This window comes from Kordiimonas sp. (assembly GCF_048260245.1).
Classification (GTDB): domain Bacteria; phylum Pseudomonadota; class Alphaproteobacteria; order Sphingomonadales; family Kordiimonadaceae; genus Kordiimonas.
In genome coordinates this window covers 57,672-173,014 of the sequence record NZ_JBLXGZ010000003.1, presented here as the reverse complement: position 1 = coordinate 173,014, position 115,343 = coordinate 57,672, and the positions used below count along the sequence as shown (strand labels likewise).

104 protein-coding genes and 1 tRNA gene (2 of these 105 cut by a window edge) are annotated in these 115,343 nt (G+C 56.6%); 55 read left to right on the top strand and 50 right to left on the bottom strand.

Annotated elements, in window-relative coordinates; all coding sequences use genetic code 11:
• Together ACN0VM_RS03255 and ACN0VM_RS03250 are read right to left on the bottom strand one after the other, a co-directional pair.
• Positions 1–1,291: the 5' portion of an amidohydrolase family protein gene (locus ACN0VM_RS03255; RefSeq protein ID WP_417449408.1), read on the bottom strand. 257 nt of this gene lie to the left of the window's left edge; the window shows 1,291 of its 1,548 coding nt (coding positions 1–1,291); the start codon lies at positions 1,289–1,291; its stop codon lies off the left edge, out of view.
• Positions 1,292–1,444: 153 nt separating this feature from the next.
• Entirely contained in the window at positions 1,445–3,694 is a 2,250-nt protein-coding gene (locus ACN0VM_RS03250; RefSeq protein ID WP_417449407.1) for a TonB-dependent receptor, read from the bottom strand.
• 275 nt (positions 3,695–3,969) lie between these two features.
• Between ACN0VM_RS03250 and ACN0VM_RS03245 the strand changes: the two genes are divergently transcribed.
• Positions 3,970–4,656: a GntR family transcriptional regulator gene (locus ACN0VM_RS03245; protein WP_417449406.1), complete on the top strand. Its 687-nt coding sequence runs from the start codon at positions 3,970–3,972 to the stop codon at positions 4,654–4,656.
• Between the two features lie 290 nt (positions 4,657–4,946).
• Complete coding sequence (locus tag ACN0VM_RS03240) at positions 4,947–5,801, top strand: substrate-binding periplasmic protein (RefSeq protein ID WP_417449405.1); 855 nt, start codon at positions 4,947–4,949, stop codon at positions 5,799–5,801.
• A 13-nt stretch (positions 5,802–5,814) separates the two neighbouring features.
• On the opposite strand, the gene ACN0VM_RS03235 is transcribed toward ACN0VM_RS03240, so the two are convergent.
• The 3 genes from ACN0VM_RS03235 to ACN0VM_RS03225 form a co-directional block, all read right to left on the bottom strand.
• Positions 5,815–8,109 carry a TonB-dependent receptor gene (locus tag ACN0VM_RS03235; RefSeq protein ID WP_417449404.1) on the bottom strand — a complete coding sequence of 765 codons (2,295 nt, stop codon included), beginning with the start codon at positions 8,107–8,109 and terminating at the stop codon, positions 5,815–5,817.
• Between the two features lie 53 nt (positions 8,110–8,162).
• Positions 8,163–9,623 (bottom strand): hypothetical protein, encoded by a 1,461-nt coding sequence (locus ACN0VM_RS03230; protein ID WP_417449403.1) that lies wholly within the window; start codon positions 9,621–9,623, stop codon positions 8,163–8,165.
• A gap of 134 nt (positions 9,624–9,757) precedes the next feature.
• A complete protein-coding gene (locus tag ACN0VM_RS03225) occupies positions 9,758–11,836 on the bottom strand; it encodes a prolyl oligopeptidase family serine peptidase (RefSeq protein ID WP_417449402.1) in 2,079 nt (692 codons plus the stop codon).
• A 240-nt stretch (positions 11,837–12,076) separates the two neighbouring features.
• Here ACN0VM_RS03225 and ACN0VM_RS03220 point away from each other — a divergent pair, with 240 nt between their 5' ends.
• Positions 12,077–12,820 carry a class I SAM-dependent methyltransferase gene (locus ACN0VM_RS03220; protein ID WP_417449401.1) on the top strand — a complete coding sequence of 248 codons (744 nt, stop codon included), beginning with the start codon at positions 12,077–12,079 and terminating at the stop codon, positions 12,818–12,820.
• A gap of 6 nt (positions 12,821–12,826) precedes the next feature.
• Here the strand turns inward: ACN0VM_RS03220 and ACN0VM_RS03215 are convergent, their stop codons facing one another.
• From ACN0VM_RS03215 to ACN0VM_RS03170, 10 genes are all read right to left on the bottom strand, one after another.
• Positions 12,827–14,746, bottom strand: coding sequence for a DUF2207 domain-containing protein (locus ACN0VM_RS03215; RefSeq protein ID WP_417449400.1), 1,920 nt, complete (start codon positions 14,744–14,746; stop codon positions 12,827–12,829).
• A gap of 40 nt (positions 14,747–14,786) precedes the next feature.
• On the bottom strand, positions 14,787–15,626 hold the full coding sequence (locus ACN0VM_RS03210) for a DUF2207 family protein (RefSeq protein WP_417449399.1): 840 nt from the start codon (positions 15,624–15,626) through the stop codon (positions 14,787–14,789).
• A gap of 9 nt (positions 15,627–15,635) precedes the next feature.
• A complete protein-coding gene (locus ACN0VM_RS03205; protein ID WP_417449398.1) occupies positions 15,636–16,202 on the bottom strand; it encodes a LemA family protein in 567 nt (188 codons plus the stop codon).
• Positions 16,203–16,254: 52 nt separating this feature from the next.
• Complete coding sequence (locus ACN0VM_RS03200) at positions 16,255–16,881, bottom strand: LysE family translocator (protein WP_417449397.1); 627 nt, start codon at positions 16,879–16,881, stop codon at positions 16,255–16,257.
• Between the two features lie 393 nt (positions 16,882–17,274).
• On the bottom strand, positions 17,275–17,481 hold the full coding sequence (locus ACN0VM_RS03195) for a hypothetical protein (protein ID WP_417449396.1): 207 nt from the start codon (positions 17,479–17,481) through the stop codon (positions 17,275–17,277).
• 184 nt (positions 17,482–17,665) lie between these two features.
• Positions 17,666–17,908, bottom strand: a complete 243-nt coding sequence (locus ACN0VM_RS03190) for a hypothetical protein (RefSeq protein ID WP_417449395.1) — start codon at positions 17,906–17,908, stop codon at positions 17,666–17,668.
• A 12-nt stretch (positions 17,909–17,920) separates the two neighbouring features.
• A complete protein-coding gene (locus ACN0VM_RS03185) occupies positions 17,921–18,409 on the bottom strand; it encodes a hypothetical protein (RefSeq protein WP_417449394.1) in 489 nt (162 codons plus the stop codon).
• Between the two features lie 615 nt (positions 18,410–19,024).
• Positions 19,025–19,420, bottom strand: a complete 396-nt coding sequence (locus ACN0VM_RS03180) for a hypothetical protein (RefSeq protein ID WP_417449393.1) — start codon at positions 19,418–19,420, stop codon at positions 19,025–19,027.
• 6 nt (positions 19,421–19,426) lie between these two features.
• Positions 19,427–20,395 carry a DMT family transporter gene (locus ACN0VM_RS03175; RefSeq protein WP_417449392.1) on the bottom strand — a complete coding sequence of 323 codons (969 nt, stop codon included), beginning with the start codon at positions 20,393–20,395 and terminating at the stop codon, positions 19,427–19,429.
• Between the two features lie 126 nt (positions 20,396–20,521).
• The gene (locus ACN0VM_RS03170) at positions 20,522–22,441 is read right to left on the bottom strand and encodes a hypothetical protein (protein ID WP_417449391.1); all 1,920 of its coding nucleotides are present in this window, start codon (positions 22,439–22,441) and stop codon (positions 20,522–20,524) included.
• A 399-nt stretch (positions 22,442–22,840) separates the two neighbouring features.
• On the opposite strand from ACN0VM_RS03170, the gene ACN0VM_RS03165 reads away from it, so the two are divergent.
• On the top strand, positions 22,841–24,934 hold the full coding sequence (locus tag ACN0VM_RS03165) for a TonB-dependent receptor plug domain-containing protein (protein ID WP_417449390.1): 2,094 nt from the start codon (positions 22,841–22,843) through the stop codon (positions 24,932–24,934).
• A 152-nt stretch (positions 24,935–25,086) separates the two neighbouring features.
• Here ACN0VM_RS03165 and ACN0VM_RS03160 read toward each other — a convergent pair whose 3' ends face one another.
• Positions 25,087–25,986 carry a DMT family transporter gene (locus ACN0VM_RS03160; protein ID WP_417449389.1) on the bottom strand — a complete coding sequence of 300 codons (900 nt, stop codon included), beginning with the start codon at positions 25,984–25,986 and terminating at the stop codon, positions 25,087–25,089.
• A gap of 3 nt (positions 25,987–25,989) precedes the next feature.
• Positions 25,990–26,943, bottom strand: a complete 954-nt coding sequence (locus ACN0VM_RS03155; protein ID WP_417449388.1) for a peptidyl-alpha-hydroxyglycine alpha-amidating lyase family protein — start codon at positions 26,941–26,943, stop codon at positions 25,990–25,992.
• Between the two features lie 156 nt (positions 26,944–27,099).
• On the opposite strand from ACN0VM_RS03155, the gene ACN0VM_RS03150 reads away from it, so the two are divergent.
• Both ACN0VM_RS03150 and ACN0VM_RS03145 read left to right on the top strand, forming a co-directional pair.
• Positions 27,100–27,984 carry a LysR family transcriptional regulator gene (locus tag ACN0VM_RS03150; RefSeq protein WP_417449387.1) on the top strand — a complete coding sequence of 295 codons (885 nt, stop codon included), beginning with the start codon at positions 27,100–27,102 and terminating at the stop codon, positions 27,982–27,984.
• Between the two features lie 211 nt (positions 27,985–28,195).
• On the top strand, positions 28,196–28,903 hold the full coding sequence (locus ACN0VM_RS03145; protein WP_417449386.1) for an energy transducer TonB: 708 nt from the start codon (positions 28,196–28,198) through the stop codon (positions 28,901–28,903).
• A 100-nt stretch (positions 28,904–29,003) separates the two neighbouring features.
• On the opposite strand, the gene ACN0VM_RS03140 is transcribed toward ACN0VM_RS03145, so the two are convergent.
• Positions 29,004–30,119, bottom strand: coding sequence for an acyl-CoA dehydrogenase family protein (locus tag ACN0VM_RS03140; protein WP_417449385.1), 1,116 nt, complete (start codon positions 30,117–30,119; stop codon positions 29,004–29,006).
• A 16-nt stretch (positions 30,120–30,135) separates the two neighbouring features.
• Positions 30,136–31,335, bottom strand: a complete 1,200-nt coding sequence (locus tag ACN0VM_RS03135; protein WP_417449384.1) for an acyl-CoA dehydrogenase family protein — start codon at positions 31,333–31,335, stop codon at positions 30,136–30,138.
• Between the two features lie 247 nt (positions 31,336–31,582).
• Here ACN0VM_RS03135 and ACN0VM_RS03130 point away from each other — a divergent pair, with 247 nt between their 5' ends.
• Complete coding sequence (locus ACN0VM_RS03130) at positions 31,583–32,470, top strand: DUF3034 family protein (RefSeq protein WP_417449383.1); 888 nt, start codon at positions 31,583–31,585, stop codon at positions 32,468–32,470.
• A 3-nt stretch (positions 32,471–32,473) separates the two neighbouring features.
• Positions 32,474–32,890, top strand: a complete 417-nt coding sequence (locus ACN0VM_RS03125) for a group I truncated hemoglobin (protein WP_417449382.1) — start codon at positions 32,474–32,476, stop codon at positions 32,888–32,890.
• A 23-nt stretch (positions 32,891–32,913) separates the two neighbouring features.
• On the opposite strand, the gene ACN0VM_RS03120 is transcribed toward ACN0VM_RS03125, so the two are convergent.
• Both ACN0VM_RS03120 and ACN0VM_RS03115 read right to left on the bottom strand, forming a co-directional pair.
• Positions 32,914–34,068 carry a sensor histidine kinase gene (locus ACN0VM_RS03120; RefSeq protein WP_417449381.1) on the bottom strand — a complete coding sequence of 385 codons (1,155 nt, stop codon included), beginning with the start codon at positions 34,066–34,068 and terminating at the stop codon, positions 32,914–32,916.
• Between the two features lie 121 nt (positions 34,069–34,189).
• Entirely contained in the window at positions 34,190–35,104 is a 915-nt protein-coding gene (locus tag ACN0VM_RS03115; protein ID WP_417449417.1) for a glutaminase, read from the bottom strand.
• Between the two features lie 322 nt (positions 35,105–35,426).
• On the opposite strand from ACN0VM_RS03115, the gene ACN0VM_RS03110 reads away from it, so the two are divergent.
• Positions 35,427–36,527 (top strand): fatty acid desaturase family protein, encoded by a 1,101-nt coding sequence (locus ACN0VM_RS03110; RefSeq protein WP_417449380.1) that lies wholly within the window; start codon positions 35,427–35,429, stop codon positions 36,525–36,527.
• 125 nt (positions 36,528–36,652) lie between these two features.
• On the opposite strand, the gene ACN0VM_RS03105 is transcribed toward ACN0VM_RS03110, so the two are convergent.
• Genes ACN0VM_RS03105 through egtB form a run of 3 tightly spaced genes read right to left on the bottom strand, consistent with a single transcriptional unit; the run spans position 36,653 to position 39,466 of the window.
• Positions 36,653–37,213 carry a DUF1697 domain-containing protein gene (locus tag ACN0VM_RS03105; protein ID WP_417449379.1) on the bottom strand — a complete coding sequence of 187 codons (561 nt, stop codon included), beginning with the start codon at positions 37,211–37,213 and terminating at the stop codon, positions 36,653–36,655.
• Between the two features lie 34 nt (positions 37,214–37,247).
• Positions 37,248–38,213, bottom strand: coding sequence for an L-histidine N(alpha)-methyltransferase (gene egtD, locus ACN0VM_RS03100; RefSeq protein ID WP_417449378.1), 966 nt, complete (start codon positions 38,211–38,213; stop codon positions 37,248–37,250).
• On the bottom strand, positions 38,210–39,466 hold the full coding sequence (gene egtB / locus ACN0VM_RS03095; protein WP_417449377.1) for an ergothioneine biosynthesis protein EgtB: 1,257 nt from the start codon (positions 39,464–39,466) through the stop codon (positions 38,210–38,212). The genes egtD and egtB overlap by 4 nt, the downstream gene beginning before the upstream one ends.
• 270 nt (positions 39,467–39,736) lie before the next feature.
• Here egtB and ACN0VM_RS03090 point away from each other — a divergent pair, with 270 nt between their 5' ends.
• Positions 39,737–41,371, top strand: a complete 1,635-nt coding sequence (locus tag ACN0VM_RS03090) for a BCCT family transporter (RefSeq protein ID WP_417449376.1) — start codon at positions 39,737–39,739, stop codon at positions 41,369–41,371.
• 161 nt (positions 41,372–41,532) lie between these two features.
• On the opposite strand, the gene ACN0VM_RS03085 is transcribed toward ACN0VM_RS03090, so the two are convergent.
• Complete coding sequence (locus ACN0VM_RS03085; protein ID WP_417449375.1) at positions 41,533–42,231, bottom strand: glutathione binding-like protein; 699 nt, start codon at positions 42,229–42,231, stop codon at positions 41,533–41,535.
• Positions 42,232–42,530: 299 nt separating this feature from the next.
• On the opposite strand from ACN0VM_RS03085, the gene ACN0VM_RS03080 reads away from it, so the two are divergent.
• Genes ACN0VM_RS03080 through ACN0VM_RS03065 form a run of 4 tightly spaced genes read left to right on the top strand, consistent with a single transcriptional unit; the run spans position 42,531 to position 45,239 of the window.
• Positions 42,531–43,019 carry a hypothetical protein gene (locus ACN0VM_RS03080; RefSeq protein ID WP_417449374.1) on the top strand — a complete coding sequence of 163 codons (489 nt, stop codon included), beginning with the start codon at positions 42,531–42,533 and terminating at the stop codon, positions 43,017–43,019.
• The gene (locus ACN0VM_RS03075) at positions 43,012–43,221 is read left to right on the top strand and encodes a helix-turn-helix transcriptional regulator (RefSeq protein ID WP_417449373.1); all 210 of its coding nucleotides are present in this window, start codon (positions 43,012–43,014) and stop codon (positions 43,219–43,221) included. Before ACN0VM_RS03080 ends, ACN0VM_RS03075 begins: the two co-directional genes overlap by 8 nt.
• 46 nt (positions 43,222–43,267) lie before the next feature.
• Positions 43,268–43,486, top strand: coding sequence for a hypothetical protein (locus ACN0VM_RS03070; protein ID WP_417449372.1), 219 nt, complete (start codon positions 43,268–43,270; stop codon positions 43,484–43,486).
• 34 nt (positions 43,487–43,520) lie between these two features.
• Positions 43,521–45,239, top strand: coding sequence for an alpha/beta hydrolase family protein (locus tag ACN0VM_RS03065; protein WP_417449371.1), 1,719 nt, complete (start codon positions 43,521–43,523; stop codon positions 45,237–45,239).
• 71 nt (positions 45,240–45,310) lie between these two features.
• Here ACN0VM_RS03065 and ACN0VM_RS03060 read toward each other — a convergent pair whose 3' ends face one another.
• Entirely contained in the window at positions 45,311–46,486 is a 1,176-nt protein-coding gene (locus ACN0VM_RS03060; protein ID WP_417449370.1) for a pyridoxal-phosphate-dependent aminotransferase family protein, read from the bottom strand.
• Positions 46,487–46,676: 190 nt separating this feature from the next.
• Here ACN0VM_RS03060 and ACN0VM_RS03055 point away from each other — a divergent pair, with 190 nt between their 5' ends.
• Positions 46,677–47,027 (top strand): TfoX/Sxy family protein, encoded by a 351-nt coding sequence (locus ACN0VM_RS03055; RefSeq protein ID WP_417449369.1) that lies wholly within the window; start codon positions 46,677–46,679, stop codon positions 47,025–47,027.
• A 34-nt stretch (positions 47,028–47,061) separates the two neighbouring features.
• Here the strand turns inward: ACN0VM_RS03055 and ACN0VM_RS03050 are convergent, their stop codons facing one another.
• The 3 genes from ACN0VM_RS03050 to ACN0VM_RS03040 form a co-directional block, all read right to left on the bottom strand.
• Positions 47,062–47,727: a glutathione S-transferase family protein gene (locus ACN0VM_RS03050; RefSeq protein ID WP_417449368.1), complete on the bottom strand. Its 666-nt coding sequence runs from the start codon at positions 47,725–47,727 to the stop codon at positions 47,062–47,064.
• 104 nt (positions 47,728–47,831) lie between these two features.
• The gene (locus ACN0VM_RS03045; protein WP_417449367.1) at positions 47,832–49,013 is read right to left on the bottom strand and encodes a DUF547 domain-containing protein; all 1,182 of its coding nucleotides are present in this window, start codon (positions 49,011–49,013) and stop codon (positions 47,832–47,834) included.
• Positions 49,000–50,157, bottom strand: coding sequence for a DUF547 domain-containing protein (locus tag ACN0VM_RS03040; RefSeq protein ID WP_417449366.1), 1,158 nt, complete (start codon positions 50,155–50,157; stop codon positions 49,000–49,002). The genes ACN0VM_RS03045 and ACN0VM_RS03040 overlap by 14 nt, the downstream gene beginning before the upstream one ends.
• Positions 50,158–50,363: 206 nt before the next feature.
• On the opposite strand from ACN0VM_RS03040, the gene ACN0VM_RS03035 reads away from it, so the two are divergent.
• Entirely contained in the window at positions 50,364–52,505 is a 2,142-nt protein-coding gene (locus ACN0VM_RS03035) for a TonB-dependent siderophore receptor (protein WP_417449365.1), read from the top strand.
• A 9-nt stretch (positions 52,506–52,514) separates the two neighbouring features.
• Positions 52,515–53,786 carry a PepSY-associated TM helix domain-containing protein gene (locus tag ACN0VM_RS03030; protein ID WP_417449364.1) on the top strand — a complete coding sequence of 424 codons (1,272 nt, stop codon included), beginning with the start codon at positions 52,515–52,517 and terminating at the stop codon, positions 53,784–53,786.
• A 6-nt stretch (positions 53,787–53,792) separates the two neighbouring features.
• On the opposite strand, the gene ACN0VM_RS03025 is transcribed toward ACN0VM_RS03030, so the two are convergent.
• The 3 genes from ACN0VM_RS03025 to ACN0VM_RS03015 form a co-directional block, all read right to left on the bottom strand.
• Positions 53,793–55,352, bottom strand: a complete 1,560-nt coding sequence (locus tag ACN0VM_RS03025) for a methyl-accepting chemotaxis protein (protein ID WP_417449363.1) — start codon at positions 55,350–55,352, stop codon at positions 53,793–53,795.
• A gap of 4 nt (positions 55,353–55,356) precedes the next feature.
• Positions 55,357–55,701 carry a hypothetical protein gene (locus ACN0VM_RS03020; protein ID WP_417449362.1) on the bottom strand — a complete coding sequence of 115 codons (345 nt, stop codon included), beginning with the start codon at positions 55,699–55,701 and terminating at the stop codon, positions 55,357–55,359.
• Positions 55,702–55,850: 149 nt separating this feature from the next.
• Positions 55,851–56,789: a hydrogen peroxide-inducible genes activator gene (locus ACN0VM_RS03015; protein WP_417449361.1), complete on the bottom strand. Its 939-nt coding sequence runs from the start codon at positions 56,787–56,789 to the stop codon at positions 55,851–55,853.
• 161 nt (positions 56,790–56,950) lie between these two features.
• On the opposite strand from ACN0VM_RS03015, the gene ACN0VM_RS03010 reads away from it, so the two are divergent.
• Complete coding sequence (locus ACN0VM_RS03010; protein WP_417449360.1) at positions 56,951–57,586, top strand: carbonic anhydrase; 636 nt, start codon at positions 56,951–56,953, stop codon at positions 57,584–57,586.
• Between the two features lie 50 nt (positions 57,587–57,636).
• Positions 57,637–59,301 carry a SulP family inorganic anion transporter gene (locus ACN0VM_RS03005; protein WP_417449359.1) on the top strand — a complete coding sequence of 555 codons (1,665 nt, stop codon included), beginning with the start codon at positions 57,637–57,639 and terminating at the stop codon, positions 59,299–59,301.
• Positions 59,302–59,430: 129 nt separating this feature from the next.
• Here the strand turns inward: ACN0VM_RS03005 and ACN0VM_RS03000 are convergent, their stop codons facing one another.
• Positions 59,431–59,769, bottom strand: a complete 339-nt coding sequence (locus ACN0VM_RS03000) for a hypothetical protein (protein WP_417449358.1) — start codon at positions 59,767–59,769, stop codon at positions 59,431–59,433.
• Between the two features lie 524 nt (positions 59,770–60,293).
• Between ACN0VM_RS03000 and ACN0VM_RS02995 the strand changes: the two genes are divergently transcribed.
• From ACN0VM_RS02995 to ACN0VM_RS02980, 4 genes are all read left to right on the top strand, one after another.
• Positions 60,294–60,518, top strand: coding sequence for a ChaB family protein (locus ACN0VM_RS02995; protein WP_417449357.1), 225 nt, complete (start codon positions 60,294–60,296; stop codon positions 60,516–60,518).
• Complete coding sequence (locus ACN0VM_RS02990) at positions 60,496–60,705, top strand: hypothetical protein (RefSeq protein ID WP_417449356.1); 210 nt, start codon at positions 60,496–60,498, stop codon at positions 60,703–60,705. Before ACN0VM_RS02995 ends, ACN0VM_RS02990 begins: the two co-directional genes overlap by 23 nt.
• A gap of 86 nt (positions 60,706–60,791) precedes the next feature.
• Entirely contained in the window at positions 60,792–60,968 is a 177-nt protein-coding gene (locus ACN0VM_RS02985) for a hypothetical protein (protein ID WP_417449355.1), read from the top strand.
• A 204-nt stretch (positions 60,969–61,172) separates the two neighbouring features.
• Positions 61,173–61,505, top strand: coding sequence for a hypothetical protein (locus ACN0VM_RS02980; RefSeq protein WP_417449354.1), 333 nt, complete (start codon positions 61,173–61,175; stop codon positions 61,503–61,505).
• Between the two features lie 211 nt (positions 61,506–61,716).
• Here the strand turns inward: ACN0VM_RS02980 and ACN0VM_RS02975 are convergent, their stop codons facing one another.
• A complete protein-coding gene (locus ACN0VM_RS02975) occupies positions 61,717–62,142 on the bottom strand; it encodes a hypothetical protein (protein WP_417449353.1) in 426 nt (141 codons plus the stop codon).
• A gap of 29 nt (positions 62,143–62,171) precedes the next feature.
• Between ACN0VM_RS02975 and ACN0VM_RS02970 the strand changes: the two genes are divergently transcribed.
• Positions 62,172–62,351, top strand: a complete 180-nt coding sequence (locus ACN0VM_RS02970; protein ID WP_417449352.1) for a hypothetical protein — start codon at positions 62,172–62,174, stop codon at positions 62,349–62,351.
• 21 nt (positions 62,352–62,372) lie between these two features.
• Here the strand turns inward: ACN0VM_RS02970 and ACN0VM_RS02965 are convergent.
• Positions 62,373–62,448: transfer RNA gene (locus ACN0VM_RS02965), tRNA-Val, on the bottom strand.
• Between the two features lie 275 nt (positions 62,449–62,723).
• On the opposite strand from ACN0VM_RS02965, the gene ACN0VM_RS02960 reads away from it, so the two are divergent.
• From ACN0VM_RS02960 to ACN0VM_RS02945, 4 genes are all read left to right on the top strand, one after another.
• Positions 62,724–63,695, top strand: coding sequence for an N-formylglutamate amidohydrolase (locus ACN0VM_RS02960; protein ID WP_417449351.1), 972 nt, complete (start codon positions 62,724–62,726; stop codon positions 63,693–63,695).
• A gap of 511 nt (positions 63,696–64,206) precedes the next feature.
• Complete coding sequence (locus ACN0VM_RS02955) at positions 64,207–66,837, top strand: TonB-dependent receptor plug domain-containing protein (RefSeq protein ID WP_417449416.1); 2,631 nt, start codon at positions 64,207–64,209, stop codon at positions 66,835–66,837.
• 459 nt (positions 66,838–67,296) lie between these two features.
• Positions 67,297–68,286, top strand: coding sequence for a UDP-2,3-diacylglucosamine diphosphatase (locus ACN0VM_RS02950; protein ID WP_417449350.1), 990 nt, complete (start codon positions 67,297–67,299; stop codon positions 68,284–68,286).
• Between the two features lie 12 nt (positions 68,287–68,298).
• Entirely contained in the window at positions 68,299–69,411 is a 1,113-nt protein-coding gene (locus ACN0VM_RS02945) for a glycosyltransferase family 4 protein (RefSeq protein ID WP_417449349.1), read from the top strand.
• Between the two features lie 25 nt (positions 69,412–69,436).
• Here the strand turns inward: ACN0VM_RS02945 and ACN0VM_RS02940 are convergent, their stop codons facing one another.
• A complete protein-coding gene (locus ACN0VM_RS02940) occupies positions 69,437–69,598 on the bottom strand; it encodes a hypothetical protein (protein WP_417449348.1) in 162 nt (53 codons plus the stop codon).
• Between the two features lie 508 nt (positions 69,599–70,106).
• On the opposite strand from ACN0VM_RS02940, the gene typA reads away from it, so the two are divergent.
• From typA to ACN0VM_RS02925, 3 genes are all read left to right on the top strand, one after another.
• A complete protein-coding gene (gene typA, locus ACN0VM_RS02935) occupies positions 70,107–71,939 on the top strand; it encodes a translational GTPase TypA (RefSeq protein ID WP_417449347.1) in 1,833 nt (610 codons plus the stop codon).
• 150 nt (positions 71,940–72,089) lie between these two features.
• Positions 72,090–73,223, top strand: a complete 1,134-nt coding sequence (locus ACN0VM_RS02930; RefSeq protein ID WP_417449346.1) for a DUF547 domain-containing protein — start codon at positions 72,090–72,092, stop codon at positions 73,221–73,223.
• A 245-nt stretch (positions 73,224–73,468) separates the two neighbouring features.
• Positions 73,469–73,606 carry a hypothetical protein gene (locus ACN0VM_RS02925; RefSeq protein WP_417449345.1) on the top strand — a complete coding sequence of 46 codons (138 nt, stop codon included), beginning with the start codon at positions 73,469–73,471 and terminating at the stop codon, positions 73,604–73,606.
• Positions 73,607–73,681: 75 nt separating this feature from the next.
• Here ACN0VM_RS02925 and ACN0VM_RS02920 read toward each other — a convergent pair whose 3' ends face one another.
• Both ACN0VM_RS02920 and ACN0VM_RS02915 read right to left on the bottom strand, forming a co-directional pair.
• Positions 73,682–74,179 carry a hypothetical protein gene (locus ACN0VM_RS02920; protein ID WP_417449344.1) on the bottom strand — a complete coding sequence of 166 codons (498 nt, stop codon included), beginning with the start codon at positions 74,177–74,179 and terminating at the stop codon, positions 73,682–73,684.
• Positions 74,180–74,383: 204 nt separating this feature from the next.
• Positions 74,384–76,624: a TonB-dependent receptor gene (locus ACN0VM_RS02915; protein WP_417449343.1), complete on the bottom strand. Its 2,241-nt coding sequence runs from the start codon at positions 76,622–76,624 to the stop codon at positions 74,384–74,386.
• A 171-nt stretch (positions 76,625–76,795) separates the two neighbouring features.
• On the opposite strand from ACN0VM_RS02915, the gene ACN0VM_RS02910 reads away from it, so the two are divergent.
• Entirely contained in the window at positions 76,796–77,509 is a 714-nt protein-coding gene (locus ACN0VM_RS02910; protein ID WP_417449342.1) for a response regulator transcription factor, read from the top strand.
• 13 nt (positions 77,510–77,522) lie between these two features.
• Here ACN0VM_RS02910 and ACN0VM_RS02905 read toward each other — a convergent pair whose 3' ends face one another.
• A complete protein-coding gene (locus ACN0VM_RS02905; RefSeq protein WP_417449341.1) occupies positions 77,523–79,271 on the bottom strand; it encodes an ATP-binding protein in 1,749 nt (582 codons plus the stop codon).
• Positions 79,268–80,590 (bottom strand): MFS transporter, encoded by a 1,323-nt coding sequence (locus ACN0VM_RS02900; protein WP_417449340.1) that lies wholly within the window; start codon positions 80,588–80,590, stop codon positions 79,268–79,270. Before ACN0VM_RS02900 ends, ACN0VM_RS02905 begins: the two co-directional genes overlap by 4 nt.
• A gap of 173 nt (positions 80,591–80,763) precedes the next feature.
• Here ACN0VM_RS02900 and ACN0VM_RS02895 point away from each other — a divergent pair, with 173 nt between their 5' ends.
• Positions 80,764–84,693, top strand: a complete 3,930-nt coding sequence (locus ACN0VM_RS02895) for a beta strand repeat-containing protein (protein ID WP_417449339.1) — start codon at positions 80,764–80,766, stop codon at positions 84,691–84,693.
• Positions 84,694–84,985: 292 nt separating this feature from the next.
• Positions 84,986–85,420, top strand: coding sequence for a gamma-glutamylcyclotransferase (locus ACN0VM_RS02890; protein ID WP_417449338.1), 435 nt, complete (start codon positions 84,986–84,988; stop codon positions 85,418–85,420).
• 14 nt (positions 85,421–85,434) lie between these two features.
• On the opposite strand, the gene ACN0VM_RS02885 is transcribed toward ACN0VM_RS02890, so the two are convergent.
• Positions 85,435–86,799, bottom strand: a complete 1,365-nt coding sequence (locus tag ACN0VM_RS02885) for a methyl-accepting chemotaxis protein (protein ID WP_417449337.1) — start codon at positions 86,797–86,799, stop codon at positions 85,435–85,437.
• Between the two features lie 203 nt (positions 86,800–87,002).
• Between ACN0VM_RS02885 and ACN0VM_RS02880 the strand changes: the two genes are divergently transcribed.
• Together ACN0VM_RS02880 and ACN0VM_RS02875 are read left to right on the top strand one after the other, a co-directional pair.
• Positions 87,003–87,218 (top strand): YqaE/Pmp3 family membrane protein, encoded by a 216-nt coding sequence (locus ACN0VM_RS02880; RefSeq protein WP_417449336.1) that lies wholly within the window; start codon positions 87,003–87,005, stop codon positions 87,216–87,218.
• 11 nt (positions 87,219–87,229) lie between these two features.
• Positions 87,230–87,475 carry a GlsB/YeaQ/YmgE family stress response membrane protein gene (locus tag ACN0VM_RS02875; RefSeq protein WP_417449335.1) on the top strand — a complete coding sequence of 82 codons (246 nt, stop codon included), beginning with the start codon at positions 87,230–87,232 and terminating at the stop codon, positions 87,473–87,475.
• A gap of 19 nt (positions 87,476–87,494) precedes the next feature.
• Here ACN0VM_RS02875 and ACN0VM_RS02870 read toward each other — a convergent pair whose 3' ends face one another.
• The gene (locus tag ACN0VM_RS02870) at positions 87,495–88,634 is read right to left on the bottom strand and encodes an NAD(P)/FAD-dependent oxidoreductase (protein ID WP_417449334.1); all 1,140 of its coding nucleotides are present in this window, start codon (positions 88,632–88,634) and stop codon (positions 87,495–87,497) included.
• Positions 88,635–88,761: 127 nt separating this feature from the next.
• Between ACN0VM_RS02870 and hisN the strand changes: the two genes are divergently transcribed.
• Positions 88,762–89,595, top strand: coding sequence for a histidinol-phosphatase (gene hisN, locus ACN0VM_RS02865; RefSeq protein ID WP_417449333.1), 834 nt, complete (start codon positions 88,762–88,764; stop codon positions 89,593–89,595).
• Here hisN and ACN0VM_RS02860 read toward each other — a convergent pair.
• A complete protein-coding gene (locus tag ACN0VM_RS02860; protein WP_417449332.1) occupies positions 89,592–90,656 on the bottom strand; it encodes an alpha/beta fold hydrolase in 1,065 nt (354 codons plus the stop codon). The genes hisN and ACN0VM_RS02860 overlap by 4 nt on opposite strands.
• A gap of 212 nt (positions 90,657–90,868) precedes the next feature.
• Here ACN0VM_RS02860 and ACN0VM_RS02855 point away from each other — a divergent pair, with 212 nt between their 5' ends.
• The 13 genes from ACN0VM_RS02855 to ACN0VM_RS02795 all read left to right on the top strand — a co-directional run bounded on the left by ACN0VM_RS02855 (position 90,869) and on the right by ACN0VM_RS02795 (position 104,518).
• Entirely contained in the window at positions 90,869–92,347 is a 1,479-nt protein-coding gene (locus ACN0VM_RS02855; RefSeq protein WP_417449331.1) for a pilus assembly protein TadG-related protein, read from the top strand.
• On the top strand, positions 92,347–92,910 hold the full coding sequence (locus tag ACN0VM_RS02850; RefSeq protein WP_417449330.1) for a TadE/TadG family type IV pilus assembly protein: 564 nt from the start codon (positions 92,347–92,349) through the stop codon (positions 92,908–92,910). The genes ACN0VM_RS02855 and ACN0VM_RS02850 overlap by 1 nt, the downstream gene beginning before the upstream one ends.
• Positions 92,897–93,472: a TadE/TadG family type IV pilus assembly protein gene (locus ACN0VM_RS02845; protein ID WP_417449329.1), complete on the top strand. Its 576-nt coding sequence runs from the start codon at positions 92,897–92,899 to the stop codon at positions 93,470–93,472. The genes ACN0VM_RS02850 and ACN0VM_RS02845 overlap by 14 nt, the downstream gene beginning before the upstream one ends.
• A gap of 541 nt (positions 93,473–94,013) precedes the next feature.
• Positions 94,014–94,202: a Flp family type IVb pilin gene (locus ACN0VM_RS02840; RefSeq protein ID WP_417449328.1), complete on the top strand. Its 189-nt coding sequence runs from the start codon at positions 94,014–94,016 to the stop codon at positions 94,200–94,202.
• A 117-nt stretch (positions 94,203–94,319) separates the two neighbouring features.
• The gene (locus ACN0VM_RS02835; protein ID WP_417449327.1) at positions 94,320–94,811 is read left to right on the top strand and encodes an A24 family peptidase; all 492 of its coding nucleotides are present in this window, start codon (positions 94,320–94,322) and stop codon (positions 94,809–94,811) included.
• Between the two features lie 71 nt (positions 94,812–94,882).
• Entirely contained in the window at positions 94,883–95,785 is a 903-nt protein-coding gene (gene cpaB / locus ACN0VM_RS02830; protein WP_417449326.1) for a Flp pilus assembly protein CpaB, read from the top strand.
• Positions 95,782–97,221, top strand: coding sequence for a type II and III secretion system protein family protein (locus tag ACN0VM_RS02825; RefSeq protein ID WP_417449325.1), 1,440 nt, complete (start codon positions 95,782–95,784; stop codon positions 97,219–97,221). The genes cpaB and ACN0VM_RS02825 overlap by 4 nt, the downstream gene beginning before the upstream one ends.
• Positions 97,222–97,236: 15 nt before the next feature.
• A complete protein-coding gene (locus tag ACN0VM_RS02820; protein ID WP_417449324.1) occupies positions 97,237–97,947 on the top strand; it encodes a CpaD family pilus assembly lipoprotein in 711 nt (236 codons plus the stop codon).
• A 10-nt stretch (positions 97,948–97,957) separates the two neighbouring features.
• Complete coding sequence (locus tag ACN0VM_RS02815) at positions 97,958–99,178, top strand: AAA family ATPase (protein ID WP_417449323.1); 1,221 nt, start codon at positions 97,958–97,960, stop codon at positions 99,176–99,178.
• Between the two features lie 14 nt (positions 99,179–99,192).
• Positions 99,193–100,872: a CpaF family protein gene (locus tag ACN0VM_RS02810; RefSeq protein ID WP_417449322.1), complete on the top strand. Its 1,680-nt coding sequence runs from the start codon at positions 99,193–99,195 to the stop codon at positions 100,870–100,872.
• The gene (locus ACN0VM_RS02805; RefSeq protein ID WP_417449320.1) at positions 100,865–101,854 is read left to right on the top strand and encodes a type II secretion system F family protein; all 990 of its coding nucleotides are present in this window, start codon (positions 100,865–100,867) and stop codon (positions 101,852–101,854) included. Before ACN0VM_RS02810 ends, ACN0VM_RS02805 begins: the two co-directional genes overlap by 8 nt.
• 2 nt (positions 101,855–101,856) lie before the next feature.
• Positions 101,857–102,840, top strand: coding sequence for a type II secretion system F family protein (locus ACN0VM_RS02800; RefSeq protein WP_417449319.1), 984 nt, complete (start codon positions 101,857–101,859; stop codon positions 102,838–102,840).
• A 778-nt stretch (positions 102,841–103,618) separates the two neighbouring features.
• Positions 103,619–104,518, top strand: a complete 900-nt coding sequence (locus ACN0VM_RS02795) for a hydrogen peroxide-inducible genes activator (RefSeq protein ID WP_417449318.1) — start codon at positions 103,619–103,621, stop codon at positions 104,516–104,518.
• Between the two features lie 19 nt (positions 104,519–104,537).
• On the opposite strand, the gene ACN0VM_RS02790 is transcribed toward ACN0VM_RS02795, so the two are convergent.
• Both ACN0VM_RS02790 and ACN0VM_RS02785 read right to left on the bottom strand, forming a co-directional pair.
• A complete protein-coding gene (locus ACN0VM_RS02790) occupies positions 104,538–105,020 on the bottom strand; it encodes a hypothetical protein (protein WP_417449317.1) in 483 nt (160 codons plus the stop codon).
• A gap of 233 nt (positions 105,021–105,253) precedes the next feature.
• Positions 105,254–106,228 carry a GNAT family N-acetyltransferase gene (locus ACN0VM_RS02785; protein ID WP_417449316.1) on the bottom strand — a complete coding sequence of 325 codons (975 nt, stop codon included), beginning with the start codon at positions 106,226–106,228 and terminating at the stop codon, positions 105,254–105,256.
• Positions 106,229–106,317: 89 nt separating this feature from the next.
• On the opposite strand from ACN0VM_RS02785, the gene ACN0VM_RS02780 reads away from it, so the two are divergent.
• Together ACN0VM_RS02780 and ACN0VM_RS02775 are read left to right on the top strand one after the other, a co-directional pair.
• Positions 106,318–106,917, top strand: a complete 600-nt coding sequence (locus ACN0VM_RS02780) for a ferric reductase-like transmembrane domain-containing protein (protein WP_417449315.1) — start codon at positions 106,318–106,320, stop codon at positions 106,915–106,917.
• Positions 106,914–107,645, top strand: a complete 732-nt coding sequence (locus ACN0VM_RS02775; RefSeq protein WP_417449314.1) for an ABC transporter permease — start codon at positions 106,914–106,916, stop codon at positions 107,643–107,645. The genes ACN0VM_RS02780 and ACN0VM_RS02775 overlap by 4 nt, the downstream gene beginning before the upstream one ends.
• A gap of 54 nt (positions 107,646–107,699) precedes the next feature.
• Here the strand turns inward: ACN0VM_RS02775 and ACN0VM_RS02770 are convergent, their stop codons facing one another.
• Together ACN0VM_RS02770 and ACN0VM_RS02765 are read right to left on the bottom strand one after the other, a co-directional pair.
• On the bottom strand, positions 107,700–108,971 hold the full coding sequence (locus tag ACN0VM_RS02770; RefSeq protein ID WP_417449313.1) for an amidohydrolase family protein: 1,272 nt from the start codon (positions 108,969–108,971) through the stop codon (positions 107,700–107,702).
• On the bottom strand, positions 108,968–110,404 hold the full coding sequence (locus tag ACN0VM_RS02765; protein WP_417449312.1) for an amidohydrolase: 1,437 nt from the start codon (positions 110,402–110,404) through the stop codon (positions 108,968–108,970). Before ACN0VM_RS02765 ends, ACN0VM_RS02770 begins: the two co-directional genes overlap by 4 nt.
• A gap of 208 nt (positions 110,405–110,612) precedes the next feature.
• On the opposite strand from ACN0VM_RS02765, the gene ACN0VM_RS02760 reads away from it, so the two are divergent.
• Complete coding sequence (locus ACN0VM_RS02760) at positions 110,613–111,338, top strand: hypothetical protein (RefSeq protein WP_417449311.1); 726 nt, start codon at positions 110,613–110,615, stop codon at positions 111,336–111,338.
• A 28-nt stretch (positions 111,339–111,366) separates the two neighbouring features.
• Here the strand turns inward: ACN0VM_RS02760 and ACN0VM_RS02755 are convergent, their stop codons facing one another.
• Positions 111,367–111,816: a VOC family protein gene (locus tag ACN0VM_RS02755; RefSeq protein WP_417449310.1), complete on the bottom strand. Its 450-nt coding sequence runs from the start codon at positions 111,814–111,816 to the stop codon at positions 111,367–111,369.
• A gap of 138 nt (positions 111,817–111,954) precedes the next feature.
• On the opposite strand from ACN0VM_RS02755, the gene ACN0VM_RS02750 reads away from it, so the two are divergent.
• Entirely contained in the window at positions 111,955–112,401 is a 447-nt protein-coding gene (locus tag ACN0VM_RS02750; RefSeq protein ID WP_417449309.1) for a MarR family winged helix-turn-helix transcriptional regulator, read from the top strand.
• Positions 112,402–112,516: 115 nt separating this feature from the next.
• Positions 112,517–113,317 carry a substrate-binding periplasmic protein gene (locus ACN0VM_RS02745; protein ID WP_417449308.1) on the top strand — a complete coding sequence of 267 codons (801 nt, stop codon included), beginning with the start codon at positions 112,517–112,519 and terminating at the stop codon, positions 113,315–113,317.
• Positions 113,318–113,386: 69 nt separating this feature from the next.
• Here ACN0VM_RS02745 and ACN0VM_RS02740 read toward each other — a convergent pair whose 3' ends face one another.
• Complete coding sequence (locus ACN0VM_RS02740; RefSeq protein WP_417449307.1) at positions 113,387–114,931, bottom strand: peptide MFS transporter; 1,545 nt, start codon at positions 114,929–114,931, stop codon at positions 113,387–113,389.
• Positions 114,932–115,102: 171 nt separating this feature from the next.
• Positions 115,103–115,343: the final stretch of an alpha/beta hydrolase family protein gene (locus tag ACN0VM_RS02735; protein WP_417449306.1), read on the bottom strand. The gene runs 1,649 nt beyond the window's last position; 241 of the gene's 1,890 nt are visible here — the last part of the coding sequence; the start codon falls outside the window, past its right edge; its stop codon occupies positions 115,103–115,105.

The window sequence follows — 115,343 nt, the reverse complement described above, 5'->3', positions numbered from 1 at the left end:
GGCGGGTTATGGCGTCCAGCAGGCTGACCTCACCGCCTTCGCGCACATAACTGCGCAGGAAGCGGGAATATGTGCCGGCGGAGCGCGGGTGGCTCCAGGCATTCTCAGGTACCGGCCAGGTATTCTGGTCGACCATCTTGCCGTCCACCAGCCAGTTGCCGCCGTCCGACGCGATTACACCGCCGGGGAACAGCACGGACATGTCAAGAAAAGCGCGGTCCTTCGGGTCATCCAGTTCGAGGAAGTGGATCACGGTTTGCGTTTCCGGCTTTTCGGTCTGGTAATACTTGAGTTCTTCTTCTGTCAGGCGTTTGCCGCCTACGTCAAAGCTGGAGGCATCCACACCGCCCACGCGTTCGCGCCAGCGATCGCCACGGAACATGGCCGCGCCAATGCCTGTGGAACCCGCACCATAAGGATAGGCTTCTGTGGTGACCTTGAGGCCCTGATCCTGCGCTTTGCGGATCATCGGGGCGATCAGTTCGATATCACGCAGGCTCATGGAGTTGAGGTGCACAATATGCGTATGGGCGCCTGTGCCCGCTGCTGCGGTCACGACTTCGGCCAAGCCTTCGAATGAGCTTTTGGGTTCCAGCATGGAAAGATAACGCGCGTGGGTGAAGGTCGGCACACCGCGCTCCGCCGCCAATTTGTTGACGGCGAAAAATTCCTTGTGCCCGGTGCCCGGTGCATAACCGATAAGGATACCGACACCCAGGCCGCCTTCATCAAGGCCTTTTTCTACATAAGCCTCAATCTTCTCAAGCTGCTCCGGTGTGGCAACTTCTTCCTGCCAGTTGGTTTTGGCGAATGCTTCAAAGAACCACTCAACATCGTCTTCTGGTTCAATATCAAGGAAGGTGGCGATGCGTGCATGGGCCCAGTTGACAGACGCACCATAGTTGATCGGGCGACCTTCCTCGGCAGCGCGGTCATAATAGTTACTGATCGGCATCATGCCTGCTTCAAGCTCAAGGCCGGTAGTAACCCCGTCCAGCGCCTGCATTCGGGCGGATAGGATATCCTGGCCATGCGCGTGCATATCGATGAAACCCGGGCTGACGACACGGCCAGTGGCATCAATGGTACGGGCGCCGTCAAGCGCGCTTTCGCTGACCACCATGATCTTGCCATCCGTGATTCCAAGGCTGCGGACCGCATCAAGGCCGGTTTCCGGGTCAACGACCCGCCCGTTCGTGATGACAATGTCATATGTTTCAGCATGAGCTGGCAGTGCAAATGTGCCCAGCGCTATGATACTGGCAGCGATGAATCGGCCGATGTATTTCATGGTTATCCTCCCCGGAATTTCGCCCGCCTACGCGGGCCTTTTCAGTGTCACCGGGGCCGCAGCCCCTGTGTTCCCTTACCTGTAAGGTTGTCTCAGAAAAACCCGGGGTGCCACTACTGTAACTGGCACCCCGGAAGTCACACTGAGCAGTGTCTAAAAGTCTACGCGCAGGTTGGCACCGATGGTGCGCGGCCGCTCAAACACACCTGTGCTGTCGCTGGTGCCACCACCCAGAATATCGTCACCCCGGACCTGCAACGAACGCGTGTTAAAGAGGTTTGTTGCATAAAGGCCGACGGACACGTTGCCATTGGTGAACGACAGGTTTGCATCCACCAGCGTACGGGCATCCACTTCTACCGGATAGGTAGAGGTGGAAGCGCCATAGCTTGACATGAAGCTGCCTGTATAGCGCACGCCAAAGCCTGCGTTACCGCTCCAGCTATCTGTCAAATCGAACATATAGTCAGCCTGAAATGAGCCAGCCCACTTCGGCAGATCAGGGATCTGTTCCCCTTCCGAACCGCCAAAACCAGGCTCGTCAGCGTTCAGCTCACTTTTGGAATAGGTTACGTTCGCGATCAGAGACAAAGCAGAGACAGGGCGCAGGGTAAACGACCCCTCGAAACCGTGGGCACTCAAACCTTCATTTGCATTGCCGCCGGTGTTCAGACCACTAAAGGATGTGAAAGCCTGAAAGTTCGCCCAGTCGATTTTCCACAACGCCACGTCATATTTGAACATGCCGTCTTCCGTTGCGCCTTTTGCACCGACCTCATAGCTCCAGGCATTGTCCGGCTCAATCACCGGTGGCGCGAGATTATCGCCTGTGGCCGGATCAATGATCGGGAGGTTCGCCGAGGCAGGCCGGTAACCGCTCGCAACACGAGTATAAAGTGAGAGGTTATCAGTCGGACGGTAGCGTGCCGAGAAAAGATAGGTGTCCACCGTGTCTTTCACCGGCTCACTCTCAAAGTCCGCAGTGCCAAGCAGGAGACCGCTTGATATATAGGCAAGCGTGGTCTCGCTTTTGCTGAGGCGCGCACCGGCCGTAACATCGAACTTCTCATTGAAGTAATAGGTCACGTCACCAAAACCCGCGAATTCCTTGTAGTCAGATGGGAAGGCGATTGTCAGCAAATCGAACGAAGGGGTGGAGATCACGTCCTGGTTATTGACTGTGCTTTCATCAGTGTAATAAAGCCCGGCGATCCACTCAAAATTACCCATACGTTCAGATGTCAGACGTACTTCCTGAACAAATTTTTCCGAGCCTGCCAACAGGTCAAGTAGCACGCTGGTCGTTGTTCCCGGCTCACGACCGTCGTAGAAGTCAACCACAGGCCCGTAAGCTGCTGTCAGATCACTCACGCCGCCATATTTATATTCCACACGGCTGGAGGTGGAGGTCAGCGTCACGCTGTCAAACTCATAGTTAATGCTGCCTGACATGATCTCGTAATTAAGATAATTTTCACCCGGTTCCGCGACGGTGGTATAGCCGCCGAACATGGCCTCGTCGGATGTGATGCCGGCAAGCTGCACCAAACTGTCGACGCCGTAATCCGTTTCCTGTTTCATGTACTTGAGGCGAATACTGAGCGCGTCCGTCGGCGTAAACAGAAGATCAGCGGCATAGCCAATGTTCTCAGATCCATCGACATCCTCTTCTACAAGCGCACCGGTCGCCGGGTCCACCTGATCCACATAACCGCCGATATCCTGCCAGAAGCCGGAGACAGTGACGCCCAGTTTGTCCTTGATAAGTGGAACACTGACCCGGCCATTATAGACTTGGCTGATTTCACCGTCCTTGGTGGTGGCGATATCAGCACCTGCGGAAACCCGTAATTCCTCCATCGCAGGGTCGCGGGAGATATAGCGCATCATGCCGCCGACGCTTGTGGCGCCATAAAGCGTACCTTGCGGACCCTTGATCACCTCAACGCGCTCGATATCCATCAGCATGGCATCGAACATAACGGTGCTACCACCCGAGAAGGTGGTGTTTGAGGAAATGGGCGTATCGTCCAGATAGACGCCAAATACCGGCATCGACGACGATTGCGGCACACCTCGGGCAGAGATATTACCAAAACCCTTGGTACCGATATCGGTGTATTTCACACCCGTAGTGTAATTGAGAATTTCACCAACCTGCTTGAGGCCCTTGGCCGCAAAGTCACCTGGATCAATGGCCGAGACAGCCGCAGGAACGTCCTGCAGGCTTTGTTCGCGCCGGCCAGCAGTCACGATAATTTCCTCAAGCACCATTTCGGTGTCTTGGTCAGCGCTGTCTTGAGCAAGTGCACCCCCAGCGCCCATGCCCAGCATGCCGGCTGCGATACCTATGGTAGAAACTGCATTCAATAACGAATTTTTCCGGAAAATGCTTTGTTGCATTCTTTCCTCCCTGAATTTCCCACGTTGCGCTCCCCGCGCCGACAATTCTTCTTTTGAGATTTTGATGTCGTTCAATTCTATAACCGCCTTAATTGTCTTTTCAAGCTTAAATTAGCAGCCTTAATTACATTTTTGCCTGCTTTAATATTAATTAATCAGTTTTGTCGCGTTGAAAAATACAATTAACCGGTATAAGAATAAGCCTAGAAGCCGCATGCAGCGGCCATTTCGCTATATACAGCGGAATTGAGGGGACAGGCTGACAAGGGCAGAAAATGGCAAGAGAAGAATTGCAGAACAATGACGCACGCAAAGCGTCTGAGTTGATTATGGACGCGATCGTGACACAAAAACTGGCGCCGAGTCAGAAGGTGTCGGAGAATATTTTCAGCGATATGTTCGGTATCAGCCGCACCATTTCGAGAAACCTGATTGAGCGGCTGATTGCCAAGCAGTTTCTGGTCTCGGTCTCCCCACGTGTTACCGTAGTGGCGCCGTTGACCCTTCTGGATATCAAGCAGAACTTCACCCTTCGCAAAGTGCTTTTGCCGGCCATCTTTTCGCTGACCGCTGCCAACGTGGATTTCGAGAAGTTGAAACACATCAACAAGGAAATCGAAGGCCTGCAACCTGTCACAGACGATGACGGCGCGCTGATGCTTCTGAAGAAGAACAAGGAGCTCAACCTGACCTTCTGCGAAAACGCCGGCTTTCCCCTGATGATTGACTGGGCACGCCAGCTTGAGGACACCGCCATGCGCATTTATTGGCTTTACCTTAAAACGCAGAAGCGCTTTCCCTATTCAAGCGACCAGCAAGGCATGACCATAGACGTCATGAAGTCGGACGAGCCGACGCGCATCAAAACTGTCATGCATGATATCCTGACCCAGACCGAAGAACGTATTCTCAATACCATCTTCTCGAACGATCAGTTTTACACGCAGGATCTGACAGTATGATACATGCCTCGTGGTCTGTTATGTGACACATATAAAAGGGCTGTTCTGCCCATGCGTCGCAGCAACCGCGAAGGCCCGGAAACAGAAAATCGGCGACACGCCTTCCGGCATGATCGGCACACTGGCCAGTCCTTGCCAGCGTTCATCCCCGAAAAGGACTGCGTGAAGCGCCGCGCTTTGACGCTGCTTTGCGGCATTTTTGGCTGACTTAGTCTGATCAGACAATGGGAGTGACCAACAAAAGGCGCCATAAAAACTCATGAGGTGATGCTACTTTAAAGGGGTGCTGTGTGACAAAAAGCCGAAAGCCCAGAAGCAGCCGCGCGGTGCGAATGCTTTCTTTCCTGACTGTTATGGCGCTTTTTGTCATGCAAGGAACACCTGCTGCCTCGGCAAAATGCAAAGAAATTGTCGCCACCGGCCACCCGGATTATGTCCCCTTTACCTGGCGGACGGAAGACGGCCTTGAGGGGGCGTCCGTCGACCTGATCAAGCTGATCGCGAACAAACTGAAGGTTCCGTTACGTGTTGTGCATTCGGGTAGCTGGAAACGCGCGCAGGCTGCCGTCGCGTCTGGCGAAGCCGACATGCTGATCAGCCTATACAAAACCGCCGGACGTGAAGGCCGCCTTGTCTATACCAGCGCTTTTTCAAGCGAGCCAGTGGTGGTCGTGAGCCTTGCCGATACGAACCTCAACTATCGCGATCGCAGCGACCTCAAACCCTTTCAGGGAGGTGTCGTCATCGGAGATTCGTTTGGTGACGACCTGGATACTTATGCCAGAAGCGCGCTCAAACTGCACACTGTCCCGACGGTGGAGCATCTCCTGAACCTTCTCGACCACCGGCGCATCCAGTATGGCATCCATGGTCTATATCCCGTGCTGGTGACAGCGCACAAGCTGGGCATGTCCCCGCGCATGCGTACGCTGGTCCCGCCCCTGACACAGGAGGCCATGTATATGGCCATGTCCAAAAAATCAGCGTGCCGGACCCACACTGCAGCGATTTCAGCCGAGATTGAAATCATGCGCGCGGCCGGTATCGTGGACCAGCTGCTGAATGACAATTGGGAAAAGTGGGGAAAGTCTGAAAATATCGGCCTCGCGCCGCCCGCCTTGCCGGACTTGCCCGATAAATACTAACCACCAATCCCCTTTAAAAACTGAACGCCAGTTCAACACCCAAGGTCCGGCCCTCATGTCGCACCTGAACGATGGTGCCAAAAAAGTCGCGCAGGCTCGAACTGACAGACCTGTCATCAAACAGGTTCTCGCCGTAAAGCGCAACGCGCCAGCCGCCAGCCGCCGCCACACCCAGCTTGGCCGAAAGCATGTCGCGCGCGCCGGTATAGCCAAAAGGCACAGCACCCCCCGCGATAAGCGGCTGCGCCTTGATATTGTCCGGCGTGGTATAATAGCCGCCAGCATGACTGAAGCTGATATGCGTGAACGCTGACAAGGTGCCCGTGATACCGCGTTCATAATCAAGCGTAAAACCGGCCTCAAATCTCGGCGCATCCATGCGGTTGCCCGACACGTCACTACCGCCCACACCGCCATCACGGAAGTCACGGTAGCGTGCGTCAAGAACCGCACCCCATGCGCGCATATCAAGCCCGGTAGCTGGCTGGGCACGCACGTCAAGCTCAAGCCCTTTGGTGCGAACGCTGGCAGCATTGGCAATCACAATCGCAGTGCGGCCCTGCCCCAGATCGCGGAACTGGTTAACCTGAAAGTCGCTGTAGTCGACCCAGAAAGCCGTGGCCGAGAACCAGAGCCCCCCCTCAAATGCCGCCCCCTTGATACCCGCCTCGTAACTGCGGGCGCTTTCCTTGCCGAACTCAAGCCCGTCCGGCAACACCCCGACGCTGACATAATCAAGGTTATAGCCGCCGCTTTTAAAGCCTTCGGCGTAGCGCACAAAAGCACTGGCCTCATCGCTGACCGCATAGCTCAGGCTTACGGTTGGCGAGATGTCCTCATCCACACGGCTGTCTGCAACTCTGCCTGTCGCCAGGCCAAAGGCAGGCCCGGCGCTCGTGTCCAGGCGCCAGTCCACTTGTTTTTCATCGCGTGACCAGCGTACACCCGCACTGAGGCTGATCCTGTCTGAAACCGTATAATCCGCGTTCGCGAACAGGCCCCAAGCGGTGCTATCAAGCTGGCCAATGTTGGAAAGGTCCGCGCCCATTGCCATGCCCAGAAGGGGGCCTGCCGCACCGGCAATTGCATGCCGGTCTGTTTGCGCGCTGATATCCAGATAGCTCACGCCCAGCACATAGGTCAAAGGTGCGTCGGGGGCAGAGACAAAGCGCACCTCCTGCGACAGATGCTCATAATCCTCGCCGTAATCCACATGCAGGAAGTCAACCGGCGAATAGTCCACATCATTGATCATCGCGGCTTCGGTTGTGCGCAGCCCGGTCAGCGACCGCAGGCTGGCGCCTGTTGCAAGGGTCCAGGCCATCTCAAGCCCCGCACCCTGCGCCTGAAGCGACTGCGTGGGCGGCGTATTAAACGCCACGTCACCGTAGGTGGCCGCATAAGTATCAGGGGCCGCACCAAAGGTATCAGACAGCGGATCACCGATAAAAGCGCGCTCATCCAACTCGTTATGGTCAAGACTGAGGAAAGCTTCAAACCCTTCGTTTGGTGTAAACCGCACTTGCGCGCGCATGGCCATGCGGTCTGTCTCGCCAAGCTCGTTACCTGTGGTGATATTCTCGGCCTGGCCGTCACGCTGTTGCAGCCCGGCAGACAAACTGATCGCCCACGCATCTGACACCGGCAACGACACAAGGCCCTGCAGCGTCATTGCGCCATGGCCGCCATAGCGCGCGCTGCCTTTCACAACCATGTCGTCAAACGGGCGTTGGCTTTTGAGGTTGATGGCACCTGCAATGGCGTTGCGGCCAAAAAACGTACCCTGCGGCCCGCGCAACACTTCAACCTGTTCAAGATCCAGCAGGTTCTGGTTGAAGGCATAGGAAGGGCCAAGGTAGATGCCGTCCAGATACAGGCTCACCCGTTCATCAAAACCGATGTTACGGCTATAGGAGCCAACACCGCGCAGGGTGACGGTGCTGTTATACAGAAAATCCGAAAAAATGGTCAGGTTCGGCACCACATCGGCAAGGTCTTCCACCGCGCTCATGGTACTGCGCGTAATCCAATCCTTCCCCACCACGCTCACGGCTACGGGTGTATCTGTCAGGCTGGCATCGCGCTTTTGCGCACTGACGGATATTTCCTCCATGCCGGTACCGTCGGGCTGCAAGGCCGTTGCCGCAGGTGTGCTGTAGCAGGTGTAAGCCGCCATGAAGCAGGCGAGGCGGGATGCGTATACCCGCCGTGTGTTTATAGCTGTCATATTACCCCAGTCGCGCGCCGTATTGGTGATCAAGGCTTGCATTGTTTTGTTGCTGTCATGGGTCAGTGCCCCGCTGCCCATACTCCTTGTTAACCATATTTACGCGCGGATGCGAGCCACTTTTCACCAAATTTCTATGCCGCTGTTACCGCTGGATGCGGGTCGATACCCTCCAGTACCCGTGCGCCGCCCGCTGTATCAATGGGGCCGACATACAGACCAAGTCGTCGCGCCAATGGTACAGCGCCCGCGCGCTGATGGGCCTCCAGCCCCTCCTCGCCAAGGCCAACCTGCACACGCTGTTTCACCAGCCGCTCCACCAGCTTGTTACCAAAATAGTCCATGCCGATGGACAGTAGCTTGCCAACCGGGCCAAGCTGCGCCACCGCCCACTCGGTGACATCCAGCTCTTCAAACCCAAAAGCGCTCAGCGGCGAAGTGATCAGCTTCTCGGTCCATGTCTCGGCCACATAGGGGGCCATAATGCCCGCGATGGCGGCCTTATATTCCTCTGACGCCTGACGCGCGTGCACAAGTGAGCCACCCCCGTGGATATAACGCGTGATTTCTTCAAGGTAATGTTCGCGCCCACGGCGGCAGTTACCATTGGTGCTGAAACGCGTCACAAAAGCAAAATCACCCTTGTATTTCAGCCCCCTGGGAACAGTGACCAATATCTGGTTGAGGTCCCTCAGGCGCTCTTCCGGCACCGCGACATGCGTGCCCGCATCTTCCTCGTTTATGAGATCAGGAAAGGCGGTTACCAGCGCTGATGCAACGCCCATCTCTGACGTATCCAGCCCCTTGGACGGCGCGCCAGAGACCACCGAGTGATAGGCCCCCATGCTATAGGCAAGATGGTACAGCTCGTTGGCAATATTCATCATGCGGCACACCAGTTCATAGCCACTGAACCGCGCACGGCGCGCATCAAATGACCGAGTGTTGGTGATCTCATCGGTGGTGACGTCGCGGCCTGCCGCATGTTGCCAGCACTGTTTCTCGAAAATGGTGCGGGCGGCGTCGAAACTCTTGTGGTCAATCTCATGCTCATAACGCGCATAGATCGCATCAAATTCGCGGAAGTCCGCCGCGCTCATGATGCGCAGACGGTCCTGTTGCTGGAACGCCCGCACGCGAGTCAGCAGGACATGGAATATCTGGCCCATGTTTTTGTCGCGTGGCCAGGTGATGGTGAAACCGTCAAGCTGGTCTGACAGATACTCCAGATCATCGCGCATAAAGCGCCATAAGCCCCGGTCCTCAACCAGCTTGCGGTGGGTCTCTATCTTGGCGGCGTTATTCTCGATCCCCTCCGCGAGGTTACCCGTGGATGCCCGGCTGAAAATACGCGCCACCCCGGTCATCAACATGTTGCCGACAAGCGTAGTGTCGATGTCCGTCAACTCGCCCAGCAATATCGGGTTGGCGACCAGATAGCCGTCATTGATCAACACTTTTTTGTTGTAGATGGCGGCGGTGATCAGCTGTTGCTGGAGCGAGGTTTCATCAACCTTGGCTGGCCAGGGGTAGCGGTCAACCACATCATCAAGCACCCCAAAATAGGTGAGCCGCTGGCTGAAATTGGCAAGCATGGTTTCCCCCGGTCGGTTATGCGACGGGCCTGATCATATCTGCTTTGTGTCTTATCGCTAAAATAAAATTTTGCTCATAGGGGCAAATGGGTGCTGTGCAGCTACGCAAAGCTGCACAGATGTTTCACATATGGTTATTTATACCGGTCAAACCAAGCGAGGATGTTTTCCACCTTGGCCACAAGACGGGACGGCTTGCCCGCGATGCCGTGCGGGCTGTCCGGCACGCGTACCATGATGGTGTCAACCTTGCGCAGTTTCAGCGCCTGATAGAACTGTTCCGTCTCGGAAATGGGTGTGCGGCGGTCGGCCTCCCCGGTGATCAGCATGGTGGGCGTGGTTACATTACCCACCAGGCTGAGCGGTGAGCGTTTCCAGTAATGCTCCACATTATCCCACGGCATGCCGGGGAACTGAAACGGGATCTGGCCCAGATAACTGTCTGCTGTCAGTACCTTGGATATCCAGTTGATCACTGGTTTTGCCACCGCTGCCGCACGGAACCGGTCCGTCAGGCCAATGGCATAGGCGCTGGCAATGCCGCCTGCGCTGCCGCCAGTGATGTAAAGCTGGTCACCGTCCGCGATGCCCTGCTCAATCAGCGCATCAAGCCCCGACATATGGTCTGCGAAGTCATATTCGCTTGAATATTTATTCTGCAGCAACAACGCAAAACGTTCACCATAGGACGTGCTGCCCCGGTGATTGTCATAAAACACCACATACCCTTCGGCTGCAAAACGCTGCATCTCGGCCGAAAAATGCGGGCCATAGCTCAGGTGCGGGCCACCGTGAATCTCAAGAATGGTGGGGTATTTTTTACCGGCTTCATAGCCCGGCGGTGTCAAATACCAGCCCTGAATTTCCTCACCGTCGATGGACGAACTGTAAATAATTTCGTGTAGTTCCGCGAGATCCTTGTGGCCCAGCGCATCCTCATTGAGCATGGTCAACTGGCGCGGCATGGCCTTGCCGCCACGGGCGACATAAAGGTCTGCCGGGCGGCTTGGGTTACCTTTGGTGAAGGCAACTGTGCCACCCGCCGCGTCATAGCTGCCGCTGGAATAGGGCCGACCCAGCGACGTACCGCCAAGCCCCATGGCCACGGTGCGGTGGCTACCGGACAGGCTGACATAACCCACCTGATCCACACCGCGTACGGTCATCTGATAATAAAGGCCTTTGCCTTTTTCGTCCCAGATGGGTGAGCCAAGCGAATTGTCGATATCTGCCGAAAGATTCTGGTCGTCTGAGCCATCCAGCTTTATCACATGCAGGTAATCATTGCGGTAAGCCAGCTTCTGATCATCCATCTTGAGATAGGCAATCAGTTTGCCGTCAGGCGAGACAGAGGGGCTGAACTCAGCGCCCGGCGCGCTGGTGATCTGGCGTATGCTGCCATCAAGACTGAAAGCATAAAGGTCAGATTCGCGTCCTTCATATTCCCAGTTGTCACTGCGGTTGGCGGAAACGATAATCTCCTTACCGTCACTGGTGAACGCTAGCGAACCCCGGTGGTTATAGTTCCCGCTTGAGATTTGCCGCGCGGTACCGCCAAGGGACGGCACCACAAACACATGGGTGTAGGCTGGCTCCAGAATACCGCGGCCGTCCGCCTGATAGCGTGCCTTGGTGATATATTTCACCGGCGGTGACCATTTGGCGCCTTTCGGTTTTGGCGGCATTTTCACCTTCAGCGGCGTGTCTTTTTCCGGCACGCTCATGGTGAAGGCAATCATGCTGCCGTCCGGCGACCACGTAACACCGGACGGGCTGGCTTGCAGGTTGCTCACCAGCGCGGTTTGTCCCGTGTCCATCCAGCGCACAAAAAGCTGTGTCTTGCCCTCAATGTTGGACAGGTAGGCCAGCCGTTTGCCGTCAGGGGACCATGTTGGCGCATAAAAGGCATGGGTGCCCGAAAGCAGCGGCCGGTGGTCGCTGCCGTCCGCCGCCGCGATCCAGATATTGGACCGTGTGCCGTCGGTCATGATGTCGTTGGAGCGGCGCACATAGGCGACCCACTTGCCATCCGGTGACACCGCCGGGCTGGCGGCATATTCAAGCTCAAAAACGTCGGCTGCCTGAAAATATCTGGCTGTTTCCGCCATGGGCTGTGCAGTGGGTGCGGCATCACCCTCCTGTGCGCCAGTGGGCACTGTAAGCAGCAGTGCCATAAGGCCAACGCCCAACCCTGTATTTCTGTATTTTATCATTAAGCTGCCTCCCTCGCAGTCAAACAAACGCTCGTGCGTGACCAACCCCCGTTGGCCCCACAGCTTTGAGCATGTCGGATAAATCCGCGCGCCACTGTGCGATGGAAAAGGGCATGATGCCAAGGCCAAAAACACTATTGTGATAGGGATCACAACCATAGCGTTACACTCACACCATGGGATGGTTGGCGGTGGGCATTTTTGCGCCTATAATGCGCCCCCATAACAAGCGAGGCCATCATGACATTCCAGGATCATTTCTCGCGCGACAGCGCCGCCTACCGTGCAAACCGCCCCCGTTACGATATCGACCTTGTCGATATTCTGGCTGGCCCCATCAAGGGCCGCGACCTTGCCGTCGATATCGGCTGCGGCAACGGACAGTTCTCCCGCTTGCTGGCTGAGCGTTTCGCCAAAGTGATCGCCGCCGATGGCAGCGCGAGCCAGATCGCACAAGCAGAAGAAAATGCAAATATAGACTACCGCGTCGCCACGGCTGAAACGCTGGAACTGGCAGACGCAAGCGCCGACCTGATCACCGTCGTGCAGGCCGCACACTGGTTCGACCGGGACGTGTTCTACAAAGTAGCCGACAAGGCGCTGAAACCCGGCGGCGCGCTGGCGCTGGTGGGATACGGCCTGACCCGCATCAGCCCCGGGATCGACGCCGCCATCGACGATTTTTACGACCGCGGCATCGGCGAATACTGGCCACCGGAGCGCAAGCATATGGATAATGCCTACGCCGACTTTGACTTCCCCTATAAGGAGATAACGCCGGGCCAATACACCATGACGTTGGAGTGGAGCTTTGAGCAGCTTCGCGGCTACCTTGGCACATGGTCAGCCGTGGGGCGCGCGCAGAAGGTGCTGGGCTTCAACCCGCTGGATGCCTTCGCAGCCAAGCTTCAGGAAGTCTGGGGTGATGCGCCCACACGCACCGTGCGCTGGCCCATATTCATGCGCTATGGCCTTAAGCCCTGATCTGGCTCACCACCCGCCACCGCCGCCACCGCCGCCGCCACCACCCGAGAAGCCGCCACCGCCGGAAAACCCGGACGAGCCACTGCTTGAGGGCGGGGTAGACGCTGCCGCGATAGAGGTGTTGATCGTGCTTGAAATCGCGCCGCCGATGGCACCGTAGGCATAGCCCGCACCAAAGAAGCCATGGTGTCTGCGACCATGATACCAGACAGGGCTATATTCCTCCTGCCCGCGCTTGGCGGCGGCGGCCTTCAGCACATCGTCAAACTGCTCGCCCCATTTGTTTTCCACACCCAGTGCTATTGCAAAGGGCAGCATTTCTTCAAAATGTTCGGGCGTACGCTCCGGCGGGTTATGGAAATTCAGCCGGTCTTTCTCCGCTACGCTCAAATACAGCTTGAGGCCCTCAATCTCGTCATGCACCGATTGGCCAAACGGCGTGCGCGCGGGCATTATCACAGCAAAGACTATGGCGATCAGCACACACAAAATAACCGGCAACACCATGAAGGGGGCAAAATAGACGCCGCCCTTTATCAAAACAGCGGCAAAAATCAGCAACAGGCCTAGGGCGAAGCCCGCTGCGGTTACAAGGCCGGCACGTTCCGCCCGCTCACCCTTGCCAAGGCTTGAAATACCCCACCACGCAACAAGTGCTGTGGCAGCAAGGCCCGCCAAACCCAAGGCGACAGCACCGCTGCCTGTCACCATGGAGACGATACCCGCAAAAGCGACGGCAAAAGTGGAAACCGCGACGCCCATATTGCGCTGGAAATAATGCACCTCGCCGCGCTCGACCTTAAAGAAGAAGCGCTTCAGCCCCAGCGCGAAAGATTTGTTATAGACACCACCGACAGTAAAAGCGTCATCGGCACCGAACAGATTGTCAGCGATCGCCTGCTCCCCCGGCGCAAGCACTGCGTCCTTACCGGTCCGGCGAAAGGTGACCGTGTCGTCTTCATGTTCTTCAATCGTCAAGTAGCCCTTCGACGCCATTGAGATAGTGGCCGCCGTGAACACGGTTTCATCTGTGCCCATTTTCTGCACAAACCGGCACAGGGCGGGCGACATGGTTTTACCGTCGGCGCCGCGTGGCGGGCCGTATTGCGCCACCACGGGACGGCCCTCAGGGTCCCTGCCCACAGCCTGCCACGCCCTGTAGCCATACAGCAGCGTCACAAGCACCGCCAGCGCACCAATCGCCATCCAACCGTTGTCGCTGATCAGCCGTTCGGCTTTCTCAGCCGCTGTTGGCCGTGTGACAATACCCGCCTGCCATTCCAGGAGAACGCTCATGCCTGCCTGCGCACCAAGGGACTTGTTGAGGTTTACTTCAACCTCACCCGCCGCGCGGCGGATAATATCGGCATTTTGCGCCTTGGACCCATAGGCGCCGGTATACGCTTCCGCCCGGCCGATCACCGCCCCTTCGGGCAAGGTTATGCTGGCGTTTGCGGCCTCAATCGGGAAGGCCCAGCCGTTGCCTGTGACGTTGAAATAAAGCTCATCCGTCGCATCCAGGAAGCTGATCTGATGCGTGGTCTCATAGGTGATGGCATAGGTATGCAAACCACGGCTTACAGTGCGGTCCGGGTCACCGATGCGCACGCGCTTCCCGTTTCGGTAATCGGTTACGGTGTAAGGCACAGTGCGGTCGTCCAGCATCACATCACGCACCTTGAAACCAAAGCTGACTGTATTGCCGCGCGGATCTTTATACGTGGTGGGAAAGTCGCGGAAAATGCCACGTTTGATCGCCCGACCTTCCGCGTTCACAGTGATCTCTTCCCTGACCTCAAGCACGCCATCCGCGCGCACATGGATGCGGCTGTCGAAAGTCTCGATCGTCTCCTCGGCGGTGGCAGGCAACTGGCCCAACAGCACCACCGCGACAAGCATCAAAAGCTTTTTCAAATGTGTCATCATGCCCATGCTCCTCAAAAGTCGCTTCTTCAAAAATCGCCGGTCAAAAATGGTCATTGAACTGCCAGCCGCGCTTGCGGCCGCCCGGTCCGCGCCGGAAGGCGCTGTGGATACTGGTGCCCTCGGGCGCGTGGCCTGATACGCTTTCAAGCGCATGAACAAAACGGTCAAGCGTGGCGTTTGCTAGGCCGTATGCCACGATATAGGCGTGATCCTGCGTCAGCACGCCCAACTCGCCTGACAGGCCAAACTTCGGGTCGAGCCTTGCCGCCATGGCGACATGGAGATACTCCCGGTGCCGTTCAAGCTGTGGCTGGGTATCTGAGGGCCTGTGGGTGCGCCGGTGGCGCCACAGGTCAACAAGCGCGAGCGCGGCAACAAGCCATGCCATCAAGCTCCAGAGCGGGATGCTGGTCTCCGCCAGTCCGGAACCGAGGACGGGCGTGCGCGCGTGTGAAAGCAGGTAGGCAACGATGCCAAACCCGGTCGCGCCAACAGCAACGGCCACACGAAACGGGCCATTCAGGTACAGCCGGCTTTCATGCTTCATGCCACGATAGTGTGCCTTCATGGCCGCCTTGAGCCGCAGGTACCCCTGCCGGGTGACAGGCACATCACGCCCCGCGACAAAAAGCGAACGCATCAACGCCGCTTCGCCTTTTGACAGGCCAGCCTGCGTGTCGGCACTATCCGCTTTGCGCAAGGTAAAAACATCTGCCTCATGCCGCAGGCTAACCAAGCCCTTCGCCGCTAGGCCAAGAAGCGCCGCGCCAAAACTGCGGGCGTTATAGTCCCCGGCACAGAGCACATGCGCCAGCGCCGGGGTCATGCCTTTTGGCGGGGAAAAGCGGTTACCGGCACTTTGCCGGTTATCGCCCTTCATCGGCGCGCCCTAAAACTGCACCTTGGGGGCGGTTTTGACGGCGGCTTCTTCCGCCTCATCAAGCTCAAAGAATTCCGCGCGGGTGAAGCCAAACATATTGGCCACCACATTGGAGGGGAATTCCTGCACGGCGGTGTTCAATTCGCGCACGTTACCGTTATAAAAGCGGCGGGATTTCTGGATATGATCCTCAAGCGCCGAAAGCTCGCGCGAAAGGTTGTTGAAATTACTGTCGGCCTTGAGGTCAGGGTAGGCTTCGCTGACCGCCATCAGGCGGCCAAGGGCCTGGCTGAACATATTCTCGCTGACCGCTTGTTCCTCGGGGCTGCCAGTCGAAGCGACCGCAGCCGCGCGCGCCTCAATCACGCGGGAAAGGGTCTCTTTCTCGTGGGATGCATAGCCCTTCACGGTTTCCACCAGGTTGGGCACAAGGTCATATCGGCGCTTCATCTGCACGCTGATGTCAGACCATGCTTCGTTCTTGCGCACGCGCAGGCCAACAAGTTTGTTGTAGACGCCAATCGCATACAGCACGACCAGCACAACAAGGCCAAGAATGATATATATCGCTGTCATAAAAACCCCCATCTTTATCAGCCTTTTGGCTGCGATATTTTGGGCTGCTTGCCTAGCGTTCGGAGATCGCCAGTTTTACCGCCAATGCTAGAAATATGGTGCCTGCAACCCGGTTCATCAAGACTTGAGCCTTGGGCGAGCCCATGATTCGGTTGCCAATTTGCCCCGCCAACAGAGCAATGGCAGAGAAGACAATAACGGTCACAATGAAGAAAATGAGCGCCAGAGCGAGCATCTGCCCGGTGACATTACCCGCGCCTGCATCCAGAAATTGCGGCAGGAATGCCAGGAAAAATATGGATACTTTCGGATTCGTAACGTTCATAATGATGCCGCGACGGTAATATTGCCAAAGGCCGCGCACATGGGCGTCCGTCGCCTCAATGGCATCTGGCCGCGCACGAAAGGCACCAACAGCCAGATAAACGAGGTAAGCTGCGCCAATGACCTTCAAGATCGTGAACGCCGTCTCAGATACGGCGATCAATGCTGCCAGCCCCAGCACCACGGCGGCCGTGTGCACAATAAGCCCGGTTGCCAGCCCCAAGGTCACCGCCACACCGGCCTTTGGTCCGCGAAGCGCGCTTTGCGTCAGCACGAAAATATTGTCCGGGCCCGGCGCGAAGGCCAGCACGGTAGCCGCAACACTAAAAGCAATGATGGTATCAACCGACAGCAATGGCTTCCCCCTGTATATTTCTGAAGGGGAGAATACATTGATCAGGGGAAGCGTCCAGCCCTGATCTCAGTCGTCCTGGTCTCGATCGTCCTGATCTCAACAGCAATATCTACCAACCATCAGCCCCATAATGGCGCAGACATTAAAGTCCCTGCAGGTAAAATGCCCCTGAAAACAAGAGACTGACTACAAGCGCCCACAAAATAGCAGGCGCCCTGAGCCTGAGCGCATTTGTTCTTGCATTTTTGTCCATAACTCGCCCCCCAGCGTTTATGCATAGGTTGCGACCATACAACAAATACGATATTTCACAAGTATGGGTATGTGACAGACACTACCGCCAAGGAGCAGTGCCTCATCTTAGGGTGAGGAATTCAAGCATAGATATAATGATCAAATTTCTTCATCATGACCGCCCAAGACTACCGGGTCAGAGAGGGCCCATCTCAGGAAACTGATCAGGGCAAGGAAAATGCACAGGCCGAATGTGCCGCCTGCAACTGCCAGATATATGCCACAGGCGCCAAACAGCATAATAACGACAAGCTTTAGAAAAGCGTCGCAGCTCCAGTCCAGCCAGTTGAACATACGGTCAATCATAAGCGTCCCATCCCGGCGCGGGATGATACTGGTTTTTTTGCAAAAAAAAAGCCCCACGGCAAAAACCGCGGGGCAGAGGGGCGCACCGTATAGGGGAAGAGACGGTGCTTAGGGTAGGGCAAAAACAAACCCGCCGACGATTCGGGGCGTAACGGACCTGCCCCGGCACCGAAGGCGACATTTCCTAGCGGGCCAGCGCCCCCTGCGCCTGCCGCCAGCCGGCGACCACAACGGTGTCGCCGGTCAGGTCAAAAATATCCGCGTCAAGGTCAAGAAGCGTGCTGGCCGCAGTGCCAACCTGCGGGAATTCCACCGTGTACACACGCTTGCGCAGCTTGTTCACACCGATGATCGCGCCGGTGGCGCCCTTCTTGAGGCCAAACTGGCTTTCATCTCGGGGCAACATAACATCGTGAAATTTTTGCATTTTCCTCGCTCCTTATGCGGCTTTATAAAAACGCCGCCTGGGTGAATAGGACAGCACGTCCCGCTCGCCATGCTTGAAGAGCATGAAGAGGTCGGCTTCCCCGTCGAAGCCATAAAAATCAGGGTCTATGTGCAGCTTGAAGCCGCCGGTAAATGTCAGTTGAAAACAATCATCCGCCGCTGCGTATTCGACATGCGTGAGGGTCTCCCCGGCAAGCTTGTCCAGAATATGGCCCGCGCGGGCGTTATCGCTTTCACGCCGCCACAGAAGGCGGGCGCCGTCGAGATAAAGGTCCCAGTCACAGCTGTAGACCCACAGGTGCCATTCCCATTGTGGCTCCCCCGTGACGGGGTCATTCGCGCGGGGTTGCCCGAGATCGAGCGTGATAAAGCCGCCAAAGCCCCGCCGCGCGCGGGCAACCTTCAGCGGCAACGCCTCTCGAAATGCGCTGAACCTCTCTTCGCCGGTCTCTCCCGGCCTCAAATGAACCAATTCTGACATCGTCTCGTCCTTTGTGTTTGCTCATGCCCGTTGGCCGGGCGGGGCGCACCTAGTGTGGCGCAGAAACTTTTCGCTTTTGTGGCCCCCTCTTCCCCCGGGGTGGTGGCTTTTTCGCCTTTCCACCCCGGGGCCGTCCGGGGGTCAAATCGTCCTCGCATTACTTTCACTCACGTCGCACTCGGGTCTTCTCTCTGCCTGTCTCTACCTGTCTGTCTCTACCTGTCTGGCCGGCTTGATTTCCGGATATCAGACCAAACAAAAACCCCTCCGGAGCGCTTGCTTCGGAGGGGTTCTCTCAACCTTTAATCTCTGTTGGCCTTGTCTGGGCTCTAGAGTTTCCCTCCCTCTGGAATAGCAAGCATCTGACGGACGCAAATAAACTTCGCGCCTTTCACTGCTGCTGTAATGTTCCAAAGGGTATACATCGGTCTATCAATCCTGTGTTCGCCCACCTTGGGCGGTGTTATGCTTTTTCAATTACGGAAGGGGCGCGCAACTGTCAACAAGAAATACGCCTTCTGTGGTAATTTTATTTCAACATCGGGACATAAAAAACTAACACCTGCCCCACACTCGGCTACGGCAGTCGATGGCCTGTAGCAAACCAAAGCTGTATCAGTCGGGCTGCCAGTACCGCACCGACACCGTTTTTCCGGCTTGGACAAACGCGGTATACAGGCGGTTGATCAGCGCACAGTGGCACTTGTACGCCAGCATCGGCGGAATGGGCGCCATGTCCGGCCCGGCCTTCTTGAAGTGCAGCGGATTGCGAAAGCGTATCAGGATCACGTCCTCCCTGTCTGCGGCTTTACTGACCGCACGGGCAAGGCGCGCGGCAATTTCCCGGTCTATATCGCACACAAGGCCCGCCACGCCGTCAGGCACCGGATCATCCCCGGCAAGCCACAGCTTGAGCTTGGCTTCCGGCACCAGCGTCAGCATGGCGACATCCTTGATCTCAAGGCCAACATTCTGCGTGAGCGTGTAAAATTCTGCTGCATGCATGGGCATAGCCCTTCATCTCCCCTGCGGCGGCACATCGGCTGCGCGTAATTTTCGCCGTTTTGTCAGCCTGCCATCAATCAGCAACAGGCCAAAGCCAATTAACAAAAGGCCGATACCGTGCGTTGGTTCAAACACCTCACCAAGGAAGCTTATCCCAAGCGCCGACGCCACGACAGGGATCATCAGCGTTACAAGCGACGCATGGGTTGCCCCCGCTTCGGCAATAAGGCGGAAGTATAACAAATAGGCAAAGGCAGTAGAGATGGTGGCCAGCGACACAAGCGCCACCACCACCTGCCATGAAGGCAGCGGCAATAAATAAGGTTGATCAATGACCAGTGCTGCGGGGGTGACGATAACCGCCGCCGCCAGAGCCTGACCGAACGCCATTTGCACCGGCGCAAGGCCCAACCGCACAAACCGCCGCCCGATCACCACCGCAATGGCATATGAAAAGGCCGCCCCAAGCACAGCAAGCTGGCCAGCAACACCGCTCAGCAGGCCCTGAAGCGCGTAGGGCCCAACAATAAACACCACGCCGGAAAAACCGACCAGAACCCCAACCAACCGTCCCGGCGTCAACGGCTCATCTTGCGTAAAAAAATGCGCCATAAAGACAGTGAAAAGCGGCATGGTTGCGTTAAGGATGGACGCAAGGCTGGAGGTAATATGGGTCTGCCCCCATACGATAAGCCCAGAGGGGATGATATTATTGAAAACCCCCATCAACATAATGGCGAAAACGACGGTGCGCCAATCTGCCCGGCCACTGAAGGGCAGCCGCACACGCGTCACAAGCATGTATGTATAAAGCACGAGCGCCGCAAGACCAACGCGCACAGACACGATTGTCAGCGGCGGCAGCTCGGTCACCGCGATTTCAATGGAGAAAAACGACGCCCCCCAGACAACAGCGAGAACGGCAAGCATTAACCACTGCCTGATCCCCATATGGGCGGGCGACGAGGGATGAGCATTCATGCGGAATTCCATGTTCAGGCATTTCAGGGACGTGATACGGGAACCATATCCTGTTCACCTGATACGCGCATCCGGTTTCTTGCTGTCGAATTCACAGTGTGGAAGTTACTGTTGCAGTGCGGCTCTTCACGGAGTATCCGGCGCAGCGTCAGCCTGTGACAGGGGGTCCAGTTCCCGGCACGCTGCCTGTATCTGTCCGTCGCTCAGGTGGTCAAGCTGCGGCAACAAAGGTTGGCTTGTATCAAGGGCCATCACGTCCGCAGCATGCGCCTTCATCCAGGCCAGCAGTCCGCGCAAAACCTGTGCCCGCGCCTGCCCCATCGCTGTTTCGCCCCCCACGCCGGGAACGAGGACATTTTCCGCGAGCGCAAACCGGGGCCGCGGTGAGGTAATAACCTGTGCGAGCAGCGCATGGTAGAGGTGTTCTGCTTCCGGGCGCTGCGCCCATGCATCACCGAGCCGCGCCTGATCAATGGCAATCCTTGTCTGGTAACCTTCCACATTGCCCAGTCCAATGGCATGGTCGGCCTCGCCGACAAAGCCACCTTCCAGCCGGTCACCGGAAAGCCCGGCCCGCTTGAGCATGTGCATAAGGCCACGGCACCCCTGCCATTCGAGACGCTGGCGCAGCACCGGCAAATAAGTAACGGGCGCCGCCGCAACCAGAGGTATGTCAGCGGCGGATTTATCCCTAAGCTCGCGGGCGCGGGCTGCTTCATCGACCGGACCTCCGCACCGTTGCCACAGCGCCGCCCCCGTATAGGCCGCCGCGCCCGTGCCGCCGGTTTTCACCACTTTGCCGCCGTCGGACCAGCTTTGCGAAACATCGGCCGCAGCCCCCAACACAAACGCCTCATAGCCTTTTGCAATCATGAAGCCGAGGTGTTCGGTCTCCACTGCGGCGGTTACACCATATGCGTTGATTTCTTTATTATCGCGCCCGACCAAGTGGCCGAGCAGCAAGTCCTGATTATTTTTTGTCCAGTGCAGCCGGGTGCCGAATGTGCGGCCAAGGTAAGTTGTAAAACGCGCCCGGTCATAGGCGGCGCCCGTGTCATAACCGGGTACGCTGGCAATAAAGGTGGCGGCAAGCGCGTCAAAACGGTTTGCGATCGGCGGCGCGTCAAGCCCCAACGCCCGCGCCCGGTAGGCAGAGGACAATGCCTCCCGCAGGCCCGCCAGAAAATCAGCATATGCAACGATGCGCGCCACATCAGGCTCGGCCAGGAACGCCTTGCGTCCCCGGCTCGGGTGGTCACGGGCGATATAAGCCCCCGCCCCAGCCAGCCGCAACCGCGCAAGTGCCAATACCATACGCCGCCTGCGGTCTGTATCAATTGTTGACCCCAGCCATCCGGCAATCTCGACCTCAAGTGCCTGATAGGCCTCTGCCACCTCATCGTCGCCGGTCTCGATACCGGGAATAAGTGTCCTGATCGCATAGAGGATGATATCCCCGTCCCCCAGCCGAACAGAGAAATCAAGCAGCATGGTCGCCGTTTCCTGCGAGGCGGGGTTTGCCTCCAGATGCTGGCGCAGCATCTGGGCGTTGATCGCCAGCGCACGGCGCGCCAGCTTTGCCGTAGGGGCGTCATAGGCTTTGATCATGGTTTCAGCATAGAGCAGCGTATTGCGGTGTTTCGCCGTTTCATCTTCAGCATATTCAGCGGCGGCAAGCGCGAGTGGTACGGCCTTGCGCGGGGTACCGGCCAGCATCAGCACACGGGCACCCAGCGCGGCAACATCGGCCTTGCCCGCACCGTAGGTTTTTGCCTTGTCCGCCCAGCCTTGCGCCGCAGCCACGTCACCGTCGACCCTGAGCGCGAGGTCAGCCAGAAAGACAGCCGCGGCCGCGCGCTCCGACAGGCGGGCATTGTCGTCAGCCACAATTGCCAGCATCATTTCCCGCGCGCTCGCCACATCAAGCTGCATGAACTCGGCGCGGGCCACATCCACCCTGCCCGACGCCTTCACTCGGGGGCTGGCGGCAAAAAACACCAGAACGAAAAAAATCGCCAGTGCTGAAAACGCGCTGATATTTTTCACCTGACCTCCGGACCCTGTGTCAAACTTTTTTCCTTTCTATCAAAAAACTGCTCTTTTCCAAATGCTTGATGCAGGGTGCGTCTGGTACTATTCACACATCGTTTGCATGTCGGCTTGCCGCAGTAAAGAAACAGTTCATCGCAAATACGGGGTGGACGTTTTTACAAAAAAATACCACATAGGTAATCGCTGTCAGGGCTGGCGCATACAAAACCACAAGCCCGCCAGACAACGATGGGCGTGGATCCCGGGGCAACCGGACCAGAGGGGACCGGCCCAGAAGTAACAGGGTATCAGGGTAAGTAACCATTGGGGCGCATTGGTACATGGGGTGTACCGAAGCAACAAAAGAGATGAGAAGAAACACCCGCTTTCCTGCAGTGGGTGACGGGGGGAAATATGACAATGAACGGGTTCATGGCAAGCTTAAGCCTGCTTGCCCTCCTGAGCAGTGGTGCTACGGCACATAACGGCCCGGAGACAGGCGACGGACGGCCGGTAAAAGCACCCGCAGCGAACGCCGCCGACATCGTGGACACCCCGCGAGAAAATTACACAGCGGTATTTTTTGAACCCTACGCACCACAAAACGCTTACGATATGATCCAGCGCCTGCCGGGCTTTGTATACAGCACCGGCTCGGAAGCCCGTGGCTTTGGCGGCACGGCGGGCAATGTGTTGATTGATGGCGCGCGGCCAACATCCAAGTCCGGCGGCTTGACGGAAGCGCTGAGACGCATACCGGCGGCACAGGTTATGCGGGTTGAGTTGCAGCGCGGTGCAATGGCCGCAGGCGAAGCCGCCGGGCAAACCGTCGTCGCAAACATCGTGCGGTTCAAAAACAAAAGCAGCGGCACCTGGACTGTGGAAACACGCCGCGTCGGCAACAACAAAATCCTGCCAATGCTGGATGCTACTTTTGCCACCAAACTTATGGGGTGGGATGCCTCATTCCAATTGGACACGTTTCTGAAATCCAGCAGTCGCGATGCCGTTATCAGCAGTACCGACACCAACGGCATGCTGACGGACCGCACCCTGGAAGACCGGCAGGAAGAAGAACGCTTCGCCGCACTTTCCTTTGATGCCGGCCGGGATGCCTTTGGCGGTCGCTTGCAATTGAATGGCCGGGTGAAATATTTCACCTGGAATGGCGACACAAACCGGCTCGGCTATGGCACCAGCGGGTTTGATACCGCACCTCAGGACCGCTTCTTTAACGATAATGACAAGGAAGAATATGGCGGGGAGCTGGGTGCAGACTGGTCGCGCACCTATAGGTCAGGCTGGCGTTGGCGACTGATTGCGCTGGGTACTTTTGAAGATGAAACCGAAGCAGACAGCTTTATTGAGCAACAGCCCTATCGCACCGTTATCGAACAAGGCGATATCATTGCGAGAGAAAAAACGACTGAGGCGATATTTCGCACCACTTATGGCCTGACAGACGGCGCCCTGCGGCCAGAATTTGGTGTGGAAGGCGCCTATAACCGGTTGGACAGCAGCCTTGAAATCCTGATCATGGACGGGAACGGCGTCACGCTTGAAGAAATGGCCGAGACCATGGTGCGAATTGAGGAGCTGCGGGCCGAAACCTTCGGCAACCTCGTTTGGCAGGCAACGGGCAGGTTGACTGCCGATGTGGGGGCGAAGGCCGAAGTTTCACGCATTTCAACACAGGGTGGAACAGAGCAAACCTTCACCTTCCTCAAGCCTTCCGCCGGTGTCAGCTACACAGTCAACGAACAGGTACAGCTTAGTTTGAAAGCGCAGCGCTCCGTCGGCCAGCTTGATTTTTCCGATTTCGCCGCATCGGCCGACGCGGTGGATGACCGGCAATTCGACGGCAACCCGAACTTGCGGCCGGACCGGACCGACCGTCTGGAAGCTAAACTGGACTATACCTTTGGGGAACGCGGTGCCATTTCCACCAGTGTCTATTATGAGTGGAAGGCCGACGTGCTGGAACAGACCATCCTGCCAACCGGCGGACAAGGGTTGGCCAATGCGGGCAGCGCGAAGCGTTGGGGCATGAATGCCAACGCCAACCTGCCGCTGGATTTCGCCATCAAAGGCGGGCTGCTTGAGATTGACGTCTATCTCAAGGATTCGCAGTTTGAAGACCCTATCACCAGCCAGACCCGTTACCTGCATGACTTCAACCCGTCGCAGGTGTTCATCGATTTCAGGCAGGACATCCCGGACACCAACTGGGCCTGGGGCCTTGAGTATAACTCCTCCGGTCACTGGCATGGTTATTATATCGATGAATATGAGGATTTCCGCGAGAATAATCGCTATGGCGCCTTTATCGAAACGACGGAGTTTTTCGGCGTTAAAACCAGCCTTATTCTGTATGATGTATTCGGCGGGCATTTTGACCGCCTGCGCGAGCTATATAACCCCACCCGTAAAGGTACCCGCATCGGCACCGAATTATCGGAACGCACACGCGATACAGGCGTTCGTTTTGTGGTCAGCGGCCAGTTTTAATTGGGTCGCTCTTGCCAGAAAAGAAGAACCCGTGCGCCAAGGGGGTGACGCACGGGCTATGGCCGGGGTGTTCAGGGGGAGGAATGGGTACCCCCGGCACAATCCAGAGATAAGCATAGAGTGTGGCGGTTTTAAGGGGGTGCGGCGTTTCATCACAGTTTGTTGACCACGGCCTCCGTTCGCGGCCGCAACACAGCCATCACAGCCCCGGTTAAAATAAACGCGGCGCCTAGCCAGGTCATGAGCTCGGGCACCTCGCCAAACAACACCATACCAGCCACTGCCGCCACAAGAAGCCGCAGAAAGTCAACCGGCAAGACAACCGTGGCATCTGCAAATGCAAAGGCCCGGGCCATCGCACTTTGCGCCGCGGAAAACCCCAACCCCAAAACAACCAGAAGGACAAAATCAGGAAAACCTGGCCACACCCAGTGGTCCAGCGCGACAAAGAAACTGACCGGCACCAGCAGGATGAATTGCGTGGCAACCATGGTTCCCGTCGCTTCTGTGCGGCTTAGTATTTTGACGGTGATAAAAGCACCCCCGGTCATAACAGCCCCCACCAGCGCCGCCAGGACCCCCATGGTGGCCTGACCTGTGGCGGAAGGCTGTATGACCATCACCATACCGGCAAAACCAAGTAGCAGCCCCACCACACGCATGCCGCTCGCGCGTTCCCCCATCAGGGTGACGGCAATCAGGCTTGCGAATAGCGGCGCAAGATAAGTGATTGCGACCACGGTCGCGAGCGGCGCGGCTGACAGCGCAAAAAACAGGCTGTAAACGCCTACGCACGCGACCAACCCGCGCAAGCCATGTAACCATGGCCGCGTGGTGCGAAAGGTCATGCGCCCGCGCGTTATCAACAGCGGTAACATGACCAGAAGACCAAAAAAATTGCGGTAAAACACCAGAAGTTCCGGCGCATAGCGTTCAGACAAAAGGCGTACCACCACCCAGATAAGGGACTGGCAAACGGCGTAGGCGGCCATGAAGGCCACCCCGCGTAAATTATTGCTGATCCCCGTCCCGTCGGGCCGGATTCCCTGCATGCCCTAGCGCTCCGGCACGCGTTCAAGCGCGGTGACCCGCCAGTTGAAAACATCACTTACCAGTACGCCACCCCCCGGGCGCGGGGCGACGCCATGCAGCGACACATATTGCCCCAGTTCCTTGCCCGGCGCGCCGGTGCGGTCCAACACCTTGCCGCTATCGTCCAGAATGACCAGTTTTTCAGCTCGGGCATCTGTCATCAGAAAACCACCTTCCGGCAGCGCCACCAGGCCATATGGGTAACCAACGTCTGTCCAGGCCTCCTTGTAGGTGCCGTCAAGGTCAAATAGCTGGATGCGCTTGTTCTCGCGGTCCGCGACGTAAAGCGTATTCCCTTTCACCACCACCGCATGCGGGAAGTTGAACTGGCCCGCGCCGGCGCCCTTTTCGCCAAAGGTTTTGATGACATTGCCGTCGGGACCAAATTTCACGACACGAAAGTTGCCGCCATCCGCCACATACAGGTTGCCGCTTGCGTCAAATGCCACGTCATTCGGCTTATTGAAAAACATGTAATTATAGTCGCGGTCAAACCAGCCTTCGCTGGCGTAATCCTTGCGGCCGTAAACGCGCAGCACCTCACCCTCAGGGGAGAATTTCAGCACCAGATGGTTGCCAACATCGGTTGTCCAGATATTGCCGTCCGCGTCCTGTCGCAGGCCATGCGGGCTTTTGAAAAGGCCATGGCCCATCTCACGGTCGAACCTGCCATTGGCCTTGAACTTCAGCAAAGCATGCTCACCACGGTTCAGTATATAAATGGCGCCAGGCTTGCCGCTGTCGGTTGCTGCCTGCAACACACCAGGCACCTCAACCAGATGCCATCCATGAGGCATTTCAAGGCCAGCAGCCGCCGCCTTCCATGCGCCTTCCTGTGCGTTGCTGATGGACGTGACTGCCGCCAGACCAGTCAGGGTGAATATCCCCGCCATGCCGATCAGGTGTTTTATTTTCATCTCGCTTGTCCCTTGTTTGTGCCGCTTGTTTGTGCCGCTTGTCTGTGCAGTCCAACTGCCCGTTGCATGCACAAGGATTGCGCAATGAAACTGATTATTCAAATATCGTATTTTTATATGTATGATAGTTTTAACTTATCATTATGAGGCATGCCGATGGACTTGAAGCAATTGCGGTATTTTGCGGCAATCATTGACGAGGGCGGTATGCGCCGCGCCGCTGAAGTGTTGCATGTTAGCCAGCCCGCGCTGACGGTGGCTGTAAAACAGCTGGAACAGTTCTTCGGGTTGAAGCTTTTCAGCCGGACAGGAAGAACGCTGGAACCAACGCCGGAAGGATACCGCTTTTACCAGCACGCCCGCTCACTTCTTGCACAGGCGGAAAAAGCCAAAAGCGACATGCGCGCCTTAAGCGCACTTGAAATGGCTGATCTGCCGCTTGCAGCCACCGCCATGATAGCCAATCACGTGCTGCCCGCCCCTCTTGGCCGCTTTCTGCAGACGCGGCCGGGTGTAAAAATCTCCCTGCGGCAGCTTGGTGGACCAGCGGTTGAAAGCGCACTCAAGCTTGGTGAGGTGGAGATCGGCTTCGCCATGCATCGGCTGGATGAGGTGTTTGAACAAGTGCCTGTTTTCCGCAACCAGATAACCGTATGCCTGCACGCTGACCATCCGGCAGCCGCAAACGATACCATCAGTTGGCGCGAGCTTCTGGACCTGCCTATCGCCACCTTACCCCGCGGCTACACTCTACACGCACGGCTGCTTGAGGAAGCCCGGCGCCACCGCAAAAGCGCCAGGATCGTGCTGGAAACCGATGCCATGGGCCTTTTGGCCCACGCAGTTGAAACCGGCACCGCTGCCGGCCTGATGATGGAAGCGGCAAAGCCGGCAGGGGCCAACATCAAGGCCCTGCCAATTAGGGAAAACAAGGGCTATCACTTCACCCTTAACGCCTGTTGGCGCAAGGACATGACACTATCTGTCGCAGGGCGCGCGCTGGTGGATTTCCTACAAAAAATTCACGCTGACGCATTGTAGCCAAACCTTTAATTCTCGTGTTCCACCCCTGTACTATTCATAAGCAGGGGCAACAGCTTACCGGATAGTCTGCGAATTTTCTTACCGGTTTGCACGAAAACACATTAATGTGGTTTAACTGGTTGTGAAAAGCGTCCCGGAATGGAGAAGAGTTCCGGGTATCCCGTTTATTCTGTTTCGATTATGCTTTGCATCATGAAGGAGAGGGTGAATGACCTCTGGTCATACCAAAGCATTTTTGGCTTGTGCCACATTGGTGGCCTGCTTAAGCACGCCCGCCATCGCCAGCGACGATGACTTTGCCGCCTGGGGTGAAAAGGTTTATGACCAGTTCGCCGCCAAACAGCGCTATCCCAGACAAGCGGTCGACAGCAAACTGGAAGGCACCGTCAAGGTTCAGGTAACCGTGGCCAAATCCGGCTCGATCATCGGCTTCACCATCAACCGGTCCTCCGGCCATGAAATCCTGGACGCTGAAATTCTCGGGCTGCTCGGGCGTATCAATCCACTGCCTGCCCTGCCGGCTGGCAAGGACACCTATATTTTTAAAATACCACTGCGCTTCCAGATGGATGAAACCACCACAGCCATGGAAGCCTCGGTTGAGGTTGAGGCCGTCACCGCCAACTGGCAGGACTGGCAGCGCCTTGTGCAGCGCACGCTTGCACGCAATCAGGGCTACCCCACGCAGCTTATTGATGAGGGCATTGAAGGAACCGTCAAGGTCCGGGTCAATGTCGCCGCTGACGGCACCATCATGGCCCAAAAGGTTGCACAGTCATCCGGCAGCGACATTCTGGATGACGAGGCGTTGGACCTGATGCGGCGAATCAACTTCCCTCCCCTGCCGGAAGGGCGGGAAAGCGTTGCGCTAACCATTCCGCTGAATTACCGGCTGGAACACAGCAACCGGCGGTAACTTTCCCGCCGTGAAAGACAAACGGCACAAGAAAGCCCGGCAGATACTCGCCGGGCTTTTTGATTTCTGCGCTTTGAGCCCTAAGTAGGGCATCAGGGCATCAGGCAGCTTTGGACAGCTTCTGGAAGCGCTTGAGGTGATGATCTGTGTCACCAAAATAATGGTCGATCATGACAAGCCGTTTGGCAACATGCGCCAAGGTCAGCTCCCACGTTACACCAATACCGCCGTGCATCTGCACCGCTTCCTCGGCGACCATACGGCCGATGCGGCCAACAAGCGCCTTGGCGGCAGAGAGATGCTTCTCGCGGTCATCGCTTTCAAGTTTGCTTGCCGCCAGCAACACGATGGAACGCGCCTGTTCGATCTCAAGGCACATATCAACCATGCGGTGCTGAAGCACCTGAAACTTGCCGATCGGCACCCCAAACTGGGTGCGCGTGCGCAGGTACTCAAGCGTGGCGTCACGGGCATTTTCCATCGCCCCCAGACTTTCAGCACACAGCGCAAACGTCGCGCGGGCAATAGCCCGGCCCAGCGCGGCTTCCGCTGCATCGCCTTCCAGCAAAACGCTGTCCGCACTGACGCCAACACCTTCAAAAGACATCTCAGCCGCAGCAAAACCGTCATGGGTTTTGTAAGCGCGCGTGGTTACACCGTCCGCACCCTTGGGCACCAGTACAAGCGCAAGCCCCTTGGGGCCCTTGGCGGAGACAATAACCGTGTCCGCCTGCGCGCCGCCAATCACCACTGACTTCGCGCCGGTCAGCGTATAACCGTCACCGTCCGCCTTCAGCGCAGCGTCTACCACATCCGCATTATAACGCGCGCCCGGCTCGTAATGCGCAAGCGCAAGCAGGTGCCCGCCAGCCACCACATCGTCCAGAAGCCCCGGGCCACGGCCTGTGGCTTCTTCTTCAGCCAGAAGACCCGCGCCAAGCACCGCGGTTGCCATAAACGGTTCAACCACGATGCCGCGGCCAAGTTCTTCCATCACAACCATGATGTCGATACCCGTGCCGCCAAGGCCACCTACACGCTCCGGCAATACAGCAGCCACAAGTCCCAGCTCCGCCAGTTCGCCCCATATTTCGGGCGAATACCCGGTGTCGGATTTGATGATTTTGTCACGGGTTTCGAAGTCGTACTTTTGGCGTACAAACCGCGCAACCATGTCTTTGAGAAGGGTGTGATCTTCGCTCAGATTAAAATCCATGTCAGAGTTCCTTCCCTTAAAGCCCGAGGATCATCTTGGAGATGATGTTGCGCTGAATCTCGTTCGAGCCGCCATAGATCGAATATTTGCGGCGGTTGAAATAGTGACCGGCGAAGCTGTTGGCACCGTCGGGCCCAATTGGCTCCTCGTTCGAGCCTGGCAGTTCAAGCTCGGGCATGAACGGCAACGCATAAGGCCCAACGGCCCGGCGCAGCAGATCGCTGATTTCCTGCCGGATGACCGAACCCTTGATCTTGAGCATCGAGCTTTCCGCCCCCGGCGCGCCGCCCGCCTGAGCCTGTGCCAACACGCGCAGGTTGGTCAGCTCCATGGCCATCAGGTCCAGTTCCACGTTTGCGATACGTTCCGCAAAGGCCGGATCATCGATCAGCTTCGTGCCGTCGCCTGCGTCGGTTTCACCCGCGATACGCTTGAGCTTCTTGAGGCCTTCCTTGGCCGCCGCCACACCGGCAATGCCCACACGTTCGTGCTGCAACAGGTATTTGGCGTAGGTCCAGCCCTTGTTTTCTTCACCAACAAGGTTTGCCACCGGTACTTTAACGTCCTGAAAGAAAACCTCGTTAACCTCATGCCCGCCCTCGATCGTGATAATCGGGCGCATTTCAACACCCGGGGTGTTGATGTCAACAAGCAGGAAGGAGATACCCTGTTGGGGCTTGCCTTCACCCGACGTGCGCACCAGGCAGAAAATCCAGTCGGCATACTGGCCCATGGTTGTCCATGTTTTCTGGCCGTTGACGATATAATGATCCCCGTCCCGCACGGCTTTTGTTTTCAGGCTTGCGAGGTCTGACCCGGCGCCCGGCTCGGAATAGCCCTGACACCACCAGTCGTCACAATTGAGGATACGCGGCAAGTAATGCGCCTTCTGCTCCTCGGAGCCGAAAGCGATCAGAACCGGCCCCAGCATATTGAGGCCAAACGGCGGCAACTCCGGCGCGCCGGCCTTCACACATTCTTCCTCAAAAATATGCTTCTGGAACGGTGTGAAACCGGACCCGCCATATTCCTTTGGCCATGTATGAACCGCCCAGCCCTTCTCGGCTAGGATTTTCTGCCACGTGATAAAATCCTCACGCGCAGGCATACGGCCCGCTTTTACGGTTTCTGCAATATGGGACGGCAGTTTTTCTGCCAGAAATGATCGCACTTCCTCGCGGAAAGCTTTATCTTCATCTGTATAGTCAAGACGCATGACACCCTATCCAACTGTTGTTAGCCTTGTTCAACCAAGAAGTAGACCGACGGCGGCTATCTTCAAGTCATCCATGCAATTGTTCCCGTGACCGCATGACTGTGCCGGTGTAAGGCTGCAATCAGTATGTGACGGCACACTGCCCAGCCGCTTGGTGAAGGGATAACAAAGCCCCGTATAAACAATATATTAACCACCAAAGCTGTAAAGCATGGAAGCTTCTGGAATACGCACGTAAGGGACCCTCATGATCCACCGATTAACCGGCACATTTGCCGCCGCCCTCACGCTAGTGAGCTGCCTGACATCAGCTACTGTGGCGGAAGAAAAGCTGTTTGGCAGCGGTAAAATTCTGGCGACCCCGGGCGTTGTGCAGGTTGAGGGCGCAGGCGGTGCCGGGCTATCGACCTGGGCGATGATCTCGGGGTACGGGACCAACCGGCAAATCGGCGGCAGCGCACACCACACCTATGTCACACTGGATGACTTTACCCTGAACGCAACTGGCGTCACCGTCGGATTGTTCGATCGCCTCGAACTGTCGCTGACCCGGCAATGGTTCGACACGGGCAATGCTGGTGCGCGCCTTGGGCTGGGTGAAGGCTTCAACTTCAATCAGGATATCGTCGGCGCAAAAGTTCGCCTGTTCGGTGACGCCGTGTACGCACAGGATAGCTGGTTGCCGCAGGTTGCCTTCGGTGTGCAATACAAGCACGCCAGCGAAGGCGCCACGGTGCGCGCCGTGGGCGCGGAAGATGATGACGATTTTGACTATTATCTCGCGGCGAGCAAAATCCTTCTGGATAAAAGCCTTGTACTGTCTGGCACAGCACGGCTAACACGGGCCAACCAGTTTGGCCTGTTGGGTTTTGGTGGCCCACAAGGCAGTACACGCAGCCTGCAGTTTGAAGGGTCGGCGGTTTATCTGCTTTCCCGCGCCTTTGCCGTTGGCTTCGACTATCGCACCAAACCCGACAACCTCGCCTTCGCCGAAGAAGACGACGCCATGGCAGCGTATCTGGTATGGTTGCCGGGCAAACATATCACGGTCACCGCCGCCGCTGTCGACCTCGGCGACATTGCCCTTCAAGGACGGCAACAAGGCCTTTACCTTTCTCTTCAGGTAGGATTTTAGACCATGAAAAGCCTCAACATCCTTATGACTGCCCTCCTGCTGACAACCGCCACCCCAGCTATGGCCGGCAGTCTGTACGATGACCTTGGCGGGCTGGAGACCATCCAGCGCTTCACAGCACGCCTTGTGGAACTGACCTTTAAAGACCCGCGCACTGCGGAACAGTTCAGGCAAACCAAAAAAGACCGGCTGGAGAAACTGCTGGTCGATCAGTTCTGTGACCTTGCCGGTGGCCCGTGTAAATACAAAGGCGTGAACATGAAGAAGTCCCACATCAAACTGGGCATCACAGAGCGTGAGTTCAACGCCCTGGTTGAACAATTGCAGCAGGCCATGGATGAAGAGAATGTACCGTTCCACACTCAAAACCGTCTGCTGGCGCTGCTCGCCCCAATGAAACGGGATATTGTCGAACGCTAACAGTGCAGCCCCAGTGCAACACCTTAGATAACCGCCTCCTCATCTTCATGAAGTCGACAGCCCGTGAGCAACTGGTCGCCATCATTGGCAGCGTTCAGACAGGGAAGGTCAATTGTCACCTGCGTTCCCTCCCATTTGACGCTGTCAATTTTCATGCGACCTTCCAGCAATTGGCAGAATTTCTCCACCAGCGGCAAGCCCAGCCCGGTGCCTTCATATAGCCGAGAAAGGCGGGTATCCACCTGTACAAAAGGCTTCATGGCCTGAGCCATCTCATCGTCTGTCATGCCAACCCCCGTGTCGGTGATTGTCAGCCCGAAGCTGGCATCCCGAATGACCCCGACAACAGTGACCCGGCCAACTTCCGGTGTAAACTTGATGGCGTTTGACAGCACGTTCAGTACAATCTGCTTGGTCATGCGGCGGTCTGAGCACACCTGACCTGTGCCGCACTCCAGCCTAAGCTCAAGCTGCTTTTCGTCAATGACACGCTGATGAAAATCGATACATTCCTGCACCACCTCATCCAGATCAAACATCGTTGGCTCAGCAATCACCCTGCCTGCCTCAAGCCTGGACATATCCAGAATATCATTGATAATGCTCAGTAAATGTCGGCCACTGTTGGCGACAATATCCAGATATTCCTGATGTTTGTCCCTGGTGACATTCATATCCTGCTGCAACATTTCACTGAAGCCGATAACGGCGTTCAACGGCGTGCGCAGTTCATGCCCCATCGTGGCAAGAAACTCGGCTTTGGAACGGCTGGCCTCCTCGGCGCGCAGGGCTAGGGTACGCATCTCCTCGACAAGGCTTTTCAGTTCCTCTTCTGCGGCGTGCCGGCGGCACGCTTCCCGTTCAAGCGCATGAACAGCAGGTAACCACCGCGCCACACCCCATGTCACGAGCAGCACACCCGGCAGATACAGGTACGGCAAAATCTCACTATCCAGATCCGAGACACCTGTCAGCGCCGACAGAAGTCTTGCACCCCATGGCAACTCCTCCGCGTAATCCAGGAAGGTTGCGCAAGCAAGAATACCACCACCACAGATGATGGGGTGATGGCCCCTGTCGGCAATAGAAAGCGCCTTGCCCCGTAAGAACAGGAACACCGGAAAAGCAACAGTGGCAAGAAACAACAGTAAGGACGGGTGCCAGAAGTGTGAGAACATAAATGTTTACCATTCCGCCCCCAAGCTTGGTGAGAGCATGGATGAAAATGGTAAAATTTCATTTAATCCTAATGGTCCCGCAGCATATAATCCAAGATCGCAGACACGCGCGTCATCAGACCTAAAATATGCTGGTATGCGTCAGTGAAGTGAACATCTCCAGCGCGGCGGCACCAACGTAAGAGTTACCGAAAGCATCCAGCTCGGGCGCCCATACGCAAATAGACATTTTGCCCGGCACCACAGCCAATATACCGCCGCCCACGCCGCTCTTCGCCGGCAGGCCCACACGGTAGGCGAAACTGCCAACGCTGTCGTAGGTCCCGCATGTCAGCATCACGGCGTTGATACGTTTGGCCTGGCTTGTGGATATAACCGACTCTTCGTGCAGCGGCGAATACCCACCCATAGCAAGCGGCAGGCCAGCCCGCGCAAGGTCTACGCAGCTCATGGTCATCGCGCACTGGTGGCAATAGGTTTCCATCAGTTCGTCCACATCCATATGGATATTGTCATACCCTTTCATCAGGTGTGCCATCGCCCGGTTAAGGTGCGCATGCTCAAACTCGGACTGCGCGACAACAGGGTCAGCCTGAACAGTGTCATTCATCGACAGATAGCGCAGATAATCACGCAGGCGCTGCTTGGTGTCGCCCTTCAGGCTCATCAACAGGTCCAGCGTTGCCAGCGCCCCCGGGTTAATGAAGGGGTTGCGGGGCACACCGTGTTCCATCTCAAGCTTGATCATGGAATTGAAGCGGTCGCCCGATGGTTCCTTGCCCACACGGGTCCAGACCATGTCACCCAAATGGCTCATCACAAGCTGCAGCACAAAAAGCTTGGAAATGGACTGGATGGAAAAAGGCTCCGCTGCATCACCGGTAGTGAAATTCCGGCCGTCGGGCAACTGTATAGCCATGCCGAACTTCCTCGGCGGTACACTCGCAAGCGCAGGGATATAATCCGCGACCCGACCTTTACCAAAGGCTGGCTCAACGGCTTCGCGGATATAGTCCAGCACTGCCTGATAGTCCATCGCCACGAATAAGCCTCCTTTCGCGCCTGCAGCCTAGACGCATAACCGCAGCATATAAAGAACGCAAGCAGTGCAAAAGCTTGTAATTTTGCCCACCGCCACCACATTTTCGCCGCAAGCGCCTGTCACTCCGTGCTGTGGTAAAAAAGGCGCCCTTGCCCAAAGTCAAGGCGGCTCGCATACACCTGCGGCCATATGACCCTAGCCCTGAAAGCCTGTTTATGGCAGACAGGCGCACGAAAAAACGGCAGGATAAGCAAGCAGACGCCGGGGGTTATGTTCCAGCCCCGGTGCAACAAGGCCCGAGATAATGCAGACTGTGATGGAAAAAGACATGGCGGGTGCCGGCAGCGCACCCAAAGCGGCAATCAAAAGTGGCGCACACCCCGAAGCGGCGGATTTCCCGCTTCGCGAAGCACGCAAGCTGGTGCGTGACCTTTGGCAGCCGAACGTGCGCCTGTACTGGACAGATTTTACCGTCTCCAACATTTTCGGCTGGGGCGCTGTTGCGGTGGCTACCGTCGCGCCGCTTGGTTCCTTTTTGCAGATCGTCGCGGTTATTGTGGCAACGCTTGCACTTTACCGCGCCGTGATCTTCATTCACGAGCTGGCGCACTTCCGCAAAGGCACCTTCACCTGGTTCCGCCGCTATTGGAATGCGACCTGTGGCATGGCCATGATGGTGCCAGCCTATACCTATGCGGATGTCCATATCGACCACCACAAACCACAGGTTTACGGCACCAAGGAAGACGGCGAATATCTGCCCTTTGCGGTGGATGAACCATGGAAGATGATCGCCTTTGTATTGCAGGCGTTTCTGGTACCCATCCTGCTTGTCATTCGCTACACCATCCTGATGCCCCTCACGCTCATCAACAAGCGCTTCCGGGACTATATATGGGAACGCGCGAGCTCGCTGGTGATCGACTATGCTTACCTGCGCCCTGCCCCCAAAAAAGGCCAGGGGAAAGACTGGCTGATTGAGGATGTGATTACCGGGCTTTACGCCTACACCGCCTTGGCGCTGGTGTATTTCGGCATCCTGCCGCTTGCCTTCCTAGCCGTGTGGTATGTCGTGACCTTCGCTATTTTTGTGCTCAATGGCCTGCGCACGCTGGCGGCCCACGCCTACCGCAACGGCGGTCGCGAACGCATGAGCCAGCAGGAAGAATTCCTCGACAGCGTCGACGTACCCGGCAACCGCTATATCACACCACTGTGGGCGCCGGTGGGCCTCAGATTCCATGCCACGCACCACCTGTTCCCGGGCATGCCGTACCACCAGCTTGAGAAAGCGCATGAACGGTTGAAAGCTGAACTGCCGGACAATCGCCTCTACCTCGCCGCGACACGCAAGAACCTGTTCGCCGCCGTGGCGCAGCTCTGGCGCGAGGCCAAGGCCGCCAAACAAGCGCGTTGATTTTTACTGTGGTTCTCACAGCTCTGGCAATCGCGTTACAAGCGCCGCCTGCCGCTCCCACTGTACCTGACGTTCGGGCGGCAGCCAGTTGGGCGGCTCGCGGCGGAGATTAAGCCGCTCAGCCCTCAAGCCCCCTCAAGCATGGCGAGAAGCTTCAGCACCGTATTCCAGTTGCGGGATGTGGGACTAACGCCCAGCTTCTTTGCCGTCAGCAGCTTGGTAAAGTCAGACCTGCCAGACCCTTCCCGGTAATAGATATAAAGCGCATTGCCCCGAAGCGCGATATCCTCCGGCCCGTTATATGCACCGGTCACCGCCTCTATATGCGCGGCATTGGGGGCCGCACTCAGGAAGGCAACATGCAGCAGTTTCGTCTCCCGGCCGCCTAACGGCTCTAGCGCCGCATCAACATAGGGGCATGCCTCGGCTTCAGCGCGAAAAGTGGCGGCATCGCGCACCATGATCTCGGTATGGAAACCAAAAGCTTTCTCGCAGGCTGCTTCCAGCACTTGGCCAATGTCTGCCACTGGCGCGGCAGCACCCTCGAACACCACATTGCCCGATTGCACATAGGTTTGCACACCGTCAAACCCCGCCGCCATGATCACCTGCTTCAGGTCCGCCATTTTGATCTTGCGGTGCCCGCCTACGTTGATGCCACGCATCAGCGCCACGAATTTTGTCACCTTGTTCTCCTTGCCTGCTGTACGCGGGACTTACCTATTCAGCAGCAAAGTAGAACAGCGAAAACAACCCGTCCGCATCCTGCCAGCAGGCATCAAGCCTGAAGCCCGCCCTTGCCGCGAGCTCCGCGAACTCCTCACGGCTGTATTTATAGGAATTTTCGGTGTGGATTGTCTCGCCTTCAGCGAAAGAAACCGGCTGGCCTGCGACATGAACCGTTTGTGCCTTCAGGCTTTTCAGGTGCATCTCGATACGGCCAAGGTGCTCGTTATAAAAAGCATGGTGCGCGAAGGCATCAAGGTCGAAATCCGCGCCCAGTTCGCTGTTGATCCGGGTCAGAAGGTTGAGATTGAAGGCTGCGGTAACGCCCGACGCGTCATTATAGGCGGCGTTGAGGATACCAGCGTCCTTCTTCATGTCCACACCGATCAAAAGCCCGCCATCGTCGCCGACCATATCGCGTATGTTGACCATGAAGGCGGCGGCGTCCGCTGGCTCGAAGTTACCAATGCTGGAGCCGGGGAAAAATGCCACCCTGTGCACCCCTTCCGGGTGGATCGGGATATCCATAGATACGGTAAAGTCCGAACATACAGCATAAACATCAAGCCACGGAAACTCGTCCGCCAGCTTGCGGGCTTCCTTTTGCAGGAACGCCTTGGAAATATCCATCGGCATATAAGAATGCGGCTCAAGCGCGGCCAGAAGGTCACGCACCTTGGCGCTGTTACCGCTGCCGGGTTCCACCAGCAGGCACCCCCTGCCAAGGCACCGCGCGATGGCCTGCACATTATCGCGGATAATCGCAGATTCCGTGCGCGTAGGGTAATATTCCGGCGTGCGGCAAATGGCATCAAACAGCCCGGAGCCAACCTCATCATAGAAAAACTTGGGCGGCAAGGTTTTGGGCGTTGCCCGGAGGCCTGCCAGCACTTCCTGTTCAAAATCACTGACGGGTGGGTGATTGTCCTGAAACTTGAAGGCCGGTTTTAGCTGGCTCATTTTCTATCCTCTGCTAGGCGTATCCCGCTATATTGCCAGCGGGTTGGGGGGTAAAAAAAGTTTCTGTACGTGGGGCGGATATGGCCCTTCGGCGTGACGCACGACCCGCCACGCAGCACCATCTGGCTGCTCATGAATTTGCCGTTATATTCCCCAAACGGGCCGGATTGCCGGTGGTACCCGGGGTATTCCGTATAAGGGCTTGCGGTCCATTCCCACACATCGCCGAAAAACTGGCGGCTGCCACCCGCCGCTTTCGGACGCAGGCAATCAGCGTCATAGAGGTTGCCTGCCACCGCCTGGCGTGCGACGGCATGCTCCCACTCTGCCTCCGTGGGCAGGCGCTTTCCGCGCCAGCGCGCGTACGCCGCGGCTTCATAAAAGCTGACATGGCACACAGGCGCGGCCATATCGACGGGTTGCAGGCCCGCCAGTGTCATCGCCGTCCATCTGTCACCTGACTTTTCCCAGTAAAGCGGGGCCTGCCAGCCTTGCTCGCGTATCAACGCCCACGCGTCTGACAACCACAAATCAGCGTCCTCATATCCACCCGCCGCCATGAACTCCAGATATTCACCGTTTGTTACCAGACGGTCAGCCAGCGCATAGCCATCAAGGTAAACCTTGTGGCGCGGGGTTTCATTGTCATAGGCAAAGCCCGGCCCCGTATGGCCGATTTCATGGACACCGGCGTCAAAGGCCAGCCACCCCAGCGGCGGGGCGGCACCACCCTCCTTTTGTGGCGCCAGCGTCTTGTATGCAGGCCGAAGCGGGTTTTTGGAAAAGGCATGCTTGATATCAGTCAGCAACAATTCCTGATGCTGTTGCTCGTGATTGAGGCCAAGGATCGTGCGGCTGATAATCTCTTCACGAGCCCGGTGCGCCGTATCTGCCAACAGGGTGGCCATAGCGTCATTCACATACGCGCGGTAGCGGTAAACCTCCGCCACTGTCGGGCGCGAGAGCACCCCGCGTTCAGCGCGGGTGAAAAGCGAGCCCAAACTTTCATAATAAGAATTGAAGAGGTCTGCGAAGGCAGAGTGATAAACCTGATAACCCGCCTGATATGGCCCGAGGATAAGTTGCTCATAAAACCATGTAGTGTGCGCCAGATGCCACTTCGCGGGGCTGGCGTCCGGCATGGACTGCACGCCGTAATCCTCCAGCTCAAGCGGTTCACAAAGCGCCTCACTCTCAGCACGTACGCGGGTGAAATACTCGGAAATATCGGTCAGCGCAGTGTCTAGCGGCATCGGTCCCCCACTACATCTTTATTTTCTCAGGCCCACTCAAGACACGCAAGGCAAGTATAACACAAGGCTGGTCACAGCCAATGCTGGCCATTATGTGCGCCAGTTTCTGTCGGTTTTGTGACCAGCACAAGGATAGTGCTCCCTCATGACAGTTTCTGTCAGCAAAGATCAGCAACATATCTTATTCCGGCTGCGGCAGAATTTGCAACCGGGCGATGTAGCAGCGACCCACCGCAACAACGAAACATTGCAGGCGGGGGCCATGTGTTTATGATGTGGCCGCAAGCAACACATGCCGGGACGGCAAAAAAGGGGCGCAGAGTGTGTCATAACGTAAGGCCGATCGTTTTCTGGGGCCCCATGCTTATTTTGCTGGGCACCGTAGCCTGGAGCCTGACCGACCTTGAAGGCCTGCTGGACGGCGCGACACAGATCAACGACTGGATATTGTCTCACTTCTCCCTCGCTTTCAGCTGGGGCAGTTTTATCTTTGTGCTGAGCTGCGTCTGGGCCTTCTTCTCGCCCCTTGGCAAGGTCACCATTGGCGGTGTGGGGGCCAAACCCCTGCTCACGAAATGGAGCTGGTTTTCCATCACGCTGTGCACCACCATTGCCATCGGCATCCTCTTTTGGGCCACGGCAGAGCCGATTTACCACAGCCACACACCACCCGCTTTGAGCGGGATCACCCCGCGCTCCGCCGCTGCGGCGGAATTCGCCATGGCGTCGCTTTTCATGCATTGGTCGTTCACGCCTTATGCCATCTATACCGTGCCGGGCCTCACTTTCGCGCTGGTCTATTATAACCTTGACCGGCCTTATTCGCTGTCTGGCCCGCTTTCGCTTGTACTGGGGAAGTGGGTGCAGGGTGTGGGCAGCCAGATTATTGATGCCGTCGCGCTTTTTTCGCTGATCGCCGGTATCGCCGCCACCCTTGGTGTGGGTACCATGTCGGTTTCGGGCGGCATTGCAAAACTTACCGGCATCACATCGTCGCCTTTGCTGCAAGGGCTGGTCATGGCCGCAATCGTTGCCGCTTTCATGGTTTCCTCCGTCACCGGTCTGCAGCGCGGTATTCGCGTGTTGTCGGACATCAATACAAAATTCTTTTTCCTGCTGTGCGCCTTTGTCTTTATTACCGGCCCCACCGGTTACATGCTGTCCCTTGGCTGGGCAGGGCTTGTGCAATATGTGGCCGAATTTGTCCCGCGCTCGCTGGCGCTTGAAGCCAGCCACGATGAAACATGGTCACAAGCATGGACGGTGTTTTACTGGGCAAACTGGCTGGCATGGGCCCCCATCACCGCGCTGTTTTTAGGCCGCATCGCCAAGGGTTATACCGTGCGGGCATTTATTACCGTCAACCTTGTGGTGCCGTCATTGTTCGCCATTGTGTGGATGAGCATTTTCGGCGGGGCGTCCCTTTCGCTCGATAGCGCGGCGGGCCATCCGGTCAAGGTCGCGATGGACAGCGCCGGCCCCGAAGCGGCGGCTTATGAGGTGTTAAGCCACTACCCGCTGAGCCTGATTGTGATGGCGGGTTTTGTGTTGCTGTCGTTCATTTCCTACGTGACGGCGGCTGACAGCAACACCGAAGCCATCGCAGGCGTGTGCCTCCAATCCGGTGAACACGGCAACGCGGAAAGCGTCGACAGCACCCCCTCAGCCAAATGGATCAAGCTTACACTCGGTATTTTTATCGCCGCCAGCGCGTGGGCAATGACGGCCTTCTCCGGCATTGACGGGGTGCGCATGCTCTCCAACCTTGGCGGTTTCCCCGCGCTGGTCATTGTGCTGCTGTTGAACGCGGTGCTTATCCTGCTTGGCACCCGTTATGTTGGCAGGCTCCACGCCATGGGGCAGTCACCAGCCCAAAAAACCGCAGAAAAAAAGCCCACCCCGTAGGGACACGGGATGGGCTCTCCTAAGTGTGGCGGCATACCCAAACGCGAGGTAGGGAAACAGGCACGCCACCATGGGCTTCAAGCGAGGACAGGGGAAATATTTCTTGGGGGAAATACCCCTGCCGGGGGTTCGCTTAAACAGGAGCTTATATGGCCGGGCGACTAGTCATCCTCATTATCCCAGCCGCAGACCTTGCGGCCTGCCTGAACTGCGGGCCGCGCGTTACACCGCGCGCGCCAGGCCTGCACGTTGGGGAAATCGTCCAGCCCGAGCTGGGCTGTGGCGTCATAAAATTCTTCAAGACAGTTCACCCACGGGAAGGTGGCAATATCGGCGATGGTATAATCCCCCACCAGATAGTCACGCCCAGCGAGGCGCTCCTCCAGCACTGCAAGCAGGCGTTTGGCTTCCTTGGTGTAGCGTTCGGTCGGATAAGGGTGGTCACAGCTTGACTGTGCGAACTTGAAGAAATGCCCAAACTGGCCAAACATCGGCCCCACGCCCGCCATCTGGAAAAACAGCCACTGCATCGTCTCCGACCGCAGGCGCGGGTCAGCGGGCAGCAATTTGCCCGAGCGCTCGGCCAAGTGCAGCAGGATAGCACCTGATTCCATGATATTCAGCGGGGCGGTGTCGCCAGCTTCCTCACCACCAATGGGGCCATTCGGGTCTACAATCGCCGGAATTTTCGAGTTGGGGTTGATGGCGACAAAGTCGGGCTTGAACTGGTCGCCCTCGCCAATCTCGATCCGGTGAGCCTCATAGGGCAGCTCCATTTCCTCAAGCGCGATACTGACCTTCTGCCCGTTCGGGGTTGCAAGGGTGTAAAGCTGGATGGGTTTCAGTGTTGCTGTGGTCATGGGCGGCTCTCCCTCTCGTCGCTTTAATCGCTGGTTTGCTCTCATGGTGCTGCTTCTACCCCTTTTTTTGGGCTGTATAAGGGCAGACTTCGCAGGGTGCTATCTCGCTGTTCATTCTCGGGCGGCCCGTTCCATATGGGAACCTCGCTTATGCCGTTGAATGTGCAAGCCTGTTGAATTCATGCCTGATCCTGCAGCTTCGATATTCCAGCCTGCCTCTTGACTCGTTACCTAAAATGCCCTAAATGAAACCTCAAGGTATCAATTTGATACCAGTAGCTCCTTAAAAGGAACCTGTAATGAGCAAGGATAAAAACGTATCTCCCGCACAGATGGTGGACAGCTTCCTACGCCGGGTGGGTCTCGGGGTTGCGGTTGTGGCGCTGGCTTACGGCACGTCAGCGCTGGAACTGGTTCTGCCGGCCACCATGGCCGACTATGCCGACATGGCGCGGTTCGGCCTGTCCATTCTCGTGATCATCGTGGTGTTCCCGCCCTTTGTAAAATTCATACTCGCGCGCAGGCGCGGTGTGTGCAAAGGCGCGGACACTGACAGCTACATGGCAGAAATGTTCAAGCAGGCGGCACACCATGCCTTCACAGCCACTTTCGTTACGCTGATTTTTATTGAGGGCGCCATCAAGGTGCTGGAGCCGCAACTGCCAACCGTTTTCTTCATCGACCTTGCCCTTTTTATCAGCCTGAGCGCTTTTGCGGTCTCTTTCTACCGGCTGACCACGGCTGACGACACGGAGCAGGACGAGTGGGAGGATGCGGGCGATGAGTGACACGCTTGAAAATCGCATCCGTGTCTTCCGCGCGGAACACCGCATGAGCCAGGGTGATCTGGCGGACGCCATCGGCGTCAGCCGCAAAACCATCAGTACAATCGAGGTTGGCCGTTTTGTGCCCTCCACCGTTATCGCCCTCAAGCTTGCGCGGCAATTTGAGGTGCCGGTTGAGGACATCTTCAGCCTCAAGACCGATTAAACCCGAACCACGACAGCAAACAAAAAAGACAGTGAAAGGAAAAACCATGAAAACCAACAGCAAACAGACCGTGAAGCAATCTATCCTGTGGGCTGCTGCCATGATCGGCACGGCGATCCTGTTGCGCGGCAATGAGGCCTCAGAAAATGTATTCCTGCTTCTGCTGGTGCTCGCGACCACCAGCCTGCTGGCACAAGGGGCGGTCAAAAACGAGCTCACGTGCCTGAAGCGCATGGTCGCCAGCGTAGCAAACAACAAAAAATAGATATTCCAGCCAGACACGACAGGAGGAAACGGTAATGGGGAAACACTTTATCATTGCGATGGCTGTCTTTGTTTTGATGGCCTTCTCGCCAAACAAGGCCGATGACATCAGCGGGGACTGGATTGGCACCCTTGAAACCCCGCAGGGCAAAATGACGCTTGTGCTGACGATAAAAAAACAACCGGATGGCAGCCTTGCCGCTGTTCTGGAAAGCCCCGAGCAAGCACCGGGGCAAAAGATCCCGGTAACCAGCATCAAGGCGCAGGACGGCGTGCTTGAATTTACTTCCCGCCCCATCGGCGCGACGTACAAAGGCACTTGGACGGACGGCAGTTGGCAGGGTGAGTTTAATCAGGGCATGATGCTGCCCCTGACCTTCAGGCGCGGTGAACTGGCCGCCAAGCCGGTCATCAGCGGGCTGGACGGTGTCTGGCAGGCGGAAATCATCCGCAACGGTCAAACCATTGGTTTTGAGCTGACGGTAGAGACGACAGACCGCGGCACCAATGCCACCTTCGCCGTGCCCGCCATGATGGCATACGGCCTACCCGTGACGAACCTGTCCCTTGACGACGGCACGTTACACTTCACCGTCCCGGCGGTCTCCGGCAGCTTCAACGGCAGCTTCGTTAGCACAGACCAGCCTGTTGTGGGCATGTGGCAACGTCAGGGACAAGACACCACCGGCATCACTTTCACGCGCACTGCGGACAAAGCCGCGCAAGCGAAACGACCGCAGATGCCTCAGCCACCGTTTCCTTATAAGGCTGAAGACGTCAGCATCACCAACGCGGCGGCACCGGGTGTAACGCTTGCCGGCACGCTGACGGTCCCGGAAGGCAAAGGACCTTTCCCCGCAGCCGTCCTGATCAGCGGGTCCGGCCCGCAGGACCGGGACCAAACGCTGTTAGGGCACAAACCATTCGCTGTGCTGGCAGACTACCTGACCCGCAAAGGCATCGCTGTCCTGAGGTATGACGACCGCGGCTTTGCAAAATCGACCGGCGACTTCGGCCCTTCCACCTCTGCCGATTTTGCCACCGACGCCAACGCCGCCTTCGCTTTCCTTCAGGCACGGGAGGATATCAAAGCGGATGCCATCGGCTTTATCGGTCACAGCGAAGGCGGGCTTGTGGCGCCTGTTGCCGCAAAATCAAACCCCGAGCTTGCCTATATTGTCTTCCTCGCTGCCCCTGCCATCAAAACACGGGAATTGCTTGTCACCCAGCGCCGTACAATCAGTTTATCCAACGGTGCAGACGAAGCAGACATCAAGCGTGTCGAAGCTCTCAGCCAGAGCGTGCTTGATGCCGTCGCTACCGCGAGCGGGTCCGACGACGCCCGTGCGAGGCTTCACACGCTGATGACACCGGATGTTCTGAGCGCCATGGGTATCCCACCCGAACGCAAGGAACCGGCTATCCGGCAACTTACCAGCGACTGGTTTCGCTACTTTTTGAAACACGACCCGGCGCCTTATCTAGGCGCGCTAGATATACCCGTGCTGGCACTTAACGGCACGCTCGATCAACAGGTGGACGCCGAAGAAAACCTGGGTGGCATGCGGGCAGCCTTTGACGGCAAGGCAGATGCCACTGTGATGCAGCTTGAAGGCCTGAACCATATGTTCCAGACAGCTAAAACCGGCGGGCTTGATGAATATATGGCGATTGAAGAAACCTTCGCGCCAGCCGCACTTGATATCATCGCATCGTGGATCAACACGCGTTTCCAGAACACCGCGCGGCACTGACAGGAAAAGGCGGGTTTCCCCGCCTTTTTTTAACCTTCCGGCTTTTTGACATTCTGGCTTTAGTCAGCCATTCAGTCCGCCAGTACAGCGCGGGCGGCGGCCAGCGCCTTGTCCGCGTCCGCTTTGTGCTGGTGGCGGCCCAGCGCATCGGCGAGCGCGGTGAGGCACAGCTCGACATTTTCCTGCCGGGCAGAGGTACCCATCAGGCCAATGCGCCATATCTTGCCTGCCAAGGGGCCAAGCCCCGCGCCAATTTCAAGGTCGTAAGCGTCCAGCAGGTGCTTGCGCACGCTGGCTTCGTCCACACCCTCAGGCACCCGCACGGCATTAAGCTGCGGCAAGCGGTGATCGGCATCGACGATAAATTCAACACCCATGCTCTCAAGTCCCGCAGCAAGGGCTTTATGCATCCTGGCGTGGCGGGCGTAGCTTTCCTCCAGCCCTTCTTCAAGGATCATAACCAACGCTTCATGCAGGCCGTAAAGCGGGTTGACCGGCGCTGTGTGGTGATAGGACCGGCCACCGGTGCCGTCCCAATATGCCATCACGAGCGACAAATCAAGGAACCAGCTTGCCACCGGCGTAGTACGCGCCCGCACCCGCTCAAGCGCTGCTTCCGAGAAGGAAACCGGCGACAGGCCCGGTGTGCAAGACAGGCATTTCTGGCTGCCGGTGTAAACCGCGTCCACGCCCCAGCGGTCAATCTCCACCGGAATGCCGCCGACGCTGGTCACGGCATCCATAATGGTCAGGCACCCGTGTTTTTTGGCGATCCCGCAAAGGGCTTCAGCGTCCGCACGCACCCCTGTGGATGTCTCGGCGTGTACAAACGCGAGGATACCGGCTTCGGGGTGGTCGGCCAGCACCCGGTCAACCTCCGCAAGGTCGGGCGCTGTACCCCATTCGCATTCCACCATCACGGCGGTGCCGCCCACGCGCACAACATTTTCGCGCATGCGCTCACCAAAGACACCGTTTTTGATGACAACGACTGTGTCACCTTCTTCGATCAGGTTGACAAAACAGGTTTCCATGCCCGCAGAACCGGGGGCGGAAACCGGAAAGGTCAGCGCATTTTCTGTTCCAAACAGCGTGCGCAGGCCGCCCTTGATTTCTTCCATCATGGTCTGGAACGCGGGGTCAAGGTGACCAAGCGTCGGCCGCGCCATGGCCTCCAGAATACGGGGGTGAACGTCGGAGGGGCCGGGGCCCATCAGGGTGCGTTTGGGGGGCATGAAAGACTTCATCGCGCGCTCCTGCTTTGGGGAAACTTTATCGGACAATCAATAACCAGGCCCGTGTACGGGCATGACATAGGTGGCTTTACGCGCTTTTCTAGCCTGAAAAACACGCCCGGTGCAATGATACTGACAGAAAATGGCACAGGGCGTGTGTCATCATCCACGCTGAGACAGAGTAAAACTTCGGGGGACGACCATGACAGACAAGCATCAGGAACTGCTGGCCCGCGTAAGGCTGATCGCCGCACGTGAAGGCCTGAGCGAAAAACGCATGTTCGGCGGCAACAGCTTTTACCTTGACGGCAACATGGTCTGCTGTGTCAGCAAAACCGGCATGATGGCGCGGGTTGGCAAGGCACAGGAAAGCGAGGCGCTTGAGCGGCCCGGTGCCAAACCCTTCACCCGCACCGGCCACCGCATGGGTGGCCTGGTTGAAATTGACACGCCTTACCTTGACGGCGATACCATACTGGAAGGCTGGATCGCCATCGCGCTCAGCAATGCCCGCAGCCTTCCGCCCAAGGAAAGGAAGGGCGTTTGGGTATAAGCGTCACGGCCTCGGATCCGGCGTCAGCCAGCCGCTAGGTCGCTTCGCGCCAGTGTGGCGGGTAGGTACGGCCGTACCCATCCGTCGCTTCAACCCGTTTCATGAAACCTGCGATGTGCTGATATTTTTTGCGCAAAGGAACAAAGCCCGCCGTGAAGCCTTCCTGCAGGCGTGGACTCACCCGTTCGACCAGTGCCAAAAGCGGATAAAGCGTCATGTCAGCAGCGCTGATGCGCCCGCCCGCAACAAAAAGACTTTCCGCAAGCCAGCCTTCAACCAGATCAATCTCGGCCTCAAGCTTTGAAATATGTTTCTGGACTTCCGCCTCGTGCCCGTTCACTTCGCCTCTGAAAATAGGGCCTAAGCTGGCGGTCAGCGCTTGACCAAGGTAGTTCTCAACCTCGGCCATCCGCTGCCAGATCAAGGCCGTTTCTCGGTTATCATGACCAAAGATGGGCACATCAGGGTAGGCACGTTCCAGATAGGCCAAAATGGCCATGGACTCGTAGACCGTGATATCACCGTCCACCAACACGGGCACCTTGGCGCGTGGGTTGCGTGCCATGTGGGCGGCGCTTTTGGTGTCACCCTTGCTGAAATGAAGCTCAACGGCCTTATACTCAAGCCCCTTGACCTCCAGCGCCAGCATGACGCGCCATGAATAAGGGCTACCGCTGCCGAAATAACAGGTAATTGCCATGTGCAGTACTCCGCTTGTATTTAAAAGGTAGCGCATATTGTTTCAGTACGGCACAAAACGGCCGTTAGGCTACCAGCCCACACCATCCTATGTGGCCAGTCGTTCTATTGTGGAGCATCTTCACCGGGGGGCACTTCGCCCCGGTCAACCTCTTCCACGCTGACACGTGACTTACGCTTGGCCAGTTTGCGGCGAATGTCCATAACATAGCTCATGACGTGCGGCGGAACATTAGCCCATTCCCTGCCCCCGGCTGAGGCTGCAAAATTGCTCCACTCAGGTCCATTGCCAGCGGTTTGCAATGCGGCAGGGTTCACGGCATTGGGATTGATATCAACCGGCACGCCTTCAAAAAGATCAGCAATATAATAATCCGAAGTCGTCATCCTGATCTCATCCGCGCGCTGGATACGCCCGGCAAAATACAGGTCGGCATAGGCCGCAAGATGGTCACGAAACTCAGGCTCACCGCCGGGAAACAGGGCGCTGTTCTCCCGGTAATATGCCGCGACCTGCAGGGTGCCATTTTTCACTTTAACCCCCCTGTTGGAGTTGATGAACTCCACCGCATTCTCTTTGAGAAGCTGGTATACATTATCTGCTGTATAGGCCTCACGCCGGATATTCGGCCCGCCAACATAGCCCTGCCAAAGACCATACATCACCAAGGGGTCCTGCCACTTGGCGATCAGGATATCATGATGGATATCATCCAGCGACAGCTTGACCCCCGCCACCCGCAACAGCTTTTTCTTACGGAGTTTTTTCATCACCTTGCGAAGGTGCCGTTCAGGGTACCGCTGCGCCAGTTGCTCAACCACAGTAATGTTATGCAGGTTCAGCCAATAAGCCAGTTGCTGGTTTCGGCTCCATTCCGCCATGGGTACCGCGCCGGGCAGGGCCTCGAATTCACGCCGTATCCGCGTTAACGCCTCAAGGTTATCGTCGTCGAAAGCAGGGAAATGAAGCCGGTTACCTTCCAGCCGGGTGCTGGAGGTGTTCACTTTGACAGTGAGGCGTCCCAGCTGCGGCTTGGGGGTCGGCGCGGCGCGGCGGTCTGACCGGCCTGCATCAAACACAGTTGAGTGCAGGATATAGGTCCAGTCGTCATACTTGATCTCAACGCTGGCAACCTTTGCATGAGGCCGGAAAGGTTCCGGCACAACGTCTTCACCAGCCGATGCGCCGGAAGCTAACACCACAAAACCGGATACCGCCAGCATCACAAAGATAGCGCCGCACCGCGCCGCCTTCAACACCTGCACTGTCATATCATTTTTCGTCATTGGCTGTTTCCTCATATTCCTCCACGCTGACATTGCCGGCACGCTTTGCTTTACGCTCGCGGACTTTCTGGAGGTATTCCATAACCACGCCAGGTGCCGCGCTATTATAGTACTGGTCCATGGTTGCCGCCATCCATTCGGCAACATTAACAGCCCCGCCACCCCCCGAAACCCCCATCACAATCGCGGCGGAATTAGCCGCGTTCGGGTTCACGTCGGTGCGGTAGCCCTGATACAGGTCCGCGATGTAATAATCAGACGTTGTGGCACGCACATTTGTCGCCGCACGAAAACGTTCAGCGTATCCAGCGTCCGCGTAGGCGGCGATATGTTCCTTGAGCTCCGTTGGCCCGCCGGGGAACAGTGCCAGATTGCTGGAGTATATCTTGGCGATCCGCAGAGTCTGTCCGTCCATGCGCGCCCCGCGGTTGGAGTTGATGAACTCTGCCGCATTGTCGCGGAGCTGGTCCCATACTGTCGCGGCGGTGTATGCCTCGGGCCGGATGTTGGCACAGCCGACAAAGCCGTGGAAAAGGCCATACATTACCAGCGGGTCCTGCCAACCGGGGATGAGGATTTTATGATGAATATCGTTCAGTGAAAGGGACGTACCAGCCACGGTCAGCAGAGGTTGGTCCAGCAAGCCGGTACGCTCACCCTGGCCGTACAGAAGGCTACGCAACTCTTGCTCGGGATAGCGTTCCGCAAGAGCAGCGACAAGGGTGATATTGTATAGGTTCAACCAGTAGGCAAGCTGCTGGTTGTGGGTCCATTCCGCCAGTGGGATAGCGCCCGGCATAGCTTCAAGCTCGGCCCGGATACGCTTGAGTGCGGTCAGGTTTTCTCCGGTGAAAGCCGGAAAATACAGCCGGTTACCTTCAAGGCGCAGGCTACTGGTATTGCCTTTGACGATACGGCGACCGATCCCCGGCTCAGGCGGTGACACATAAGACCGGTCAGACCGCCCAGCTTCAAACACCGTCGTACGCAAGATATAGGACCAGTCATCATAGCGGATCTCAACACTGGCGACCTCAGCGTATGGGCTGAAAATATCTGCAATCTGACGGTTCCCGGCGCTCGCTTCACCGGTATGGCCCCCTAAAAGGGCGAGAACCATTATCATGGCAACGGAATGTTTCACGTGACTGTCCCCCCGGATCCATTGACGTGCATCGCACCAATAATGCCCCGGCCATAATACCATGGGAAGTATTTTTTGCGCGGACATACCACCATAGATATAAAGGCGGCCCGCCGCATAAAAAATTGCGAGCTATTCTTAAAAACATCATTGTAATTAATAAGCGTTATCATTATTAGCTCTACCCATATCAGGGAGCTAATTTGATGAGCATTTCATTTCCACAGAATTTCATACGATCCACAAGCCTCCTGGCGCTTGCCGCCGCCATTTTGCCCGCTGGCGCATCTGCCCAAACCCAGTCTGCAGCAGACGACACGGTCGAAGAGATCATCGTCACCGGGCGCGCTCAGGCGCTGTACCGCGTGTCTGAAACCGGGGTCGCCCGCGGCGCGGGTGACCCAATGGACATCCCGCAAGCCATCAGCATTATCAATGAATCACTTATCGCCGATCAGGGCGCCCGCGACATGACGGACCTTTACCGCAATATCGCCGGCATCACCCAGTTCAGCTATTCAGGCATTACTTTCCGGGGCTTCCGGCAGGATCAGGTGTTCTATGACAGCCTGCGCGGCAACCCGTTCATCGCTTTTTCCGTGCCCAAACTTTTCAATATCAAGCAGGTTGAAGTGCTCAAGGGACCTGCCGGCATGCTCTATGGTCCGGGTGAGCCGGGCGGGCTGATCAACTATGTGACCAAAACCCCGACCGACGAACTGGCCGCACAGGCCGCTGTGACAGCCGGCAACTATAACCGCTACGGCGCATCGGGGGAGGTATCCGGCCCCCTCAACAGGTCCGGTACCATCCTTGGCCGGGTCGGGGCCTTTTATGAAACCATGGACCCGTTCCGCAACAACACCGAAGACCAGTCACTGATCCTTGATGCCGGCCTGACCTTCAAGATGGGCGACAGCGCGCGGCTGATCACACAGGTCACGCACTATGATCAGGACATGCAGGGCGCTCGCCTGCGCGGTGTACCCACGGACGACGACGGCAATTTCCTGACCGACATCAACTGGAACGCCAATGAGGAAACCGACTTCCTCGACCTCAAGGCGACCGTCTATCAGGCGCGCTTTCAGGCTGAACCGGCGGACGGCGTGACCACAGAAATTGGCGTTCGCTATTTTGACGCGCTCGAGCGCCAGCAGTATCATGAACCCCGCGGCCTGATTGACACCGACGATGATGGCGTGATGGACAGCTCACTGCGTGAACTCAGGGACCAGCAGCGCGAAACGGACGGGTTGACCTTCTCGGGCACAGCGACCTATGCGCACACCCTCGGCGGCATGGACAATAAGATACTGGTGGGGGGTGACTGGTACCACCAGAACGCCAACTTCTGGGCCCACACCGTTGGCCGCAACGACGTGCCGATCCTCGCGCTGGATAACCCGGTATACGGTCTGTCGGGCGCTGGCTTTTACGACCTGGACGCCCTGCCCCTGCGCGAAACCGACAGCCAAAGCACAAAGTACGGTTTCTACCTGCAAGACCAACTCAGCCTCTCGGACCAGTTCACCATTGTGGGTGGCCTGCGCTACGACGCCTATAAAGACGAAGACACCATCGGTGGCGCCAACTATGACGATCATGAAATCTCTTACCGCGCCGGGCTGATCTACAAACCCCAGGAGGATATCTCGCTTTACGCGAGCTGGTCGGAAAGCTTTGAACCTCAGTCAATTGCCAGTCAGGACACGCTGGCCGGTGGGCCGTTCAACCCGGTCTCGGGTGAGCAGATTGAGGCTGGCATCAAGGTCGCCCTGCTGGGCGGCCGTTTGCAAGCCAGCGCCGCCGCCTATCAGATCAAACGCCAGAACCTGTTGCAGCTTGACCCGAACGGCGACAACTCCGACGGTGTGGACGATCTTGCTCCCATCGGCGAGGTAACCTCCAAAGGCTTCGAGGTGGAAGTGGCCACAGACCTCACCGACTATTGGGTCTTGACCGCCAACTACGGCTATAACGACACCAAGATCACTGCAACCGTGGCAGGCCAGTCGCTGACCAATGCGGTGGGGGACCGTTTCGCCAACGCGCCCAAGCATCAGGCCGGACTTTGGACGCGGTATGAGTTTGCACCGATCAACACCACTGTTGCTTTCGGCGCAGAATATGTCTCCAATCGTGTCAGCATTGACGGCCAGACGGTGAAAAGTTACACCATCTTCGATACCTCTCTCATCCATCAGTTGACGGAGCAGGTATCGGTCATGCTGCGTGTGGACAACATCTTCAACAAGGAATATGCGGCATCGGGCTTCATCGCCCGTGACGGGCATTTCCCCGGCGAACCGCGCACGGCTTTCCTTGAACTGAAGTGGAAGCTGTAGGGCACTTTTATGAGCCAGTCGCTAGCAGTGAGCGCCGCCAAAAAGCGGTCCCTTTGGTGGGTTGTTCACCACTTGATGGGGCTGAAGGTGAGCCTGTTTCTCACCTTCGTGCTTGCCACTGGCACGCTGGCAACGCTCTCGCGTGAGATCGACTGGCTCATGATTCCTGAAATGCGGGTGGAAGGGCAGGCCCACACTCCCGCAGACTGGGCAGACTGGGGCGTGATGTATGAAAATGCCAAGGCCGCCGTGCCGGGCGCGCGCGTCGAACGCCTGTCCGCCCCTTACGACTTTTTCTTCGCAGCCGAAGCCATCGCGGTTGATCCCGAGGGCCAACGCATCCGGATACATCTCAATCCCTATACTGGTGAGGTGCAAGGCATCACAGGCTGGTTCAATGCCCAGCGCCTGTTCCGCGAATTGCACCGCCACCTGATGATACCGACCAAGTTTGGCATACCCTTTGTCGCCATTCTCTCAATCCCCCTGCTTGCGTCACTTGTCACCGCCTTTTGGGTATATAAAAAGTGGTGGCGGGGCTTCTTTCGCCTGCCACGCCTGCGTATCAAGGGCCGGGGCAAGCGGGCTGGCGACACCCGGCGCTTCACCGGCGACCTGCACCGGTTTGCCGGACTCTGGAGCCTTTGGTTCATTGCTATCATTGGTGCCAGCGGGCTTTGGTATCTTGTGGAGTGGGGTGGTGGAAACGCACCCCCGGCGCTGAAACCCGAAGCCCGCCTCGCACTCGCTGATATAAGCGGCACAACACTGGACACTCATCTTGCGACTGCCCTGGCTGCATACCCCGCCCTTGAGGTAACCGGCCTTTATTTCCCTGCCGCAAAGCGCGGGGGCATTGTGGTGATGGGGCAGGGAAAAGCTGTACTGGTGCGTGAGCGGGCAAATGCTGTGCTGATTGACCCCGCCTCCGGCTCAGCGGTACAGGTGCAAAAGGGCGAAGACCTCTCACTGCACCAGCGCATCTCCGAGGGAGCAGATCCGCTGCATTTTGGCACATGGGCGCAAGGCCACCCATTAAGCCTCGGTGTGCGACTGATGTGGTTCTTCTTCGGGGCTGTGCTCACGGGGCTTGCCGTTACCGGGGTTATGATCTTTGCGATGCGCCTCAAGCCTGAAAACCGGCCAGTGTCCGTCAGGAACCCCACGCTGCTTGGCGACATGTGGCGCGGCATGGGGCGGTTTGCCGTCCCTGCGCTGTTGCTTACGCTCTTGGGACTTGGGATGGCGGCCTATAATATCGGCTCCGCCATCCTCATATAAACCTGATCATCCCCCTGCCGCTTCACGCCGCCTGATCTCTGCCGCAAAGTCCTGACAGCGGCTGGCCAATTCATCTGTGCGGCTGGTCAGTTGTTTCGCAGCAGTAAAGGTTGACTTGACAGACCGTGCCACTTCATCAACCACATCGCTGATACTGTGCACCTGATCGGCCGCCGTCGTCGTCTCGCCGCTGGCGGTTTGTGCCGCACGGGCAATCTCCCGCGTGGCGGCGTCCTGTTCTTCGACCGCCGCAGAAATACCCACCGAGTTCTCGGATATATTGTGAATATCACTGGCGACCCGTTCGATCATCTTGACAACTTGACCACTGATCTCCTGCATGGAGGATAGCTGATCAGCTATCTGTTGCGTCGCACTGCTTGACTGGTTGGCCAGACTCTTGACCTCGTTGGCTACCACAGCAAAGCCTTTGCCCGCTTCACCCGCACGCGCGGCCTCAATTGTGGCATTGAGCGCCAGCAGGTTTGTCTGTGCCGCGATATCGCTGATGATGTCGATGATGCTGGTCACCTTTTCGGCGTAATCTGCCATTTTATGGATGGTTTCCGTGCTGGCCTTGACATGGTCAAGCGCCTGACCGGCGATATCCCGGCTGCGGGAAACCTGCTGGCTGATCTCGCTCACTGATGCGGCCATCTGTTCCGCACTCGCCGCTACTGCGCTGGCGTTCTGGGTGACATTACTGGTTGCGCTTTCTGCGGCATCTACCATGCCGCGCGCCCTTCCGCTGGCCTCCTCCAGCGCTTCGCCGTCCCGTTCCAGCATGCCCGTTGTGTCGATAATGTCGCCCGCCAGCGTGCCGATCACATTTTCAAATTCATCAGCAAGCTGATGAAGCTGGTCGCGGGCTTCCTGCGTGGTATGCTCACGCTCCTGCATGCGTTGCTGGCGCAGTTTTTCGTTTTCCTCCTGTGCGACGCGTGCTTCGGCCAACGCCGCATCAGACAAGGCTTTAGACTCTTCAGCGGATATTTTCGCAGCTTCCGCCTCTCGGGCCTGTGCAATCGCTTCCCGCTGGGCGTCCTCCGCCTCACCGAAAGAAGCCGCCAGCTTGACCGAAAGCCATAACAGCACCGCCGTCTCAAAAACCACGATAACAGCGTGGATCACGACGCGCAGGAAACTTGCGCCGTCGGGGAAGACCCATGCTGGCATTACCACATTCAACAGCAGATGGTGCACCGCCGTAACGGCGGCAGCAACCACAATCGCGCGCCAGTCCAGAATGGCGGTCACCATGGCGAGTGCAGCAAAGAAGTACATATGCATATCAATCTGCCAGGCGTGCCCGCGAAAGACAAACACCAGCAGCGCCGCCTGCAGAACAAAGCCTGCGGCCACCAGATAACGTGTTGTCGGTGCGGTCCCCTGAAGGCGGAGTGCTGCAAAGCCCGCAAGGGCGACAACCAGAGACAGTATGCCGGTCATGATCACCGACTGGGCGTCAATGGCAAACCCCAGAAAAAGAACAAGAGGCACATGAAAAAACTGCCCGAATGTCAAAGCCCGAAGGGCGGATACGCGCAAGGTATCGAGGGAATTCATCTCGTCACTCCAGATTACGTCCCAAGCCACCCTTCCAGCGACCGGGATCTATAGTTTCAGCACTGCATCCGGCGGCGCCAAAGGGATTGAGCACAAACCAGGCACCGGCAGCATGCAAGCGATCTGGCAAACCACCCTGATCGCTGGCGACAAGGTAGGAGCCAGGCATCCTGCCCGCGCCGACGAACAAGGCATTGGCATTCATGATAGCGGCAACCTGATCGCGCTGATCCTCAAGGGGGTTGAATAGGACGAGAACCACCCCGTCAGATGCAGGGCGTAGGCTCATGACAATGATACACATAAGCACAAATGCCGTCACCAAGATGGTCGGAAACAGATCACGCACCCTGAAGCACCTTCAAAATATCGCATGGCCACAACACGAGACCACGCATGAGACGCATGAGACGCACCACCCTAAAAGCAAAACTCACCCGACCCACAGCTATTATACGCCCCAAAATGTTAACAGATTGGAAACCACGTAGTGCGCCCTCAGCCCTGCGCTATATGCAATATGTCACCAAACTTGGTTCGGCACTGCCCACGCAAGAACTGCGCCATTGCGCGGTAAAGCTGACGCTGCGGCGCGGAGGGCCGCCACGCCAGGACGACCTCCCGGTCTGTAGGGGTTTCATCCAATTCAAGCACGGCCACATCGTCCCGCGGCTGAATTTCTGAACGCACATAAAGCGCGGGCAGGAAGGCAAGGCCGATCCCGGTGCCGATCATCTGCCGCACGGTATCGAGGCTGGTGCCCTCATAGTCGCGCATCAGCCGCGCATCATACCGGTTGGCGATCGCCTGCATCTGTTCGAACAGGCGGTGACGCTCCTCAATGGCCAGCAATCGTTCACCGGCGATATCCGCAGGGCGTACCGTGGTTTTGCGCGCCAGCGGGTGGTCGGGCGGCGCACACAGCAGGAAAGGTTCCCCAAACAGTAAATCCTCTGTCAAACCGGTGACCTCAAGGGGTCGGGTGGTCAGGATCAGGTCATAGCGGCCATCCAGCAAGCCGTTCTCAAGATCGCGCGGTGGCTCCTCCCGCACATAAAGCCGCAATGACGGATATTCACCGTGCAGGTCCGAGATCACATCCGGCAGGAAATAAGGACCGAGCGTAGACGGCACGCCCAGCCGGTGAATACCCGACGCGCTGTCGATCGAGAATCGCGCGATATCGCGAATGGCATGAACTTCCTCAAGCATACGCTCCGCATGAGGCTGGATCGCGCGGCCTGCTGCTGTGGGAAAGGCACCGGTGCGTGATCGCTCAAGCAGGATAAGCCCCAACGCTTCCTCCAGCGCGGAAATCTGCGCAGTAATCGTCGGCTGCGAAACGCCCAGTCGCTGCGCGGCCTTGCGAAAACTTTTAGCGCCACAGACCGCCTGAAAATACTGCAACTGCTTGAGCGTGGGATGGCCAATATTCATCAAAACCCCTGAAATAGTAGTGATAGCTTTTGACTATCACAAAACACGAAAATAAGACAATTGTTTTTATATGCATGCCCTCATACATCCTGTGGGTCGGTCCGCATGCCCCCAGGCCTGCCAGACCCTTAACCAAAAATAGTATTGAGAGAGAGGATGTTATGAAAAAAATCGTCGAAGGTGTTCTTCGCTTCAAGGAAGAAGTGTACCCCCAGCGCCTTGGGCTCTTTAAAGAGCTCTCCTCCGGCCAAAGCCCGGAAGTTCTCATGATCACCTGTGCCGACAGCCGCGTCGACCCGGGCCTTATTACGCAAGCTGAACCGGGTGAGCTGTTTATCTGCCGCAACGCAGGCAATATCGTACCGCCCTACAGCCAGCATACCGGTGGCAACACAGCCTCGATCGAATTTGCTGTTGGCGTGCTGAAAATCAGCGAGATTGTTGTGTGTGGTCACACGGATTGCGGTGCCATGAAGGGCGCCATGAACCCCGATGGTCTTGATGGTCTGCCGCATGTTTGCAACTGGTTGTCACACAGCCATGCCGCTGTGCATGTCGCCAAAGAGAAAACACCGAACGCCGAGGGTACCGAACTTCTGAAGTCCGTCACGGAACAGAATGTGCTTCTGCAGCTTCAGCACCTGAAAACGCACCCTCTTGTTGCCGCGGGCATTGCGGCGGGACGTATCCGCCTGCACGGCTGGGTATATGATATCGAGCACGGTGAAGTCCTCGCCTATGACGCAGCGGCTGACGCCTTCCTGCCACTTGCTGACACAGCAGAGGTCGCGGCGTAAGCGGCCTTATATCACAAGATTTCCGTCCTTATGGGCAGTAAGGGATAATCATGAGTTTCCTTAATACATCCAACCTGCGCGGCGACGTGATGGGCGGCCTGACCGCAGGCATCATCGCGCTTCCGCTTGCTCTCGCTTTCGGGGAGGCATCCGGCGCCGGTCCGATCGCGGGCTTGTACGGTGCTATCATCGTTGGCTTTTTCGCTGCACTGTTTGGCGGCACCGGTAGCCAGATATCAGGCCCCACCGGACCAATGGTGGTGGTGTTCGCGGGCGTGTTCGCGTCACTTGGCGGCAACCCCGCACTGGTGTTTGCCGCCGTCGTGCTGGCAGGCCTTCTTCAAATTCTGTTTGGTGTGCTGAAGTTTGGCCAGTTTATCCGGCTGGTGCCCTACCCTGTTGTGTCGGGCTTTATGTCGGGCATCGGAGTGATCATCATTGCACTGCAGATGTCACGACTTTTCGGCCATGAACCTGAAGGCAGCGGCACCATTCCAGCCCTGAGCGCCATTCCCGGTGCGATGATGGACCCCAACCTCATCGCCCTTGGCATTGGCCTTATGACCCTCGCAATTGTGTTTTTCTGGCCGAAAAAGCTGGGTAAATACCTGCCAGCGCCGCTCGCCGCGCTGATCATTGCGACGCTTGTAAGCGTAGCATTCGCCGGTGCGCCAATTCTTGGTGACGTGCCGACGGGCCTGCCGTCCTTCATTATGCCCGCGCTGGAACGCGACAGCCTGTTGATCGTTGTTGAGGCTGCTTTCCTGCTGGCGCTTCTGGGCGCGATTGATAGCCTGCTGACCTCGCTGGTGGCCGACAACATGACCCGCACACGGCATGATTCGAACCGCGAGCTGGTTGGCCAGGGTATCGGTAATACGGTTGCCGGTCTTTTTGGCGGCGTACCTGGTGCTGGTGCTACCATGCGGACGGTTGTCAACATCCGTACCGGCGGCCAGTTCAAAATCTCCGGCATGGTGCACGGTCTGGTGCTGCTTGCAGTTGCCCTTGTGCTGGCGCCTGTGGCAAGCCTGATCCCGCATGCTGCACTTGCTGGCATTCTGGTCAAGGTAGGCTATGACATCATCGACTGGAGCTACCTCAAGCGTGCTCACAAGGGTCCGCGCTGGGACCTCGCGCTCATGGCCGTGGTACTTGGCTTGACCGTATTTGTCGACCTGATCACTGCAGTTGGTGCAGGGGTGGTACTGGCAGCACTTGCCTTTATCAAGCAACTGTCAGCCGAACAGCTCAAGAACTTCAATGTCAGCAGCCGTGAGATCGCCAACCCGCTTGAGCGTGAACTGCTGGCCCGTGGCGGCGACAAGGTCACCCTGTTTGACTTCGGCGGCCCGTTGAGTTTCGGCGCTGCGGCTGACCTTGGCCACCACGTAAGGGAGCGTGCCGACGGCGAAACAAAGGTACTTATCCTTGATTTCTCCCGCGTGCCCTTCCTCGACCTTTCCGCCGCCAAGGCAGTGGAAACCATTGTGGAGGACGCCTTGCACGCCGGTAAATCACTATATGTCGCCGGGGTGAACGAAAAGGTACGTGAGGTACTGAGCGGCCTGCAGGTCACGTCTGACCTACCTGATGACCACTGGTTCGATACTCGCCAGACGGCACTGGAACACGCCTTGAAGCACATCGGGGTTTCAACGGAAGTGGACCACCAAAGACTGCCCATGGAGGCTCGAATTGCGCCAGCCGAATAACGGCCGGGCCTCCTGAACAGGAAAGCCACCCCGCCCAACCGGGGTGGCTTTTTTTACCACCAGTTCATCTCTGCCAATTTGTCCGCCCCCAAGGTTCCTCAGGGATTCCTCAAAGTCTCTACGGGCTGCCTAGAAGCCCATATGGGCGCCGAGGTAAAGCCCAAGCATGGCAAGCAGCGGTCCCCACAGGGTTACAGGGATAAAAAATATCGTCGGGCTTTTGCCATTATCGGCACCCGCCAGAAGTTCAATCTGCCCACGCAGACTTGAACCAGCCGCTGGCCCCTCATGCACATAGCGCATGTGCAGACCATCGGAGTATAATTTAAGCTCGAACCCGAGATATGAGATAACGGGCGCTGCCAGCAGGAAATACACCGGGACCGAAACCAGCCCTGTGCCTGCAAAAACCATAAAACCTGCCGCAAATGCAAATGCGGCGACCGAACCCAAACCGCTCCAAAACATGATATATCTCTCGAACGTTAGGTCAGTTCCCATACTGACCGTTGACCCCGTCAGGCCATGACCCGAAGCAAAAAAGCTTATGGAACGGGACTGCGTGCAAACCTGACATTTAACCTGCTGCCACCCTGCATCGGCCCTGTGCCCGCCGTACCGATTGTTGCAACTGCATAATGCAGGCGAACGATACAGGTACGAGCAAGGGACCGATTCCCTGCGTGGTGACAGGAACCATTTGACGCCTGCCCCCGTAAAGTTTCGAGTGTTGAGAGGCATTCGCAATATAAAATTTCCATAAAGACACCTTGACACCACCCGCCACAGGCAGCCCAAAAGCGCAGAAAACCTGATGGAAACCCTGATGGAAGAACCAAAAGAAAACTGACCGCAGCAGAGAGAAAACACCAACGCTGCCGACCGCCTTGATACATCTTTTATGCTTTGGGCATCTCTCCCAATCGCGCGCTGACATGCTCTCGCATACCGTTCAATCACCGATTGGGAACAAGTGAATAAGCGAGGCTATCATGCCCTATAAATCTACGGATGAGCTGCCAGACGGGGTAACGGACAACCTGCCCCGGCACGCGCAGGAAATATACAAGGAAGCGTTCAACAGCGCCTGGGACAATTACAAAGATGCCGAGGATCGCCGCGGCGATGACAGCCGCGAGGAAGTGTCACACAAGGTGGCATGGTCCGCAGTCAAGGAAAAATACGAGAAGAACAATGGCAACTGGCAGCGCAAGTAATCACATTATGACGGAACACGCCTGCAACCATACAGCCGTGCCCACCCTCACGCAAAACAGCGCCGGGAAGCGCGTGGCCGGGAAGCCCCCGTGTGGCGACCTGCTGGTGTTCACCAACGCAAAACAACGCCGCTGGTCGGTCGTCGGCGCGCTAAGTGTCATAACGATGGACTGGCAGGATTTCTAGGCAGGCTTAAACTGTCGCCCTACAGGCGACGTACATACGTACAGATGAGTTGGTCAGGTAAACCCGCATCACAGGAAGGCGGCCCGATGGATACGAACGATAAAATATACCAGCACCTTGAGCAGATGGACGACGCCCAATCGAAAGACGGCGACGCCCTTTTAAAAGAACTTGAGGACCGCTATGACACCCCGCGCGAAACACTGGAAAAAATCATCGCTGACTGGATGGCAGGCGCAAAACCGGCCGACAAGAACAAGTAACGCCCCCGATCGCCCCGCGCCATTGGGGCGGGCGATGGAACGGAAAATAAATGGTGGTCGGTATTGGGTTCGAACCAACGACCTCATCGATGTCAAAAACCCGAACATCAAGCATCCCCTATAAACAGGGTATCCCGGCAGCTTAACGCCAGCCCAACAAAATCAACGGCTTACCAGAATTTTAAATCCGTTTTGCACACGGGTTTGCAAAATGATGTTGGCTATTCGCTGAACCTTTCATGGCGGCTTGCCTGCGCGCTGAAGCCTGCCAAGGCCGACACGATTTTGCAGCGGCTATCTGACGCCGATCCCGCCACAAACCAGTGCATTGATCTGTGGGATGTTCCCACCGGCTGGTTGATCTATGCCCTTTCCGCCGACCGGTTCGGCACCTTCTTTTGTGACACGACAGAGACGTTACGGCGCAAGCTTACTCTTGATGGTCAACACAGGACGAAGGTGTATGTGACCACGGCGGCGGGCACGCATCCCTTCCCCCTACCGACATTGGACTTTCAGGCGCGAAACGCGGGCTAGGTGTTGTCATGATAGCCCCGATCTTTCGCCCTGGGTTCGCTTCCAACCCGGTCGGAACCTTTTGTCTCAATGACGCACTGTCAAGGCCGCGACCCGGTGGCGCGCTAGCGCCAGTGGCGCGGGAGTGGCTTGACCGGGCGGCGGCTTCCTACGCTGCCCACGAAGGGGGCAGGCATACGCCTGCACCCCTGCTAGCGGCTAGCGAAATGAATTATTCATTCCACCCCTTGAAATCGATCTTCACGGGGTCGGGAGAAGGTGTCGCTCGACTTTCAGTTACTGGAAGCTCAACAGGAACCGAAAATGTCAGTCTGTTGATGCTGACATTTTTGTCAGTCTCAGTGCCAGAGGCGCCAGCTCCACCCAAGCCAGGAAACTTCAGTCCGCCTTCTGCCATTTTGATCCCCTCAGTTTCGACGGTTACTGCGACATCAAAATGTATAGTCAGAACCGTGGCAGCGTTTTCCTGCCCCTGACGCTTCTTTGCTTTCAGCATTCCGACACTAGCGGCCCCGGAACCGTCGGTCCATATCTCGGTAAAGGCAGTAGCGCCATGGTTATTGCTACTGGCTTCAAAGTCGGCCAACGCGCCTACGATTTCTTCCAATGTGCCCTTTATGAAATTCTTGAGTTCCAAGCCATTCACCTCGTGATTGAAGGCGCGGCATGATCGCGCCCCTTGAGAATAACGCAAGTTATGTTGCCGCTTCTGAAGCCATACGGGACAAACGGCACCGGCTGCGGCGAACATCAGGCTATCTGCTTTTGGTGGAAAAGCCAATCAGAGCGCTTAAACGCGCGGCGGCCAGGCCATACGCCAATACAGCCAATGCGCTTTGTATCTGATACCATTTTGGGAAAAATAAATGGTGGTCGGTATTGGGTTCGAACCAACGACCTCATCGATGTCAACGATGCGCTCTACCAACTGAGCTAACCGACCGTACCATTTGTCAGGCCGCGCCCTGACGGGCGGGACGGGTGCGTGTTTACACCGCACCCCGCGCCCGCGCAAGACCATTTTTACACATTTGGGCCATAGTAGCGCACAGGGCACAGCCCGAGGGAAGTCGCAAGGAAAAGCATAGGCTGGCAACCACCCGGCAAGATCGGCCCCTGCCCGGCACCCAAGGCGGTGCGACACAGCGCTTTCATACCCTGTTGCGGCGGCACAAACTTGTCGGTGACAGGCGGGGCGTTTCACGCTAGCGTATTGTCATGAAACGCGGCTCCGACATCACGGTGAACGACATGGCGAAAGACACGGCCAACGATACGGCGGCAACAGCAAAGCGCACGCCGCCACCGCCATTTATTGTACGGTCTCCCAAAGGCGCACAGAGCGCCTTTATCTTTGCCGCCCCCCATAGCGGCCGCCATTATCCCGACAGCATGATCAGGGCAGCCAAACTGTCACCGCATCTGCTGCGCATGTCGGAGGATGCCTATGTGGACCGGCTATTCGCCACGGCGCCTGCCCGCGGGGCCAGCCTGCTGATTGCCACAAACGCCCGCGCCTACCTTGACCTGAACCGCGGCGAGGCAGAGCTGGACCCGGACATGTTCCGGCCTGTGCTGGACGCTGATAGTCTTGACGTCACCCACCGGGTTAAAGCCGGGCTTGGGCTGATCCCGAAGCTGGTGGCGGAAGGTATCACCATTTATGAGGACAGCTTGCCAGCCCGGGAAGCTTTTCACCGTATCAACAACGTATACCGGCCATACCATGACAAGCTGCGCGCCCTTCTGGAAGCCAGACGCAACCAGTTTGGCCACGTGGTCCTGGTCGATTGTCACTCCATGCCGTCCGAGATGCCGTCCGCCCGGCGGCGCAACCGCAACATGGGGCCTGATATCGTGCTGGGGGATTGCTGGGGTGCCTCCTGCGCGCGGGAGTTGACTTCGCTGGCGGAAGAACTGCTGATCGGTGCCGGTTTCAGTGTACGGCGCAATGTGCCCTATTCCGGCGGTTTTGCCACCCAGCATTACGGGGCCCCCAACAAGGGCTATCACGCCCTGCAGATTGAGATCAGCCGCAACCTTTACATGGATGAAACCACGCTGGAGCCTCTGGCCTGCTTTGATGAAATTGAAGGCAAGATGGCCTGGTTCACCGACATGCTGACCCGGGAGTTCGCCCGGCGCATACCGGCGCAGTCGGGCAAGGATATTCCCCGCGCCGCCGAATAAACCATCCGGTCACTCCAACCGGCGGGATAGCCTTCCGTGGCCCAACCACACCCCCGCCTTGCCCTGAAAACTGCTGCATGTCCGCTGCACGTCTGGAACACAGGCATCTAAGGCCCCTTTGCTGCGCCCACGGCTGTTTTCCGGCAGAAAACCGCGCTGCCATATCGCAGCACCCGCGCGCGACACCCTGCACAAACATTGCACAGCAACCCTGACAGACACACACGCGGAAAAGCCTTTTCAATCATGGCCTTAATCGGGGCCTTAAGCGCCACGCTGAAATTAAACTGCACATATAGCCCGCGCCCGGTGCCATGTGTTTCAAAAAGCACACATCAAAACATCTTCCCGGCGCTCTTTCAAAAAACCGCTCACTTCGCAATTTTTTGTTCCCAATGCGCGGGAGCCATTCGTCTTTGCTGGTATCGAGTGCATTCGGGCGCCTACCGGGGGGTTGGCGGAATGTGGTCGAAACAAAACCACACATACACGGAGGGGTTCTGTGGATATCATGAAAAAACTGCTATTGGGCACGTCATGCATCGCCATGGCGTCGTCAATCACAGGCGGTGCATTTGCTCAGGAAACAACCGCGAATGCGGACGGCGCAGCGATCGAGGAGGTTGTTGTAACCGGTTCACGCCGGGCCGCACGGTCCGCGGCGGATACACCGGCGCCCGTTGACGTTATCAGCGGCGACGATTTCAACAATCAGGGCAGCGGCGACATGGGCGACATGCTACGCACCGTTGTGCCCAGCTACAATGTGAACTCGCAGCCGATCAATGACGCGGCAACCTTGGTGCGGCCGGCGAACCTGCGCGGGCTTGCCCCTGACCAGACACTGGTGTTGCTGAACGGCAAGCGGCGCCACCGCGCGGCGGTTATTACCTTCCTTGGCAGCGGCATCTCGGACGGTGCGCAAGGTCCGGACATTGGCGTGATCCCGGCCATTGCACTCAAGCGCGTTGAAGTGCTGCGCGACGGTGCCGCAGCCCAGTATGGTTCCGACGCCATCGCAGGTGTGATGAACTTTGTGCTGCGCGATGACAATGAGGGCGGGTCTGTCTCCGCCAAATATGGCTCCACCTATGAAGGTGATGGTGATCAGGTGCAGCTTTCCGCAAACGTTGGCCTGCCGGTGACGGACAGCGGCTTTGTGAACTTCTCGGCCGAATGGCGCCAGATGGACGCCACCAGCCGCAGTGTGCAGCGCGCGGACGCTCAAGCCCTTATCGATGGTGGCAACAGCGACGTACCCGAGCCTTATGCGCAGATATGGGGTACACCGGAAATTAACAATGACTGGAAGGCCTTTGTAAACTTTGGCGTGGAGACCGGCGAGAATTCCGAAATCTACGCTTTCGGCAACTACGCCGAACGCGAGGTGATCGGCGGTTTTTACTATCGCAACCCGAATACCCGCTCCGGCGTTAATTCCGGCGACGGAGGCACCACCCGCCTTGTGGGTGACCTGACACCGGGTGACGGCGTGACCTGCCCCGGCGGCATCAACTTCAATGAAGGCGAAGCCACCACCGGTCAGGTCGTCAACCCAGTCGTCATCGGCTCTGATGAAGAAGCGGCTCAAATGGCTGCCATTTTTGCCGATCCGAACTGTTTCGTCTTCAACGAAATGTTCCCTGGCGGTTTCACGCCGAACTTCGGCGGCCGCCTTAATGATATCGCCGGCGCCGTGGGCTTCCGGGGTGAGATGGACAGCGGCCTGACCTACGACATCAGCATGCACGCCGGTCGCAACCAGGCCGACTTCTTTATCAACAATACGGTAAACCCAAGCCTTGGTTCCGCCACACCTACGTTCTTTAACCTCGGTTCTTACGTCCAGCTTGAAAAGAACTTCAACGCTGACTTCTCCTATCCTGTTGATGTGGGCTTTTATTCCCCGCTCAACATCGCTGTAGGTTTTGAATGGCGCGAAGAGCAGTTTGAAGCACGGACCGGGCAGCCGGAATCGTTTGAGGTCGGCATATTGGCGCAGTCCTTCAACCTGACCAACGACCAAGGCGAAAACGTCAGTGTCACACAGGGTTTTGGTATCGGCTCCAACGGTTTCTCCGGCTTCAGCCCGCAGGTAGCAGGCACGTGGGACCGGTCCAATATCGCCGGTTATATCGACATGGAAGCCGACATCACCGAAGACTGGGTTCTGGGCGCGGCGCTGCGTTGGGAAGACTTCTCTGATTTTGGTTCCACAACCAATTTCAAGATCTCGACACTCTATAAGCTGGGTGACAACTTCCGCCTTCGCGGTTCTGTCAGCACCGGTTTTCGGGCCCCAACCCCCGGCCAGCAACAAGTTGTAAACGTGTCCACCGTGTTTGAAACGGTAGACGGCCGCCTGCAACTTGCACAGCGTGGCACTATTCCACCGACAAACCCGGTGGCCGCTGAATTCGGTGCAGATCCACTTGGGCCTGAAAAATCAGATGCCTTCACCTTGGGCTTTGTTGCGGATATCGGCAGCGCATCACTGACTGTTGACTATTTCAACATCAAACTGTCTGAACGCATCACGCAATCTGCAACCATCACCCTGTCACAGGCTGACCGCGACGCGCTCGTCGCATCCGGCATTGCGTTCGCGGCTGACCTGCAGGCCTTCCGCTTCTTCGTCAACGACTTTGACACACGAAGCCAAGGCATTGATGTGGTTGCAACGGTTCCGCTGAACTTCACGGATGAGGGCTCAACCCAGCTTTCCTTTGCCGGTAACTATACCAAGACAAAGGTCATCGACTTCAACCCGGCAACACTGGACAGCTGCCGCATTCAACGGCTGGAGGACTCTCTGCCCGCCTATCGCTTCTCGTCCACGCTGACACATAACGCCAGCAAGTGGCGCTTCCTTGCCCGTGCCAACTATCACGGCAAATATTTCAGCGCGCACGCTGACAGTTGTGGCCTGCCCATCGACGGCAAATCTGAAATCACGATGGATGCCGAAATCGGCTATAACGTGATGGAAGGCCTTGAAGTTTCCATCGGCGCCGAGAACGTGTTCGACAACAGCCCGACCCTGAACCCCTGGGCGACTGAAGTTGGGGCCAAATATTCCGAGCATGCACCATTCGGGGTGAACGGCGGTTCCTACTATGTCCGGGCCCGCTATTCATTCTGATCCAGTTTCCCAACTTGGACACCTTGCGGGGCGCTTCGGCGCCCCCTTTTTTATGGCCAGCCTACAACCCGATGGTGACCATATCGGGCGGTATCCCGGCACGGGCGGCACAAAAAAAAAGGCCACGCTTTCGCGTGGCCCAGGCTCAGGGAGGAAACGCCCACGGAGGGCATTAGCGGGGCTACCCGCCAAGAACTAAGATAATTGCATAACCAGCAAATTCCAAGTGAAGGGTAAGTCACGAAACCTTGAGATTTTCTTAACTCCCACTAACTAACTGTAAAATATACATTTTACAGTATATCTTTTTTTAGACGCTTATCTGAAAAAATCACTCGCGGGGTGATTTCGTCCTACAGATTCGCGGAATCCCGGAACCGAATCACTACAGATTCGTTTTTCAAGAAATGGTCATATCAGTGCAACGCAAATGTCACCATGCGCGCGCATACATGCCTCATGAAAAAGATGGCAGAAAATCTGTTTTTTCCAGCTCTCCCCACCTCAGGCGAGCAGAATTTCCTTCGCGAGGCCTCGCTAGATTTTTTTGAGCGAAACCCCGCCTCCCAACAGGGTGACGGCCTACCGGCCTCTTACCAGGCCGGGGAACCTTCAAACCGCAAAAAAAAGGCGCGTCACTACCGCGCTATTTTTATATCGGACACACACCTTGGCACCCGGGCCGCGCGAGTGGACCTACTGCTTGATTTCCTCAAGTCAGTAACCTGCGACAAGCTTTTCCTTGTTGGCGATATTATTGACGGCTGGCAGCTCAAGCGCACATGGTACTGGGATACCACGCATAATGACGTGATCCGCCGTGTGCTCAAAATGGCCAAGCACGGCACAGAAGTCATCTATATACCAGGCAATCACGACGAAGCTTTGCGCGGCTTTGAAGGTCACAATATGGCCGGGGTCGAACTGGTGCCCGACATGGTTTATGAGGCCGCCAATGGCAAACGTTACTGGGTATTGCACGGCGACCAGTTTGACGGCGTGGTGAAATATGCCAAATGGCTGGCCCATGTGGGCGACCGCGCCTATGTGATGCTACTGAAATTGAATACCTGGGTAAACTGGCTGCGCCGCAAAATGGGTTACAGCTACTGGTCCCTGTCCAAATACCTTAAGCAGAAGGTAAAGAACGCAGTTGAATATATCGGCCGGTTTGAAGAAGCCGTCGCGGCCGAAGCAAAGCGCCGCGGCGTGGACGGTGTAATATGCGGCCATATTCACCACGCCGAACGCCGCTTGTTTGACGGCATCGACTATATGAACGACGGCGACTGGGTTGAAAGCTGTACCGCGCTTGTTGAATATGACGATGGCCGCTTTGAGATACTGCACTGGGCTGACGAGGTCGCCATGCGGGAAGCAAAGAAAAACAAGGGCAAGCGTGGCAAAAGCGGCAAAGACCGCGAGCTAGCGCCCGTTGCCGCAGAATAGCGCAGCAGCCACATGCCCGAGAAACAACTGAAAATATGTATTGTAAGCGATGCCTGGCACCCGCAGGTCAACGGGGTTGTGCGCACACTTGATACGCTTCGGCATCACCTTAAGACGCGTGGACACCGAGTCTATATGCTGAGCCCCAGAATGTTCAACACCGTGCCATGCCCCAGCTATCCCGAAATTCGCCTTAGCCTGAACATTCCTTTCCGGTTATCCGCCATTCTGGACCGCTGGCAGGTAGACGCTGTCCACATCGCAACCGAAGGCCCGCTGGGTTGGGCCGCCCGGCGCTGGTGCATCAAACACGGCCAGCCATTCACCACGGCTTATCATACGGCATTTCCAGAATATATTGAGGCGCGCTATCCGCTCAAGGCAGATTGGCTTTACCCGCTTTTCCGCCGCTTCCATGCCAAAAGCGCAGGCGTTCTTGTGGCCACCCCCACCGTGCGCACGCTGCTGCGCGACAAGGGTTTCAACAACATCGTAAATTGGACCCGTGGCGTGGACACGACACAGTTTTCACCAAACCGCCCCAAGGCGTGGAACTTTGAAGGGCCGGTGCAGCTTTATGTCGGCCGGGTAGCGGTTGAAAAAAATATCAAAGCTTTCCTCCGCAGCACTGTACCCGGCACCAAGGTGGTTGTCGGCGATGGACCGGCGCTGAAAAAACTGCAGGCGGAGTATCCTGATGTGAAGTTCCTTGGTGCCAAATTCGGCGCTGATCTGACCGCCGCTTATGCAAGCGCCGATGTTTTTGTCTTCCCCAGCAAAACCGATACCTTTGGCCTGGTGATGATTGAAGCGCTGGCCTGCGGTACGCCTGTGGCGGCATACCCGGTACAGGGTCCGCTGGACGTTGTCGGCCTTGACGGCACAGGCCCCTTGCCCGCGTGGCATAAACCGATCGCGGCGCTGGACACAGACCTTGATGTCGCAATCAGGCGGGCGCTAACGCTCAGGCGTGACGATTGCGCCGCGTTTGCCCTCACCTATGACTGGGATACTGTCACTGACCAGTTTCTGCATGCCTTGTGTATCAGGCAGGAACCGGAGCCCCGCGGCGCCCCAAAACCCGCCGCCGCGCGCGCTGAACTGCTCAAAAGCGACGCCCACTGAAGACGCCCATAGAAAGTGTCGTGCCTCAATAGGGGCAGGCATCAAAATGCAGTTGGGCAAAGCTGCACTCTGGCAGAGCATCCTTCTGCATCGCCAATGCTGCGACGAGGCAAAGCAGCCCCGCCACCCATAATGCGGCCAGCAAACGGAATGAAAATTCTATAGATCTGTCGGTGTCGGAGGTCATGCCTTAATCCGGCATCATGTGGGGAAATTTGGCAATCGCCCTGCGGCCAAGTGCTGCCCTGCTGCGGCAATCCGCTAACCTTTTAGTAAAGTCGGTGACTTTATAAAGCTCCACAGCCTCCCCGTTACGTTACAGTCAGACATTGATGCATTCGGGCTGACAATGCATGCACGCCAACTGGAGCCGCCCCTTGAGTTCAGCGTGCAATATCTGGCACGCTCTAAAATGCGCCGCAGAACGTTGAACGCCGACACATCGGTCTCTCGGTGGGTTGGTGGGTTCTAGGCGGCACGCCCTGATTTGCACGCTGTCACCAGTTCGCAACAATATACCGGCACAAGTTTAGCTGTACCGCCGCCTTTATACTTGCCGGATGGGGCAAACGCGCGTATAAGGCGCGCAAAGTTTTGAAGCACAAAAGCCCGCGGCCTCCCCCGCAGGGGCTTTTTTTATATGACGCAAGCCCCAAAACCCCGGTGTGGGTCAGGGCTGCCCCAGGACACCAGACATGACAAAAGACATTCGCAACATCGCGATCATCGCGCACGTTGACCACGGCAAAACCACACTGGTTGATAACCTTTTCAAGCAATCCGGCACCCTGCGTGACAACCAGCGCGTGGAAGAACGCGCCATGGACAGCGGCGACCTCGAGAAAGAGCGCGGCATCACCATTCTGGCAAAATGCACCAGCGTGATGTGGAAAAATACCCGCGTCAACATCGTCGACACCCCCGGCCACGCCGACTTTGGTGGCGAGGTTGAGCGCATCCTGTCGATGGTGGACGGCGTTGTACTGTTGGTTGACGCTGCCGAAGGCCCGATGCCACAAACCAAGTTTGTGACCATGAAGGCGCTGGCCCTTGGCCTGAAGCCGATTGTGGTGGTGAACAAGGTTGACAAACCTGACGGTGACCCGGACGCCGCGACCGACGCATGTTTTGATCTGTTCGTTAACCTTGACGCCAACGACGAGCAACTGGACTTTCCGGTGATGTACGCCTCCGGCCGTGACGGCTGGTGCGATAACGAGCTGGACGGCCCGCGCGAAAATCTGCACCCGCTGTTTGAGAAAATCGTTGAGCATGTGCCCGCACCAAAGGTTGTAACCGACAAAAACATCGACAAACCATTCTCCATGCTGATCAGCCTTCTGGACCGCGACAACTTTGTTGGTCGTATCCTCACGGGCCGCGTGGAAACCGGCAAGGTGAAGGTGGGCGATGCCATCCACGCCCTCAGCCGCGACAGCAAGGTGATCGAGACTGGCCGCATCTCCAAGCTGCTGGCCTTCCGTGGCCTTGAGCGTGTGCCGGTTGAAGAAGCTGAAGCAGGCGACATTGTCGCCATCGCTGGCCTGACCACCGCCACAGTGGCCGATACGATCGCTGTGCCCGAGGTTACCAAAGCCCTGCACGCCATCCCGGTTGACCCGCCAACCCTTGCCATGACCTTTATGGTCAACGACAGCCCGCTGGCGGGCCGCGAAGGCAAGCATGTGACCAGCCGCGTGATCCGTGACCGTTTGATGCGCGAGTCCGAGGGCAACGTGGCGATTGAAATCACCGAAGCGGAAAGCAAGGATGCGTTTGAAGTGGCGGGCCGCGGCGAGCTGCAGCTTGGCGTTCTCATTGAGACCATGCGCCGTGAAGGTTTTGAGCTGGCGATCAGCCGCCCACGCGTTCTGTTCAAGCAGGATGAAAACTGCAAACGCCTTGAGCCGTATGAGACCGTCCAAATCGACGTGGACGAGGAATACCAGGGCGCTGTGGTTGAGAAAATGTCGCTGCGCAAGGCTGAACTGACCGGCATGGTGCCATCGGGCGCTGGCAAAGTCCGCCTGACGTTTGACGCCCCGGCTCGTGGCCTTATCGGTTATCACGGTGAATTCCTCACCGACACCCGCGGTACCGGCATCATGGCCCGCGCCTATGACCGCTATGACGCCTACAAGGGCCCGATCCGGTCACGTCAGCGCGGCGTGCTTGTGGCAACAGCGGGCGGCAAGGCCGTGCAATATGCACTGTTTTACCTGCAGGAGCGCGGCACCATCATGATTAACCATGGTGCGGAAGTTTATGAAGGCATGATCATTGGCGAACACAGCCGTGACAATGACCTTGACGTGAACGTGCAGAAAGCCAAGCAGCTCACCAACATGCGCGCATCCGGCAAGGATGACGCCATTAAAATGAGCACGCCCAAGATCCTGCCGCTTGAAGAAGCGCTGGCCTATATCAACGATGATGAACTGGTGGAAGTCACGCCGGAGAGCATCCGCCTGCGCAAACGCTTCCTGCTGCCACACGAGCGCAAACGCGCAGCAAAAGCCGCCGAATAAACGCTCTGTAGTATCCAGTTAAACAGCAAACGCCGTGGCCTCAGGCTGCGGCGTTTTTGCATGCCGTCCAAATTACCTTGTCAGCATGCCCCCCCCATGGTTTTATATTCACACTTCAAGCTACAGTGACCAGCACCCGGGGGTAATCACATGAAGCGGAAAAGCAACCTGGCATTCACACTTGTCGCCGCAGGCTTGCTATCATGGACTGGTCAGTCTTCGTCTCTTGCGCAAGACCCACTGGAAACCGTACCCGAACCCTTCCGCGAAAGCGCCTTACATCCTACCGTGAAGCTGGAATTCCCTTACTGGTCATATATCCTAAAGGCGACCGTATTTGACGCTGGCCGTTCTGACCGACGCGGCAAAAACCTGACCTTCAATTGGGAAAAATCCCGTGCGAGCTGGGGCAATAAAAGCAAAACCGCGCTGGAAGGGAACCGACTGTATTTTGAGGCGTTTGACGAGCAAAACCTCAAGACCCTTGTCCAGATTCGCCAGCGCATGGAAAAAATGCCCACGGAGCTCTCCCTTGATACGTGGACCCGCGACCAGCAACTGGCCTATTGGCTGAATCTCTATAACATCACCCTTGTTGAGCAATTGGTGAAAGCTTACCCGATCCAGCGGCTAAAAGACACTCTCTATGGAGACGCTGGCCTTCTTGACAAGCAGGTTCTGACTGTGGCCGGTGTGTCGCTTTCCCTCAACGACATTCACCACCGGATTTTGATACCAAAATGGCGTGATCCTATTGTCATGTATGGCCTGTTTCACGGGTACGTCAGCAGTCCCAACCTCCGGCGGGAAGCCTATACGGCAGAAAATGTCCATGACCTGCTGGCTGATAACGCCAAGGAATTTGTTAACTCGCTCCGTGGTGTTGTTGCGCGCGGCAGCGTGTTGCATATCGCTGAACTATACGGGATTAATGCCGCCCTGTTCCCTGACTGGGACCGTGACCTGCGAGTTCACCTGAACCAGTTTCTCAACCCCGGATACGCTGCACTTGCAGGACAGACGACAGAACTCCACGCCGATATAAAAGACTATTATATCGCAGACCTTTCCCTTGGCATTACGGTTGACCGCATGATGGGGGCCAACCTGGGGCAAGACATCGCGGGCTATGAACGCACGGTTGGCGGGGGCGCTAAAAGCTTCCCCGCACATGTGATTGCCTATGCGCGAAAAATACAGAAGAAAAAGGCGCGCCTGAAGGGCACTGTAACAATTGACGAAGTGCAGAGCACCTACCAGGCCGAAGAGGACAAGGATAAATAGCCGCAGTGGCTCCCAGCGGCAACGCCCTTGATCTCATACACAAGAGGCGACCGCCAACAGGTCGCTTTTAACGCTCGCTTCACCGCATAGGAGATGACGGCGCCCGCCATATTTGTTTTATAAAAAAATAGGTGTTATAGTCTTGTAATACACCTAAAGCTCACAATATGTGAGAAACCGGCAAAGACCGGGATAAAGAAAATAAAACCGGCAATGCCGGACGACGACAACAAGCGAGATAGATAATGCAACAGAAGATGCCTGCCCGGGCTTACGGGATTACCAAAGTTGAATACGCACGTCAGGTTCGTGAAATGGAAGCCCATCAGGCGCACCAATCCGGGGAAGGCCTTTTTGCCCGCCTGCGCAAACGCTTCCGGTAGTCAACGCCAGATACTTTAGGCAAGCTTTAAGCCACACGCAGCGTGATACGTCTCGCGCTGCACCTTTTGCGCTGTTCAGCGTCCGTCATTAAACCAGTTTATCAGCGCGATGGAGACCGAGACCTCGGTCTGACGGTTCGCAAACTCGTCATGGAGTTCAGGGTTTATCCGGAAGCCATAGAGCGATTTGACCTTATATTCTGGCGTGACGTCTACTTCCACCCGAAAGGTAACACCGCCCCATTGCAAGCGGTCACCCCCCATAACGCACTTCACCGCCGCGCGTGGAATGACGTGCGGGCCATTGGCCGTTGCCCAAACCAGATGGTCGGCATGGATCTCAAGCGCGTTTTCCGCCCGAAAGCAAGGCTTGACCATATAATGGATGACGAACTGCGCGAACACAGTTGAAAAGAGCAAGATAACTGCCGTCATAATGATGGACACACGGTCCTGCCCCGTCAGGATCGCCCAGCACAGGATTATAGCCAGAACCACTGGCAGGCCATAGAACCCGGCCCGTCGCAGCCGCGCCTTGCCCATGTCGAACTTGAAAATAACCGGATAGTTCACCCCTTACCCCAACTTGAAATTATTGCGGATCGCACGTAGCGCGAAAAAGTAGGCCAGCGGACGCAACTTTGCAAATCCGGGTATCTGGATGACCCGACGGTGCGGCGGTGGCGCGTGGCCGGGCGCCAAGGTGCGCGCGTGATTGTCGGGGCCGGATCTCCGGACCGTTTTCTGAGGTCTGTTTATTGATGTACCTGTTGGTGTTTAAAATCGGGTTGACACCTGAACACCCACAAACCGAGGGGGCCCGGCAATAAGGGTGGGCGACCCAAACAGCCCGCCAATATTGCCCGCATCAATAATATAGTCTTTGTTAAAGAGATTGGTCACATAAAAGGACAGGGCCCAGCGGTCTTCCCTATCCGCGAGCGCAATATTTGCGTTTACCAGGTGCACGGCATGCTCGCTGATGTCTACACCCGCGATCGGCTGGTTTTCAATTTCAAAGAAAACGCCAGAGCGGTACGTCCATGTAACGTTGCCAGTTACCTTGACTGTGCTGGTGAGCGGGACAGTCCATAGGCCACCAAACGCGGTTGACCATTCAGGTTGCAGGCGAAAGCGGTTGCCTGCAAAAACACCGTTTTCAGCTTTGTCGTCTATACTGGCATTTATGTAAGCTGCGGACCCAAAAAGTTCAAAACTTTCGCTTAGCTTTGCGCGAAATTCGCCTTCTGCTCCGAAGTTTTTGGCCGTTCCCGCATTGGCCTGACGGGTAATCCCTTCTTCGCGTATGGTCACCTGAAAATTATCGTAAGTCTGATAGAAGAGCGAAGCTGCGAGATCCAGCCGTCCGTCTATAAACTGGCCTTTAAAACCGGCTTCATAATTCCATGTGATTTCTGCGGGCACATAGGTGGCGTCAGCTACAGGTGTGTTATTTGCTCCCGCCGCTGAGGTCACCTCAATAACGTCTGAGCGACGACCTTTGGAAACGGTTGCATACAGATTGACCGTGTCGCTGAGGGCATAACGCGCATTGAAGCGCGGCAGAACCGCATCAAAATTGTCTTTTTCAGTGACGGTAGCGCCTGCCGTATCCACATAGCCAAAGTCAATAAGTGGCGCACCTGTAAGAATGGAGGCTGGCAAAGCTGCATAGCCGCCGCTTTCTCGTGTTTCATAGACATAACGGATGCCTGCCGTCAGGGAAAGCCGCTCGCTGGCAGCTACTGTGGCATCAGCGAAAGCGGAATATGTGTTGAAGCTACCGGTGTTACCAAACCGGGAGGCATAATAAACAGGCGGTAGGTTTTGAATAGCTGTGACAGACCCGACAGAGCCATCCGGGGCAACACAGGGCAGGCCGGGAATAATACCGGCCGCGCATTGCAGAAACGTACCTTCCTCTGTCAGGAAAGGCACATCCACTTGCCCGGTTTCATGGAAGTAGTTTACGCCCACAAACCCGGTCGCTGTTCCTCCGGAATAATTTGCCCTTAATTCCTGACTGAACTGGTCCCCCACTGCGTCTTCTGCGAACTCTGCATAAACAGCCTGACTGCCGTCTGCATCAAACACCTCCAAACTGTCGAATTCCCGGTAGCCCGTGATGGAGGTAAAAGACCATGTCTCATTCGCAGTCCACTCAGCGGTTAGATTGGCGTCATAAACCGTGCGGTCAAGCCCCAGTTGTGCGCGGCCAAGAACATGTTCTGACAAAGGCCCGCCGCCTGACAGTTCAGCATAGGTGAAAGGGCTTGTGGTACCCCCGGTCGGGGCATAAACACCAGACTTGAAGCTGGTGCCAGTGTCGTTGTTTTCTTCATAGTTCAGGACGAGATCAACAGTAAGGTTATCCGTTGGAATCAAGCGCAAACTGCCCCGAACGGCAAAGCGTTCAATACCGTTGAGGTCACGTTGTTGTATCCCACCGGCGGACTGTGAACCATCGCTTCCGGCAATGTTTTCAATATATCCGTCGCGCTGTCGGTAACTGAAGGCAAGCCGGCCTTGCAGGGTTTTAGTGCCGCCGGTTACAAACCCTTGGGCCTCCAGATTATCATAGTTGCCGTATCCAAGAGTTAGCTCCCCTGCGAATTCCTGCCGAGGTTTGCGGGTTATAACTGACACGGCCCCAATGGCTGCAGCGGTTCCAAACAGGGTGGCTTGAGGCCCTTTAACAACTTCGATACGCTCAATGTCAAACAGTTCAAAGTGCGAACCGCGTGACCGGGATACATCAATCCCGTTCAGGTAAACAGATACCCGGGGGGCGATTTGGGGTGAGCCATTGTCGGACGTAATACCCCGGATAACAAATGCCGGGTTGTTGGGGCTTTGTTCCTGAATAATAAGGCCGGGTGTTATGTCGGATAGCCGGTCAAACTCTTGCATATTCAGGGATTTGAGCATGTCACCGCTATAACTGGAGAGGGTCACCGGTACATCAAGGATGTTTTCAGCCCGCTTTTGGGTGGTAACAATAATTTCTTCTATAAACACACCGGTTCCACCATCGTTTGCAGCTGCCTCAGAAAGGCCGATGATGCTATATACGACCAAGCATGAAGTGGTCCGAAAAGTCCGGAAGTGCATAGATAATCCCACGTAAGTATGTTTGTTGTTGGTTATATATTGTTTCCTTAGCCCTCGCGGCTACAATTAATAATATATATGAAAATTTTATGGACCTTGTGGGTTTACAGCCCTTCACTGCGGTGCGGAGAACAGGAAAACGTGAATAAGTCGACCCACATTGCTGTCCTGGATGATCACCGGATGTTTCTGGAAGGCATCTCCATTATGGTCAAGAATATGTCAGACAGTTACAGGGTGGCTAACTTTCATGACCCCGCAGACCTGCTGACCCACCTTAGTGAAGGGAAGCGGTTTGACCTCATTATCTGTGATCTCATTATGGACCGCATGAATGGCCTTGCCTTTTTAGCCGCTGTCAAAGCGCAGACAAAGCGGTTACCGGTCCTGATGTTGTCTGGCATCAATACGGCACCGCCCATTGTAGAAATGAAGAAACTGGGGGCTCGTGGCTTTATCCATAAATCAGCAGATAACGATACCTTGTCTAAAGCGGTTAAAACCGTTTTGAGTGGAAAAACGTTATTTATGCATGATGATGCACCGGGGCAGCTTGAGGGCAGTAACGAAGCTGAAGATGATTTATCATCGGGTCAGATCCCGGTTCTCGGAAAAAGACAGATAGAAGTTTTGAACTTGATTGCCGCCGGCGCTTCCAACAAGGAAATTTCCCGGTCACTGACGATTACTGAAAATACGGTCAAAACACATCTGAAGCAGATATTTCAGGTATTCGGTGTGAACAAGCGAACTGCTTGTGTCAGAAAAGCGCAGGCCCTTGGCATACTGTAAACACTCTGATGTTTTAAGATTGTGTTTTAAGGCTATTTTGTAAAATTGCATTCAGGACTATCGGGTCGACCGGCTTGCTCAGAAACTGAACAGTCGTCAGTTGTTCTTTCTCGGTTTGGGAAAGCAAACCCCCGCTCATCAATATGGCAGGTGTGTCTTCATTCACCTCCTCCCTAAGAAGAGCGATAAGGTCAACGCCGCTTTCTCCATTTTCCAGCGTTTTGTCGACCACCAGCAAAGCTGGTGTCGCCGCTGTTGCTGCCAGAAGGGGGATGATTGTCTCGGAGCCAGAGCCACAAATAACCTGACAGCCCCAGTCAGTGAACAGGCCAGTCATGGCTTCCCGGATAGCAGCTTCATCATCAACGATGACAACCAGAGGCGTATTTTGAAAAGTGAGTATCTCTGACTTCTCACAAACCCCTCCCCCAGGGTCCAGGTCTTTCTTGCGTGTGGGAATAATCAAGGTAAAGGTAGCGCCTTCCCCCGGTGCGGACGACAGTTTCACCTGAATTTTCAGGAAATCACACAGCTTTTTTACAATGGAAAGACCAAGCCCAATACCGCTATCAACATGACCGGGCTCAGAGTCCAATTGAACATACTCTTCAAAAATCCGCTTTTGGTCCTGTTTGCTGATACCTGTACCGCTGTCTTCAATGGTGATGATGCATTTGTCCTTATGTTGCCAGGCCTCTACATGGATTGTGCCAAGACGAGGTGTATATTTGATGGCATTTGACAGCAGGTTTCGTACTATCCGGTTGAGAAGTGTCGGATCTGTATAGGATCTGGTTTTTTCAAAGTTCCATGTCAGCTCCTGACCTTTCATTCGGGACTGTTCTGAAAATTCATCCATCAGCAAGCGCATTTCCTTCTGGATGTCGATAAATTCCGGCTTTGAGGTCAGGCTGCCACTATCCAGCTGGTTCATATCCATAAGGCCGCGCAGGAACTGGCTTTGGCGGTGCCACGTCATCTCAATTTTATCCAGAAGCTCATGCTGGTCCTGCTGCGTCAGGTGCTTTCTGAGGGCTTGAATAAAATATCCCTGCGCATGGATTGGCTGAGACATATCGTGACTGGTGGCGGCTAAGAATTGTTTCTTTTCTTCGTTAACGCGCTGAATAATCTGGTTCTGAGCCTTGATTTTCTCTGTCATTGCCTGCGTGTTGCGGGCTGTTATGGCTTCCCGAAGGTCTAATTCACCGCGTGCACTGGTGATCATGCCAAACGCAAAATAAACAAGAATGGCAAACCCCATCAGGTATGTTGGCCAGCTTCCATACACCATAATATAGATGGCCAGAGGCACCAGGCTAAAGGTCGAGAGCGCAATGTAGCCGGGCCTGTAAGCGGAACTGGGCAGCATGCCCCCAACCGTAATGCTGAACACCAGCACACAGGCGACAAAAAGGGTGAAATAGGAAGACCAGTCGATCAGATAGATAGAAAAACCGCCCCAGGTCAGGCCTGTCAGCCCGCACAGAAAAACGTGACCGATTAGGTACCGGTCCACATTATCGCGGGTAATAATTGGGCCTCCGGCTTTTGTGCCGTAAAGGTAAACCAATCCCACCATGCTGGATGCCAGCACGAGCCAGGAAATCGCCTTCTGCTCGTACCCGGTAAAATACAGAATGATGAAATAGTTACATATAATAAAAAGGACAAACAGGCAGGACCCCTTTGTCCGCTGCTTTAACAGCGTGGCCTGTACAACATGAAGGTCTTTCAGGTCATGTGCCTGTGTGTCTGTCATGTTATGGTAGCCGGTGATTCGGGTGTGGCAGGAATAGATGTGGGTATACGGCTAATGACGTACAGGGCACAAAGCCGCAGCAGGATAGGAACTCCTGAGAAAAAGAATACAAGCACCATAAGCTGCGGCATGCTGTTTTGGCCTTGTTCCTGAAAGCCTACAAGGTCCAGAACGGGAAAAGCCAACCCCATGGGTACGACAAAGGCCAGTTTGGATACAGAGTTTTTCACTGCAAGCGACAGGCCGCCCAAGCGTTTTCTACCGCCTTCTTCCCCTTTATAAACAATATCGGCCAGCATGGATGTTGGCATAACAGCATCACAACCGAAACAGGCTCCAATAATTGCCGCCAGAATTGCGGCGGCAATCACATTGCCTTCGCCGACAAAGGCAAAGGCCGCCAGAACCACTGAGCATGTGACCACTGAGCAGCTCCAGGCAAATTGTTTGCTTTTGCGTTTCGACACCCAAACCCAAACGGGCAGAAACAGAGCCGAAGAAAGTAAAAGCAGCCCCATCAACAGGCCAATAAGACTTGGGGCACTCAGGCGGTGGGTTATAAAAAGGACCATAAGGCCAGCGGTCAGGGCATTCGCGCTTTGAACGATCAGGAACCCGGAAATAAGTGTCCGGTAGGGACGGCTTTGCCAGACCATTTTAATCGCTTTGACAAGAGACGCACGTGGTTCGGTCACGATCCGGTTCCGCTCGGGCATAGAGTGCATAAATAAGATAAGCCCCAGGGTCGCTGCGATCATAATGGTTTGTGCAATAACCGGTAGTGTGTCGCCGATTGACAGCATAAGCACCGCCGGTACCGTCGCAGCAAACAGCGCGCCGACAACCTGAAACCCGGCTTTCGAACTGGCAAGGACCGAGCGCTCATGCACATGGGGGGATATCTCCAGCCCGGTTGATGAGTAAGGCACATCAAGCACAGTGTAAAAAAGGAAATAAAGCCCGCTCGCCATCAGCAAATATAGCAGCCCTGCCCCCTCAGGCGGCGCCAGCAGCAGCCATGCGGCGATACCGAAGCCGGGCACACCGAGCAGCATCCAAGGTTTTCTGGCCCCGAGGCGGGAGCGGGTTTCATCACTCAGATGCCCAATCAGCGGGTCAGTGACCACATCAAACAGGCGACCTGCCACGAACACGGCACCCACCAGCCCAAGGCCAAGCCCCAGATCAACGGCGTAAAAGGTGGGAATATACATCACAAGCGCAAACCCACCCATAGCGAGCGGCGCCGTCAGGAACCCGTAGGAAAAGAGCTGCCACCACGTAAAAGGACTTGTCTGTGTGTCTGTCATATCTGCCATAGGGTGCCCAGCTTGGTGGCAATTGCCTTAATGTGAAAGCTTATGTTCACGCGTAATAAATCTGCCGTCAATCACCCTTTTGGGCGATTGTTTTGCCCCCTCTGATCGTTAACCTTTCCTTAACGCTTTGATAACAGTCACCGCATTCAGCGCTTTGCAAGGGGTAAACAACTATGGCCACGCTTATTGTCACCACCACCAGCGATTCCGGAGATAACGGGAGATTGGATACTGACCTGGCGACAGATATGTCTGATGGCGGCGGCCTTTCGCTGCGGGAAGCTGTTGGTCGAGCCTCAAGCGGCGATACAATAACCTTCGGCGCCACTCTTGATGGTCAAGCCATTACAGTGGATTCGGTATTATCAATCTCAGTAGATTTAACCATTGATGGTGATATTGACGGGGACGGAATACCGAATGTTGTCATCTCCGCCAATGGTAACAACCAGGTGTTTAACCTTTCGGGTGCTGACAATGATGTCACATTGAATGGTTTAACCATCCAGGAAGGCTCTGCTACGAGCGGTGGCGCAATTTACCTGCAAGGTACCAACGTAACTGTTTCCAATAGTGTTATACAGAACTCTTCTGCCAGCGGTAGCGGTGGTGCCATTGTGGCTGCGAGTGGCACATTAACGATCAACGATAGCAACTTTAACGGTAACTCTGCAAATACGGGAGGCGCTGTCTATGTTGGTACAGCCGTCACAAGCGTTACAATTAGCAACAGTAGTTTCGTAAATAATAGTGCGGATTTGCAAGGTGGTGGCTTGTATTTTTACGGTGTCGAACAAGATGCCTCGACATTTGCTGACAATATAACGATTACAAACACGGTCATTGCTCAAAACAGTTCCACCTCTTCAAATGGCGGGGGTGTGATGGTCGTCAGTTCCGACGTAACCTTTGAAAACAGCACACTGACCGGCAACAGTTCAGCAGGGCACGGCGCGAACCTGCATGTCACAAGCGCTGGCACGGTAACCTTCAGTGACAGTATTGTTGCCTCATCCGGCAGCGCAGCTTCCTCTATTAATAATGTCGGTGGCTATGTTGTTTTCGAGGGTTCAGACAACACTACGGTCATCAGTAGCCTGACGGGTGACACAGGTGCTTCGCGTGTTATTGGTACCCCCACAACCGAAACAGATATGAGCCAGATTTTTGATGGTACGGTTGTTGTAAACGGCATTACCGGCGGCTCACTCTCACAGGTTGGTAATGTTTATTATACAACAGCCAGTTCAAGTGGCGTGGCGAGTGGACTGGGTGCTGTGCCAAATCACGCCCCAAGCCTTGACCTGATGGGAGCCGCTGATGTCGACTACACCGAAAATGATTTTTACAAGCTGATAGCGGGAAGTGGCACGGTGTCGGATGCAGACGGCGATGCTGATTGGGACGGCGGTACCATTTCTGCCCAAATCACCGGAAATCCAGATGCGACCGATCAGATTATTTTAACGGGTAATGAACTTTTCCGCATTAGCGGGACAGACATTACCTACGGCGGTGAGGTTATTGGCACCGTTTCTATTGCGGAAGTGGACAGACCGGGCGGCGTAGCCAGCATTGCCACAGGCAGCACAGCGCTCACGGTTACGTTCAACAGCAATGCAACAAATGCAGCTGTTCAGGTGGTCATGCGGAACTTCCAGTATAGTAACTCTTCTGATGATCCAGCTGCGGGGGCTCGCACCATTACGGTTACAGTGACTGACGCAAACGGTAATTCCAGCAGTGATACGGTAGGGGCTTATGTCACCACTGTTGAAGATGACCCCTCCATTACCCTGACAGCGGATGACCCGACCTTCACAGAAGATGGCACTGCCGTGGCTGTTTATTCCGGCGCTGATATCTCACCGGTGGAAGCGGGCCAAACCATCACCGGTTTTAGCTTCTATGTGCGGAATGTAGCAGACGGGGCAGATGAGATCCTGACTGTGGACGGAACGGATATTACGCTGACGGCTGGCACCAACGGTACGACCACGACAAACAGCCTTTCTTATACTGTTACTGTTAGCGGTGACATGACCCAGGTTGCCCTGTCGGGAGGAACATTGAGTAGCGGTCAAGCATCCGGCATAGTCAACAGTGTCACCTACCGTAATGAGAGCGATACCCCAAGTACAGGCGACGTGCGCGAAGTTTCCTTTTCTGACATTTCTGATAGCGCCGGAAGTACGGCAAGCGGTGGCACCCAAAGTGATATTACTGTTGTGGCAGCGAATGACGCCCCAACATCTACGGCCAGCAGTCCGCTGATTGATGAAGATGAAACTTATACTTTCACGGTTTCTGATTTTAATTTTTCAGATGTTGATGGAGACAGTCTTGTTTCAGTGCGCATTGATACGCTCGCCACAGTGGATGGTAACTTCCAGCTCTCTGGCGCTGATGTGGAAGCGGGAGACGTTATTGAGGTCGCAGATATAACAGCCGGCAACCTCACCTTTGTGCCAGAAAATGTTGTAGACCCGGAATATAGCTCAGGGGTTCTGCTTGAATTTACCCACAGTGTGAATGATGGCACCACTTTTGCTGCAAGCCCGACCCGTATACAGGTCGAGGTTGATTTCATTGACGAGCCCACCACAGCGTCAGGCATCCCATCGGATATCAGCGTCGGAATTGAAACCCTGTCCGATCTTGACCTCTCGGGTGTTAGCTTTGCCGATGCAGATAGTACGACAATACAGGTCAATCTATCTGTAGACACCGGGACGCTGAGCTATGCCAATGGCGCTGACAATATGCTTAAAATCCGCGCTTCGGGTGTTCAATCGGAGGCATCTTTGACATCCTCAGTTGATGGTGATGTTCAGCATATACAAATTCATGGGACCGCTTCTAATATTGCAGCGTATTTATCTGACCTGTCCAGCATTCAGTATACAAGCGCTGAAGACATAACGGGCGATAACGCGGCAACCTTAACAATTTCAACCACTGATGAAGAAGCACGCAAGAATGTTACGCTTGGTACCGTTAACCTCGACATTGGTACATCCGCCAACAGGAATGACCCACCAACAAGTCTTCGTCTGAGCAGCGCATCTGTGGACGAAAACGCGGGGGGTGCGGTTATCGGAACACTGTCCGCGAGGGACCCGGAAGGCGGCTCTATTAGCTTTCAGGCAAGTGACAGTCGGTTTGAGGTTGTTGGTAACACACTGAAACTGAAAGACGGGGTCAGCCTCGACTATGAGGAAGAGAGCAGTGTTGGCCTTGATGTTACAGCGTCTGACCCATTCGGTGCAACATATACACGCACCTTCACAATCGCAGTAAACGATATCGGCGAACATGCCACAACAGATGGCGCAGATACCGTGACCGGCGGTGACGTGGATGACAATATCGCATCAGGTGGTGGTGATGATTTTATCACAACAGGTAATGGCCGGGATACGATTGATGGTGGTGACGGTGACGATGATGTCTCTGGTGGTAATGATGATGACTTGATTGACGGCGGCAGGGGGAATGACATTGTGAACGGTGGTTCTGGCAGTGATACCCTGCGCGGCGGCGAGGGCGATGATACTGTCTCTGCCGGGGACGACAATGACCTTGTATTTGCCGGCAAGGGTGATGAAGGCAACGATACTATCGCGGGAGACAACGGCGATGATACCCTCGGCGGTGGTAAGGGCGGGGATGTTCTTGATGGCGGTGACGGTAATGATCTCCTTTGGGGCAGTGCCGGTGATGACACAGTAGAGGGTGGTGCAGGCAGCGATATGCTCTTTAACGGTGCCGGCAGCGATGCAGTTGATGGTGGCGCAGGATCTGACACTCTATGGGCTGGAAGTGGTGATGACACGCTCACGGGCGGGGACGGCGCAGACACGTTTATCTTCGGCGCGACCAACGGGAACGATACGATTGCCGACTTTGATGTATCAGAAGACACACTTGACCTGAGTTTCCTGGCAACAGGTTTCGAGAATGTCAGTGACATGCAGTCGGCGGCCACGGCAACCACACAGGGGGGCCAGGCCGGTGTGCTGCTAGACTTGGGAGGTGACGAAAGTGTGTTCCTTGTTGGCCTGACGGTCAGTGATCTCGCCAGTATCAACTTAACCCTCTAGGGGCCTTATCGCCCCCTACTGCACAGGGCATTCTCATATGGGATGCCTTGTGCTGTGATCAGCAATGTTTATCGCGGTGTTCAGGGTTTGGTCTTGGGAAAAGGCACAGCCAATGCCCGCGAAACACCTGTTCCCACCGCACCCCCGCATACCAGCCTCCCCAGCATGCTGCTGGCGACAGTGCTGTTGCAACTATTTATGCGTATAAAACAAGGCCATAGGCTTCACAAAGATTGACGCGGGCGCGTTTGCGTGCACACTGTCCCATTGGGTAAAGACGAGAGGACAACAGATGGCTGACCGCAAGCTGCAGGTCTTTTTTTATGGCGGTTACATGAATATGAAGGTGCTGGAGGATGCTGGCATCAAAAAGCGCGCCTTCGCACCCGCCAGCATCAACGGCTATGAACTGGTCATCCAGCCTTATGCCAATATTGTCGAAGCCGGGGACGGTGTTGTGTATGGCATTCTCGCCAACATGACCCACGCGGAACTGGCTACCCTGTATGGCGACAACATTAACAAGCTGACCGGCACAGCCTATCTGCCCGAGGCCATGCTGGTGTTCACTCGTGGCGGCAAAATCGCGCCGGCCATAGTCTATATTGCCGACGACATGACGCCCGGCAAAGCAGACAATGACTATGTAGACAGCATCCTCAAACCCGCCGAGGCTTATGGTTTTCCGGCATGGTACCGCGAAAAGATCACCGCTTTCAAATCCTGAACGGGGTGGCTGACCTAGCCCCGCATGCGCTCTAGAAACCGGTTCACTGCCCCTTCCAGCACGCTGGCCTGCTCTGTCAACTCACCTGAATTCTCGTTGACTACCTGCGCGGCGCCAGCGCTTTTGTCGGTCATCTCCTGAACGCGGCCTACGTTCTGGCCAAGGTTGGCTGTGCCCTGGCTTGCGTTCTGCACGCTGCGGCCAATTTCGCCCGTTGACGCTTCCTGCTGCACAACAGCGGCCGCAATCATGCCGGAGATTTCGCTGACCTGATTGATTGTTTTGTGAATTTTATTCACTGCGTCCACCGTCTCACGCGTGGCAAGCTGCATGGCACCCACTTGCTCCTCAATTTCCTGCGTGGCACGCGCTGTCTGGTTCGCGAGCGACTTCACCTCGCTGGCGACCACGGCAAAACCTTTGCCAGCCTCGCCCGCACGCGCGGCCTCAATGGTGGCATTGAGCGCCAGAAGGTTGGTCTGCTCAGCGATATCGTTAATGAGGTGGATAACCTCAGCGATACGTTCCGACGCGCTGGACAGCGAGGTCACGCGGCCCTCCGCATCCTTCGCCACGGTCATGGCATCGCCGGTGACGGCGTTGGCCTGCTCAACCTGTGTGCGGATTTCGCCAATCGCGCCGGTCAGGCCGTCAGCAGCCTCAGCCACCGTGATCATGTCCTGACTTGTGGCGTCGGTGGCGCTGGCGGCCGCGTTAACCTCAAGCGAGGTCTGCTCAATCGCGTCCGTCATTGTGTTGGCTGCCATCTGCAATTCCACCACCGCGCCCGACAGGGTCTGAATCACACTTGAGACTTCGGCTTCAAAACTATTGGCGAGATCAAGCTGCATACGGCGGCGTTCCTCGGCCATCTCGCGGTCACGGACGATTTCTTCCTCGCGCTTGCGGACCTCTTCGGCGTGCTGTTGCTCTGCCGCAGCGCGCTCTTCCGTGGCACGTTGCTGTCTCGCTTCTTCCGCTTCCTCGCGCAGCTTGGCAGCTTCAAGCGCTTTCTGGCGCATAACCTCTGCGGCTTTGGCCATGGCCGCGATGCCGTCCTCGTGGTCAAGATCGGTGATCGGTTTATCGTATTCGCCGTCCGACAGGGCCACCAGTTCCGTCTGCAGAACCCGCAGCGGCCGCATAATGCTCGCGGTGATCGAGACGGCAAGCGCAAGGATCAAGGCCACCATGATAGCGGTCAGTACCCAGACCACCTGCTCATCGCTGGCAAACTGTGCGTCGCTCACGTTGCCAGCCTTCAACTCCCGAATAAGCGTGGAATATTCAATAATTATCAGCGCCATGCCGATAAAAGAAAGCCCTGTTAATGCCCAGATACGTGCATTAACCTTAAACCTGCGCAGAAAGTTCGTCATACCGGCCCGTGCCCCATCACTTACCCAAAAAGTGCCCCTTAATCAGTTCCTTAGCACAGCCGGGTCGACGGGCGGAACAAAAAAAAACACGCGGCGACACCTTGCCTCACACGGGTGCCAACTTGAAACCATCCGCAAGCGTGCCCACATGAATTAGATAAAATAAATAAAGATACGACAACGCGAGGAAATAGGAGGAGCAGATGCGCCTGATACTGGCCATTATCTTTCCACCACTGGTATTCTTTACCATAAACAGACCCTTCCAGGGCATGATGAACCTGATCCTTTGGATCACCTTTATCGGCTGGCCTGTTGCCGCCATATGGGCGGTTTACGCCCTGAGCCAATACCGCAACGACGAGCTAAGGCGCGAGGTCGACTATGATCGCCGCTATGGCCGTTACAGCAGATATTAGGGGGCATCATCATGATCAGTACAATCGTATTAGGAGCGCTTGTCGGTTTTCTGGCAGGCCATATCATGCGCGGCGAAGGCTTTGGTGCCATCGGCAACATTATCCTTGGGATCTTTGGCGGGATTATCGGCAGCTTTCTCTTTGGTCTGGCTGGCCTTGGCCCCACTGGGCTTATTGGGGATATCATCGCCGGGGTGGTTGGCGCCCTGATCCTTGTCTACGCGTTCGGCGAAACGCGGCGCAGGCGCTGTCGCTAGCCAACGCAGCGACAGTTGGTCAGGCCGGTTCGGTGACGAACCGCGCCGGGCTGTATGTTTCGGGCCGGACGCCAGCTTCCCTCAGGTAGGCCGGCAGGGCTTGCCGCAAAACCAGTGCCGCCATGAGGTCAGACCAGGCAGGTGAGGTCTGTATCCCGTACCCGCCTTGCCCTACATTCCAGAAAAACGCAGGCGCATCGGTGGCGAAACCAATCACCGGTGTCCTGTCCGGGCCGAAGGTCCTGAGACCTGCCCATTTCGCCGTGATGCGGACCACAGTACAGCCAACCGCTTTTTCAAAGCAGCTTACGGCCCGGGCAACGTCCTCAAGCTCGGGCTGTGCATCGCATGGCACGCTGGGGTTTTCATCCGCCGGTGTCACGAGGTAGCCGTCGCCTTCCGGCTTGAAATAAAATTCTTCGTCAATATCCAGCACCACCGGACCATGGCGATCATAGGGCAAACCATGCGGCTTCGGCAGCGTGACAACCGTGCGCCTCAGCGGCTTCAGCCCCAGCGGCGCAACCCCTGCCCGGCAGGCAACGTCGTCACCCCACGCGCCCGCAGCGTTAATGACTGTCCCGGCCCTTACTGTGCCCTTGCGGGTTATTACTCGCCAGTGCGTACCGTCATGTGCCGCCCTGTCAAACCTGGCATCCAGTAGTATCTGCACCCCCATCGCTTTCGCGGCACGGAGATAGCCTTGGTGCAGGGCGGCAACATCAAGGTCGCCGCAGTCCGGGTCGGCTATCCCGCCCAGCAGGCCACTTGTATCGATATGGGGGGCGCGGGCCTTGACTTCATGCGCGTTCAAACGCTCAACGTTTGGCAGCGCCGCCCTTAGTTCGCCGTACAGTCGCTCGGCTTCCGCCCGCTGGTCCGCCCGGTATATGTGGATCGCTCCCAAGGTTTTTACCAGTGGCACGTCGCTGAAACCGGCAGGCGGGCTGTGAAAAAAAGCCTTGGAGGCGGTCGTCAGCGGCTGGATCATCGGGCCGCCATAGGTCTCGGCGTAAAAGGCGGCGGATCGGCCTGTGGTGTGATAACCAGCCTGTTCTTCCATATCAAGCAACACAACGGAGCCGTGAGACGCAAGGCGGTAAGCTGCCCCTGCCCCCGCAATACCTGCGCCGATGACCAAAAAATCACACTCTATCATGCCGGTTCCCGTTGCTCATAACTGCGCAATATGTGATCTAAAGTGGCCGCGCATGCAAGGCATGGGCACATGAAAATTATAAGCCGGGCACACAAGCCCCGCTTCACACCTAAAAAGGGGACAAACCGTGACGCACGCCACCGGCGATCAGGCCATCAGCGAACAAGACCTGAAAACCTTGAAGGCTTTTGCCCTTGAACTGGCAGATGCCGCCGCGGAAGTAACTCTTGCCTACTTCAAAAAATCCATCCCCGTTGACGACAAAGACAAGGGTGCAGGCTTTGACCCCGTCACGAAAGCCGACCAGGGCGCCGAAAAAGCTATCCGTGCCCTGATCGAAGCCCGATTCCCCGATCACGGCATTTTTGGTGAGGAATATGGCATCAAGCCAGCCAACGGCCCTTATGAGTGGGTGCTGGACCCCGTGGATGGTACCCGGGCCTTCATCTCTGGCCTGCCGACGTGGGGCACGTTGATCGCCCTTCGCCACAACGGCGTGCCAATCATCGGTGTGATTGACCAGCCCTACATCCGTGAACGCTATCTGGGCTGGCCGGGCGGCGCCTCGCTGAATGGTGAGACAATCAGCACGCGGCCCTGCAGCGCACTGGAAGACGCTACGATTTCAACCACCGATTTTGCGCTTTTCAAATCGCATGAACGAGGTGCCTTTGAAACCCTGCGCGAGCGCTCGAAGCTTATTCGCTACGGGCTTGACTGCTACGCTTATGCTGTGCTGTCAGCCGGGCACATAGACCTTGTGATTGAAAGCGGCCTCAAGCCCTATGACATGATGGCATTGATCCCGGTCATTCGCGGCGCCGGCGGCAGCGCGACCAATTGGGAAGGTGCTGCCCCCGGCGACTGCGGCCGCCTGCTGGCACTGGGTGACCCGGCCATGCTTGACGACATCCTCACGATACTTGAAGGCTCACATCCAGACCTGCCCCGCGCGCCTTAGTCGGGAGAAACGAAGGGGCCGAAATCAGGGCCGTTCTCAAGATCGATGAACTCACCGATTTCTTCCCAAAGTGCCGCGCGGATATCATCCGTCTCCTTGAGGATTTCATGCATGGCGCCCTTGACCACAACAAGGCGTCCGTGCGGTAAACGGGCAGCAAAGGCTGACTGGCCATCATTGTCAACGATGCGGTCATGCTCCGCCTGCAACATCAGGATCGGCGTCTTGATCGCTTCGGGATATCCCGGGGCATTGAGTTTTTCGCAGGACTTCAAAGCTTCGAGCAACCAACGGTATGTGGCGCCGCCCACTGCCAGACGCCGGTCCTTCTCCTTGATGAAAAAGTCTTCGTCGCAGAAACGTTCCTCATCATGCGTGAGCTTCTTGCGCCAGCCCCAGCGCCCTTCCTTGAAGGCTGTATGTCCCGGGATATAGGCCGCACCGCGGCCAATGAAGCGCATGAACATCGGCAAGCCCTTGACAAAAAACTTCGGCATGGGGCCTGTAAAGATTTTGACCATCGGTGCAACGGTAATGGCAGCATCTGCATAATCCGGATGGTCATGCAAAAAGCGCAGGATCACGTGGCTTCCTGCCGAATGCCCCATCAGGATGAAGGGCTTCGGCATTTTGTTCACCAGCTTCTTGTCGAAAAAAGCCCGCACGTCGGAAACATGGGTGTCAAAGTTGCGCACGTAATGTTTTTCCCGGTTGGGATGCGGGCGGTAAGACATGCCCTGCCCGCGCAGGTCCATGGCCGCGCAGGCAAAACCCATCTGGTTGAAGATGTGCACGTCTTCAAGAAACTTTTCGATGAACTCGGTCCGGCCGGGCATAAAAATAATTGTGCCCTTCGGCTCAATCACCCTGCTGGCGGGAAACCGCGCGAAACGGATCGGCATTTCATCATCGGCCAAAAACTGGCCAAAAACGGCATCCACGGGCACCTCGCGGCGATGCTGTTTCGCATAAGCCATAATGGCAGGGCCGGGAGCCGACGCCTTAGGGTCTGCCGCCGGGGTTATCATTTCCTCACTTGCTGTCATCGGCTCATCGCTCATTGTTATTGCCTCCACGCTCTATGACAAAACCCTAGCCATCATTAAGGCTCTCAGACAAGGCGAAATTTTGGCATCGGCGCGCTTAACAGCGCGCGCAAACGTCATGTGTCCACGCCAGCAATGCCATTTTTGCTAAAATTGGCAGCAGTCCTTTACCGAATTTCAAACTGATCGCGCGATGATGAGGCAGGCAAAAAATCAGGCAGTCAATCATGAAACAGGTCAGGGACAAGTGCATCCTTTGGGTGGCGGGCAACTTCAAGTCGTTTTTGCACGACGAGCGCGGTAGCCTCCTGCCCATGGTGGCGGGCAGCATGCTGATGCTGACCGGAGCCGCAGGTGTGGCCATTGACGGCGCCCGCATGTTCTATGTGAAGGATGTCCTGCAAAAATCGCTCGACAGCGCCGGGCTGGCAGCGGGTCACGCCATGTCTGTCACCAACATGGAAAATGACGCCCGCGAGTTTTTCAACGCCAATGTCAGCTCTGTCGCCGGGGTTGTCACCGACAGCAACATGGTGGTGGACATCAGTCCCGACAACGAATTGATCACCTTGACCGCCAGCGCCAGCGTTGAGGCAACCTTCATGCGCCTGTTTGGCTATGATGCGATCACCGTAAGCGCCAGTACGGAGGTGAGCCGCGAGACGCGAGGCATGGAACTTGTCCTGGTGATGGACAACACCGGGTCAATGCGCCACGACGACAAAATCGACACCATGAAGGAAGCGGCGACCGACCTGATCGAGATTGTCTTTGGCGATGATGAAACCAACACCAACCTCTGGGCCGGCGTCGTGCCATATATCACCCATGTCAATGTGGGGGACGGCAACTATAGCTGGCTCTCTGAAGCCGGCCAGGACAAGGTGGACAACGACTATCACGGCACGGAATGGAAAGGCTGTCTTGAAGCGCGAACAGACGGCGAGGACCAGACCGACACCCCGCCAACGGTACTTCCCTTTGAGCCCTTCTACTGGGCTGATACAGACCCATACTGGAAATATAGCCGCCGCCGTGGGTGGTATTCTGTCGATGAAGACAACAACTGGATTGATGACGACACCGGCACGGTCACCATAAATGAAGTGAACAATTCATCCTCAGCCCTTGGCCCGAACCGTGGCTGCGCCAGTGCGATCACACCGCTCGTCGCGGAAAAAAGCAAGATCCTCAGCGCCATTGATGTCATGGAACCGTGGAGCTTCGGCGGTACCGCGGCCAATTATGGCCTTGTCTGGGGCTGGCGGGTCATCAGCCCGCGCTGGCGAGGCCTTTGGTCCGGCAGCCCGGCGACGCTACCGCTTGATCACGACACACCTTATATGGACAAGGTTATCGTGATGCTGACCGACGGGGTGAATGAACTCATCAGCCAGGACAGCGAGCTGGGCGGCTCCGATTATACCGCATTCGGGCGACTGCATGATTTTGGCTATACCAGTATCAATGACGCGCGCGACGAATTTGATACCCGCTTCGACACCATATGCCAGAACATCAAGGATGATGAGATTCTCATCTATACAATCACTTTTGGCTCCACCCCGGATACTGACACGCAGGACGCTTATGCCGCCTGTGCGTCCAACCCAGCATTTTATTTTCACGCGCCAACAGCATCGTCGCTGACCGAAGCCTTTGAAGAGATAGGCCGCCAGCTTTCAAACCTGAGGCTTTCCAAATAATGGCGCTGCTGCTTCAGCATATCAGGCGCCTCATGCGCGACCGGGCTGGCGCCAGCGCCGTGGAAGCCGCGATCGGGCTGCCACTTCTTCTGGTATTGATTATCGGTACCCTTGAGGTGGCCAATTTGTTTTTCCTGTCCGCTGCCATTGAAAACGCAGTGCTGCGCGCCTCGCGTTTTGGCATCACCGGCGGCACGGAAGACGGTGTCACCCGTGAGGATCAGGTGCGTGCGATCATCGCCGAGCAAACCTTTGGCCGGGTTGATATGGATGCAGTTGAAATTGAAACCCTTGTCTATGAGCAGTTCAGCGACATCGGCGAGGCCGAGCCTTTCACCGATGAAAACGATAGCGGTGCCTATGATCCGGGCGAGCCCTATTCAGACGTGAATGGCAACGGCCAGTGGGATGACGACATGGCCGTGGCCGGGCTTGGCGATGCGGGCGATATTGTGCTGTACCGCGTGACCTATGACGCGCCAAGCCTCAGCGGGTTCATGGACTGGGCCACCCGCAACGTGAATATTTCTGCAACAGTGGCGGTGCGCAATGAACCCTATTAAGAAGCTGCGTTCTTCTAAAGTCCTGACGCGGTTAAGGCGCGACCAGAACGGCGCCATTCTGACCGAACTGGCCTTGTCCGTTCCCATTTTCCTGACCCTGCTGACCGGCGTGGTGGAAACCGGCAATTATATGCTGATGAACCTCAAGCTTCAGCACACTGTTGTCTCGATTGCTGACCTTGTGACCCGTGACGAAACGGTATCCGAGGATGTTATTGCAGACATATTCGAGGCTGTGCCGCAAATTCTGAAACCCTTCCCAACCGGCGACCGCGCGCGAACGATTATCTCGTCTATCAGCCAGACCGAGGACGTGGTGGCGTCAGTCTTCTGGCAGCGCTCCGGCGGCGGTGACTTTGATGCCGCCAGCACTCTGGGGCAAGAGGGGGATGCCGTTACGCTCCCTGCGGGTTTAACGCTGCGCGACAATGAAACCATTCTCGCAACGGAAGTTTTTTACCGCTATGAACCGCTGGTATTCAGCTTCATTGAAGCAAAAACCATTCGCAAGGTCTCTTACTTCCGGCCCCGAATCGGCGCCCTGCAGGAAATTGAGCCCTGAGGCCCAGCCTGAAAACCACCTGAGAGCCGCCTGATATCCGCCTGAGCGCCGGTCTCGCCTGTGCCTTCCGGCTTTCCCACAGTCTCTTTCCCTACAGCCCCATCTGCGGCGTGGCCTCATGCGCCTATAATGCGCGCGCAGTCTCCATTATCTTTACCCCGCCCCTGTTTCGAATCGCTTTCCAGCCCACCGCAAAGCGACAGAATCGGGCTATATTTTGCGACCAATAGCCTGACAGGGGAGGAAAATATTAAAACACCTTGCCAAAATTCCGGTTGTTTTAAACATGGCATGCGTGCGCCCATCACCCGGCGGACAGGTTTGTTAACCATGAAAAAGTCCGGTTCATTCCTGCGCCGATGACCAAATTTCCACACGTCTTCAACGCTTTAAAAAAACATATAAAATTAGAGACAATATTTTCACGCATTTTCTTATTAACCATTTGTAATTAAACAGCTTTTATCGCTTTCATTAACTTTTTATTTAGGCATCCCCCGCTATAAGTTGGTCATCCAATCTTGGCAGCTGGAGAAAGCAAATGTTGAAACTTCTGAATAAAATCCGTCGTAACGAAGAAGGCGCTACCGCCATTGAATATGGTCTGATCGCCGCCCTCGTTGCCATCGCCCTCATCACCGCGCTCGGCGGTCTTGGCGGCGCACTCGGCACCAAATTTGGTGAGATTGCGTCATCTGTTGATACGGCAGGCGACGCCCCCACGAGTTAATCCTCGGGTTCATCTGACCGACTAAAGCATAAGCTTTATAAAAAGCCGTCGGGGGACGATTTTTCCGGCGGCTTTTTTTCTGAAACGCGGATCTAGAAACGGATCTCAGGCAACACAATGCAGGCAGCATTCATCATAGAAACGAGCACTTACTTCGTGCTTGCGGGCGTTCTGATCACCGCCGCTATTAGCGACCTTCGCTTCCGGCTGATCACCAACCGGCTCCCTCTTCTCATATTGGCTTTGTTCGCGGTGGCAGCCACGGCAAAGATAATAGGCGGAATACCGGTAACGATTGCCCTTCTGTGGCCGCTCGCCACGGGTTTGACCATTTTTCTCATCGGGCTCGCCGCGTTCGCAGCCGGCATGATGGGAGGAGGCGATGTCAAACTGCTCGCCGCCACGGCTTTGATGGCCGGACCGGCGCTCGCGATGCCGCTCGTATTTTATACAGCGCTCGCGGGGGGGTGTGTCGCCCTGGCCTTGCTCATCTGGCAACGTGCCTCACGAAGCACCTCGCCACTAGCGCTCAAGGTCCCTTATGGGGTTGCTATTATGGCCGGTGGTTTGTGGGTCTGTATACATAAGGTTTCCGCCGTTTCAGTCTGACATGTTCACAGTTTTCCGGGTGTGCCCTGCACGGGCCCCGGCAGGCAACTTGGAAGCCGGGAGGGGCCATTATGAACCCCAAAAGTTTAATCTTAATTCTTCTTGCCGCCGTCGGTGTTTTTGCGGTCGTCATCCTGACACGCAGTTATCTTGGCGGGCTGGAAAACAGCCAAACCGCGCAAGTCGCTGTCAAACAGATAGACGCCAGCAAGGTAATGATCGCCGCGCGCGACCTTCGCGTTGGCACCATCGTCAAGCCGGAAGACCTCACGTGGCAAGCGTGGCCCGAAGGCGGCATCAACGACGCCTATTATTCATCACGCAAACGGGGGGACGAAACCCCGGCCACCCCCAAAGGGCTCGCAGGCAAGGTTGTGCGCAGCCCGCTCACGGCGGGTGAACCGGTGACACGCTCTTCCCTTGTCAGCCAGGGCGAGCGTGGCTTCCTGGCCGCTATCCTTACCCCCGGTATGCGTGCCATCACTGTGCAACTTTCCCCCACATCAGGCATTGGCGGCTTTGTCTTCCCCGGAGACCGGGTGGACGTGATCCTCACCCACGCGGTGGAAAAATCGCGCACCGAGCGCTTCAACATCGCGGAAACTGTGTTTCAGAACGTGCGGGTACTGGGTGTTGACCAGCGCACGGCTGCTGTAGGCGACGAAGTGCGCATTGCCAAAACCGCAACGCTTGAGGTGACACCCAAGATGGCAGAGAAGGTCGCCATGCTGGAAAGCATCGGTTCGCTTTCCCTGAGCCTGAGAAGCCTCGCATCAGAGGAAGGCACCTTGGCAGCGAACCCCGACAGCCCACCGGTGGGTGACACGCTCTCCCACACCATGGGCAATGAGGTCAGCAAGTTTTTGCCGTCCCTGGAAGTCAAAGAAAAGAACGGTGAAGCCGTGCGTGTTACGCGAGGCAACAGCAGCACATTCGTGTCGCTCGAAGCCCAGCAAGAGGACGATAAAAAATGATCATGAACGTATCACATATCGTCAAAAGTGCGCTGCTTGGCCTCGCCCTGTGCCTGAGCCAACAGGCTGGCGCATCCGGCCTGAAGGCCGTGTCGGGCGCACAGGTGATGAACGCCGAAGGCAAAAGCCTGACGATTGAAGTCGGCAAGGGTACGCTTATCCGCCTTGACCGCCCGGCGGCAGAAATATTCATCGCAAACCCGGAAGTGGCTGACGTACAGGTCAAATCCGCCCGCGTTGTCTATATCTTTGGCAAAGCCCAGGGCGAGACAACCTTCTACGCACTTGATGAGCAGGACCACACCATCTACGGCGCGACGGTGCAGGTCACCCGCAACCTTGCCGCCCTGCGTTCAGCCTACGACCGTATGCTGCCGGGTGTACCGCTCGAGATTACCACCGTTGGTCGGCTTATTGTGCTGCAAGGCAGCGTCGGCGGGCCGGATGAAGCCGCGCTGGCAGAACGTCTTGCCCATTCCGTGCTGGATACCGATCAAGTATTGAACAGCATCAACGTCACCCAGCCCACTCAGGTAAACCTCCGGGTGCGCATCGCGGAGGTGTCCCGCACCGTGCTCAAACAGCTAGGTGTATCGTGGGAGGGTTTTGCCCAAAGCGGCAGCTCTGTCTTTGGCCTGCTACAGACCCGCAACGTGGCAGATGTCGTGCTGAGCGAGGCCACCGGCCTGCCCACACGGCTATTCAATTCGGTGAATGACGCCTCAAGCCTTGTCGGCAACATCGGCGGCAGTGGTCTTGATATCAACTGGGCGATCGACGCCATGGACCGCGAGGGTTTCCTGCGCGTCCTCGCCGAACCGAACCTGACGGCCCTCACCGGGCAAACAGCCAATTTCCTTGCTGGCGGTGAATTCCCGATCCCGGTTCCCAGCCGTGACGGTATCGGCATCGAATACCGCGAGTTTGGCGTCAAACTTGATTTCACCCCCACGGTGATGAACACTGGTCGCATTTCCATGCATGTAAAGCCTGAGGTCAGCGACCTCTCAACCGCCGGGGCCATCCGCGTGGAAGGCATCAGTATTCCGTCCATCAGCACCCGCCGCGCCGAAACAACGATCGAGCTCGGCTCGGGCCAATCTTTTGCCATCGCCGGGCTACTACAAAACAATGTGGTACAGGACGCCGACAAATTCCCCGGCCTTGGTGATATCCCGATCCTCGGCGCGCTGTTCCGGTCGGAGAAATTCCGCCGCGAGGAAACCGAACTTCTGATCGTTGTTACCCCATATATCGTCCGGCCGGTGTCCGACCGTAAAATGGTCCTGCCGACAGACCGTTACATTGCCCCCGGCGATATGGACCGCTTCCTCAACGGCAAACGCTGGGTTCCCACAAACGCCGAGGCAGCCGCCTCGCTTGATACGGTCACGGGCGCTTCCCTGAAGAAACGCGCTGGCTTCCAGCTTGATTAAGGAAAGGTGAGAACAATGATGCACCCATCAGGAAACATTGTCGCAAACGCGTTCAAACCCCTTCTTCTTGGCCTTGCGCTGATATCCATGACCGCCTGTGTCCATGACCGGGCCGCAAACCCGGTGGCGGGCGAAGCCATTACCCGCAATGCGGTCACCATGGTGCGAATGGCCCACACAATAGAAGCGGAAGAGGATGATACGGACACTCTTTCCGCCAGTGCGCAGGCATCTCTCCATGCCTTCCTTGGCAGCGTTGGGGCTGGTCACGGTGACACCATCATGCTGGACAGCAATAGCACACCGGCCCGCCGGGATGCCGTGGCCCATATCGTGCGCAAACGGGGCCTTGTCTACGGCGGGGAGGCTCCTCTGGGCGCCACCCCGAAGGGCGGTGACATCACCCTGTATGTGGAACGCTACATCGTTACCCCACCCGCTTGTGGCCAATGGCCCAATGAGCCAACCAACAACACACGCAACAACGCCAGCGCCTATTTCGGCTGCAGTAACACGGCAAATCTAGGGCTGATGGTCGCCGACCCGCGTGACCTGATTGCAGGCCAGAACGGCGGCAATTCAACCGCTGCGGCCGTCGGCGCGATATATACGCTGGTTGTCAAACCAACAGGCCCCACCGTCACTCTATCGCTGGACGGTTTGCCAAAAGCAGCGTCGCAAGCGGCACCTGTCGGTAGCAGGCCACCTGCTGGCGATAGAAACTAGGGGGCGCGTGATGATTGCAACAAGTAAATTAGCAGCCGCTGGCCCGCGCGAGACCTACGCCGCCTTCATCTGTGACGAGATGTCATCCCAGATTCTGTTGCCCACCATCACGGAGCGTGGCTGGAACCCGGATATGATCTTCTCGGGCGGGGTGGCATCCGCAGTGCGGGCGCTGGGCGGCATGCCCTGCCCTGAATTCCTGATTGTCGACCTGTCCGACAGTGAAGACCCGCGCGCGGACATGCAATCGCTCGCCGACGTATGCGAACCCGGTACGGTGGTCCTGGCACTGGGCACGCTCAATGACGTCACTTTATACCGTGACCTGCTGCACGCCGGTGTACATGATTATCTGGTAAAGCCACTGACAGCAGACGTCCTGCGCGATGCCATCCGCAGCGCAGAAGAAATCATGTATGCGGAGGACGAGGACGAGGAGGCCACGCCCAAAAGCGACACCCGCCAACTGGTATGTGTCGGCGTGCGCGGGGGGCTTGGCACCAGCACCATGGTGGCTAACATGTCGTGGCTGTTCGCGAGCCAAGGCAAAAAGACCGCGCTTCTTGACCTAGACCTGTTTTTTGGTACGTCTGCCATGCAGTTCGACCTTGAGCCGGGCCGTGGCCTATCGGATGCGCTGGATAACCCGCGCCGGGTTGATGGCCTGTTCCTTGAGCGCGCCGTGGTCAAACCCCATGAGAATCTCTCCATCCTTGGGTGCGAGGCACCCATCGGTGGCCTGAGCGATCCTGCCGAAGGTGCGCTTGAGCAACTTGTTGATGCCCTCGGCGAAAACTTTGATTGTGTGGTTGTCGACGTCCCGCGCCAGCTTCTGGGCACCCACGTCGATGTGCTGCGCTCGGCCACCGATATTGTCGTGGTGACGGACTTCTCGCTTACCGCCGCGCGGGACTGCATCCGTTTGCTTGCACACATCAAGCAAATCGCACCCAGCGCGGACATATATCTCGCTGCAGGCAAGGTGGGCATGGTCCCGAACGAGGTTGACGAAAAAGATTTCGAGAATTCAGTCGAACACAGTGTGGATGCCAAAATCCCCTTCGATGTGAAGGCGATGATGGCAGCCACGCAAAAAGGCACGGTCATTGCCGACGATGCCCCGTCCAGCAAGATATCGACCGCCTATCTGGACCTGCTCCGTACTGTCACGTCGGACGACAGCATCGGCAAAGCCGGGCCATCCTGGTTTGGCAAATTTTTCAGCCGGTAAGGATTGACTGAGGAATGAAAACAACAGGCTTCGGCAAACGTAAACAGGGCTCAAAGCGCCAGACAGGCAGCTTCGGTGCGGGCTTTGGTCGCGGTACTACAGCGGCCTTGCCAGACGCGAATGCAAGGCTCGCCAGTGTCGCTGATGAGCAAGCAGCATGCCCCGCCGCCGATCTCATTGACCGCCTTGCGGAACTGGGGGAAGGCGCGCTGAAAAGCCACTTCACCGCCGATGAATTGCGCATGGCGACCAAAGGCGAAGTAATCAGGAAAATTGACAGCCTGATCGCCGATCTCCTGACCACAGAAGGAGAAAGCCTGAACCCGCAACAGCAAAAGGACCTCGCGACCTATCTGCTGAACGAGGCCGAGGATACCATCGGCCCGATCGGCGACAGCACCGACAGCGCACCGGCAAAAAAAGACCAGAATAAACAGACCCTGTTTGAAGCGCGGGACCGTATTCAGGTTCTGCTGATGGAACATATCGACCCCTCCGCCGCGTCAGCGTTGCCCCGCGCCGAACTTGCCGATCAGGTGGGTGAAGTTGTCGGTGAACTGCTGGTGCAGGAAAAGATCAACCTGAACCTGACCGAGCAGCGCGATCTTGTCTCCCTTCTGCTGGATGACATGCTGGGGCTGGGGCCGCTGGAGCCATTGCTGGCGGATGATGCGATCTCCGACATCATGGTCAACGGCCCGAAGCAGGTCTATGTTGAGAAAAAGGGCAAACTGACCCTGACCGATGTGCATTTCCGCGACAATCAGCACCTGATGAATGTGGCCCAGCGTATCGTCACCGCCGTGGGGCGCCGGGTGGACGAAAGCTCGCCCATCTGTGACGCGCGCCTTGCTGACGGCAGCCGGGTCAACGTGATCGCGCCGCCACTTGCGATTGACGGGGCTTCCATCTCGATCCGGAAGTTCACGCAGGATAAAATCACGCTCGACAAAATGCTGGAGTTTGGCTCCATCACACCGCCCCTGGCCAAGCTGCTCAAGATCGCGGGCGCCTGCCGCCTGAACATTCTCATATCCGGCGGCACGGGCTCAGGCAAGACCACCATGCTCAATGCGCTTTCCCGCATGATCGACAAGGGTGAACGCGTCGTCACCATTGAGGACGCGGCGGAACTGCAGTTGCAGCAGCCGCATGTGGTGCGCCTTGAGACCCGCCCGGCAAACCTTGAGGGCCAGGGCGAAATTGGTATGCGTGACCTTGTGAAAAACGCGCTGAGGATGCGCCCCGACCGCATTATCCTTGGCGAGATCAGGGGTGGTGAGGCCATCGACATGCTGCAGGCCATGAACACCGGCCACGACGGTTCCATGGGCACCGTGCACGCCAACCGCCCGCGCGAGGCGCTGACCCGGCTTGAAAACATGGTCAACATGGCGGGCCTGCACCTGCCAGCCAAGGCCATCCGTGAGCAGATATCTTCCTCGCTTGACCTTATTGTGCAAGTTCAGCGCATGCGCGACGGCGGGCGCCGCACCACCCATGTGACCGAGGTTGTCGGCATGGAAGGCGACGTCATCACCACGCAGGACCTGTTCAAATATGAATTCACGGGTGAAGATGAAAGCGGCCGTCTTGTCGGCAGCTTCAACTCGACCGGCGTACGGCCGCATTTCCTCACAAAGGCGGAATACTTCGGGCTTGAACGCGCCCTGATGGAGGCGATGAATGGCTAGCGCGAACCTTGATGTCATCCTGATGGCGGGCGGCTTCGGCCTTTTTCTCGTGCTGCTGGCGCTGATTGTGCTGTCAAATATGCTCAGCAAGGGCCGCAAGGAGACACGGCAACGGCTCGACCGTTTCAAGGCCCGCTTCGACCATAAAGCCACCCTGAAGGGTGAAGCCGCACGGTCCATTCGCGTCAATCAGCAGCAAACCGGGCTTGCGGCGAGCCTGTCAGAACTGCTGCCGCGGCGGGATCAGGTAAAAAAACGCCTTTCTCAGGCAGGCTTTGAAGCCGACCTCTCGCGCTATACCACCATTGCACTCGGCCTCGCGCTGACGACCGCTGTTATCATGTTCATCATGGGGGCCAGCCTTGTGCTCGCGCTCGCGCTGGGCGTCATCGCGGGTATTGGCCTGCCGCACATGTGGGTCTCTGCCCGGATCACGGCACGTACCAACAAATTCACCAAACAGTTCCCCGAGGCCATGGACCTGATGGTTCGGGGGCTGAAGTCCGGCCTGCCGGTTAATGAATGTATTGCCAACGTCGGCAAGGAACTGCCTGCCCCCACCGGGCTTGAGTTTCGCCGCATCACGGATGCCATGCGGCTTGGTAAACAGCTTGAGGAAGCGCTGTGGGAAACCGCTGACCGGCTGAACACCCCCGACTTCAAATTTTTTGTCATATCGCTTGTGGTCCAGCGCGAAACCGGCGGCAACCTGGGCGAGACGCTTGGCAACCTTGCCAATATCCTGAGGCAGCGGCAGGCCATGAAGCTGAAGGTAAAGGCGCTGTCGTCCGAAGCCAAGGCCAGCGCGTGGATCGTCGGCATACTACCATTTGTCATGCTGGGTGTGATCATGCTGATGAACTATGACTATGGCATCATCCTGTTCACCGAACCCAAAGCCATGATGGCAGGCACCATTGCGCTTGTGTGGATGATGCTGGGTGTTTTCATCATGTCACGCATGATCAAGTTTGAGGTGTAGCCATGCAGGCCATCGAAGACATTATAGGCATTCCCATGGTCGACATACTGTCGTTCTCGGCTGGGCTTGTGGCGCTACTGGTTATGTATGCGGTCTATCAGGCGGCGCTCGTGCGCGACCCGATGAAGGGCAGGGTAAAAAACCTTCAGGCCCGGCGCGACGCGCTCAAGGCCGGGCTGATGACCACCTCCAAACGCCGTTCGCCAGTCAAACGGGTGGATGGTGTCAGCGCCATGCGTTCGCTGGCGGAGCGGCTCCAGCTGCTGCAGAAGGAGCAAACGGCCAAGGTTTCGCAAAAGCTGATGCAGGCGGGCTTACGGTCCTCCGACGCGGTGGTGGTCTATCAGGTGGCGCGGCTCACCCTGCCGCTTCTGATGGGGCTTGTGGCGGTTATCATGTTTTACGGCGTGAGCTTTCTGCCTGACCACAAAAGCATGCACCCGATTTATGCCGTTGCCGCCGTGTTCCTTGGCCTTAAGCTGCCGGATATATACATCGCCAACATCAAGCAAAAGCGCACCGACGCGCTGAGGAAAGGCCTGCCCGACGCCCTGGATCTCTTGGTCGTCTGCGCCGAAGCGGGGCTGACCCTTGATGCCGCGCTTAACCGGGTGGCCAAGGAGTTGGGGCGTGCCTATACGGAACTGGCAGACGAATTTTCGCTGACAGCCATTGAGCTTGGCTTCCTGCCAGAGCGGCGCCAGGCGCTTATCAACCTGTCGGAGCGCGTGGACCTGCCCGCCCTCAGGGGCGTGGTCACCACACTTATCCAAAGCGAACGTTACGGTACACCGCTGGCTTCCTCATTGCGCGTTCTGTCGGCCGAATTCAGGAACGAACGGCTGATGAAGGCGGAGGAAAAAGCAGCCCGTCTGCCCGCGACACTGACCGTGCCGCTCATCCTTTTTATCCTGCCCGCGCTCTTTGTCGTGCTGATCGGCCCGGCGGCATGCAAGGTTGCCGACGACTTCATCGGCAAGGGCTGACCCCGGTGTCACAGACCTGACGGCTGAGGAAAACCCCAGCCTGTCATCAAACCGTAGCGAATCACCCCACGGCACCATGAACGTATGTTCAATGAACGGCTGGGCTGATGTGAATGAGACGTAAAATGTATACATTTTGTTGCGCCGCAGCAGCATTTTTTGGCTATTTTACAGGGATTTGGCGGAATGTGATCAGACAAGCATTGACCGCGAGGCCGATATTTGGTTTCTTAGAGGTGCGAGAGGGCACAACTCGTTTGTGCTCACTCCTATTGCGGTGTGCGTGACTGCCGCCGCACTATCCTCGCTGTCGTGACTCGGGCCGGGTTTTTACCCGGCCATTTTTTTGCCTTTTCGCCTGCGCATATACTGCACAAATGTTGCACACCTCCGACGCAGATATCGGCACAGACCAGCACTAAAAACACGAGTAAAAACAGAAGGACGGCCCCGATATATATCGGAACCGCCCATACCAGACAGCTGAATTGTGACGAGATTCAGGCAGCGTCCGGAATTTTTCTGATTCTAAAACGCCAACTTTTATGTGCTGACATCCCCCTTAAACGGCAGGCCACCCCCGGAGCAGCACTCCAAAGGGGGATCGGATAGCCCGGAGGTGACCGCCGAACAGGATAAAAGGCCAAGCCTTAAGCACAGAAAATGGCTTTACGGCAAAGGAGCGCGCAGCCCCTCGTATTTCCTGTTGCTCAGACTATGCCCATTGGCTTAGCATCGATCCAACAAATAGAAATGCATTTTGTGATCGGCTAAATCGATGAGCTTTCCGCCTACCCTCAAACAACTCCGCTACCTTGTGGCACTGCACCGGACAAACCATTTTGGCAAAGCCGCAGACGCTTGCCATGTCACACAGTCCACGCTTTCAGCTGGCCTTCAGGAGCTTGAAAACCTGTTGGGCACACAGCTTGTGGAACGCACCAAGCGCAGTGTGATGTTCACGGCCCTTGGTGAAGACGTTGTGAGGCGCGCGACCGTCATTCTCAACGATGTCGATGACCTGACAGACATGGCGTCTGCTGCCAACGATCCGCTCAAAGGAATTGTCAGGCTTGGGACCATTCCTACGATCGCACCGTTCCTGCTGCCTAAAATCATGCCCCATATTCACGAAAAGCTGCCGGACCTTGAGCTTCATCTGCGTGAGGATAAATCCGCGGAACTATGTGACCTTGTGCGTTCAGGCGAATTGGACCTTGTACTTTTTGCCCTGCCCTTTGCCTGTGGTGATGTGGCCGAAATGCCGCTGTTTCATGACCGCTTCATGGTGGCTTACCCTGCGGGTGAGGCCCCCAAGGACGGGATCAACACATCAGAGCTGGACGAAAGCCGCCTGATGCTGCTGGAAGAAGGGCACTGCCTGCGCGACCATGCCCTTGATGCGTGCCAGCTTTTAGGCCGGGGCGCGCGGCGGGAGCTTGCTGGCACCAGCCTCAATACCATCGTGCAGATGGTCGCGGCCGGTCACGGCATTACGCTGTTGCCAGGCATGGCTGTTGATGCAGGCTTGGCTGATGATGCGCGCGTTGACGTTGTGCCCTTCAAAGACATGATACCCACCCGCACCATTGGCCTTATATGGCGCAAAACCAACCCACGGGCTGCCACATTTGAGGCGCTGGGCAACGTTATCAAAGAGATAATGCACCCACACTGACCTGCACTGAAACACCGCCTCACCGGCGAGCGGCGCGGCCCACAAGCTGCCAGAACTCCAGTGTTTCGCTGACCCGGTCGCCGGAGAAATATTCCTCCCTCGCGATCGCAGGTCCTTGCCAATAGCCTACATGCACGCCGTTGACATGCCCCCGGCCATAAGTTTCGTGTTCATAGTCGCTACGGTTATAAAACACCGAAATGCCGCGGCCCAGATCTGTATGGACCAGTTCCACGTTTCCGCTGAAATACGAGCATGTATCAATGAAATTGGCCTGGCGTTCATATGCTTCCGCGCGGCTTTCAGCAAACAGATAGTTGTTTTCATAAAAACGCGCTTCCGGCTGATAAAACTCCTGAAAGGCTGGCAATAACTCCCCCGCATTTAATAACAGAAGCAAACGATGAATACGTTCGCTTAGCTCTCCTCCGGTCATGTTTACTCCCTGCACATATAAAGCGGGCACCACCCCCCAGCCCAAGGTGATGGCGTCGCTTTCCACTGTTTCCCCCATTGGGGACAAAGGCAGAGCGCTTCGACCTCCGGTTTTATTTAAAAAAAACCCGCCGTCTGAGCGGGTGAGGAGGAGGCAGCAGACGGCGGGCAGTCGCCCTGAGGGCGCACGAGGAAGAATGCAAACTGCACTCAGGAAGTACTGTTCCTCTATACGGCAGCTAACACCGTCCGGTTCACCTGCAAGCCATGCGACAATGAGCAAACGAGCCAGCCGCTGGCCTACAATTGGTTGCTGCGGTCATAAGTGGACTGATATATCCATTCTTCCACCTCGGTGTCACGGTACGGGGAGTGATAGCTGTCTTCGCCCACGCGCTCGAACTCGCATTTCTCCAGCACTCGGATGGACGCGAGGTGATCCTTTGCCACCCGCGCATAAAGGCCACCTTTGAAAATGGGAGCGTCCATCAGCCATGCACTCAGGGCGCGTTCCGCCAAGCCTTTACCGCGATAGTCAGGCCCCAACCAATAACTGACTTCCCACTTGTCCTCGCGCCTGAAAGCAGCCACATAGCCCGCGATCGCGCCCTCATACTGGATGACGCTAAAGAGCGCGCCTTTCGCTACATCATCCTCAATCCGCGCCTGCATGGCGTCGGCACTGTCGTCCCGCACACCACCCCCGGCAAGGTAAAGCGCCTCGTCGTCGACAAAGTCATACAGCACAGCAAAGTCTTCTGCCTTGTGCGGCCTGAGGCGCACATCATCGCGGTAGACCGTCTTGAAAAGCGGCATATCGCCGCCCCGTCCCAAGGAGGTGCCCATGCCGTCGCCGGTATGGATAAAACCGGCTTTTTCCAGCACACGGCCTGAGGCCGGGTTGTCCTGTGCGTACCCGGCGTGAATCGGGCCCACAAGCCCATGATCGCGCACCAGTTCAACCCCCAGTCGGGCTGCAATGGTGGCCAGCCCCTGCCCGCGGTGCGCCTTGCCGATAGCGTAGCCAATCTCGATATCGCCGTCGCGGAAGAAATAGGCCACATCGCCCACCAACACACCGTCACGGTAGAGACCCCGCTGCGCCAGCCTGCCTTCTTCTTCCTGCTTGCGGCGGGTGACGATGCGGTCACGCGCCCACTCAAGCGTAACCGGGTGGGGCACAGTGCCCGCCATGATAGCGACACTCTCATCGTTCATGAGGCGGAAATAGGCTTCAATGTCCTCGTCCGCTATGGGGCGCAGTTCTATCGTCATTATCTCGTTCTCAATTTATTTTGACGCGCAGGGATTTTGTGAAACTATCCCAGTGTTTCAGGGCAAAGGCAATCAGGGAAGGGGCAAACATGGCAAAATGGATTGAAGGAAAACGGCTCTTCATACCGGTTGCGCTCATCCTGTTTGGCTATATCTACAGTCAGGTCAATGCGGCTGGCGGCTATGTGGCCGCCTTGCCCTATATCATGCGCCCGACCGCACAGATGGGCTTTGTGCTGTTCTTCTTTGCCTTTACCGCCTCGTCCCTCGCGCGGCTAGCACCGGGGCCGGGGCCAAAGTTCCTGATGCGCAACCGGCGCTATATCGGGCTTTCCTTTGCGCTTATCCACTTTGCACACGGTGCTATCGTGCTTTCAAACCTTGCGCTGACCGATGCCTCGCGCGGCATTCTTGAACTGATGGTCGGCGGATTTGCCTACCTGCTGCTTGGCCTGATGGCGCTGACTTCCAACAACGCCGCCGTGCGAAAGCTGGGGGCAAAGCGCTGGAAACTGCTGCACAAGGTTGGCAGCTATTACATTTGGCTGATTTTCATGGTGACATCGCTTGGTAGCGTGGCCAGCGTCGGGCCTGAACCTGTGCATATGTGGATACCCGTGCTGGGCCTTGTCGCCCTTGGCCTGCGCATCGCTGCCTACCGGCAGGCAGCCAAGAAAAAAGCCGCATGACCGACGGCATCGCCGAGATCAGCCTTACAGGCCTCATGCTCGCCTTTGTGCCGGTGGTGTTTGTTATGCTTATTCTTCTACGCTGGACAACTGTCGGGTATGAAACCCTGTACGCCTTTGGCCGCATGCTGCTACAGCTCACGGTGATCGGCTATGTGCTGGTCTATATTTTTGCGGCGTCACACCCGGCTGTTGTGCTCGCGGTGCTTGGCTTCATGATGCTGGTCGCCAGCTGGGTCGCACTCAGGGCAAGCAGTTTGCCACGCTCGCAGCTTTATCTGTTTTCACTGGCCTCGGTCGCACTGGGTGGCGGCAGTGTCCTTGCCCTTGTCAGCCAAGGTGTGCTCGCGCTCGACCCCGCGCTTGAGCCACGTTATGTGATCCCGCTCGCGGGCATGATTTTCGCTTCGTCAATGAACAGCATAAGCCTTGCGGCCGAGCGCTTCGAGGCTGAGTTCAAAAGCAAAGGTGATTATGCTTCGGCGCGCGGCACGGCCTTGCGCGCCAGCCTGATCCCCATCACCAATTCGCTGTTTGCAGTGGGGCTTGTCTCACTACCTGGCATGATGACGGGGCAAATTCTCTCCGGCGTGTCACCGCTTATCGCCGCACGGTACCAGATCATGGTGATGTGCATGATGTTCGCCTCAGCCGGGCTTTCCGCCAGCCTGTTCCTCCTGCTGATGAAATCGAAAGCTGACACTTTGACAGACAAGAAGGCATCATAAAAAAGCCGAGGCACCAAGCCCCGGCTCTTCATTTTTTCATCGTGTCACGTCAGCTTATTTTACATAAGCGGGTGAGCGTGGCAGGTCGATATAGCGGTCGCGCAATTTGGTCTGGCGGCTCACCAGCGGCACTTCCTCACCGCGAATGAACACCGCGTCCGGGCTGCTCATCAGCTCCAGCGGGTCACCGTCCCACACCACCACGTCGGCGTCTTTGCCAGCTTCAAGCGTACCGTAACTGTCAGCAATGCCGAAAATCTCGGCAGGGTTGACTGTTAGCGCATCAACCGCCGCTTCCCAGGGCATACCCATGGCAACGGCGTTGCCCGCGTTTTGCACCACAAGGCGGGTGTTGTTGGTGTCAGGCGGCAGGAAAGCCACTTTGACACCAGCCGCATGAAGGCGTGCAGCCGCCGCACCTGTCGTACCAAGGCTGTCGAAGTCTTCCGCCAGGTTCCGCGTCGGGTTCAGCACCACCGGGATACCGGCGGCGGCAAGTTCGTCCGCAACCATCCAGGCCTCGGCAGCCGACGTCAGCACCACATCAATGCCAAAGCGTTCCTTGAGTTTGATAACGTTCAGGATATCGGCCTTGCGTTCAACTTCCACAAGCAGCGGCATTTCGCCTGCAAAAAGCCGGTCAAGCGCGCTTTTGGCGCTGTCATATTTAGGCTTCTTGTCTTTCTTGTCATCGTCTTTTTTGTCGTCCTTGTCGTCACCATTTGGTCGCGCTTCCTCAAGCTTGGTGATGACAGTGTCCCAAAGTGCAGCACGGCTGTTGCCATTCTTTGATGCCGAGCCTTCATCCATATCAAGGCTAAGCACCGCATGCTCCTTGACGATCATATTATCGCCAGCCAGTGCAATGACCGCACTTTGACCACGCCACATGTCTTTGGTTGAACTGAAACCCGTCAGCGCCCGTGTGACACCCTCAATCCGCGTATTGGGGATAAAAGTGGTCGCCGGGTTGAAAGCATAGCTAACCTCAAGACCGATACCGTTTTTGGCGTCAGACGCGCGGGCATCATTTATGCCGCCCGACAGTCCCACTTCCACAAGGCCAAGGTTGGTGCCGGAGGCCATAAAGCCAGTGGTTACCCACTTGCCGCTGGCATCCACCGTGCGGTAACCCGCAGGCACGTCGCCACCAGCGGTGACCGACTGCACCTTGCCGTCATGAATCAGCACGGTGGCGTTTTCCACCTTGCCCTTGCCACCTTGTGTGAAGGCTGTGCCACCAGTGATGGCGACATCTTCAGCGCTTGCGCCCACCGCCGTGATCGCGAGAAGGGAAGCGCCCATAAGCGTTTTCATGATGCTCATTTCACGTCTCCTTCACCGGGTTGGCCAAGCTCGAAGTCCATAACAGGCTGACGGGCGGGGTCGTTGCGGTCAAAAGTGACAGCGCCGTCAACGAAGGTCATGTCAGCCTTGGTGTAGACGCTGAACGGATCACCGGACCACAGCACAACGTCGGCGTCCTTGCCCACTTCGATCGAGCCGGTTTTGTCGGCAATACCAAGAGACTTGGCCGGATTGAGCGACAGCCACTGCCATGCTTCGGCTTTCGAGATATCCACACCTGCCTTGCGACCATCAGCCAGTGCCTTGGCAGCTTCCTGATTAAGTCGCTGGATGCCGTAGGCGTCATCCGAGTGCACGATAGCACAGGCGCCTGCCTTGTGAACAAACGGGATGTTTTCACGGATGCCGTCATAGGCTTCCATCTTGAAGCCGTACCAGTCGGCCCACATGGCGCTGCACACGTTATTCTCGGCCAATTTGTCAGCGATTTTATAGCTTTCAACCGCATGCTGGAAGGATGTGATCTGATAACCGAACTCTTTCATCACATCCAGCATGGTGCCCATGTCATCCGCACGGTAGCAGTGCATATGCACAAGGATTTCACCGTTCAGCACACCGGCCAATGTTTCAAGGTTCAGGTCACGCGCTGGCGGCGTGGCGTCAAGCCCGGCCTTATAGTCACGGGTGTATTTGCCCCAAGCCTGCTGGTAAGCCTGCGCGTCAGCCCATGCCTGACGGTAGCCCGCTACGTTACCCATGCGGGTGTGCGGCCGGAATTCAGGGCTGTTTTTGCCGCTGCCGTAAACCCGTTTAGGGTTTTCGCCGCACGCCATTTTCATGCCGTAAGGCGCGCCGGGGAACTTCATGTCCTGCGCCACACGGCCCGGCACGTTCTTGAGTGTGACTGACCGGCCGCCAACCAGATTGGCAGAGCCCGGAAGAAGTTGAAGCGCCGTGATGCCACCTGCGGCAGCACGAATGAAGCCACCGTCCTGCGGCCAGTTTGAATGCTCGACCCACGCGTCGGCCGTTACCGGCTCACCTACTTCGTTGCCGTCAGAGTGCGACTGCACGCCCGGGCTTGGGTAGACCCCAAGGTGGCTGTGCACGTCGATAATGCCGGGCGTCACCCAGCGCCCGCCAGCATCGATAACCGTTGCGCCCTCAGGCGCTGCGATATCCTTGCCGACAGCAGTGATTTTACCGCCTTCCACAAGCACCGAACCACCGTCGATGCGGCCACCCAGGCCGTCCAGCACGGTCGCGTTCGTGATGAAGGTTGTGCCACTTTCAAGCGGCGTGTAACTGGATGGAAACGGGTCTTTGTTGATCTCAACAAAATCGCCCTGTTCCTCTCCACCAGGCTGGCAGGCCGCGAGCGAAAGCCCCATCGCAGCAACAGCCAACCCGCGCCGGACCAAACGGGTCCGTGAGCGTGTCGTCCTCATTGATTATTCTCCCTTTTTCGCCCCCAAGAGGCGTCTAGCGTCGCGAGCCTATCAGCCGAACTAATCCGAGTCATCAAAAAGACTTATGCCAAAGGTTGCCTGCGACGAAGCGTGCACCAACCGCGACCAACAGTTACGCCAGCGCGCTTTCCTTCCCGGCCGAAGCGGCTATACTCTTCTGAACACATGATGGTGGTGGGACCGGTTAATGAAAAAACGAGCACTCGATTATACGATAGCGCTTTGTCTCAGCATGGTCATGAGCACCAGCGCAGCGTGGGCACAGCCCGCTGACCTGCCGACAGCAGAAGCCCTGTTTGCCGCCGCCGACAGGGCCCACGGCTGGTCAGCGTTGAAAGCTGACCTTGGCACGATCGAGGCACACGCGACTGTAACCGTAAAGGACCCGACGGGAAACACCGCATACAAAACAGTCGTACGGGGCAAGACCTCCGGCAACGGGCCTGGCGACGCCAGTTTTGCGCTGATCCGCCCGGACGGTACTACGGTATATTCTGAAACTGATGGTGTTATCCACCGCACCGCGCCGGACGGTACAGTCCAACAACTGGCCCCTGAGATGGCCGCCTATGTACGGGGCCACCAATTTCACCGCCGCACGCTATACCCGGCACTTGAACTTGCCACAATCAACCCCGAGGTTGAGGAGGTCGACTTTGAAGGCCGCCGCGCGTTCAAGGTAACCGGCGAGACCCAGACTGGTGCCACCCTCACGTATTTTTATGATGAGCGGCAAAAAACCATACTGGGCCTTCATCTCACAGTGCAGGAGCCGGACGGCCCCCACCCCATGAGTTTTGTCTTGCGCGACTGGCGCGATGTGGACGGCAGCGATATCTTTTACCAGATCGACATTCAGGACCGCAGCGCACTGTATATCTACCGCTTCAGCAAGATCCTGCTATTACCATAAGTGCAAAATCGCCGCTGATATTTGCTCATCAGGCCGCTTTACTGCCCTCATAGTTCACCATCCACGGAATGCCGAACTTGTCTTTAAACATGGCAAACGCTTCCGCCCAGTCGGTCGGGCCGAGTGGCATGAAAACCTGCCCGCCCTCGGACAGCGCGGCAAATATGCGCGCGGCTTCCGCCACACTATCCACCTGCAGCGCGCAGGTGGTGCCAGCAGCGGCTTCAAACGCGGCTGGTGGGCAGTCTGATGCCATAATGACAACCTCCCCCGCCTCAAGGCGCATATGGGCCATCATATCACCCATTTGTGCCATGTCGACCTCAACGGCGCAGCCCCCATGCGCATCGCTGTCATCGCTTTGCGGCATGTCGGCATAGGTCACGGCAAACGCAATCTCACCGCCAAGGCACTTATGATAAAATTCCATCGCCGCGCGGCAGTTACCGTTGAAGTTCAAGTATGGATTAAGTTTCATTTGTTTTCCTTCTGTCCTTCGCATTGTCGTGGCTCGGATGTTTCAAGTGGCCCGCCACCACCGTTTTCATGTCAGCAGCTTAATATATGTTGATATCAACATACTTGACAAAAAGCTTGATATCAACATACTCAGCTCATGTCAAAAGAAGATTTCCTGCCTCTTGAAATTACCCACATGGTCCGCGACAACTGCCTTTGCATGCATTTGCAGCGGGCCGCGCGGGCGATGGCGCGCCATTTTGACGATGCGCTCAGGCCCCACGGTCTCACAAGCGGCCAGTTTTCGCTCCTGATGTCACTGAACCGTCCGGATGCGCCATCAATCGGCTCTGTCGCCAGACTTCTGGCGATGGACCGCACGACCCTGACCGCGAACATCAAGCCGCTGGAGCGCCGCGGCCTGGTGCATGTGCGCCCCCACCCCAGCGACAAACGCAGCCGTTGTCTCTCGCTAACCGATGAGGGACGACGTCTTCTGAGGGAAGCGTTTCCCACTTGGCAGAGCGCCCACAAAAGCGCCGAAGGCTTGATTGGCACATCCGATGCCCAGCGTCTGCGCGATAATCTGGTGAAGATGTCATAGCCGCCGCGCAGCCATACACGCTTGAGTGGGAGGCCGAAGCAGAGTATTCATAAGCATGGATAGGGCAACTGCGTGGCGTCACATGATTCGGGGTGAATGTTGGCATTCAGTACGAATGCGCTGTATTTTTGCAGCGTTGGCAGCGCTGATCTGCCTCTCCACCCCCAGCCATGCAGCGTGCAACAAGACACTCAAGTTCGGCATGGTCAGCTACCCACCTTATATCGGATTTGACGCCCAAGGACACGCCTATGGGCTGGACGCTGAAATCCTTGACCGGGTCATGCGTGACGTCGGCTGTGACTACGTGCTGCGCGAAGTGCCATTCAAGCGCGGACTGCGAGATGTAAAGCTGGGCACGCTTGACGGCATGCCGGGCGTTTCCAAGACAGATGAACGTGCTGCGAGCGCGTATTTTTCTCTACCTATCCGCCGGGAAGTGGTCGGCGCCTTTGTCCGCAAGACGGATGCGCGGGATCATAACATCAAATCGCTGGTGGAACTGGCCGCGAGCCAGCACAAGGTTGGTGTCGTCCTGGGTGGCTGGTATGGTGAGGCCTTCACAAGGTCCGTCGCTGACAGCGCCGCTTTTCGCGCCCGCATTCAAAACAGCCAGGACTTCCTGACCCTCTTTCGCTGGCTCGATGCGGGTGTGGTCGATGTCGCAATCGTCGACCTGTTGAGCGGAAATCACCTGAGCCGGGAACAGGGGCTGCACGACGGGCTGGAAGCCTTGCCGTTTAAGGTTAATGTCGACAATCTCTATCTCATGCTCAGCAAAAAAACCTTCAGCGAGGACGATGTGGCCACCATCAATGACGCCATAAGCCGGTTTGCCGACACTGATGACTATTCTGCGATGTTCAGTAAACACGCGCCCGAGAACCTTGCCCCGCTGTTGCAAGTTCGCCGCTAGAATATAACAGGCAAAACAAAAACCCCCGGCAATACCAGGGGTTTTCAGTTTCTTTACGGGTTCAACGCTCTAGTGAACGCCGTGCATGCCCTTCCGGAGCAGAGGGGTAAGCAGCAGGATGAAAATACCGACACCACCGCTCAGGTAACCAATGGTCGTGTAAACATCCATTGTAGCAACCATATCCAGCATGCCTGAATCCGCGCCGTGACCACCACTGCCTGTGAGCGAGCTGATCCAGCCGGCCACATAGTTGCCGAGTGCGGTGAACAGGAACCATGTTCCCATCAGCATGCCGACAATCTTGGTAACCGACAGCTTGGTGACCATCGACAGGCCAACCGGACTGAGGCACAGTTCCGCAAGCGTCAGCGACAGATAGATAAACACGAGCCAGATAAAGCTTTTGCTCGAACTGTCATCAAGCGCCATACCCCATGAGAAAACGATATAACCAAGGCCGATAAGCAGCATGGCAATTCCGAATTTTGCAGGTGTGGAAGGCTCCAGCTTCTTGTTGGCAAGCGCCACCCAAAGCCATGCCATCACCGGCGCCAATAGCACGATGAATAGCGGGTTCATCAACTGTACCTGACTTGCCAGCACATTCATGCCCAAGACATCAAGGTTGAACTGCTGGTCCGCAAGCAGGGTCAGGCTGGCGGCCTGCTGCTCAAACAGTGCCCAAAACACCGACTGGATAGCGATAAGGAAACACGCCACCATCAAACGGTCACGCTCAACTTTCGTGCATTTGGTAAAGGCATAAAAGAGGATAATCCCGATCATCACAAAGCCGGAGAAGCCAAGAAGCTGACCCACAAATGTCTGGTACTGCATCAGCATCCAACTGGCCACCACCATCAGGATACCACCCAGATAGATGGTATATTCCTTGTTGAGACCGATGGGTGATTTTTCCTTCAGCTCTGCAGGGTTTGGCGGCTCGGCGCGACCATCCAGCAGGCGCTGGCCCCACAGGAAAACCAGAAGACCAAACAGCATGCCAATGCCGGCAAGACCGAAGCCATAGTTCCAGCCATAAACCTCACCCACGTAGCCAACAAGCGCTGTGGACAGCAGGGAACCCACGTTGATACCCATGTAGAAGATGGAGAAACCACCGTCCCGGCGCGGGTCATTCGGGCCATAAAGCGCACCCACAATGGTGGAGATATTGGCTTTCAGGAAGCCTACACCGGCGATAATCAGCGCGAGCGCGAGGAAAAACAGGTTGAGATAAAACTCATTCCTGACCACGGTTTCACCGTCCATGAAAGCAGCGGGGCCATGGAAGCCCATCAGACCATGTCCCAGCACCAGCAGGATAGCGCCATAGGTTACAGCTTTTCGGCTGCCAAGATAACGGTCCGCCATATAGCCGCCAATGATAGGCATCATATATACGAGACCGGCATAGGCGCCATAAATCATACTGGCTTTTTCAGCGCTAAACAGGTGGTATTTCACCAGATACAGCACAAGGATTGTGCGCATGCCATAGTAGGAGAACCGCTCCCACATTTCGGTCAGAAAACACACCACCAACCCTATCGGGTGGCCCAGCAGCTCACGCTCCTGCGACCCCTCGGTCGAAACGACATTATCGGACATCTTCACCCCTTAATCTTCTATACTCGGCAGCCTGATTATTTTTTTATGCAGGCGACCTTTCCCCGTGGCCCTTATGGCGGGCTCACCTATCTTTAAAACCACAAAACCGGTGCTTGAGAAAGGAAAATTGGCGCCCCCGCGCCAGTTTCACCATATGTTCTCTGCCGGTTTTTACCGACGCGGGCCGATATGGGCATCAAGGAAATTCAGCGCGTTCTGGTAATAAATGCGCTTGTCGTTCACGCGCACAAGTTGGTGCTCCGCGCCGTCAAGCACAATGAAGTTATGCTCTTTCTCCAGCCGGGTCAGCAAGGCATGCATCAACCGGGAATGGTCGAATGGCACATTGTTGTCGTTAGTGGCATGCAACAACAGCACCGGCACCTGCAACAGTTCGGCCCTGTTGAGCGGC

Bases quoted from the DNA above. Each gene is read 5' to 3' on its own strand.
- ACN0VM_RS03195 (WP_417449396.1), bottom strand. From the start codon at position 17,481: ATGATTGACCGTATGTTCAACTGGCTGGACTGGAGCTGCGACGCTTTT.
- ACN0VM_RS02800 (WP_417449319.1), top strand. From the start codon at position 101,857: ATGCAGGCCATCGAAGACATTATAGGCATTCCCATGGTCGACATACTG.
- ACN0VM_RS02850 (WP_417449330.1), top strand. From the start codon at position 92,347: ATGGCGCTGCTGCTTCAGCATATCAGGCGCCTCATGCGCGACCGGGCT.
- ACN0VM_RS03245 (WP_417449406.1), top strand. From the start codon at position 3,970: ATGGCAAGAGAAGAATTGCAGAACAATGACGCACGCAAAGCGTCTGAG.
- ACN0VM_RS02795 (WP_417449318.1), top strand. From the start codon at position 103,619: ATGAGCTTTCCGCCTACCCTCAAACAACTCCGCTACCTTGTGGCACTG.
- ACN0VM_RS02840 (WP_417449328.1), top strand. From the start codon at position 94,014: ATGTTGAAACTTCTGAATAAAATCCGTCGTAACGAAGAAGGCGCTACC.
- ACN0VM_RS02950 (WP_417449350.1), top strand. From the start codon at position 67,297: ATGAAAAAGATGGCAGAAAATCTGTTTTTTCCAGCTCTCCCCACCTCA.
- ACN0VM_RS03185 (WP_417449394.1), bottom strand. From the start codon at position 18,409: ATGTCAGAATTGGTTCATTTGAGGCCGGGAGAGACCGGCGAAGAGAGG.
- ACN0VM_RS02855 (WP_417449331.1), top strand. From the start codon at position 90,869: ATGAAACAGGTCAGGGACAAGTGCATCCTTTGGGTGGCGGGCAACTTC.
- ACN0VM_RS02860 (WP_417449332.1), bottom strand. From the start codon at position 90,656: ATGAGCGATGAGCCGATGACAGCAAGTGAGGAAATGATAACCCCGGCG.
- ACN0VM_RS03120 (WP_417449381.1), bottom strand. From the start codon at position 34,068: ATGTTCTCACACTTCTGGCACCCGTCCTTACTGTTGTTTCTTGCCACT.
- ACN0VM_RS02765 (WP_417449312.1), bottom strand. From the start codon at position 110,404: ATGAGGACGACACGCTCACGGACCCGTTTGGTCCGGCGCGGGTTGGCT.
- ACN0VM_RS03160 (WP_417449389.1), bottom strand. From the start codon at position 25,986: ATGCAGGGAATCCGGCCCGACGGGACGGGGATCAGCAATAATTTACGC.
- ACN0VM_RS03015 (WP_417449361.1), bottom strand. From the start codon at position 56,789: ATGAATATTGGCCATCCCACGCTCAAGCAGTTGCAGTATTTTCAGGCG.
- ACN0VM_RS03050 (WP_417449368.1), bottom strand. From the start codon at position 47,727: ATGGCAATTACCTGTTATTTCGGCAGCGGTAGCCCTTATTCATGGCGC.
- ACN0VM_RS02775 (WP_417449314.1), top strand. From the start codon at position 106,914: ATGACCGACGGCATCGCCGAGATCAGCCTTACAGGCCTCATGCTCGCC.
- ACN0VM_RS02825 (WP_417449325.1), top strand. From the start codon at position 95,782: ATGATCATGAACGTATCACATATCGTCAAAAGTGCGCTGCTTGGCCTC.
- ACN0VM_RS03005 (WP_417449359.1), top strand. From the start codon at position 57,637: ATGAGTTTCCTTAATACATCCAACCTGCGCGGCGACGTGATGGGCGGC.
- ACN0VM_RS02990 (WP_417449356.1), top strand. From the start codon at position 60,496: ATGGCAACTGGCAGCGCAAGTAATCACATTATGACGGAACACGCCTGC.
- ACN0VM_RS03085 (WP_417449375.1), bottom strand. From the start codon at position 42,231: ATGACCACAGCAACACTGAAACCCATCCAGCTTTACACCCTTGCAACC.
- ACN0VM_RS03235 (WP_417449404.1), bottom strand. From the start codon at position 8,109: ATGGGCAGCGGGGCACTGACCCATGACAGCAACAAAACAATGCAAGCC.
- ACN0VM_RS03230 (WP_417449403.1), bottom strand. From the start codon at position 9,623: ATGCTTGCCAATTTCAGCCAGCGGCTCACCTATTTTGGGGTGCTTGAT.
- ACN0VM_RS02780 (WP_417449315.1), top strand. From the start codon at position 106,318: ATGGCAAAATGGATTGAAGGAAAACGGCTCTTCATACCGGTTGCGCTC.
- ACN0VM_RS03150 (WP_417449387.1), top strand. From the start codon at position 27,100: ATGGACTTGAAGCAATTGCGGTATTTTGCGGCAATCATTGACGAGGGC.
- ACN0VM_RS02835 (WP_417449327.1), top strand. From the start codon at position 94,320: ATGCAGGCAGCATTCATCATAGAAACGAGCACTTACTTCGTGCTTGCG.
- ACN0VM_RS02755 (WP_417449310.1), bottom strand. From the start codon at position 111,816: ATGAAACTTAATCCATACTTGAACTTCAACGGTAACTGCCGCGCGGCG.
- ACN0VM_RS03165 (WP_417449390.1), top strand. From the start codon at position 22,841: ATGACAATGAACGGGTTCATGGCAAGCTTAAGCCTGCTTGCCCTCCTG.
- ACN0VM_RS03210 (WP_417449399.1), bottom strand. From the start codon at position 15,626: ATGAAGGGCGATAACCGGCAAAGTGCCGGTAACCGCTTTTCCCCGCCA.
- ACN0VM_RS02760 (WP_417449311.1), top strand. From the start codon at position 110,613: ATGAAAAAACGAGCACTCGATTATACGATAGCGCTTTGTCTCAGCATG.
- ACN0VM_RS02870 (WP_417449334.1), bottom strand. From the start codon at position 88,634: ATGATAGAGTGTGATTTTTTGGTCATCGGCGCAGGTATTGCGGGGGCA.
- ACN0VM_RS02785 (WP_417449316.1), bottom strand. From the start codon at position 106,228: ATGACGATAGAACTGCGCCCCATAGCGGACGAGGACATTGAAGCCTAT.
- ACN0VM_RS03030 (WP_417449364.1), top strand. From the start codon at position 52,515: ATGAGCCAGTCGCTAGCAGTGAGCGCCGCCAAAAAGCGGTCCCTTTGG.
- ACN0VM_RS03155 (WP_417449388.1), bottom strand. From the start codon at position 26,943: ATGAAAATAAAACACCTGATCGGCATGGCGGGGATATTCACCCTGACT.
- ACN0VM_RS02940 (WP_417449348.1), bottom strand. From the start codon at position 69,598: ATGACCTCCGACACCGACAGATCTATAGAATTTTCATTCCGTTTGCTG.
- ACN0VM_RS02770 (WP_417449313.1), bottom strand. From the start codon at position 108,971: ATGAGCATCATGAAAACGCTTATGGGCGCTTCCCTTCTCGCGATCACG.
- egtD (WP_417449378.1), bottom strand. From the start codon at position 38,213: ATGAGCCAGCTAAAACCGGCCTTCAAGTTTCAGGACAATCACCCACCC.
- ACN0VM_RS03080 (WP_417449374.1), top strand. From the start codon at position 42,531: ATGAGCAAGGATAAAAACGTATCTCCCGCACAGATGGTGGACAGCTTC.
- ACN0VM_RS02955 (WP_417449416.1), top strand. From the start codon at position 64,207: ATGAAAAAACTGCTATTGGGCACGTCATGCATCGCCATGGCGTCGTCA.
- ACN0VM_RS03145 (WP_417449386.1), top strand. From the start codon at position 28,196: ATGACCTCTGGTCATACCAAAGCATTTTTGGCTTGTGCCACATTGGTG.
- ACN0VM_RS03135 (WP_417449384.1), bottom strand. From the start codon at position 31,335: ATGCGTCTTGACTATACAGATGAAGATAAAGCTTTCCGCGAGGAAGTG.
- ACN0VM_RS02985 (WP_417449355.1), top strand. From the start codon at position 60,792: ATGGATACGAACGATAAAATATACCAGCACCTTGAGCAGATGGACGAC.
- ACN0VM_RS02960 (WP_417449351.1), top strand. From the start codon at position 62,724: ATGAAACGCGGCTCCGACATCACGGTGAACGACATGGCGAAAGACACG.
- ACN0VM_RS02930 (WP_417449346.1), top strand. From the start codon at position 72,090: ATGAAGCGGAAAAGCAACCTGGCATTCACACTTGTCGCCGCAGGCTTG.
- ACN0VM_RS02805 (WP_417449320.1), top strand. From the start codon at position 100,865: ATGGCTAGCGCGAACCTTGATGTCATCCTGATGGCGGGCGGCTTCGGC.
- ACN0VM_RS02750 (WP_417449309.1), top strand. From the start codon at position 111,955: ATGTCAAAAGAAGATTTCCTGCCTCTTGAAATTACCCACATGGTCCGC.
- ACN0VM_RS03065 (WP_417449371.1), top strand. From the start codon at position 43,521: ATGGGGAAACACTTTATCATTGCGATGGCTGTCTTTGTTTTGATGGCC.
- cpaB (WP_417449326.1), top strand. From the start codon at position 94,883: ATGAACCCCAAAAGTTTAATCTTAATTCTTCTTGCCGCCGTCGGTGTT.
- egtB (WP_417449377.1), bottom strand. From the start codon at position 39,466: ATGCCGCTAGACACTGCGCTGACCGATATTTCCGAGTATTTCACCCGC.
- ACN0VM_RS03075 (WP_417449373.1), top strand. From the start codon at position 43,012: ATGAGTGACACGCTTGAAAATCGCATCCGTGTCTTCCGCGCGGAACAC.
- ACN0VM_RS03055 (WP_417449369.1), top strand. From the start codon at position 46,677: ATGACAGACAAGCATCAGGAACTGCTGGCCCGCGTAAGGCTGATCGCC.
- ACN0VM_RS02815 (WP_417449323.1), top strand. From the start codon at position 97,958: ATGATTGCAACAAGTAAATTAGCAGCCGCTGGCCCGCGCGAGACCTAC.
- ACN0VM_RS02995 (WP_417449357.1), top strand. From the start codon at position 60,294: ATGCCCTATAAATCTACGGATGAGCTGCCAGACGGGGTAACGGACAAC.
- ACN0VM_RS03025 (WP_417449363.1), bottom strand. From the start codon at position 55,352: ATGAATTCCCTCGATACCTTGCGCGTATCCGCCCTTCGGGCTTTGACA.
- ACN0VM_RS02845 (WP_417449329.1), top strand. From the start codon at position 92,897: ATGAACCCTATTAAGAAGCTGCGTTCTTCTAAAGTCCTGACGCGGTTA.
- ACN0VM_RS03060 (WP_417449370.1), bottom strand. From the start codon at position 46,486: ATGAAGTCTTTCATGCCCCCCAAACGCACCCTGATGGGCCCCGGCCCC.
- ACN0VM_RS03190 (WP_417449395.1), bottom strand. From the start codon at position 17,908: ATGCAAAAATTTCACGATGTTATGTTGCCCCGAGATGAAAGCCAGTTT.
- ACN0VM_RS02820 (WP_417449324.1), top strand. From the start codon at position 97,237: ATGATGCACCCATCAGGAAACATTGTCGCAAACGCGTTCAAACCCCTT.
- ACN0VM_RS03175 (WP_417449392.1), bottom strand. From the start codon at position 20,395: ATGAATGCTCATCCCTCGTCGCCCGCCCATATGGGGATCAGGCAGTGG.
- ACN0VM_RS02890 (WP_417449338.1), top strand. From the start codon at position 84,986: ATGGCTGACCGCAAGCTGCAGGTCTTTTTTTATGGCGGTTACATGAAT.
- ACN0VM_RS03140 (WP_417449385.1), bottom strand. From the start codon at position 30,119: ATGGATTTTAATCTGAGCGAAGATCACACCCTTCTCAAAGACATGGTT.
- ACN0VM_RS02880 (WP_417449336.1), top strand. From the start codon at position 87,003: ATGCGCCTGATACTGGCCATTATCTTTCCACCACTGGTATTCTTTACC.
- ACN0VM_RS03010 (WP_417449360.1), top strand. From the start codon at position 56,951: ATGAAAAAAATCGTCGAAGGTGTTCTTCGCTTCAAGGAAGAAGTGTAC.
- ACN0VM_RS03215 (WP_417449400.1), bottom strand. From the start codon at position 14,746: ATGATGACACATTTGAAAAAGCTTTTGATGCTTGTCGCGGTGGTGCTG.
- ACN0VM_RS02745 (WP_417449308.1), top strand. From the start codon at position 112,517: ATGCGCTGTATTTTTGCAGCGTTGGCAGCGCTGATCTGCCTCTCCACC.
- ACN0VM_RS02925 (WP_417449345.1), top strand. From the start codon at position 73,469: ATGCAACAGAAGATGCCTGCCCGGGCTTACGGGATTACCAAAGTTGAA.
- ACN0VM_RS03130 (WP_417449383.1), top strand. From the start codon at position 31,583: ATGATCCACCGATTAACCGGCACATTTGCCGCCGCCCTCACGCTAGTG.
- ACN0VM_RS03070 (WP_417449372.1), top strand. From the start codon at position 43,268: ATGAAAACCAACAGCAAACAGACCGTGAAGCAATCTATCCTGTGGGCT.
- ACN0VM_RS03220 (WP_417449401.1), top strand. From the start codon at position 12,077: ATGACATTCCAGGATCATTTCTCGCGCGACAGCGCCGCCTACCGTGCA.
- ACN0VM_RS03125 (WP_417449382.1), top strand. From the start codon at position 32,474: ATGAAAAGCCTCAACATCCTTATGACTGCCCTCCTGCTGACAACCGCC.
- ACN0VM_RS02970 (WP_417449352.1), top strand. From the start codon at position 62,172: ATGATCGCGCCCCTTGAGAATAACGCAAGTTATGTTGCCGCTTCTGAA.
- ACN0VM_RS03035 (WP_417449365.1), top strand. From the start codon at position 50,364: ATGAGCATTTCATTTCCACAGAATTTCATACGATCCACAAGCCTCCTG.
- ACN0VM_RS02875 (WP_417449335.1), top strand. From the start codon at position 87,230: ATGATCAGTACAATCGTATTAGGAGCGCTTGTCGGTTTTCTGGCAGGC.
- ACN0VM_RS03115 (WP_417449417.1), bottom strand. From the start codon at position 35,104: ATGGACTATCAGGCAGTGCTGGACTATATCCGCGAAGCCGTTGAGCCA.
- ACN0VM_RS03045 (WP_417449367.1), bottom strand. From the start codon at position 49,013: ATGACGAAAAATGATATGACAGTGCAGGTGTTGAAGGCGGCGCGGTGC.
- ACN0VM_RS02740 (WP_417449307.1), bottom strand. From the start codon at position 114,931: ATGTCCGATAATGTCGTTTCGACCGAGGGGTCGCAGGAGCGTGAGCTG.
- ACN0VM_RS02945 (WP_417449349.1), top strand. From the start codon at position 68,299: ATGCCCGAGAAACAACTGAAAATATGTATTGTAAGCGATGCCTGGCAC.
- ACN0VM_RS02910 (WP_417449342.1), top strand. From the start codon at position 76,796: ATGAAAATTTTATGGACCTTGTGGGTTTACAGCCCTTCACTGCGGTGC.
- ACN0VM_RS03250 (WP_417449407.1), bottom strand. From the start codon at position 3,694: ATGCAACAAAGCATTTTCCGGAAAAATTCGTTATTGAATGCAGTTTCT.
- ACN0VM_RS02900 (WP_417449340.1), bottom strand. From the start codon at position 80,590: ATGGCAGATATGACAGACACACAGACAAGTCCTTTTACGTGGTGGCAG.
- ACN0VM_RS02885 (WP_417449337.1), bottom strand. From the start codon at position 86,799: ATGACGAACTTTCTGCGCAGGTTTAAGGTTAATGCACGTATCTGGGCA.
- ACN0VM_RS03180 (WP_417449393.1), bottom strand. From the start codon at position 19,420: ATGCCCATGCATGCAGCAGAATTTTACACGCTCACGCAGAATGTTGGC.
- typA (WP_417449347.1), top strand. From the start codon at position 70,107: ATGACAAAAGACATTCGCAACATCGCGATCATCGCGCACGTTGACCAC.
- ACN0VM_RS02895 (WP_417449339.1), top strand. From the start codon at position 80,764: ATGGCCACGCTTATTGTCACCACCACCAGCGATTCCGGAGATAACGGG.
- ACN0VM_RS03205 (WP_417449398.1), bottom strand. From the start codon at position 16,202: ATGACAGCGATATATATCATTCTTGGCCTTGTTGTGCTGGTCGTGCTG.
- ACN0VM_RS03225 (WP_417449402.1), bottom strand. From the start codon at position 11,836: ATGATAAAATACAGAAATACAGGGTTGGGCGTTGGCCTTATGGCACTG.
- ACN0VM_RS03110 (WP_417449380.1), top strand. From the start codon at position 35,427: ATGGAAAAAGACATGGCGGGTGCCGGCAGCGCACCCAAAGCGGCAATC.
- ACN0VM_RS03000 (WP_417449358.1), bottom strand. From the start codon at position 59,769: ATGTTTTGGAGCGGTTTGGGTTCGGTCGCCGCATTTGCATTTGCGGCA.
- ACN0VM_RS02810 (WP_417449322.1), top strand. From the start codon at position 99,193: ATGAAAACAACAGGCTTCGGCAAACGTAAACAGGGCTCAAAGCGCCAG.
- ACN0VM_RS03090 (WP_417449376.1), top strand. From the start codon at position 39,737: ATGATGTGGCCGCAAGCAACACATGCCGGGACGGCAAAAAAGGGGCGC.
- ACN0VM_RS02905 (WP_417449341.1), bottom strand. From the start codon at position 79,271: ATGACAGACACACAGGCACATGACCTGAAAGACCTTCATGTTGTACAG.